General features: G+C 49.5%; 102 protein-coding genes and 1 pseudogene (1 of these 103 running past the window's edge). 83 read left to right on the forward strand and 20 right to left on the reverse strand.

Annotation, left to right across the window (positions count from 1 at the left end):
* Positions 1-406 precede the first annotated feature (406 nt).
* Together HPY27_RS25610 and HPY27_RS25615 are read left to right on the forward strand one after the other, a co-directional pair.
* On the forward strand, positions 407-1,075 hold the full coding sequence (locus HPY27_RS25610) for an MBL fold metallo-hydrolase (RefSeq protein ID WP_174226299.1): 669 nt from the start codon (positions 407-409) through the stop codon (positions 1,073-1,075).
* A gap of 66 nt (positions 1,076-1,141) precedes the next feature.
* The gene (locus tag HPY27_RS25615) at positions 1,142-1,723 is read left to right on the forward strand and encodes a hypothetical protein (RefSeq protein WP_173622823.1); all 582 of its coding nucleotides are present in this window, start codon (positions 1,142-1,144) and stop codon (positions 1,721-1,723) included.
* An 83-nt stretch (positions 1,724-1,806) separates the two neighbouring features.
* Here HPY27_RS25615 and HPY27_RS25620 read toward each other — a convergent pair whose 3' ends face one another.
* Together HPY27_RS25620 and HPY27_RS25625 are read right to left on the reverse strand one after the other, a co-directional pair.
* Positions 1,807-3,084, reverse strand: a complete 1,278-nt coding sequence (locus HPY27_RS25620) for an erythromycin esterase family protein (RefSeq protein WP_174226300.1) — start codon at positions 3,082-3,084, stop codon at positions 1,807-1,809.
* Between the two features lie 143 nt (positions 3,085-3,227).
* Positions 3,228-3,803 carry a GNAT family N-acetyltransferase gene (locus HPY27_RS25625; protein ID WP_173622825.1) on the reverse strand — a complete coding sequence of 192 codons (576 nt, stop codon included), beginning with the start codon at positions 3,801-3,803 and terminating at the stop codon, positions 3,228-3,230.
* A 116-nt stretch (positions 3,804-3,919) separates the two neighbouring features.
* Between HPY27_RS25625 and pdxR the strand changes: the two genes are divergently transcribed.
* The 17 genes and pseudogenes from pdxR to HPY27_RS25705 all read left to right on the forward strand — a co-directional run bounded on the left by pdxR (position 3,920) and on the right by HPY27_RS25705 (position 25,156).
* Entirely contained in the window at positions 3,920-5,341 is a 1,422-nt protein-coding gene (gene pdxR / locus HPY27_RS25630) for a MocR-like pyridoxine biosynthesis transcription factor PdxR (RefSeq protein ID WP_174226301.1), read from the forward strand.
* A 91-nt stretch (positions 5,342-5,432) separates the two neighbouring features.
* Positions 5,433-6,002 (forward strand): TetR/AcrR family transcriptional regulator, encoded by a 570-nt coding sequence (locus HPY27_RS25635; protein WP_174226302.1) that lies wholly within the window; start codon positions 5,433-5,435, stop codon positions 6,000-6,002.
* Between the two features lie 14 nt (positions 6,003-6,016).
* Positions 6,017-6,379 (forward strand): DMT family transporter, encoded by a 363-nt coding sequence (locus tag HPY27_RS25640; protein WP_017251610.1) that lies wholly within the window; start codon positions 6,017-6,019, stop codon positions 6,377-6,379.
* Positions 6,376-6,798 carry a YvaD family protein gene (locus HPY27_RS25645; protein ID WP_174226303.1) on the forward strand — a complete coding sequence of 141 codons (423 nt, stop codon included), beginning with the start codon at positions 6,376-6,378 and terminating at the stop codon, positions 6,796-6,798. The genes HPY27_RS25640 and HPY27_RS25645 overlap by 4 nt, the downstream gene beginning before the upstream one ends.
* Positions 6,799-7,014: 216 nt before the next feature.
* Positions 7,015-7,845, forward strand: coding sequence for an MIP/aquaporin family protein (locus tag HPY27_RS25650; RefSeq protein WP_174226304.1), 831 nt, complete (start codon positions 7,015-7,017; stop codon positions 7,843-7,845).
* Positions 7,846-7,899: 54 nt separating this feature from the next.
* Complete coding sequence (gene glpK, locus HPY27_RS25655) at positions 7,900-9,399, forward strand: glycerol kinase GlpK (RefSeq protein WP_174226305.1); 1,500 nt, start codon at positions 7,900-7,902, stop codon at positions 9,397-9,399.
* A gap of 147 nt (positions 9,400-9,546) precedes the next feature.
* On the forward strand, positions 9,547-11,217 hold the full coding sequence (locus tag HPY27_RS25660; RefSeq protein ID WP_106834669.1) for a glycerol-3-phosphate dehydrogenase/oxidase: 1,671 nt from the start codon (positions 9,547-9,549) through the stop codon (positions 11,215-11,217).
* A gap of 13 nt (positions 11,218-11,230) precedes the next feature.
* Complete coding sequence (locus tag HPY27_RS25665) at positions 11,231-11,785, forward strand: glycerol-3-phosphate responsive antiterminator (RefSeq protein WP_017251605.1); 555 nt, start codon at positions 11,231-11,233, stop codon at positions 11,783-11,785.
* 478 nt (positions 11,786-12,263) lie between these two features.
* Positions 12,264-12,467: pseudogene (locus HPY27_RS30690) on the forward strand (proline dehydrogenase family protein); the annotation flags it as partial.
* Positions 12,468-12,665: 198 nt separating this feature from the next.
* Complete coding sequence (locus tag HPY27_RS25670) at positions 12,666-15,041, forward strand: DUF7408 domain-containing protein (RefSeq protein WP_254612995.1); 2,376 nt, start codon at positions 12,666-12,668, stop codon at positions 15,039-15,041.
* The gene (locus HPY27_RS25675; protein ID WP_017251603.1) at positions 15,038-15,964 is read left to right on the forward strand and encodes an ABC transporter ATP-binding protein; all 927 of its coding nucleotides are present in this window, start codon (positions 15,038-15,040) and stop codon (positions 15,962-15,964) included. Before HPY27_RS25670 ends, HPY27_RS25675 begins: the two co-directional genes overlap by 4 nt.
* Complete coding sequence (locus tag HPY27_RS25680; RefSeq protein WP_017251602.1) at positions 15,961-16,821, forward strand: ABC transporter permease; 861 nt, start codon at positions 15,961-15,963, stop codon at positions 16,819-16,821. Before HPY27_RS25675 ends, HPY27_RS25680 begins: the two co-directional genes overlap by 4 nt.
* Positions 16,822-16,824: 3 nt before the next feature.
* On the forward strand, positions 16,825-18,540 hold the full coding sequence (locus tag HPY27_RS25685) for a hypothetical protein (RefSeq protein ID WP_174226307.1): 1,716 nt from the start codon (positions 16,825-16,827) through the stop codon (positions 18,538-18,540).
* A gap of 30 nt (positions 18,541-18,570) precedes the next feature.
* A complete protein-coding gene (locus tag HPY27_RS25690) occupies positions 18,571-19,554 on the forward strand; it encodes an AAA family ATPase (protein WP_017251600.1) in 984 nt (327 codons plus the stop codon).
* A complete protein-coding gene (locus HPY27_RS25695) occupies positions 19,551-20,432 on the forward strand; it encodes a DUF58 domain-containing protein (protein ID WP_173622833.1) in 882 nt (293 codons plus the stop codon). Before HPY27_RS25690 ends, HPY27_RS25695 begins: the two co-directional genes overlap by 4 nt.
* A gap of 16 nt (positions 20,433-20,448) precedes the next feature.
* Positions 20,449-22,323 carry a VWA domain-containing protein gene (locus HPY27_RS25700; protein ID WP_174226308.1) on the forward strand — a complete coding sequence of 625 codons (1,875 nt, stop codon included), beginning with the start codon at positions 20,449-20,451 and terminating at the stop codon, positions 22,321-22,323.
* Positions 22,313-25,156, forward strand: a complete 2,844-nt coding sequence (locus HPY27_RS25705) for a VWA domain-containing protein (RefSeq protein ID WP_174226309.1) — start codon at positions 22,313-22,315, stop codon at positions 25,154-25,156. Before HPY27_RS25700 ends, HPY27_RS25705 begins: the two co-directional genes overlap by 11 nt.
* A 57-nt stretch (positions 25,157-25,213) precedes the next feature.
* Here the strand turns inward: HPY27_RS25705 and HPY27_RS25710 are convergent, their stop codons facing one another.
* A complete protein-coding gene (locus HPY27_RS25710; RefSeq protein ID WP_174226310.1) occupies positions 25,214-27,343 on the reverse strand; it encodes a multicopper oxidase family protein in 2,130 nt (709 codons plus the stop codon).
* Between the two features lie 292 nt (positions 27,344-27,635).
* Here HPY27_RS25710 and HPY27_RS25715 point away from each other — a divergent pair, with 292 nt between their 5' ends.
* Positions 27,636-28,400 (forward strand): class I SAM-dependent methyltransferase, encoded by a 765-nt coding sequence (locus HPY27_RS25715; RefSeq protein WP_017251596.1) that lies wholly within the window; start codon positions 27,636-27,638, stop codon positions 28,398-28,400.
* A 210-nt stretch (positions 28,401-28,610) separates the two neighbouring features.
* A complete protein-coding gene (locus tag HPY27_RS25720; protein WP_017251594.1) occupies positions 28,611-30,335 on the forward strand; it encodes a methyl-accepting chemotaxis protein in 1,725 nt (574 codons plus the stop codon).
* Positions 30,336-30,449: 114 nt separating this feature from the next.
* Here HPY27_RS25720 and HPY27_RS25725 read toward each other — a convergent pair whose 3' ends face one another.
* Both HPY27_RS25725 and HPY27_RS25730 read right to left on the reverse strand, forming a co-directional pair.
* Positions 30,450-31,589 carry an ABC transporter permease gene (locus HPY27_RS25725; protein WP_174226311.1) on the reverse strand — a complete coding sequence of 380 codons (1,140 nt, stop codon included), beginning with the start codon at positions 31,587-31,589 and terminating at the stop codon, positions 30,450-30,452.
* Positions 31,586-32,329: an ABC transporter ATP-binding protein gene (locus HPY27_RS25730; protein WP_017251592.1), complete on the reverse strand. Its 744-nt coding sequence runs from the start codon at positions 32,327-32,329 to the stop codon at positions 31,586-31,588. Before HPY27_RS25730 ends, HPY27_RS25725 begins: the two co-directional genes overlap by 4 nt.
* Before the next feature lie 218 nt (positions 32,330-32,547).
* Between HPY27_RS25730 and HPY27_RS25735 the strand changes: the two genes are divergently transcribed.
* From HPY27_RS25735 to HPY27_RS25760, 6 genes are all read left to right on the forward strand, one after another.
* Complete coding sequence (locus tag HPY27_RS25735) at positions 32,548-32,967, forward strand: hypothetical protein (protein ID WP_017251591.1); 420 nt, start codon at positions 32,548-32,550, stop codon at positions 32,965-32,967.
* A gap of 109 nt (positions 32,968-33,076) precedes the next feature.
* Positions 33,077-33,721 carry a SurA N-terminal domain-containing protein gene (locus HPY27_RS25740; RefSeq protein WP_017251590.1) on the forward strand — a complete coding sequence of 215 codons (645 nt, stop codon included), beginning with the start codon at positions 33,077-33,079 and terminating at the stop codon, positions 33,719-33,721.
* A gap of 142 nt (positions 33,722-33,863) precedes the next feature.
* Positions 33,864-35,372: a spore germination protein gene (locus HPY27_RS25745; protein WP_174226312.1), complete on the forward strand. Its 1,509-nt coding sequence runs from the start codon at positions 33,864-33,866 to the stop codon at positions 35,370-35,372.
* Between the two features lie 35 nt (positions 35,373-35,407).
* Entirely contained in the window at positions 35,408-36,589 is a 1,182-nt protein-coding gene (locus tag HPY27_RS25750) for a Ger(x)C family spore germination protein (RefSeq protein ID WP_174226313.1), read from the forward strand.
* Positions 36,590-36,617: 28 nt separating this feature from the next.
* Positions 36,618-36,845: a hypothetical protein gene (locus tag HPY27_RS25755; RefSeq protein WP_017251587.1), complete on the forward strand. Its 228-nt coding sequence runs from the start codon at positions 36,618-36,620 to the stop codon at positions 36,843-36,845.
* 47 nt (positions 36,846-36,892) lie between these two features.
* Positions 36,893-37,243, forward strand: a complete 351-nt coding sequence (locus HPY27_RS25760) for a DUF2512 family protein (RefSeq protein ID WP_017251586.1) — start codon at positions 36,893-36,895, stop codon at positions 37,241-37,243.
* 59 nt (positions 37,244-37,302) lie between these two features.
* On the opposite strand, the gene HPY27_RS25765 is transcribed toward HPY27_RS25760, so the two are convergent.
* The gene (locus tag HPY27_RS25765) at positions 37,303-38,139 is read right to left on the reverse strand and encodes an oxidoreductase (RefSeq protein WP_174226314.1); all 837 of its coding nucleotides are present in this window, start codon (positions 38,137-38,139) and stop codon (positions 37,303-37,305) included.
* 336 nt (positions 38,140-38,475) lie between these two features.
* Here HPY27_RS25765 and coxB point away from each other — a divergent pair, with 336 nt between their 5' ends.
* From coxB to HPY27_RS25925, 32 genes are all read left to right on the forward strand, one after another.
* A complete protein-coding gene (gene coxB / locus HPY27_RS25770) occupies positions 38,476-39,504 on the forward strand; it encodes a cytochrome c oxidase subunit II (protein ID WP_017251584.1) in 1,029 nt (342 codons plus the stop codon).
* Positions 39,505-39,575: 71 nt separating this feature from the next.
* Entirely contained in the window at positions 39,576-41,420 is a 1,845-nt protein-coding gene (gene ctaD / locus HPY27_RS25775) for a cytochrome c oxidase subunit I (protein ID WP_017251583.1), read from the forward strand.
* A complete protein-coding gene (locus HPY27_RS25780; protein ID WP_017251582.1) occupies positions 41,420-42,046 on the forward strand; it encodes a cytochrome c oxidase subunit 3 in 627 nt (208 codons plus the stop codon). The genes ctaD and HPY27_RS25780 overlap by 1 nt, the downstream gene beginning before the upstream one ends.
* 3 nt (positions 42,047-42,049) lie before the next feature.
* Entirely contained in the window at positions 42,050-42,367 is a 318-nt protein-coding gene (locus HPY27_RS25785; protein ID WP_007723383.1) for a cytochrome C oxidase subunit IV family protein, read from the forward strand.
* A 701-nt stretch (positions 42,368-43,068) separates the two neighbouring features.
* On the forward strand, positions 43,069-43,368 hold the full coding sequence (locus HPY27_RS25790; protein WP_007723387.1) for an EthD family reductase: 300 nt from the start codon (positions 43,069-43,071) through the stop codon (positions 43,366-43,368).
* A 2-nt stretch (positions 43,369-43,370) separates the two neighbouring features.
* The gene (locus HPY27_RS25795; RefSeq protein ID WP_173622843.1) at positions 43,371-43,832 is read left to right on the forward strand and encodes a PaaI family thioesterase; all 462 of its coding nucleotides are present in this window, start codon (positions 43,371-43,373) and stop codon (positions 43,830-43,832) included.
* Between the two features lie 93 nt (positions 43,833-43,925).
* Entirely contained in the window at positions 43,926-44,327 is a 402-nt protein-coding gene (locus HPY27_RS25800) for a PaaI family thioesterase (protein WP_016741459.1), read from the forward strand.
* Positions 44,327-45,112, forward strand: coding sequence for an enoyl-CoA hydratase-related protein (locus HPY27_RS25805; protein ID WP_174226315.1), 786 nt, complete (start codon positions 44,327-44,329; stop codon positions 45,110-45,112). The genes HPY27_RS25800 and HPY27_RS25805 overlap by 1 nt, the downstream gene beginning before the upstream one ends.
* A gap of 56 nt (positions 45,113-45,168) precedes the next feature.
* Entirely contained in the window at positions 45,169-46,497 is a 1,329-nt protein-coding gene (locus HPY27_RS25810; protein ID WP_173622844.1) for a phenylacetate--CoA ligase family protein, read from the forward strand.
* A 33-nt stretch (positions 46,498-46,530) separates the two neighbouring features.
* Positions 46,531-47,304 carry an enoyl-CoA hydratase-related protein gene (locus tag HPY27_RS25815; RefSeq protein WP_173622845.1) on the forward strand — a complete coding sequence of 258 codons (774 nt, stop codon included), beginning with the start codon at positions 46,531-46,533 and terminating at the stop codon, positions 47,302-47,304.
* A gap of 9 nt (positions 47,305-47,313) precedes the next feature.
* Positions 47,314-48,093 (forward strand): enoyl-CoA hydratase-related protein, encoded by a 780-nt coding sequence (locus HPY27_RS25820; RefSeq protein ID WP_017251574.1) that lies wholly within the window; start codon positions 47,314-47,316, stop codon positions 48,091-48,093.
* Between the two features lie 22 nt (positions 48,094-48,115).
* On the forward strand, positions 48,116-48,973 hold the full coding sequence (locus HPY27_RS25825) for a 3-hydroxyacyl-CoA dehydrogenase family protein (RefSeq protein ID WP_017251573.1): 858 nt from the start codon (positions 48,116-48,118) through the stop codon (positions 48,971-48,973).
* The gene (locus HPY27_RS25830; RefSeq protein WP_069849028.1) at positions 48,957-49,712 is read left to right on the forward strand and encodes a 3-hydroxyacyl-CoA dehydrogenase family protein; all 756 of its coding nucleotides are present in this window, start codon (positions 48,957-48,959) and stop codon (positions 49,710-49,712) included. Before HPY27_RS25825 ends, HPY27_RS25830 begins: the two co-directional genes overlap by 17 nt.
* On the forward strand, positions 49,709-50,908 hold the full coding sequence (locus HPY27_RS25835; protein WP_174226316.1) for a thiolase family protein: 1,200 nt from the start codon (positions 49,709-49,711) through the stop codon (positions 50,906-50,908). Before HPY27_RS25830 ends, HPY27_RS25835 begins: the two co-directional genes overlap by 4 nt.
* A 34-nt stretch (positions 50,909-50,942) precedes the next feature.
* Positions 50,943-52,142, forward strand: coding sequence for a thiolase family protein (locus tag HPY27_RS25840; RefSeq protein ID WP_017251570.1), 1,200 nt, complete (start codon positions 50,943-50,945; stop codon positions 52,140-52,142).
* 27 nt (positions 52,143-52,169) lie between these two features.
* A complete protein-coding gene (locus HPY27_RS25845; RefSeq protein WP_174226317.1) occupies positions 52,170-52,595 on the forward strand; it encodes a thioesterase family protein in 426 nt (141 codons plus the stop codon).
* A 169-nt stretch (positions 52,596-52,764) separates the two neighbouring features.
* The gene (paaX, locus tag HPY27_RS25850) at positions 52,765-53,592 is read left to right on the forward strand and encodes a phenylacetic acid degradation operon negative regulatory protein PaaX (protein ID WP_174226318.1); all 828 of its coding nucleotides are present in this window, start codon (positions 52,765-52,767) and stop codon (positions 53,590-53,592) included.
* 133 nt (positions 53,593-53,725) lie between these two features.
* A complete protein-coding gene (locus HPY27_RS25855) occupies positions 53,726-54,604 on the forward strand; it encodes a branched-chain amino acid ABC transporter permease (RefSeq protein WP_174226319.1) in 879 nt (292 codons plus the stop codon).
* Positions 54,601-55,632, forward strand: a complete 1,032-nt coding sequence (locus HPY27_RS25860; protein WP_254612996.1) for a branched-chain amino acid ABC transporter permease — start codon at positions 54,601-54,603, stop codon at positions 55,630-55,632. The genes HPY27_RS25855 and HPY27_RS25860 overlap by 4 nt, the downstream gene beginning before the upstream one ends.
* On the forward strand, positions 55,629-56,390 hold the full coding sequence (locus tag HPY27_RS25865) for an ABC transporter ATP-binding protein (protein WP_174226320.1): 762 nt from the start codon (positions 55,629-55,631) through the stop codon (positions 56,388-56,390). The genes HPY27_RS25860 and HPY27_RS25865 overlap by 4 nt, the downstream gene beginning before the upstream one ends.
* Positions 56,391-56,412: 22 nt before the next feature.
* Positions 56,413-57,156, forward strand: a complete 744-nt coding sequence (locus tag HPY27_RS25870; RefSeq protein WP_174226321.1) for an ABC transporter ATP-binding protein — start codon at positions 56,413-56,415, stop codon at positions 57,154-57,156.
* Positions 57,157-57,206: 50 nt separating this feature from the next.
* A complete protein-coding gene (locus HPY27_RS25875) occupies positions 57,207-58,394 on the forward strand; it encodes an ABC transporter substrate-binding protein (protein WP_017251563.1) in 1,188 nt (395 codons plus the stop codon).
* Positions 58,395-58,478: 84 nt separating this feature from the next.
* A complete protein-coding gene (locus HPY27_RS25880) occupies positions 58,479-59,306 on the forward strand; it encodes a methyl-accepting chemotaxis protein (RefSeq protein ID WP_174226322.1) in 828 nt (275 codons plus the stop codon).
* Between the two features lie 115 nt (positions 59,307-59,421).
* Positions 59,422-60,390 carry a 1,2-phenylacetyl-CoA epoxidase subunit PaaA gene (gene paaA / locus HPY27_RS25885; RefSeq protein ID WP_174226323.1) on the forward strand — a complete coding sequence of 323 codons (969 nt, stop codon included), beginning with the start codon at positions 59,422-59,424 and terminating at the stop codon, positions 60,388-60,390.
* A 10-nt stretch (positions 60,391-60,400) separates the two neighbouring features.
* A complete protein-coding gene (gene paaB / locus HPY27_RS25890) occupies positions 60,401-60,733 on the forward strand; it encodes a 1,2-phenylacetyl-CoA epoxidase subunit PaaB (RefSeq protein WP_174226324.1) in 333 nt (110 codons plus the stop codon).
* A 17-nt stretch (positions 60,734-60,750) separates the two neighbouring features.
* On the forward strand, positions 60,751-61,584 hold the full coding sequence (gene paaC, locus HPY27_RS25895) for a 1,2-phenylacetyl-CoA epoxidase subunit PaaC (protein ID WP_174226325.1): 834 nt from the start codon (positions 60,751-60,753) through the stop codon (positions 61,582-61,584).
* 17 nt (positions 61,585-61,601) lie between these two features.
* The gene (gene paaD, locus HPY27_RS25900) at positions 61,602-62,105 is read left to right on the forward strand and encodes a 1,2-phenylacetyl-CoA epoxidase subunit PaaD (RefSeq protein WP_017251559.1); all 504 of its coding nucleotides are present in this window, start codon (positions 61,602-61,604) and stop codon (positions 62,103-62,105) included.
* A gap of 24 nt (positions 62,106-62,129) precedes the next feature.
* Positions 62,130-63,572 (forward strand): NAD-dependent succinate-semialdehyde dehydrogenase, encoded by a 1,443-nt coding sequence (locus tag HPY27_RS25905; protein ID WP_017251558.1) that lies wholly within the window; start codon positions 62,130-62,132, stop codon positions 63,570-63,572.
* Positions 63,573-64,130: 558 nt separating this feature from the next.
* The gene (locus HPY27_RS25910; RefSeq protein WP_017251557.1) at positions 64,131-65,003 is read left to right on the forward strand and encodes a cytochrome c oxidase assembly protein; all 873 of its coding nucleotides are present in this window, start codon (positions 64,131-64,133) and stop codon (positions 65,001-65,003) included.
* Positions 65,004-65,046: 43 nt separating this feature from the next.
* Complete coding sequence (locus HPY27_RS25915) at positions 65,047-65,505, forward strand: DUF420 domain-containing protein (RefSeq protein ID WP_174226326.1); 459 nt, start codon at positions 65,047-65,049, stop codon at positions 65,503-65,505.
* A gap of 96 nt (positions 65,506-65,601) precedes the next feature.
* Positions 65,602-66,537: a heme o synthase gene (gene cyoE, locus HPY27_RS25920; protein ID WP_017251555.1), complete on the forward strand. Its 936-nt coding sequence runs from the start codon at positions 65,602-65,604 to the stop codon at positions 66,535-66,537.
* A 122-nt stretch (positions 66,538-66,659) separates the two neighbouring features.
* Positions 66,660-67,574 carry a COX15/CtaA family protein gene (locus HPY27_RS25925; protein ID WP_017251554.1) on the forward strand — a complete coding sequence of 305 codons (915 nt, stop codon included), beginning with the start codon at positions 66,660-66,662 and terminating at the stop codon, positions 67,572-67,574.
* 496 nt (positions 67,575-68,070) lie between these two features.
* Here the strand turns inward: HPY27_RS25925 and HPY27_RS25930 are convergent, their stop codons facing one another.
* A complete protein-coding gene (locus HPY27_RS25930; protein WP_174226327.1) occupies positions 68,071-68,820 on the reverse strand; it encodes a hypothetical protein in 750 nt (249 codons plus the stop codon).
* A gap of 172 nt (positions 68,821-68,992) precedes the next feature.
* Between HPY27_RS25930 and HPY27_RS25935 the strand changes: the two genes are divergently transcribed.
* The 8 genes from HPY27_RS25935 (at position 68,993) to HPY27_RS25970 (ending at position 85,545) form a co-directional block, all read left to right on the forward strand.
* Complete coding sequence (locus tag HPY27_RS25935) at positions 68,993-70,234, forward strand: exonuclease SbcCD subunit D (protein ID WP_017251552.1); 1,242 nt, start codon at positions 68,993-68,995, stop codon at positions 70,232-70,234.
* Positions 70,231-73,881, forward strand: coding sequence for an AAA family ATPase (locus HPY27_RS25940; RefSeq protein WP_174226328.1), 3,651 nt, complete (start codon positions 70,231-70,233; stop codon positions 73,879-73,881). The genes HPY27_RS25935 and HPY27_RS25940 overlap by 4 nt, the downstream gene beginning before the upstream one ends.
* Before the next feature lie 15 nt (positions 73,882-73,896).
* A complete protein-coding gene (gene addB / locus HPY27_RS25945) occupies positions 73,897-77,394 on the forward strand; it encodes a helicase-exonuclease AddAB subunit AddB (RefSeq protein ID WP_174226329.1) in 3,498 nt (1,165 codons plus the stop codon).
* Positions 77,363-81,196 carry a helicase-exonuclease AddAB subunit AddA gene (addA, locus tag HPY27_RS25950; RefSeq protein WP_174226330.1) on the forward strand — a complete coding sequence of 1,278 codons (3,834 nt, stop codon included), beginning with the start codon at positions 77,363-77,365 and terminating at the stop codon, positions 81,194-81,196. The genes addB and addA overlap by 32 nt, the downstream gene beginning before the upstream one ends.
* Positions 81,197-81,757: 561 nt before the next feature.
* The gene (locus tag HPY27_RS25955; RefSeq protein WP_017251548.1) at positions 81,758-82,225 is read left to right on the forward strand and encodes a DinB family protein; all 468 of its coding nucleotides are present in this window, start codon (positions 81,758-81,760) and stop codon (positions 82,223-82,225) included.
* 116 nt (positions 82,226-82,341) lie between these two features.
* Positions 82,342-83,763: a branched-chain amino acid transporter BcaP gene (gene bcaP, locus HPY27_RS25960; protein ID WP_017251547.1), complete on the forward strand. Its 1,422-nt coding sequence runs from the start codon at positions 82,342-82,344 to the stop codon at positions 83,761-83,763.
* A gap of 118 nt (positions 83,764-83,881) precedes the next feature.
* Positions 83,882-84,400, forward strand: a complete 519-nt coding sequence (locus HPY27_RS25965) for a ribonuclease FAU-1 family protein (RefSeq protein WP_173622859.1) — start codon at positions 83,882-83,884, stop codon at positions 84,398-84,400.
* A gap of 242 nt (positions 84,401-84,642) precedes the next feature.
* Positions 84,643-85,545, forward strand: a complete 903-nt coding sequence (locus HPY27_RS25970; protein ID WP_174226331.1) for an Ig-like domain-containing domain — start codon at positions 84,643-84,645, stop codon at positions 85,543-85,545.
* Positions 85,546-85,840: 295 nt separating this feature from the next.
* On the opposite strand, the gene HPY27_RS25975 is transcribed toward HPY27_RS25970, so the two are convergent.
* Genes HPY27_RS25975 through HPY27_RS25985 form a run of 3 tightly spaced genes read right to left on the reverse strand, consistent with a single transcriptional unit; the run spans position 85,841 to position 88,327 of the window.
* Positions 85,841-87,388, reverse strand: coding sequence for an MFS transporter (locus tag HPY27_RS25975; protein ID WP_100169708.1), 1,548 nt, complete (start codon positions 87,386-87,388; stop codon positions 85,841-85,843).
* Positions 87,385-87,825 (reverse strand): SRPBCC family protein, encoded by a 441-nt coding sequence (locus HPY27_RS25980; RefSeq protein ID WP_017251544.1) that lies wholly within the window; start codon positions 87,823-87,825, stop codon positions 87,385-87,387. The genes HPY27_RS25975 and HPY27_RS25980 overlap by 4 nt, the downstream gene beginning before the upstream one ends.
* Positions 87,826-87,838: 13 nt before the next feature.
* Positions 87,839-88,327: a MerR family transcriptional regulator gene (locus HPY27_RS25985; RefSeq protein WP_017251543.1), complete on the reverse strand. Its 489-nt coding sequence runs from the start codon at positions 88,325-88,327 to the stop codon at positions 87,839-87,841.
* A gap of 203 nt (positions 88,328-88,530) precedes the next feature.
* Here HPY27_RS25985 and HPY27_RS25990 point away from each other — a divergent pair, with 203 nt between their 5' ends.
* Positions 88,531-90,729 carry a DNA topoisomerase III gene (locus HPY27_RS25990; RefSeq protein ID WP_173622863.1) on the forward strand — a complete coding sequence of 733 codons (2,199 nt, stop codon included), beginning with the start codon at positions 88,531-88,533 and terminating at the stop codon, positions 90,727-90,729.
* A gap of 66 nt (positions 90,730-90,795) precedes the next feature.
* Here the strand turns inward: HPY27_RS25990 and HPY27_RS25995 are convergent, their stop codons facing one another.
* Positions 90,796-91,173: a VOC family protein gene (locus HPY27_RS25995; RefSeq protein ID WP_026043325.1), complete on the reverse strand. Its 378-nt coding sequence runs from the start codon at positions 91,171-91,173 to the stop codon at positions 90,796-90,798.
* Between the two features lie 316 nt (positions 91,174-91,489).
* On the opposite strand from HPY27_RS25995, the gene HPY27_RS26000 reads away from it, so the two are divergent.
* The 5 genes from HPY27_RS26000 (at position 91,490) to purU (ending at position 96,283) form a co-directional block, all read left to right on the forward strand.
* On the forward strand, positions 91,490-92,680 hold the full coding sequence (locus HPY27_RS26000; protein WP_017251540.1) for an HlyD family secretion protein: 1,191 nt from the start codon (positions 91,490-91,492) through the stop codon (positions 92,678-92,680).
* Positions 92,677-93,435: an ABC transporter ATP-binding protein gene (locus HPY27_RS26005; RefSeq protein WP_017251539.1), complete on the forward strand. Its 759-nt coding sequence runs from the start codon at positions 92,677-92,679 to the stop codon at positions 93,433-93,435. The genes HPY27_RS26000 and HPY27_RS26005 overlap by 4 nt, the downstream gene beginning before the upstream one ends.
* Positions 93,432-94,571, forward strand: a complete 1,140-nt coding sequence (locus HPY27_RS26010; RefSeq protein WP_174226332.1) for an ABC transporter permease — start codon at positions 93,432-93,434, stop codon at positions 94,569-94,571. Before HPY27_RS26005 ends, HPY27_RS26010 begins: the two co-directional genes overlap by 4 nt.
* A gap of 18 nt (positions 94,572-94,589) precedes the next feature.
* Positions 94,590-95,270, forward strand: a complete 681-nt coding sequence (locus HPY27_RS26015) for a TetR/AcrR family transcriptional regulator (RefSeq protein ID WP_017251537.1) — start codon at positions 94,590-94,592, stop codon at positions 95,268-95,270.
* A 116-nt stretch (positions 95,271-95,386) separates the two neighbouring features.
* Positions 95,387-96,283, forward strand: a complete 897-nt coding sequence (gene purU / locus HPY27_RS26020; protein WP_017251536.1) for a formyltetrahydrofolate deformylase — start codon at positions 95,387-95,389, stop codon at positions 96,281-96,283.
* 76 nt (positions 96,284-96,359) lie between these two features.
* Here the strand turns inward: purU and HPY27_RS26025 are convergent, their stop codons facing one another.
* Entirely contained in the window at positions 96,360-97,253 is an 894-nt protein-coding gene (locus HPY27_RS26025) for a LysR family transcriptional regulator (protein ID WP_174226333.1), read from the reverse strand.
* A gap of 124 nt (positions 97,254-97,377) precedes the next feature.
* Between HPY27_RS26025 and HPY27_RS26030 the strand changes: the two genes are divergently transcribed.
* A complete protein-coding gene (locus tag HPY27_RS26030) occupies positions 97,378-98,610 on the forward strand; it encodes an MFS transporter (RefSeq protein WP_174226334.1) in 1,233 nt (410 codons plus the stop codon).
* Here HPY27_RS26030 and HPY27_RS26035 read toward each other — a convergent pair.
* The 3 genes from HPY27_RS26035 to HPY27_RS26045 all read right to left on the reverse strand — a co-directional run bounded on the left by HPY27_RS26035 (position 98,588) and on the right by HPY27_RS26045 (position 100,849).
* Complete coding sequence (locus HPY27_RS26035) at positions 98,588-99,352, reverse strand: alpha/beta hydrolase (protein ID WP_174226335.1); 765 nt, start codon at positions 99,350-99,352, stop codon at positions 98,588-98,590. The two genes, HPY27_RS26030 and HPY27_RS26035, sit on opposite strands and share 23 nt — an antisense overlap.
* A gap of 101 nt (positions 99,353-99,453) precedes the next feature.
* A complete protein-coding gene (locus tag HPY27_RS26040) occupies positions 99,454-100,110 on the reverse strand; it encodes a CoA transferase subunit B (protein WP_048034676.1) in 657 nt (218 codons plus the stop codon).
* Positions 100,111-100,156: 46 nt separating this feature from the next.
* The gene (locus tag HPY27_RS26045; RefSeq protein WP_174226336.1) at positions 100,157-100,849 is read right to left on the reverse strand and encodes a CoA transferase subunit A; all 693 of its coding nucleotides are present in this window, start codon (positions 100,847-100,849) and stop codon (positions 100,157-100,159) included.
* A gap of 265 nt (positions 100,850-101,114) precedes the next feature.
* Between HPY27_RS26045 and HPY27_RS26050 the strand changes: the two genes are divergently transcribed.
* The 5 genes from HPY27_RS26050 to HPY27_RS26070 all read left to right on the forward strand — a co-directional run bounded on the left by HPY27_RS26050 (position 101,115) and on the right by HPY27_RS26070 (position 107,939).
* A complete protein-coding gene (locus tag HPY27_RS26050; protein ID WP_017251531.1) occupies positions 101,115-102,362 on the forward strand; it encodes an efflux RND transporter periplasmic adaptor subunit in 1,248 nt (415 codons plus the stop codon).
* The gene (locus tag HPY27_RS26055; RefSeq protein ID WP_174226337.1) at positions 102,355-105,603 is read left to right on the forward strand and encodes an efflux RND transporter permease subunit; all 3,249 of its coding nucleotides are present in this window, start codon (positions 102,355-102,357) and stop codon (positions 105,601-105,603) included. The genes HPY27_RS26050 and HPY27_RS26055 overlap by 8 nt, the downstream gene beginning before the upstream one ends.
* Positions 105,604-105,713: 110 nt before the next feature.
* Positions 105,714-106,217 carry a VanZ family protein gene (locus tag HPY27_RS26060; protein WP_017251529.1) on the forward strand — a complete coding sequence of 168 codons (504 nt, stop codon included), beginning with the start codon at positions 105,714-105,716 and terminating at the stop codon, positions 106,215-106,217.
* Between the two features lie 62 nt (positions 106,218-106,279).
* Positions 106,280-107,398, forward strand: a complete 1,119-nt coding sequence (locus HPY27_RS26065) for an acetate/propionate family kinase (protein ID WP_173622873.1) — start codon at positions 106,280-106,282, stop codon at positions 107,396-107,398.
* Between the two features lie 127 nt (positions 107,399-107,525).
* Entirely contained in the window at positions 107,526-107,939 is a 414-nt protein-coding gene (locus tag HPY27_RS26070) for a S1 RNA-binding domain-containing protein (RefSeq protein ID WP_007718541.1), read from the forward strand.
* A 55-nt stretch (positions 107,940-107,994) separates the two neighbouring features.
* Here HPY27_RS26070 and HPY27_RS26075 read toward each other — a convergent pair whose 3' ends face one another.
* The gene (locus tag HPY27_RS26075) at positions 107,995-108,381 is read right to left on the reverse strand and encodes a rhodanese-like domain-containing protein (protein WP_174226338.1); all 387 of its coding nucleotides are present in this window, start codon (positions 108,379-108,381) and stop codon (positions 107,995-107,997) included.
* Between the two features lie 120 nt (positions 108,382-108,501).
* Here HPY27_RS26075 and HPY27_RS26080 point away from each other — a divergent pair, with 120 nt between their 5' ends.
* Positions 108,502-109,389, forward strand: coding sequence for a LysR family transcriptional regulator (locus HPY27_RS26080; protein WP_174226339.1), 888 nt, complete (start codon positions 108,502-108,504; stop codon positions 109,387-109,389).
* A 5-nt stretch (positions 109,390-109,394) separates the two neighbouring features.
* Entirely contained in the window at positions 109,395-110,195 is an 801-nt protein-coding gene (locus tag HPY27_RS26085; protein ID WP_174226348.1) for an alpha/beta hydrolase family protein, read from the forward strand.
* On the opposite strand, the gene HPY27_RS26090 is transcribed toward HPY27_RS26085, so the two are convergent.
* Positions 110,192-112,012 carry a sensor histidine kinase gene (locus HPY27_RS26090; protein ID WP_174226340.1) on the reverse strand — a complete coding sequence of 607 codons (1,821 nt, stop codon included), beginning with the start codon at positions 112,010-112,012 and terminating at the stop codon, positions 110,192-110,194. The two genes, HPY27_RS26085 and HPY27_RS26090, sit on opposite strands and share 4 nt — an antisense overlap.
* 5 nt (positions 112,013-112,017) lie before the next feature.
* The gene (locus tag HPY27_RS26095; protein WP_174226341.1) at positions 112,018-113,028 is read right to left on the reverse strand and encodes a BMP family ABC transporter substrate-binding protein; all 1,011 of its coding nucleotides are present in this window, start codon (positions 113,026-113,028) and stop codon (positions 112,018-112,020) included.
* A 168-nt stretch (positions 113,029-113,196) separates the two neighbouring features.
* On the opposite strand from HPY27_RS26095, the gene HPY27_RS26100 reads away from it, so the two are divergent.
* Positions 113,197-113,388 (forward strand): hypothetical protein, encoded by a 192-nt coding sequence (locus tag HPY27_RS26100; protein WP_017251522.1) that lies wholly within the window; start codon positions 113,197-113,199, stop codon positions 113,386-113,388.
* Positions 113,389-113,507: 119 nt separating this feature from the next.
* The gene (locus tag HPY27_RS26105) at positions 113,508-113,861 is read left to right on the forward strand and encodes a response regulator (RefSeq protein WP_017251521.1); all 354 of its coding nucleotides are present in this window, start codon (positions 113,508-113,510) and stop codon (positions 113,859-113,861) included.
* A gap of 66 nt (positions 113,862-113,927) precedes the next feature.
* On the opposite strand, the gene HPY27_RS26110 is transcribed toward HPY27_RS26105, so the two are convergent.
* Positions 113,928-114,914 (reverse strand): ornithine cyclodeaminase family protein, encoded by a 987-nt coding sequence (locus tag HPY27_RS26110; RefSeq protein WP_017251520.1) that lies wholly within the window; start codon positions 114,912-114,914, stop codon positions 113,928-113,930.
* A 17-nt stretch (positions 114,915-114,931) separates the two neighbouring features.
* On the reverse strand, positions 114,932-115,343 hold the end of the coding sequence (locus tag HPY27_RS26115) for an MFS transporter (RefSeq protein ID WP_174226342.1). The gene runs 890 nt beyond the window's last position; only the last 412 of its 1,302 coding nucleotides appear in the window; the start codon falls outside the window, past its right edge; it ends in the stop codon at positions 114,932-114,934.

Consider the following 115,343-nt stretch of genomic DNA (forward strand, 5'->3'; position numbering starts at 1 on the left):
TGGTAACGCGTGGAGCTGACGAATACTAATCGGTCGAGGACTTATCCACAAACTTAGCAACTGATCATGCAGATCCAGTTTTGAATGAATAATGAATGAAGAAGCCATTCCTTTAAGGAATGGCTTTTTTTGTGATAGGTTTGGAAACAAACACGTTCCCCGTATTCACTGGAATATAGACTAAAAGTGTTAGATTCAATGCGATTCATTAAACTAACGGGCTTGTTCCCTGTTCTTGAAATAGGATTTTACAATGGCGATTGTATCTAATTTGGCCGAAGTTCGTTTCTTTTGGATTGCTATCTCGAGCGCTTTATACAGAAGACGTTTACAGATGTTGACAACAACGAAACTAACGTAATAATATAATCCTACGTAAAAAATGAATTTTACGGAGGTCTGATTGATGGAAATTTCAAAGGGAGTATCAATGCTTCATCTAGATTTTCATGGAAATATCATTCACCCCGTTCTTTTGTGGGATCGAGACATGGCTGTTTTAATAGACACAGGATTCCCAGGGCAAATGGAAGATTTACGCGTGGGGATAGAAAAGGTAGGAGTATCGCTCGACAAGCTAAAAGCTGTGATTTTGACGCATCAAGATGTGGATCATATCGGCAGTCTTCCTGAGATTTTGCAGGAGTGCGGGGATCATGTTCACGTTTACGCACACGAACTGGAGAAACCGTATGTCCAAGGGGAGAAACCGCTTTTAAAAGACGGGCACCTTGAGAATCCTCCCAAAGGCAGAGTGGACTATACCGTGAGTGACGGTCAGGAACTGCCGTTTTGCGGCGGGATTCGTGTCATCCATACTCCTGGACATACTCCCGGTCATATCAGCCTTTATTTAACGAAAAGCAAGACTCTCATTGCCGGGGATTCGATGTACAGTGTGAACGGGATTCTCTCAGGAATTCATGAACCGTCCACACCGGATATGGATGCAGCTCGTCTCTCTATAAAGAAGTATGTAGACCTCGACATTGTCTCTGTGGTTTGTTACCACGGAGGATTCAGTCATGGAAATGTTAAGGGTCAAATAGTAGGACTCAGTCAGGGGTTACGCTAATTTCGTGACAAAACCTCTCTTTTCCCCGTCTTATTGAAAAGCTGGAAAAAGGAAGGAGCTTTATTCGTGAAAAAATGGAATTATATCTTAGCGGGTGTTCTTAGTTCTACACTTATTTTTGGGGGAACGCCTGGCTTTGCAAAAAATAAAACGGAAACCAATCAAGGTACGAATTCAATGTCAACCGACAAGCCTATTGGACACGGCTTACATCTATGGAGCAATCCTGGTTTCCAATATACGCTGGAAGATCGGTCGAACAGCATAAAATTTCCCATTCCTGTCCCAAAAGAATTAGAGGGAAAAAGTAAGGGGCAGGAGCCTATTACTCCTGCACTTCCTTACTTGGACTTTACTAGTGACGATTCTAAATACGAGTTTTATATGTTTCATACTGGAACCGAACGCGAGGTTTTCCTACAACTTCTTCAATATGAAAAAGGGAAGCTTAGCTCTATGGGAGCTATAAAAGTAGCAGAAGATGTTCCAAATCGTATTTATGGCTTCTACAACGATGGGCGTAATTCCATCTATGTCCTTACGTTAAATAAAGAAGGTGAGTTGGATAGCTCGGCCGAGTACGTGTGGGATAATGAGACGAAGATGATCATAAAAGTATCGGAGCTCAAAGCCTCAAAACCTGATTGATGAAAATACTGAAGAATCACAGAAAACGGCAGCCTGTTTAATCGGCTGCCGTAATTTTATAAACAGGCAAATGTACTCACCCGTTAATCCTTTATCATTACCGAAGGAGTAGCCGTTCGTACGAAGAAGATCGCATCAAAAGCTTTTGCCGGAACCATTTGCAACGTATACAGCTTCTCCATTTTTCCATACCATCCACTAAAAACATCACCGATTGCACTGATGGGCTGCGCTTTATTTAGATAGGTGTAAAAATCCTGATGATGCTTTGCCTTTGCAAAATCTAGGAATCCATCCGCCATCCCTGTCTGTGCAAACAGAACAGCTAGCCGATCTTTGCCACTATTTTTTACAGTAAACGCTTTGCGCTCATTGGTAGAGGCGTCATTTGCAAGGAAGGTGCTTTCGTAGAATTCACTTCCGATTGCGTAATATTGGTCCCCCAAGGCTTTTGCGAGATGTGCCCCCATGCAGGTTGTCATTCCTACGGAAGTAGAGGTCTTTTCAATGTGTCCATTATGTCCAGCGATGAACATGTTGTTGCGACCGTACTGTTTCTTTTCAAAGGATAAAATCCACATCACTTTGTCCGCCATGTAGCGATCACGGGTGTTGCTGTAGTTCACATTTGTTCCGCGCAGTGTAGCGTTTTGCTTGATGGATTCTGCGAAGGCAGTAGCCAGCTCATATGCTTTCTCAGAGCTTTTCGCGATGTAAACGGATTGGTTTTGTTTCATCTGATCCATCAAGCTTTTTATGTGGGGGATCGCTTCCTGTACGAGGGCGACCTTTTGATTATACACCGTCTTATCATTCAGATTCGTAAGCAGCTTCTCATACTTGGATGAGAGTGTCGGATCGACTTTTTTCAAATAGGAAAATAGCCCGTTTTTGTTATGGTCATAGCGTTGCATGTCAAAGCCGTAAAAATGAATTTGATCTTTGGTATCTCGCTTCTCATTAAAGGCGCGCATCCAAGAGAGAAGGGCGGCCATTTCTTCTGTATGGTAAATCGTAAATCCGATGGCTTTTGCGGCATCCTGAGCAGTTCCGCTGCCGCCTAAAATGTATTCATTGGCCTTTTGTCCACCGCCAAAATCACCTTCGATGGCAAATACGCGATAACCTTGTTTTTCTACCAAATGCTTAAAAATATCTAACTTCAGCGTAGTGAATTGCTTGTTGCCATGCGTAGCTTCTCCAAACCCGATGATGGTTTTTGCAGGAAGCTCCATTTTTGAAACAGGGACAAGGTTTGCTTGGAATGACTGTTGCAAGGTGTTGGCTGATGCGGGATGGAACCCTGTCAATACACTCAGGATGATGAACAAGCTGATAGTGAATAGGAGTTTTCTCTTCATGTCACTCTCTCTTTCTTGCGCTGATCTTTTGTTTGTAAGTGGTTTTTCTTACCATTTTCCCTATTATACTCCTTTATGAAGTTGTTTACCTAGATTAAAAAAACACACCTGGGTTTGAGAATCCCGGGTGCATTTTCTCTTTGTTACTTTACATATTTCGCCCGATATTCATCTGCCAGCATGGACATGAGAATAGAGTCGTGATAGGTGTGGTTGTAATAAAGAGCTTGTCGCTGTACGCCTTCACGCTGGAATCCGAGCTTTTCATACGTGTGGATGGCACGTTCGTTAAAGGCGAATACGTTTAGCTCGATGCGATGCAGATTGAGGATGCCAAAACCATAATCGAGCATTAGCAGGAGGGCTTCGCTGCCGTAGCCTTTACCTTGATGGGCATTTTGGTCAATCGAAATTCGGATAAAGGCGTTGCGATTATTCCGATCGATATCCCCGATCTGGACGTCGCCAATCACCTGATCATTTTCGCACAGGCAGATCAATAAGAGGACACTGGAAGAGTCCTGGCCTTTGTTCTCGATGTACTGGTGGATTTGCTCACGAGTGAAATGCTTTTGTGTACCAGTCAGCATACGCGTTTCCTTGTTGAACAAGGAGCGGAAGTATAATTCGGTATCTTCTGTACCAATCGGTCGTAAAAAGACGCGTTCCCCTTCCAAAAAGCGAACCGCTGCACGTGTATTCTCCTGTGTCATAGACATAGTCGTTGTCCTCCTGTTCGTTCAAAACTTCTTTTTCTTAGGATAACGAGCAAGTGTATACTTGAAAATGTGCAGTTTTGTAAAAATGAAAAGGACAGATGGAGGGGGAAATCGAGATGCTCTTGACCCCAAAATGGCAGAAAAATGACAACGAGCCGCAATACGTACAGCTTTATGCTTATTTGAAAAAGGAAATCGTCGCAGGACGCTTGGCGGTGAGTAGCAAGCTGCCGTCCGTTCGAAAGCTGGCTGACTTGCTGGGCTTAAGCACAACACCGGTAGAGATGGCATACCAGCAGCTGCTGGCGGAAGGTTTTATCCAAAGTAAACCGCGCAGTGGGTATTACGTGGAAAAATTGCCTGATCCTGAAGTGAAACCGGGTGCTGGTGCGAGCGCACAAACTATCCATCGGCCCATGGTGCGTGACGAGCGGGAATACGTCTATGACTTTCATCTCTCCCGCAATGATTTTTCGTTATTTCCAACCATGATTTGGCGCCGTTTGTACAATGAGACGCTTCACATAGAGCGGCAGGAGAATCTTTTTTATGGAGATCCGCAAGGGGAGGCTGGACTCAGGAAGCAAATCGCTGACTACTTGCACAGGTACCGGGGTGTCGCTTGTTCGCCAAATCAAGTGGTGATTGGGGCGGGCCAGTTTGGCTTGCTGTCCTTGATCTGTTTGATGGTAAAGCCACAGTTCCAACGCATCGGCGTAGAAAATCCGGGGTATTTGCTGTTTGCCAATACGTTTCGCCAGCATGGATACGACGTGGTGCCGATCTCACTGACAGAGGACGGAATTAGCGTCAGTGAGCTATATGAGTCAGGGGTTGGACTGGCTGCCGTTTCTTCGGCTCATCAATACCCACGTGGGATGATCATGCCCATATCCAAGCGGCTGCAATTGCTCGAATGGTCCAAGAATGTGGGAGGATACATCATCGAAGACGATTACGACGGAGAGTTTCGTTACCATGGCAGACCGATTCCGTCCATGCAGGGTTTGCTCCCGGATGCGAATGTGATCTATATGGGGAGCTTTGCGCAGGTGTTGGCGCCAGCAATCGGCATATGGTACATGGTCTTGCCAGAATCTCTGCTGGATACGTACCACAACCTGCTGCGCGAGACACTGCTGGAACCATCTTCATCCCGACTGCATCAGCGGACGATGGAAGCCTTTATGGAAGAAGGATACTTCGAAAAGCATGTCCGCAAAATGCGCAAGCTGTACCGAAAAAAGCATGATGCGCTGCTGCTGGCTGTGCAAAAGCATTTTGGCGATAGAGCGACAGTCATCGGAGCCGATGCGGGGTTTCACGTCCTACTGCGGGTAAACAGCGAGCGAAGTGAGGAGGAGTTGAAAAAGCGGGCGATTCAGGCAGGCGTGAGAGCCTCGGCTGCATCATTTACATGGCTGGTGCCACCTAATCCCTTGCCAAAAGAGTTTTTCCTCGGCTTCGCGGGTATTCCATTGGAAAAAATCGAACCCGGTATCGAAGCGTTGAGCCAAGCGTGGTTTGGCGATTGTTGACAATGCATGAGTACGCCGTTATGCTAAGAGTACCTTTTGGAAAATATGAAAAACAAAATATTTTCCTTGTTTTCGAAAGGAGGGCAAGAACATGCAGGAGCGAATCCTACAATGCGCCTATCATGAGATTGAGACCAAGGGCGTCCGTTTTACCATGTCCGATTTAGCTCGGCGCGCAGGCGTTAGTACCAAGACGTTGTATGCGAGCTTTCCTTCGAAAGAAGCCTTGATCACCAAAGTCATTGAAGAAAACATCGAGGATTTGCGTAAAGCGGAGGATCAGATTTTACATGATCTTGACCTCGATTTGGTAGAGAAGATGCGACAACTCCTGGCACTGGTCCCGAACAACTTCTCACGAACGGACCTGCGCGTGTGGTACGAGCTGAAGCGCTACTATCCCGAGCAATGGAAGCTGATCGACGAGTTCAATCAACAGGAGTGGGAGCATGTTCGGATCATTCTGGAGCAAGGGGTAGAGGAGGGCGTGTTTCGTCGTATCCAGCTTCCGATCCTGATTCAGATGTATACCGGGACGCTCAACCAGCTGATTGATCAGCAGTTGGCGAACCAGCATCAAGTGACGATTGGCGATGCGCTGGATGCAGTCATCGATATTTTACTAGGTGGCATCGTAGATTCTTCGTCTTCAAACAAGTAAGTAGGAGGAACATAATGAGTTGGGTCTATCTATTAATGGCCATTTTGCTAGAGGTGGCTGGAACAACATCGATGAAGCTGTCTGACGGGCTGAGCAAGCCTGTCCCTAGTGTGATGATGTTTATCTTTTATATTTTGTGCTTCTCGTCGCTGAGCCTGGCGCTCAAGGAAATGGAGGTCGGGACCGCCTATGCCATCTGGTCTGGTCTCGGCACCGCGATCATCGCGGTCATTGGTGTGGTGGTCTTCAAGGACGCCTTCACTGTCAAAAAATTGATTGCTGTCGGACTGATCATTGTGGGCTGTGTGCTGTTGAATCTGGGAGACACCTCCCACGCGCAATCTTCTAAAGAGACAGGAGTAGCTGAGGCGAAATGAGTGAGAAAAATGCAAGAGCAATGCTAGTGTTCTTCTGGATCACCGATGTTGCTTTTGTCGTATACTGGCTTGTTACATTTTTGGAGCTTCTCCCTGTGGAGTATCTGTATCAGGATTACTACAACCCCAATTTGCTTGCATGGAACCTGTCCTTTTTTCCATTGGATATTTTCATTTCCATCACGGGCTTTGCCAGTCTGTACGCCTATCGCAGAGGATGGCACATCTGGAAGCCACTTGCCATGCTGTCGCTCGTTTTGACATCCTGCTCGGGTTTGCAGGCGATCGCTTTTTGGGCGTTCAAGGCAGATTACGATTGGTCCTGGTGGATTCCGAACCTGTACCTGCTGATATATCCGTTATTCTTTTTGCCGGGCTTGATGCGAGAATTGGCAAAAGTGAAGGAAAGGGATTCTTGACAAATTTTGAGCGGTGGCTATATAGTAGGTCTTAAGTTAATAGTGCTGTGGAGATTGGGAGATCAGCTAATATTTGCAAAATGAGGGCATTGGCTCTTGTTTAGCGAGTATTAGCTTTTTTATTTTCTCTCCAGATAAACCACAAAGGAGTTAGCGTATTGTAAGCGCTTAACAGGAGTAGGTTTACGTTTTTTCCAAAAAGGGGGAGGATGGGGCATGTCTATTTATGTAGGGGAATTGATCGGGACGATGATCTTGATCATTTTGGGGGCTGGTGTTTGCGCCGGACAAAACTTGAAAAAGGCGTACTCCCAAAACGGCGGTTGGATTGTCATTACGCTGGGGTGGGGTCTGGCAGTTGCGTGCGGAGCGTATGCAGTAGGAAGCATTAGCGGAGCGCATTTGAATCCGGCACTTACGATTGCACTGGCAAGCATCGGTCAATTTCCGTGGGAGCATGTTCCGGGCTACATAGCGGCTCAACTGATCGGGGCGTTTATGGGAGCGACGTTCGTCTGGATCTTTTATTACCCGCATTGGCGTGAGACGAATGATGCAGGAGCCAAATTGGGGGTATTTGCAACAGGTCCTGCGATTCCCAATACAGTCGCGAATCTGTTCAGTGAAATTTTAGGTACGTTTTTCTTGGTGCTCGGTCTACTGGCGATCGGAGCGAATAAATTTGCAGAAGGACTGAATCCGTTTATCGTCGGCTTCCTGATTGTCGCAATTGGTTTGTCTCTTGGTGGTACTACTGGTTATGCGATCAATCCGGCCCGTGACCTGGGACCTCGTCTCGCTCATGCTCTCTTGCCCATCCACGGCAAAGGAAAGTCCAACTGGCGCTATGCATGGATTCCTGTTGTTGGACCTATCATTGGAGCAGTAAGTGGAGCGTTTTTTTACAAATGGACGTTTACAGATCATTCGCTGACAGGTGTAATAGCATTAGCGGCTTTCATGGTGATTGCCATCGTGGTCGGAATGACAACCAAAAAATCAATCGGCAGCAAGGAGCGACTCGCATCCGAGAATGCGCGTTCTTAGACATAAAGGTAAGAATGAAGGCGATTTCATATGAGTGAAGGAGGAACAGTTGTCATGGACAATAAATATATGCTTTCCCTCGATCAGGGAACCACGAGCTCTCGCGCTATTTTATTCGATAAATCAGGTGCCATTATCGGTGTGGCCCAGAAGGAATTTACGCAAATCTATCCGAAGCCGGGTTGGGTGGAGCACAATGCTGAGGAAATCTGGGAATCGCAGCTGGAGGTTTTGAAAGCGGTTTTACTGGAGAATCATGTGAAGCCGGAAGAAATTGCAGGAATCGGGATTACCAATCAGCGGGAAACAACCGTGGTATGGGATAAGCACACGGGTAAGCCGATTCACAATGCGATTGTATGGCAAAGCAGACAGTCCATCGATATTTGCAACCAGTTGAAAGAGCAAGGCTATGAGCATATCGTTCGTGAAAAGACAGGATTGTTGATTGACGCCTACTTCTCCGGGACAAAGGTAAAATGGCTGCTCGATCATGTCGAGGGAGCACGGGAGCGAGCCGAGAAAGGCGACCTCTTGTTCGGAACCATCGATACGTGGCTGATTTGGAAGCTGACCAATGGCCTTGTGCATGTGACCGACTATTCCAATGCTTCGCGCACGTTGATGTTTAATATTCATTCCCTGGAGTGGGACGATGAGCTGTTGAACATGCTTCAAATCCCGAAAGCCATGCTGCCAGCTGTCCGTCCTTCCAGCGAATTGTACGGCTACACAGACGAGAAGCTCTTCGAATTCCAGATTCCGATTGCCGGGATTGCCGGAGACCAGCAAGCCGCTTTGTTTGGGCAGGCGTGCTTTGCGGAAGGGCAGGCCAAAAACACATACGGAACAGGTTGCTTCATGCTGATGAATACCGGAGAAAAGGCAGTTGCATCCAAGAACGGGTTGTTGACGACCATTGCCTGGGGAGTGGATGGCAAGGTAGAATACGCCCTGGAAGGTAGTATTTTTGTAGCTGGTGCGGCGATTCAATGGCTGCGTGACGGACTCAAGCTGATTGAAAAATCATCGGATTCGGAAAAACACGCACTGGCTGTTGACAGCACAGATGGTGTTTATATGGTTCCAGCCTTTGTTGGATTGGGAGCACCGTATTGGGATATGGAAGCAAGAGGCGCGATCTTCGGCTTGACTCGCGGAACGACGGAAGATCATTTGATTCGGGCAGCGCTGGAGTCACTGGCTTATCAGACACGGGATGTGCTTGAAGCGATGGAGGCTGATTCTGGCATCCGGCTGCAAAAGCTGGCGGTAGACGGTGGAGCCGTGGCGAATAACTTTTTGATGCAGTTCCAGTCTGACATCCTGAATACAGAGGTTGAGCGTCCGCGTGTCAATGAAACGACCGCGCTGGGAGCAGCTTACCTGGCAGGGCTTGCCGTCGGGTATTGGGGCAGCAAGGAAGATATTGTGAATAACAAAGTGGTGGAGCGCTCCTTCTCACCGGATATGGCGGAGGAACTGCGCCAGGAGCTGTACGCAGGTTGGAAGCAAGCTGTTACAGCAACGATGGGTTACAAGATTAGGCATTGATTTTTGTGTAAAAGAGGTCTAAAGTTAAAGATAAGTTAATCATGCTGTGGAGACTACGGAGACAGCCAGTATCAGAAGAGCAATGACATTGCATTGCTTCTTTTGGATATTGGCTGTCTTTTTCTTTTAGAGAGGATGAGAAGAACGATGAACGATCAACATGCATTATCATCAAGTCAACGCCAGGCTTGTCTGGATAAAATGGCAACGAAACAACTCGATCTTTTGGTTATTGGCGGTGGGGTGACGGGAGCAGGTATTGCCCTCGACGCAGCCGCGAGAGGTCTGAGTGTCGGACTCGTGGAAAAACAGGACTTCGCTGCGGGAACCAGTAGTCGCTCTACCAAGCTCGTTCATGGAGGATTGCGCTATTTGAAGCAGGGCGATGTGCAGTTGGTGCGGGAAGTAGGCCGGGAGCGAGCTATTTTGTATCGCAATGCGCCACATATCGTCATCCCGGAAAAAATGATTTTGCCCATCGTGAAAAATGGTACCTATGGCAAGCTGGCAACCTCTATTGGTTTGTATGTTTACGATGTGTTGGCTGGAGTCGAAAGAAAAGAACGACGCATCATGCTGAACAAAGAGAGAACTGTGGAGGCAGAACCGCTTTTGCGCCGCGATATTCTCAAGGGCGGCGGGCTTTATTTCGAGTATCGGACAGATGATGCTAGACTTACGGTTGAGGTCATGAAAACAGCAAGCTCGCACGGAGCGCTTTGCGTGAATTATACCGAAGCCACTGGCTTTATTTATGAAAACGGCAAAGTCATCGGGATTAGCGCGAAGGATTTGCTTACGGGCACAGAGTACTCCCTCCATGCCAAAAAAATCGTCAACGCAGCAGGTCCTTGGGTGGATCAGCTTCGAGAAAAGGACCACTCCCTGTATGGCAAGCGCCTCCACCTGACAAAAGGTGTCCACCTGGTCGTGCCATATAACAGACTGCCGTTGAAGCAGGCCGTTTATTTCGATGTATCCGATGGGCGCATGCTGTTTGCCATTCCGCGCAATAACAGTACGTATATCGGTACCACTGACACGAATTACAAAGGTGTGCTGGAGCGGCCAACAGTGACGAGAGAAGACATGGAGTATGTATTGAATGCCGCGAACGAGATGTTCCCTTCTGTGAAGCTGACGGAACAGGATGTCAGCTCCAGCTGGGCAGGACTCAGACCACTGATCCATGAAGATGGCAAGTCCCCATCCGAATTGTCACGCAAGGACGAGATTTTTTATTCCAAAAGCGGGCTGATTACGATCGCAGGTGGAAAATTGACGGGCTTCCGCAAAATGGCTGAGCGCATTGTGGATGTGGTGGCCAAGCAGTTGACCGAAGAAGAGGGCAGAGCATTTGAAGCTTGTCGGACAGACAAAATCGTCCTCGCTGGCGGAAAATTTGACTCCGCAGCCAAGATTCCTGTATTTGTGAAAGCACAGGCAGAGCGACTTCGCCAATGGGGAATCACCGAGGAACAAATCCGCGTTCTGGTCGGAAAATATGGAAGCAACAGTGAGCAAATCGTAACAATGTGCCTGGAGTTTTTGACACAAAATGCTCAAAATGTGTCTCCAATCGAAGCACTGCTGAAAGCAGAACTGCGCTACGCTGTAAAGGAAGAAATGGTCATGACCATGAGTGATTTTCTGATTCGTCGTAGTGGCAGACTATTCTTCGAGAGGGATACACTGGAGCCTGTGTATCGAATGGTGGGAGAAGAGCTCGCTCATGAGCTGCAATGGTCGGATGAGAGGAAAGAACATGAAATAAAAGCGTTTGAAGAGGAATATCATCTTGCGAAAACATTTCAATAGGGGTGATTCGTGATTGGCAAACCTGATCAATCAAAAAATACTTCCTGCCGCCCGGACATTAAAAGAATTTGATGAACTCATGGAAAGCTGCTACGAGCGCATTATTTTGCTGAATGCTCATGTTGCGCAAGTAAAGCCACTGGGAAAACGGGCCAGAGCATTCGGGAAAAAACTGCTGATCCATGCTGATCTCATAGACGGGTTGAAGTCTGATGAATATGCGATGGAGTTTCTTGCGCAAGAAGCCCAGCCCGAAGGAATCATCACCACACGGAACAGTGCCGTTCTTGCCGCCAAGAAAAAAGGGCTCATTTCCATCCAACGACTGTTTCTCATTGATACGATGGCATTAGACAGCAGCCTTACCCAGCTAGCGAGAACCAAACCGGATTACGTCGAGGTTTTGCCAGGAATCATTCCCCACCTGATCGAAGAAATCACTGTACGAACCAGCATTCCGGTTATCGCTGGAGGATTTATTCGTACAAAGGAAGATGTGGATCGCGCTATTCTTGCCGGTGCGACATCTGTAACCACTTCTCGCAGAGAGCTGTGGACGAAATCATAAGGACATATTAGGGTAGTCAAAAGCCGGTCATTCTGTTCGTAGGAATACCGGTTTTTTTGATAGGTAGATACCCTTTTATTTATAGGGATGTCAGTAGTCTATGCGGATGAACGCCACCGTGCATATACACATATAGTCAGCAAAAATAAGAGGAAAGAAGGCGGTTGCGTGAATTATCAAAGCTCTCAATGGCAATCATCGTATTCTTCGCGGGAAGGACATTCTTCTTATTACCCTTGGCAAAGAGATCGAGAACGGCCACCAGGATGGGATCGTGGAAGAGAGTGGCAGCGACCTTTCCGGAGTTGGGAGTTTGACCACAGACGGAGATGCCCGGACCACTGTCGTTGGTGCCCTCCTGGCTGCTGCGGACGCTTTCGCTAACAGATAAGTAGTAGAACGAGAGCCAAATCTTGAGAGGTATTCGAGATTTGGCTCTTTCTTTGGGTAATAGAAAAGGAAGGCGACACTCGCCACGCACGACCAAGCGATTGTAGACGAGCTAGCCCGTCGAGACTATTTGCATCGACCGAATGTAGAAGTCGAGCTGTTATACGGGGGGCGCCCAGAGCTGGCTCATGCCTTGCGAGAAAAAGGGGTTCCGGTGCGCTTGTACCTCACATATGGGACAGAGTGGTACTTGTACTTGTGTCATCGACTGGCGGAGAACCTCAGGATGTAGGGTATGGCATGTCATATAAGGATTACGAAAAACGTCAGAGCACAATCCTGACGTTTTTTCTTTTTTTCACGTTTGCACTTTGTGACCAAACGACTTCATTTTGAAAAAAATGTAGCTATTTGTCTGGAAATAACGTCAATAACTGTATGAGAAGAAAAGATAGGAAGAAAAAGAATGGTCCGTGGAGGTTTTGAACGAATGAAAACGGCGCAGTGTAAGCGATGGCTCCTGGCCTTCTGTGCGTTCCTCCTGTTGGTAGCGGGTGTTCCTTTCGGATTAACGGGGACAGCCTTGGCAGAAGGAAACATTCAGTTGGGAGTAACAGTCGGAATTGAAGGAAAGTACAGGGATACGGGGATGGTACCCGTTGTGGTAACGGTGAGAAATGGAGGGGCGGATATTGAAGGGGAACTGTTTGTCGCCACTGGGGAACAGGGAGACAGACGCTTCGCAGTTGCCAATTATCAGCCGGTTTCGATTGCAGGCGGAGTGACCAAGCAGGTAACGATTCTCGTTCCTGGATCAGAGCTGCATGGCAATTCTTTTGTGGCCTTGATGCAAAATGATAAGATCATCACGCAAACTCCGGTAACAGGCGTTTCATACAGCGAGGATACGTTGATGATCGGCGTGTTGGCAGAAAATCCCGACACAGCTAACTTCCTTGGTGTACTGCCGAAAGGCTCTATTCATAACCCTGTCCAGCTCTTGACGATGAAGGCAGACAATATGCCTGTGACAGGTACTCAACTCCAAATGATCAATATGCTCGTTATCAATAATTTTGCTTTGGATTCATTGAATGAACAGCAGATCAAGGCGATTCGGGATTGGACGAATTCTGGCGGGATGCTGATTTTAGCCGGAGGAGCACAGTACAAGAAAGCCGGAGGCATTTTGGCTGACTTGTCGCCCGTAGAAGTGACTGGAGTGACGAGTGTACAGACACTCTCTAGTTTAAAAGTGGATAAGACCAATCCGATTTCACTGACATCACCCTTTACTGTAAGCAATGGGACAGTGAAGGCAGGGAAGGTTCTGTACAGCGAAGGCAATATTCCGCTGATGGCTGTCCATAACGTGGGAGCCGGAAAAGTAATGTACGTCGCCTATGATTTGGCGGCGGAACCAGTAGCCAGCTGGGCAGGAAACAGTCGCTTTTGGGCAGATACATTAGTAAAGGCTTTTGGTTCTTCCATGAACGCTTCAAATAGGAGCATGATCGACAACGTATGGCCGCTTCGGGATGCTGCTGATCGAGTCCCATCCTTGAAAATTCCAGAGGTTGGCTGGTTCGCCGTGTTTTTTGGAATCTATGCACTCGTTGTAGGGCCAGTTCTTTTCTATATTTTGCGGAGACGCCGCAAGCAAAGCTACATGTGGGTGATCGTCCCTGCCCTTTCGGTGTTGGCAGGAATCGGAATCTTCTCGATTGGTGCCGTCCAGCGGGGGGTGGGTGTAAAGCTGCACCAGGTAGGTTATATTGAGCTGCAAAACAACGGACAGGCAAATGCGCTGAGTGTAACCGCATTATTCGTACCGAGTAATGACGACTATCGTTTGACTATAAAAGGAGAGGGTATAACCCAACCCGTCACTGAAAGAGATTATATCGATCAAATTCCGAAAACGTGGATTTCCATACAGCCAGATCAGACTCATATTGATTTCCGAGATGTAGAATTTTGGTCGATGCGCAAGGTTGCAACGGAGCAAACCTTATCGGACGTAGGAAAAATAGAATCGAACCTGTCGTATGAGAATGGCGCACTGAAAGGAACTGTGACAAACCATACGAAGTACTCGCTGCGAGATGTGACGATCTCGACAGGTATAACGGTACAAGAGTTTCCGCAGTTGGCGGCTGGCAGCAGTATCGAAGTGAACTTGCCGTTTGCCTCTCAACATCAAGCAAGGCGGAACCTACATCGGATGAATACGGGGAATGCACTGCCGCAGTATATGCAATCGAATGGCTATGACAGACAAACGCGTGAGCAACTCATCGTGGAAATGCTGGACATGATGGACAGACGTGGTGGTCAGTCTGAAGTGGTAAAACTCGTGGGCTGGACCGATGAGCAAGTTGTTGAGGCTGTCGTACCAAACGAAAATACGGAGAACAGCAGCATTGCGATGGTCACTTCGACGCTGCAAGTGAATCCATCCAAGGACGGACACATTTATTATCCGACGGGATCATTTGATGTGACGATGTCGGGCAGCTCTGTTCCAGTAGATGATTTCGGCGATGGCTTTAGACTTCCGGCCGGGGACATTACCTTTGACATCAATCTGAATCAGGAAGGGCAGGATCTTGCTATTAGCAATTTGTATCTGTACACCTGGTCAGAGGACAATACGACATTTGAAAAAGAGGTTTACAACTGGAAGACAAAAGCTTTCGAACCATTTGAAAAAGTATTCATGAACAACGTCATGACAAGCGACAAGACCACTACTTATGTTTCGGGCGACGGCATTGTCCGCATCAAATTTGCCCATCAGTTTGAGGATGATCGCCACATTGGGGTTCCAAGTGTCAGTGTGGAAGGGAAGGTGAGCAAGAAGTGATCCAGATCCAAAATTTGCGCAAGCGCTACGGCAAAATGGAAGCGTTGAAAGGACTTTCGCTCGAAATTGACAAGGGGACCGTTTTTGGTTTCGTCGGTCCGAACGGGGCAGGAAAATCGACGACGATGTCCATTTTGGCGACTTTATTGGAGCCGACCAGTGGGAAAGCATACGTAGGCGGCTACGAAGTGACCAAGCATCCAAAGGAAGTACGCAAGCTGATCGGCTACATGCCTGACTTTTTTGGTGTCTACGACAATTTGACAGCAGAAGAGTACCTCGATTTTTACGGCGCGAACTACGATATTCCAGCAACTGAACGAAAACAAATCATTCCGCAGTTATTAGAGCTGGTGAATCTCACGCACAAGCGGGATGCCTACGTCGACTCGTTGTCACGGGGGATGAAGCAGCGTCTCGGGCTGGCTCGCTCGCTGGTTCACAATCCGGAAGTGCTCATTTTGGACGAACCAGCTTCTGGGTTGGACCCGCGTGCACGCATTGAGCTGCGGGAGATTTTGAAGGAACTGCGGGACATGGGCAAGACGATTATCATTAGCTCGCACATATTGCCTGAGCTAGCGGAGATGTGCGACGTCATCGGGATTGTGGAGGAAGGCAATCTGGTTGCCTTTGGACGAGTCGATGAGATTTACTCGAAAATGCAAGAACAACGGGTATTGCGTATCCGTCTGTTGGATCGGGTTGATGAAGCAATGACGCGCTTGCGTGAGATGCCCGTCATTACAAGGGTGACACGCGAAGGAAACTGGGTCGTTGCAGGCTTTTCAGGCAATGACGAAGAGCAGGTTGAGCTGCTGCGTGAGCTTGCGGTGTCAGGCTATCCTGTCGCCGCGTTTAATGAGTCAGTTGGTGATTTAGAAGAAATCTTCCTGGAAATTACGAAAGGAGTGGGCTCATGAGCGACTTGAGACGATTTCGCAACCCTGTCTTGTTCAATGAATGGAAAATGCGGATGCGGACCAATCGGTCACCGTGGATCATCCTGCTCTATTTGCTTGTTTTGGGCGCAATGACCCTCACGCTGATTTTCTTTATGACAAACGGTGGCAGCTACTACAATCCGAATGATACACGCGAGCTGTTCATGATGCTGTCTGTGTTTCAACTCGGGATGATCTGCTTCGTCGTGCCGGGACTAACGTCAGGTGTGATTTCCGGTGAGCGCGAACGCCAGACGTTGAGCGTACTGTTGACCACGAATGTCAGTGCCACACGATTGATTTTAGGCAAATGGCTGGCGTCGCTCAGCTTCATGACCTTCTTAGTTATTGCGACTATCCCGCTCTATGCTATCGTCTTTTTGTATGGAGGAATCTCACCTGCACAAGTGATCAAGGTGTTTGGTTTTTACGTCATTACGATGTTTGGCATCGGCAGCATTGGTGTGCTCATGTCCACGCTGATCAAGCGGACAGGTATCGCTACGGTCGTCACTTATGCCGTGGTGTTCGGATATGCGATTGGGTCGAGCATACTGGCGGAAATTATCAAAGAGTTCATTCGGTACCAGCGACGATCGGGTGGCATGTCATCTGCGACTAGGCCGGACTGGCCGGATCTCCTGCATAATTTCAACCCATTGTTTGCGATGTTAAACATTTTTGAAGAAGGGCCGCAGCTCAGGATTGGGAATGTGGACCCGTACGCGGTTTACTGCCTGTTTTTCGGGATCATTACACTGTTCTGCCTTTTACTCGCTATCTATCTCATTCAGCCAGTGAAACCGAGATTTCGCAAAGTAAAAGAGGAGCAATAAGCCATGTTTACCTCTAAATCGAACGACGAGCTGAAGTCACTGCTTGCGCCTATTCGAAAGCAACTGGGCTTGCGTGTATGGATACAGCAGCTAACGGTCTATGGTTTGTGGGGAATGGGGGCGAGTCTGGTGCTCCTCCTCCTTGCTCGTATCTGGCCGATTCCGTTTTACCAATGGATCGCGGTTGTGCTGCCAGTGCTTGTTATCATCACGGGTCTGGTGCGTACGCTTTGGAAGCGCCCTACCTGGCTCCACTGTGCGCAAGTGGCAGACGGTAATGGTTTGGCTCAGCGAGTCGTCACAGCATGGGAGAATCAAGAGAATCGGTCGATGGTAGCGGGTATGCAGAGGGAAGACGCCCTGCAGCATCTGCGAAAAAATTTGCCGCAAATCGTAGAGAGCGTCCGCATCTGGTCACTGGTCCAAAGAAAGGTGTATGTCACAAGCAGCTTGCTATTGGTATGCCTGGTGCTGTTTTTTTGGCCGAATCCGCAAGACTTGCGACTGGCCCAGATAGCAGAGGAAAAGAAAGCAATCGCGCAGGTCGAGGAAGAAGTAGAGGAAATCAAACAGGACGTGAAAAAGAATACAGGCTTAACCGACGTGCAGAAAAAGCAGCTGGAGGAAATGCTGGAGCAGGCAAAAAAGGCTCTGGCGAAAGCAGACGATCCGGCAGAACGTCAAAATGCATTGCGCGCTGCGGAAAAACAATTGGAGAAGGTCAGAGATGCAGAGCAGCACAAAGAAAAAGCGCTGCAAGCACTCCAGCGCAGCTTGGGTAATCAAGAAGGGACCAAATCCTTGGCTGGCGCGATGGAAGCGAAAGATCGACAAGCGATGACCGAGGCCCTGGCACAAATGGCAAAAGCCATGGAAAGTATGCCGCAAAAAGAGCGGGAAGAGATCGCTCGCGAACTCGCAAGTGCAGCAGAACAATTGAAAAAAGAGGCAGAGTCTGCCGACTCGAAGGAGCTGGAGGATATCGCCAAACAACTGGCGGAGGCAGCCCAGCAAACAGCACAAGGACAAATGCCTCAAGCGATGACTGCGCTCGAGAACAGCTTGATGCAAGCGATGACGGGCATCCAGCAATCTCAGCAAGCCATGCTCGCAGCTATACATGCCGCTGCTTCGCTCAATCAGTCGCAGATGACGCTTGCCATTGCAGGAGCACAAGCAGGAAATGCTGGAGCGAGTGGAGCTGAGGCAGGTACGGCGGCAACAGGCCAGGCGACTCCAGCATCGGGGACACCCGGGAATCAGCCAACTGCGGCAACACCGGGAACAGGTACCAATCCCAATCAAGGGACGAACCCGGCAAACCAGTCCGGAAATGGAAATAATGGCTCCGGGCAAGGGAATGGAAACAGTAATGGCAACGGCAACGGTAATGGAAATGGAAATGGAAACGGCGGTCAAGGAAGCGGTCAAGGTGGCGGGGCCGGGTTAGGAAAAGGCAAACACGAGCTCGTTACCGTCCCGGCAGATCGCATAGGTGGGGACAAAGGACCTGTTGATACAGTCGGAGGCACACTCGGGTCAGGACCTTCCCAGTCGCAGCAAAGCGGAAACACACAAGTCTCCTCCGGTGGAACACTGCCGTATGAGGAAGTGTACGGCCAGTATGAGCAATTTGCCCGTGAAAGTATGGAAAAGGGCAGTATTCCCGGCGATTACCAACAGATCGTAAAGGATTATTTCAGCAAAATTGAGCCTTAGATCATTCAACAACAGGAAGGAGACACGGCGATGGCGCAGCAAACGCTAGAGGATTGCTTGCAGCGAGTAGAGCTTGTCAGGCAGGAGATTGGAAAGGTATTGGTAGGACAAAAAGATGTGGTCGAGCAACTTCTGTGGGCCGTGTTTGCAGGTGGACATGCGCTTTTGGAAGGCGTACCCGGATTGGGCAAAACGCTGCTTGTTCGGACACTGTCTCAAGCCTTCGAGCTGTCGTTTCAGCGTATTCAGTTCACACCGGACCTGATGCCGACAGACATTACTGGAACGAACATCCTGTTGGTCGACGAGAAGGGTCAGCAGTCTTTCCAATTCCAACATGGTCCGATCTTCGCTCATGTCGTGCTGGCTGACGAAATCAACCGGGCGACGCCGAAGACGCAAAGCGCTCTGTTGGAGGCCATGCAGGAGCGAACCGTTTCTGCCGGCGGTGTGACTCGTCAGCTGCCGGCGCCATTCTTCGTTCTCGCGACACAGAACCCGCTGGAACAGGAAGGGACATACCCGTTGCCAGAAGCGCAAATGGACCGCTTTTTATTGAAGATCGACGTGCCGTATCCGACGGAAGAAGAACTGAAAATGATCGTGCGGCAAACGACCACGAGTCAGGTGATCACCGTGGAAAAAGTGGCTTCAGCCGAGCAAATTGCTGAGATTCAGCAGGCAGCGCGTGAAGTGCTGGTTGCCGATGCGGTACTAGATTACGCCGTGAAGCTGCTTTTAGCGACGCATCCGGGGGAACAGGCGATTGCTTCCGTGAACAAATATGTGCGCAACGGTGCAGGTCCACGTGGCGTGCAGGCGATTGTCTCCTTAGCAAAGGTACGTGCGTTATTGGCTGGCCGATACAATCTGGCATACGAGGATGTGACAGCAGTTGCTCTGCCAGCGTTGCGCCACCGCATTTTCCTTAATTTTGAAGGAGAGGCAAACGGCATCCGACCAGACCGCGTCATTATGGATATTTTGGACGAACTGGGGACGCAGAAAGTATGAATCAACACCTGCTTGATCCGTCATGGCTCGCCAGACTGGAGCGAATGCAGATGGCTAGCCGCAAAGCGGTCAGCGGTAGCCAGGCAGGCAAGCGAAGGGCGAGACAGCTGGGCAGCTCCATGGAGTTCGCGGACTTTCGGGCGTATGTTCCCGGCGATGATTTGCGGCAGCTCGATTGGAATGCGTATGCCCGTTCAGGCAAGCTGTTTTTGAAAAAGTACTTGGATGAAACAGAGCTTCATGTGAACTTGTATATCGATTGCAGTCGCTCGATGAGCTACGGGCAACCGAACAAAATGGCCCGAGCTGTCGAGATTGCCGCGGCTCTTGGCTATTTGTCCCTGTGCCATCTCGATCATGTGTCGGTCTATGCATTTGACAGCCGCATTACGGCAGCACTTACCGGGCTGCAAGGAAAGAGTCAGGCACATCGCTTGCTCAGCTTCCTATCTTCCCTGCAAGAAGGGGAAGCAGGTGATATTCAAACGGCAATGCGTCAGCCTGGGGCTGTCAGCGGCAAAGCTGGCACATCTATCGTGCTGTCGGACTTTTTGTTCGAGTCAGGCTATACGGAAGGCATCGCGTATTTGCAGGCGGCCAAACAAGAGGTCACGCTGGTTCAGGTGCTTTCCAAAGAAGAGCTTGCGCCCGAGTATGCGGGAGAGCTGCGGTTGATAGATTCAGAGACCGGGCAAGCAAAAGAAGTATCCCTGACCAGCCTTTTGATGGAAGAGTACCACAAGAGCTTGCAAGATTATCAACAAGAACTGTCCGCGTTTGCTTATGGAAGAGGGATCGCCTTCGTGTCTGTAGAGGCGGAACAATCGCTGGAATCGATTGTCTTCCATGTCTTTCGTCAGGCCGGCTTGATTCGCTAGAGAGGAGAGAGACTACATGCAGTGGATGGGTTTGGGCAACTTGTGGTTTGCGCTGATTATCCCGGCCATCATCGTCCTCTACCTGCTCAAGCGAAAAGTAGAGGATCGTGTCATACCAAGTACACTCCTGTGGCAGCGCACGATGCAAAACTGGGAAGCGGTGAAACCGTGGGAAAGGCTGCGGCGTAACCTGTTGTTGCTGCTGCAACTGCTCGTTGCCTGCATGCTCGTGCTGGCTTTGATACGACCGGCCGTTCCCACTGAGGGAATCACATCCGACCATACGATTTTGGTCGTGGATACATCAGGGAGCATGATGACGAAGGAAGGGAACGAGACGCGGCTAGAACGAGCCGTTTCACAGGCAAAAGCACTCGTAGAGAAGCTGGGAAGTAGCCAGACAATGACCCTCATCGAGGCAGGGCGTGAGCCGAATGTTTTGGTTTCCAAAAGTGCAGACAAAGAGCCGCTCTTGCAAGCTATCGAAAAGCTTGCGCCTTTTTCCGGGACATCCGATCAAATCGCTGCGTTGTCATTAGCGGGAGCTATTGCAGAGAATGAACCAGGTAGTGGAGTGGTTTGGATGGGGGACGGAAGCGGGGAACGCAAGCTGGATGGAGGCCCAGTTCCTGCTTTTTCCGGGAGCTTTCAGTTTATGCAGATGGGAAGCACCCGCGAGAATACCGCAATCGGTGTTTTTGTGACCCAGCCGACGGAAAAAGGGGTAGAGGGACTGCTGCGGGTGGACAATCACGGCAGTATGCCTGCGAAAGGAAAAGTCACTATTTTTGATGAGCAAGACAAGTTGCTGGATACCGATTCTTTTGCGATTGGGGCAGGTAGCTCCCAGACATTTTCGTTTCAGAAGCTAGCGGTGTCTAGCGTCTATCGTGCAGTCATCGAACCGGAGCAGGACGGACTTTCCCAGGATAATGTCATGTGGAGCGTGCCATTCGCTGCCGGGAGGGGAAAGGCAGCGTTGTATTCGCCAGAGGGGAACCGCTTCCTCCATCAAGTATTGCAGACAGTCGGAAGTCTTGAGGTGGAAACGATTCAGCAGGCACCGGTTACAGCGGCGGCTGCGCGTGACTTGTGGGTTTTTGACGGAGTCGTGCCAGAACAGTTGCCAAAAGGAAACATTTTGTTGATTGCTCCGAACAAGAAAACAGAGTGGTTACCGCTTGCTGGGGAAAAAGAACTGGATCAACAGCCAAGGCCAGTTTCCCCGGATGACCCTCTGCTCAAGCACGTAGATTGGCGGGATGTGCACGTCGCCAAAGGATACGTATTGGACGAGATGCCTGGTATGAAGCCATTGGTACGCGCAGGCGATGTCGATCTGGTCAGAGCTGGGATCATAGACGGTCGTCGAATGGTCATCATCGGATTTGATTTGCATGCATCGGACTTTCCACTGCGTCCTGCTTTTCCGATTTTCATGCAAAATATCGTCAATTGGCTGTCACCTGGTCAAACAGCCCCGATCCCCACGGCACATCCGGGAGAGGTCTTGACCATCCCACTCTCACCGGGAGCGACAACACGTACCTTGACGTATCCGAATGGACACCAGCAGTCTCTTACGGAGGACGCCACGTCGAAAACGATGCAACTACCGGAGCTGACCGGACTATATCGTCTTGACGAAGGGGTAGATACCGGGACCAAAAGTACGTATTTTACTGTCCAAATGAATGAGGAAGAATCGAATATTACACCAAAGTCTGTGAGCGTTGCCCGGAAGAATGCCGAAGAACAAAAGGAGAGTGAGGAAGCAACAGCGACTGACACAACAGGAGCACTGGGAACGAAGGAGTTGACCTATTGGTTGGCGGCGTTTGCTCTCTTGGTGTTATTGGTGGAATGGAGGGTGTATCAGCGTGGGTATTAACTTTATACAGCCGCTATTCCTGTTGTTATTGCTTCCCGTTGCGTACGTCATCATCAGCTGGTGGCGACATCAAAAGCAAATGCCAATCGCCAGAAAGGCGACAATTGCAACTATTCGCTCGCTCTTGTTCCTCCTTCTGGTGTTGGCGTTGGCAGGGACACAGCTATTGACACCTGTTCAGGCGAAAACGATTGTGTTTGTTGTAGATCGATCCGCTTCTATGAAGGACGATCCGCGGGTTCTCTCCTTTCTGCGCGAGGCGATCGGGCAAAAGCAAGTAGCAGATAAGTATGCTGTCATTGCAGTAGGTGCAGAGGCAGCGGTTGATCAACCGTTGACGATACGCCAAGAGGTACAGCCCTTGGGCGTGGATGTCAACCGGAATGCAACCAATTTGGCAGAAGGAATCCGATTGGCGTCTGCCATGATCCCTACCAATGCCAGAGGAAAAGTCGTCTTGCTGACAGATGGTCAGGAAACAAACGGAGATGCGGCACGGCAGACAAGACTGGCGAGGGAGCGAGGAATCGCTGTAGAGGCTGTTTCCTTACAGCAGCCACACGGGGATGAGGTCGTTCTTTCATCTGTACAGGTACCGCAAAGACTGTATGCGGGAGAGGAATACGGCATCACCGTTGATGTGGAGAGTACAATAGCAACCGAGGCAACCCTACGCCTGTATGAAGGCAATCGCGAGGCGGGCCAGCAAACGGTACAGATCGGCAAGGGCAACAACCGCTTCGTTTTTTCGCAAAAAGCGATGCAGCAGGGCTTCCATCGCTATCGCGTGGAAATCGAGCCGCGACAAGATACCGTAGCGGCGAACAATCAGGCTACTGCCTATACACAGGTAGCCGGGGCACCAGTCGTGCTCGTAGCCGAAGGGCATCCAGGTGCCGCCAGCAACCTCATTCAAGCGCTGGAAGCGGGCAATATCAAGGTGGAGCTGCGCGATCTTGCACTGCTGCCAAAGGAGCTTGAGGGCTACAAACAATTTGCCTCCATCGTACTGGCAGATGTGCCTGCTACCAGCATGACTGATGCGGATATGGAACGGATGCGGACCGCTGTACGTGATTTGGGCATTGGTTTGATCATGACAGGGGGTAAAGATAGCTTCGGCATGGGTGGCTGGTTCCAGACACCAATCGAAGAGGCATTGCCCGTTCATATGGATTTAAAAGGGAAGGAACAGCTCCCTTCGCTCGGGCTCCAACTGGTTATCGACAAATCGGGCAGTATGAGTGCCGATGCCAGAGGTGCGGATAAGATGGCGCTGGCTAGAGAAGCCGCAATTCGAGCGACAACCATGATGAATGCACAGGACTACATCGGGGTGATCGCATTTGACGATGCGCCATGGGATGTCGTAGCGCCACAATCTGTCACGAAGCTGGATGAAATCCAACAGCAGATCAGCAGAATCCAAGCGGATGGCGGGACCGATATTTTCCCTGCCTTACAGCTGGGCTACGAACGCGTAAAGGCGATGAACACCCAGCGCAAGCATGTTATTTTGCTCACAGATGGGCAGTCTGCAATCGGCGATGATTACGAGGGCCTGCTAAAACAAATGACGGCTGAAAATATTACCGTTTCAACTGTGGCGCTGGGTGATGATTCGGATAGGTCGCTGCTGGAGATGATTGCCGAGTTAGGAAAGGGCAGATATTACTTTGCCAACGATGCCGAATCTATCCCGAAAATCTTCAGTAAGGAAACAGCGTTAGCCAGTCGCACGTTTATTGTAGAGAAGCCCCAAGTACCAGGCTATACAGGGATGGGAGCATGGCCTACGCTGAAGCAGACATTGCCTCCAGTGCGAGCGTATATAGCAACAACACCGAAGCAAACAGCTGAATCATCCTTGATGAGTGCTGACGATGATCCGATTCTCACCCGCTGGCAGTACGGCCTGGGGCGTTCTGTCGCCTGGACGAGTGATCTGGAAGGGAAGTGGTCACCGGACTGGGTGGCTTGGGGAGGAAACAGCCGTCTGTGGAACGAAATCGTGGCATGGACTTTCCCACAAATTACAGAAGGCACTTGGAAGACGACCACGAGCGTGAACGGCGCAAAAGGCAATGTGAGGGTTACGATGCCAGCTGGTGGAAGCATGCCTCAAGAGATGGAGGCAGTGGTTCTCAATCAAGAGATGAAGCGAGAGGTCATCAAGCTTAAGCCGGTTGCGCCAGGCGTCATGGAGGGTGAATTCGAGACTGCTGATCCGGGCACTTACATGATTCAGATCTCACAAAAAAATCAAGGACGAGTCATGGCGAGCCAAACGACTGGATTGACCGTTTCCTATTCACCCGAATACGGAATACATGCCGATGGAGAGAAAGAACTTCAAGAGTGGCTAAGTGCCGGTGGCGGGAATCAGATCACCAAACCGGAAGAAGCTTTTGGCGGCACGCTTCCTGATAAATGGGACACACAGTCAATCAGTGAGTGGTTGCTGATGTTGGCGGCTTTGCTGCTGCCAATCGATATCGCCGTTCGCCGTCTGCAGTTGCCGGATCAATGGTGGGCAAGGCTATCTAGTCTATGGAGATTGCGCAAGTCCACGTCTGCCGATTCTGAACAACAGGCAGTATTGTCTCGCCTCGGCGAGAAGCGCTCTGCGACAAGACGGACACGTGAAGAGCGGATAGATGACCAGAAAGTCGTATCTGCTCCTCTTATTCATCCGGTAGGGACGGCTGGAAATCGGGTGAAGCCAGCAGCAATCAAGAACGAGCAGGCAAAAGAGAAGCAGGAGAAGCAAACACAGCCTGACGAAACGCTAAACAGACTATTGGCGGCCAAGAACCGGAAAAAGTCTCAGTAACAGACAAAAAAGAAAGCAGCAACCTGGCGAAAATCGCTACGGACTGCTGTTTTCTTTTTAGAGATGCTCTTCATACACGAGCGGGATTGCTATACCAAAAGCAGTGTCACCTGTAGGCAGGCTCTCTTCCATTGATGCATCAGGATTATTCGCGCGGAAAGCAACTTCATAGGTTTCACCTGGCGCTACCTGGAGAGTGTCCGTCCACCATGGACTTCCTGTCACCTTTTTGCCGTCTCGACTCAAGATGAGCATGTGATGACCATGCAGATACATCGATTGATCCTGGAAGCTGCGGTTGACGAAAGTCAGCTTTATGAGATCCCCTTCTTCCATCATCATTCGCGTCTCAGGAAGCAAGTCGCCATTTACCGTCGACAAACGCTCGAATTGACCGTCAAAAAATCCGTACTGACCATCAATGAGCAGTTGATATTCCCGATCAAAATGGGAAGAGAGATCAAAAGGAAGCGCAATCGGACTGCCGTAACGTGCAGGGTCAAAGACAGAAAGCTCTGCATCTAAGAAGGGCACAGCATCTTCGGACCCGTCTGGACGTAAGAGTAGCCCTTTGTCATGCTGGCTTGCAGCTGGAGCAAATAGCACGGGACGATTAGGCATCGTAAACTGAATGTCGTATCGCCCGCCTGCCCCCGGCTGCAAGGCTTGATTGGCAATCAAATTCGGTTCGTTTACCTCGGTTCCGTCAATCGCTACTACCTGAAAAGGAGTTCCTTGCAGCAAATAGGTGACAGGAGCATTTTCTGCGTTAATAAAGCGAAGGCGAACCGTTGTGCCAGGAGTAACTGTTTCGATTTTTCGTGTATGTGAGCCGTTTAACATCGCGCCTGCCTTTTCGTCCTTGTGATGAATCATGGCGATGTCGCGGATGGGTGCGCCTGTAGTGGTAGCCTCGGCTGGCTCGATCACAAGGGCGCCGAACAGTCCGTTCACTACTTGCTCAGGAATTTGCTGATGAGAATGATACCAATACGTTCCTGTTTGTTCTGCACGAAAACGATAAACAGATTTTTCTCCTTTTGCAATGCGATCATAGCTAGCGGGAGTCTGCATGCCATGCCAGTGGATGTCTATCCCTTCGGAAATATCCTTGTTCAAAAGGATGATTTCGACGAGCTCCCCTTGCTTCATACGCAGCTCAGGCCCGGGATATTGTCCATTCAGGGTCCATGCTTCTACGGTTTTTCCTGATGCTTGAAGGATGGGTGTTTTCTGTGCGTTCAGCGAAAACGTTCGATCCGGGGTTTCTTGTTTTGGTTCTGTTGGCCCATCGACACTTCCAAGTTTCCCTGTGGAAGGCATCGAATGGGCACTCGCCTTTACAGGGAAAACGAAATCGGGGAAAGCGTGATCGTCCTGATTCTGACCTCCCGAAGGTGAATGATCGGGAAGGCGACTCGCTATCATCGCTTGATTTCCCCAGATCGTCGCAAGTAAAGCAGTCATCAGAAGAAACGTGGCAAAACGGATAAAGCGATGTAGGCGACGTGGTTTTACCCAAATTTCCGCAGTGGAATGGTATTGATGCTGCCACGATTGCTGAATCCAGAGCAGGGAGACCCCGGCTAATAATACGCCCCAAGCGAGAAACAAAATGGACGGTTCCAGTGTAACAGCCGGAAAAAAGACTTGAAGAAAGAGTGCGATCAGACAACTCAAGACGCTAGCTTGTAGCGGAACGAGCAATTCGGGGCAAGATGCGTCTCCTCGCCACTCTGCATCTAATGCGTCGTTTAGATCTGGCGAGTTTGCTTTTGCAGACCTAGCATTTTTCTCTTGTAACAAAATGCGGGTATAATCCGTATCTACTTGTGACTGCCTTGACTCTCTGCCGCCTTTCCCGGTCAACTCCCACAATCGTGGAAAAGTAGAGAGAAGGCAAAAGAGCAATGGAACAAAAATAAAAGGTAAAAAGCCAAGCAACGTATCCTTTATGTAAAGCCAGCCAAAGGATTCGAACAGAACCCACGTCATCACCAAATGCCCCGCAAATACAAAAAGGGCCGACCATGAAAAACATAAAGTGATGCGAGCACTGCTTATGAAAGCCCGTTTCGTCGGACGGAAAACGAGCTGGTTTGCCATGATTGTTGGGACCAGCATGACGATGAGAAGGACCAGAAACAATCCTTGATGAATCCCGGCAAGCACTTCAAAATCAGCCATGATCAGTTCCTCCTATTTACTAGTTCGATACTAATGATATAGAGAAACGGCTGAAGACCAAACGTACCGAGGCAGTATTTTCACTCCGCCTTAAGTCGGAGAAGTGCGCTTGATCTACATACAGGATATACATTACAATTTTAGTAATCTTTCTCGGATTATCAGAATATTGGGAAGGGGGCTTTTTCTCATGTCCTTTGATTTTGTACAAACGTAACAACGCGCTCGAGCTCCTCCTGCCTCGTCTGGTTTGGAAATGAACAGACTGGTATAAATGAGAGGAGAAGCAGAAATGGAAAATAAGGATTGGATCAAAAGCTTTCAAGAGGAAGTGGAGGCACCATTCGCTGGGTGGGATTTTGCCAGATTGACTGCGACAGGCAGGATGCAGGATGCACCACTTGGCTGGAACTACGTAAATATCGTGAAAAAGAACATGCTTGGGATTCGCTCTATGCTGGAAATGGGAACAGGCGGTGGAGAACTGTTTTCTACGCTTGCGCCGTTCCCTGTGGAGACGTATGCGACAGAAGGCTATGAGCCGAATGTAGCGGTGGCAAAAGCCAATCTGGAGCCCTTGGGTGTTCGTGTGTTTCCGGTAGACGGGGAAGAAATATTGCCTTTTGAGGATCAGTCACTCGACTTGATTATCAATCGACATGAAGCTTATTTGCCGTCTGAAATGAAGCGCCTGTTGAAGCCAGGGGGCACATTTGTCACTCAGCAAGTAGGCGGTCAAGACAATCTCGACCTGAATCGATTGCTGGGCGCTCCAATTCCGCCTGATTACTTGCACTGGAATCTTGCCTATGCAGTGAACGAGCTGGAGGAAGTCGGTCTTACGATTGTGGAGCAAAGAGAGGAAATGAGCCTTTCACGTTTTTACGATATCGGTGCCATTGTTTACTACTTGAAGGCGATCGAATGGCAGATTCGCGACTTTACTGTAGAAAAGTACGCGGATGCCTTGCTCGATCTGCACCAAAAAATCGAAGCGGTTGGGTATATCGATATTCCTACCCATCGATTTTTCCTGATTGCCCAACAAAAGTCCTAATTAAATCACTACCGATTGTCGATAAGACTGGTAGGGAGTGTTTAGGAAAAGCACCCTTTTTGGGTGTTTTTTTTATCGAGTATCACCGTGTGAGAACAACAATGCTGATCCTTTTACGAAAAGGCAAAACCTCCCGCAACAATGCATCTGCTCCCAGGTGGGTAGTCCGCAATACACATATCGTAACCGGCGAAGGAGAAGTGAAACAGGATGAGTAAGAGCTTGGCAACACGGGTCGTTGCTCTTGTAGCGGTGATCATTGCCGTCATGATGGCAATCAATATTATTATGATTTACGAAAATAGCGTAACTACTGTTGAAAAGACACTCTCGCGCTCAAGCATCAACACAGCCTTGCATATCTCCCAAGGGCTTGACTCAGAGAAGATAGCGAAATTTATATCTCAGCCACAAGAATCTGACGACTACTGGTCTATCCGAAATTTGTTGCTTGATTACACCGAAAAAACAGGTGCCCTTTATGTTTATATTCTTCATGCAGACGGTGAAAAGGTAAGGATTATGGTGGATGGAACGGCGAAAGGAGCAAAGGGAGCATCTGCAATCGGTCAAGAGACAACCTCTACTGGCATAGCTGACATTGCTCCTGCCCTGGAAGGCGGATCGAACAGTACGCCAATCGTCAAAGACCCTGTGTTCGGGGACTACCTGAGTGCATTCGCACCGATTGAAGATCCATCTGGTCAAGTAATTGCGGTGCTAGGTGTAGATACTGCGGCAGACAAAGTGGAACTGATTAATGATCAGGTTTTGGATGAGACCATGCCACGCATCATTCTCTCTATGATTGTCGTAACGATTATTGCTTTGGTTGCTGTATTCTTTTTGATCAAGAAGATGCTGCGTCCACTGCAAGTTGTACAAGAGGCGTCTATGCGTATTGCTTCTGGTGATCTCACGTCTACAGAGATTTCTGTTTCCAACAAAAAAGACGAGATTGGCCGAATTGTCGTTGCTTTTGGTGAGATGACGACACAGCTGCGTCAAATCATTGGCGGTGTAAAAGAGACAACCGAGCATATCGACAGCATGGCGAATTCCATTCGGGAAGGTGCCAACTCTGTCCGCGAGCAAAACAAAAATATCGTGGTTACCAGCCAAGAGATTGCGCAGGGGAATGAGCAGACAGCAACTGCGATGGAGATGACGGTGCAAACGGTTCAAGAATTCTTGAGCGAGCTGTCTGAATTGAATACGGCGATGGACGAGATGGATGCAGTATCCAATCGCGTGTCCGATATCGGAGAGAGCAGCTACAAAGTATTGCAAGAGTTTTTGGCAGATGGAACAGAGACGAACAAACAATTTCATGAAGTGCAAAATACAATGGCGATTCTTGAAGAAAAATCGAGCCGAATTAACGACGTGATTGAAACGATTCAGCAAATCGCCGGACAGACCAATCTGTTGGCGTTGAATGCAGCCATCGAGAGTGCGCGTGCTGGCGAAGCGGGCAGAGGCTTCGCAGTGGTAGCGGGAGAAGTTCGCAAGCTGGCTGAACAGACAGGTGCGGCAACCCACGTCATTCAGGAGAGCATCAAAGACATTCAAGATCAGGTAAGACAAGCTACGGAAAAGACAAATGCGACGCTGGATCGCTACAACGCGGGTACAGAGCGTTTGGATTCCGTTACACAAGGCATTACGGCTCTGTCTGACATGACGCATACCTTGAAGACGTCGCTTGCGAATGTCATGGCGAGCGTAGAGACGATGAAGCAAGGTCAGAACAAGGTGAATGAATCCGTGTTGACGGTTACTGCCATCTCGGAACAAACAGCAGCAGCTACTGAAGAAGTATCTGCTACGATGCATGAGGTCAGTGGAAACGTTGATCAGTTCGTGTCTGAAACGGAGCAGGTGACAGATAGCATTCAGGAGCTGCGCAGCAAGGTGGATACGTTCCGACTCTAAACAAATCACTTTATCAATAAATAAAAAAGCAGCGCTTCTACTGATGAAGAGCTGCTTTTTTTTTTTGGCTGTAGTGGAGGGAAGAAGCGGCATTTGATAAAAAGCATTCTTTAACTACAATAACCCAATGAGCACAAGAACTACACCGTGAAAACCCAACAGAATCATGCGCAGCCAGCTAAATGACTGTTTCAACTGACTATCCCGAATCGGAAAAATCGCATAACCGTTTCGCTTTTGCTGGTGGCGCCAGAGGGTGCCGATCTGGCTGGCAGTCATGAAGAGAAAGAGCAGGCCGGCAATGATTTTTGCATATGGGCCTGGCAAAATCAGGACCAGGAAGGCGGATAGCAGGATGAGCCTGAAGTATATACCCGCAAAGTCACCAGATCGAATAAATTTTTTGGTAAACAAATGACGTCCTGCTGTTGATTGACGGTAAGGCAGCAGCTTCGTCAGGGCAATGAGCCACGAGCGTGACTTCACCTGGTGCTGCATGGCAGGGACATCCCGGAAGTTGTTCATGAACTGATAAAAGCGGTGACGCAAGCCGCTTTCGATAGCCAGCAGGCGATACCATTGTATGGAATGTTTTTTCTTATAGGTCAACATTCGCAAATGGAGCCAGATCAAGAGCGCAGCGCAGATCAGAACACCAAATGGGATCATACCTACTCGTAAGAATTGTCCTTCACTCAATACCCACGCGAGGAGGATATACGAAAAGACAAATCGAGCGAGCGTATAGAATCCGATCTTCTTCTGATCTGGCAAACGTAAGAACGTCCAACTGCTGTAAACATTCCACCCCTTCAAGAGCAGGGGAATGCACCAATAAACCCACAGCTGCACGCCTTGTGCACCTACGACCTCTGTATACATAGGCATGAGCAGGAGCAGGACGATAAACACCACGATGCTCTGAGTAGCAAAATTGTAGACGAGCGCCTTCCGGAAATAGCGATCCAGCCTTACTTCGTGCGGAGTCAAAAAAAGCAAATCCGCTTCCAATAAAAACGTGCGTAGGGGGCTTCTCACAACGACAAAAGCAATTACGAGAGCCATGGCATACGGCAAAGGGAACCAGGGTGGGATCATCGCGATGATGCTGCGGTAGTAGAAGGCGAGCAAGCCCATCAAAAAGATCGCGACGAACATCAGGCCGCCATTGGCCATGTACTGGGCATATCGAATGAATTCGACTGAAAAGGCATGGAACCGTTTGCGAAATAATTGATCTACGTCTATTTTCACTGGCCGTCATCCTCTACGATATGCAAGTATATGTCGTCCAAGGAGCTATCTGGGAGCCCTGTAATACCCCGAAGCTCCTCTAACGTTCCTTGGGCTCTAATCTCGCCTTTGTGCAAAATGATGAATCGGTCACAATGCTTTTCGGCGGTGGCCAAAATATGTGTGGACATCAGAATGCCAGCCCCTTGCTCCTTGCAACGGTTTAACCACGTGAGAAGAGAACGAATCCCCAGAGGGTCCAGACCCAGGATCGGTTCATCCACGATGTACAGAGGCGGTTGTACGAGCAGCGCCATCATGATCATGAGCTTTTGTCTCATGCCTTTGGAAAACTGCTGGGGAAATCGGTCTTTCATTTCTTCCATGCGGAATTCTTTTAAGAGAGGACGTGCCCGTTCATAAAAAACTTCCTGGTCCAGCCCATGGCTCATGGCCATTAACTCGATATGCTCCCACAGCGTAAGCTCTTCGTAATAAATGGGTGACTCGGGAATATACCCGTAAGACAAACGATAGTTTTCAGGGTCTGATTGAAAGGTCTTCCCCGCAATGCTGATTTCGCCTGCGTTTGGTTCCAAGAGTCCTAAAATATGCTTGATGGTCGTGCTTTTGCCTGCGCCATTCAGCCCGATTAGCGCTACAATTTCCTTTTCGCGTATGTGAAAGGAGACGTCTTTGATTACAGCGTGGTTGTAAGAGTACCCACCCGTTACCCCTTTTACCTCCAGCAAGGTTGTCATGGTATCCTCCTTTATGAATAAACGGTCATGTCCCCGTTTATTTGAGAGAAATGCTAGATAGTCTTCCATCTATTTTAGCTGAATTCAGGATTTGGAAATACATTTGTTTGCCGCCTTTTTTTACACGAGACTGAACAAAGAGGGATAACCGTACAAGCAATGCTTCTCTCCGCTACATAAACAAGTAGTATAAAGGACGGACGGGGGAGGTGGAATCTATGACAGCGGGACCATATGAAAATCAGAGAAATATAGATCAGCATATACAGCGCATCTATTTGAAATTAGACAAATTCGAAGAACGAATCGATCAGCTTGAGGGACAAATGATAGTAGTCACGAAGTGGTTAGAACGAATTGAACATCAATTGGGACGCATGGAGGATGTGCGTTATGATGTACTGCAAGTTTTGAACAAGTTGCAAACCGAGTTAGAAATGAAAGCAGAGAAGACGGAAAAAGACAAAGATATTATCCTGCAATTACTGGAGAACGATACTCGGGACAAGGAAGCACTCGCTCAGTTCATGGAAGTAGAAAAAGACAGGAAACAAGAACGCTTTTTACAGGTTTGGGCAGTTTTAGGTCCTGTCATCGCCTCCGTTCTCTCCTCTTTTTTTACCCGATTTTTTATGTAGCGCATAATATGTTTAGAATGTGGAAAAGTTGTGTAATACGCTTTCCATTTTTCTACCGTAACTTCTTTCTATACTTGGAGGGCAGATTATAGAAAGAGAGGATATCCAAGTGAAGAAGTTTGATCTTTCCATGCTTTCGGTTGCCATATTATTAACGGGGTTAGCTGTTTTAGGGTTTTATCAATCATGGGCAAAAGGCAATGACCCTGTATTGGTAACGGCTGGCGATACCTCCATTACACAAAATCAGCTTTACAGTGAAATGAAAAAAATGTACGGAAAACAAACGATACATGAACTTGTTGCGGAAGCGTTAATCAAGCAGGAAGCCAAGGCGCAAAACGTCGCGGTGACGCAAGAAGATATGGATAAAGAGATAGATTCGATGAAACAACAGGTAGGTTCACCTGAGGCATTCCAAAACTACTTGAAGAGTATGGGAATGACCGAGGCCCAGCTGCGGGATAAGTTGAGCGTGCTCATGACACGGGATAGGTTGTTGGATAAAGCATTCCCGGTTACCGAGGAGCAAATTAAAACCTACTACGATACAAATAAAGAACAGCTGGGGTCACCGGCACCTGAGTTTGATAAAGTCAAAGATCAGATCAAGATAATGCTGACTGACCAAAATCGCAGTCAGAACTACGGTACCTGGTTAAATACGCTTCAGGAAAAACATAAAGTAGAATGGCACGACCCATCCTTTGACGATGCACCAGTGCCAGGTGATGCACAAACACCTGCTCCATAGTGTAGAACACATACCAAAAGACCTTGTCCTCTTAAATGAGTGCGAGGTCTTTTTCTGTGAAAACGGATAGGAGCGTTTTGTTTAGTAATGGGAGCAATCGGAGAAACTGTGTTCATAATTGCCGATGTGAGGAGCAATCCGAATGGCTCAGATTGGTTGCAGCTTAGACGACAACGTTCACTATATTAAAGAATCGCTCGGATACAGCAATGATATTGTGATTCGAGAGGTAGTCCTAAATAGCCTAGAACCCATTCGGGCAGCTGTCTTGTATGCGGATGGCATGGTTGATTCGTATTTGGTACAAGCCGTATTAATCGATAGTCTTTTATACAAGACGCGTTTGAAGGAATGGGAAGGGATACGCGAGGACGAGTTCGTTCCCTTTTTAAAAGAATCGGTCCTGACCGTTGGGGATATGGGGGATTTATTCGACTTTCCCACATTGTTTACAGCATTGCTGTCCGGCTGTGTCATTATTCTCATAGATGGCTGCTCGCAAGGAATTCATATTGGTTTGCAGGAGTGGAGGGATAGAGGAGTCACTGAGCCGTCATCCCAAACAGTCATTCGTGGACCGCGGGAAAGCTTCACGGAGACACTCCGTACGAATATTACATTGCTACGGAGACGGATTTCCAGTGAAAAGCTATGGATTGAATTGAACAGAATTGGCGAGGAAACCAAGACAGAAGTCGCGGTTGTGTATATGAAAGGGATTGTAGAAGAGGGTGTTGTAGAAGAAGTACGCAATAGACTGGATCGAATCAGCATCGATGGCATCATGGAAAGCGGAATGATTGAGGAGTTGATCCAGGACGAAGCTTACACGCCTTTCCCCACGATCTCAAACTCGGAGCGCCCGGATGTGGTGGCTGCGAATCTATTAGAGGGACGCGTAGCGATTCTTGTAGATGGGACTCCCTTTGTTTTGACCGTGCCCTCTCTCTTTGTTGAGTTTTTTCATTCAGCGGAAGACTACTATCAGCGCTTTGATTTTAGTACGTTGATTCGCATGCTGCGGTTTGCCTGTTTTTTAATCGCGTTGCTTGCTCCCTCCCTCTATATCGCCATTACGACCTTCCACCAAGAGATGCTCCCGACACAGTTGCTAATTAGCTTGGCGGCACAGCGAGAAGGAGTGCCCTTTCCAGCCTTTATTGAGGCGATCATGATGGAAGTGGCTTTTGAGATATTGCGAGAGGCTGGAATCCGCATGCCGCGAGCAGTAGGTCAAGCCATTTCCATCGTGGGAACACTGGTTATCGGACAAGCAGCGGTGGAAGCGGGGATTGTTTCGGCCGCGATGGTCATTGTGGTCTCGATTACCGCAATATCCAGCTTTATTTTCCCAGCGAGCAATATGTCGATTACCGTGAGGATTCTTCGTTTTCCCCTGATGGTTCTGGCTGCTTCTTTTGGCATATACGGGGTCATTGTAGGGATGCTTGCCTTAGTGTTGCATTTATGCAGTCTGCGCTCATTTGGCGTACCGTATATGGAATCGTTTGCCCCGTTTTCCTTGAAAGAGCAAAGAGACACGATCCTTCGCTTGCCTCGCTGGGCCTTGGACAAACGCCCTGAATCGATTACCAAAAACAATTTGCGTCGCCAATCTAAAGGGATAAAGCCATTACCACCGCAGAAGTAAGAGGCTTTTCACAGCATGTAAAGGAGTGGGCACCAGTGAAAGGGATAAAAGTTCTTCTCTGCATCGTGCTCGTTATTATCCTAGCTGGTTGTTGGGATCGCAAAGAACTGAACGATTTGGCGATTGCTGTTGGGATCGGTATTGATAAAGTGCAAGGAGGCTATCAAGTTTCCGTTCAAGTTGTAGACCCGGCAGAGGTCGCGGCCAACAAAGGGAAGCCTGGACGTGCGCCCGTTACGCTCTTTACCATGAACGCTCCGACCATCTTTGAGGCTGTGCGTAAAATGACCACGGTATCTCCGCGTAAAATATACATGGCGCACACCAGGATGCTCATATTTGGCGAGGAGGTGGCCAGGGAAGGGATCTCTCCAATCACTGATTTTGTCTCACGCGACCATGAGTTTCGAACTGATTTTTATATCGCCGTAGCTAGAGGAACAACAGCCCGCAATATCTTGAAAGTGATCACACCGCTTGAACAAATTCCTTCCACAGAAATGTTTGCTTCTTTGGAGACATCTTCCAAAGTATGGGCGCCTACCGCAGCAGTTACGATGGATCAATTGATTACCGACTTTACCAGCAAGGGAAAGCAAGCAGTATTGACAGGTATCCGCACGGCTGGGCCAGGTAGTGAGGGAGACGAACGAAAAAATGTTGAAGAAATAGATACACCTGTCCTGCTTCAATACACGACATTGGCTACGTTCCGGGGGGATAAGCTGATCACTTGGCTGAGTGAAGCGGACAGCAAAGCGTATAGTTACATTACGGGTAAAGTAAAAAGCACGGTTGGAAGCATGCCTTGCAAGGGGGGAGGCCTCTTGACGATGGAAGTCATGCGCGCCGACGCTAAAATCGAGGCTACCATGAAAAATGGCAGGCCTGAAATCATCGTTCACATCGGTTTGGAAAATGATATTGGGGAAGTGCAATGCAAACTCGATCTGACTAACATGGATACGATCAAAGACCTGGAAAAAGAGTCGGAAAAATCAATGGAAGCATTAGCGACAAAAGCAATTGCCAATGCCAAGAAAAATGGCATAGATATCTATGGATTCGGCGAAGCGATCCATCGAAAATACCCGAAAGTATGGAAGAAGATAGGGAGTAATTGGGAAAAGGAATTTACCAAGCTGCCTGTACATGTCATAGCTGATGTGAAAATCAGACGTTTAGGAACCATCAATAATGCCTTTGACGAAAAGTGATTGTGCAACAGGATCAGGGGGAGTTTGTATGTCGACATTTGCTGTCATCGTTGTATCCATAATCGTTTGTGCATACGAGCTACCCCGATTGATTCGGAAGCGGCAGCGCAAAGAGATCGCTGTCTTTCTCGGGTTGCTTGTCATCAGTGTAGGCTTGTACGCAGGAGCCGAAAAAGGGGTTGTCCCCAATCCTGTTTATTGGATGGAAATGGTTTACAAGCCGGTATACGACGGAGTCATGACATGGCTGAAGTAAACGAGGGGCATACTGAGTACACCCCCAGTAAAGGAGAGTAAATAGACGTGGACGGTCTTTTGATGAAGCTGCTCGTTAGTCCGGTGTTAGTCGTTTTGGCAGATGCTCTCTTTCCAGAAGTGAATTTCGCAAATCTATATCAGTCTGTCGGAGTCGGATTTGTCTTGGCAGTCGCCGGATATTTTTTGGATAGGGCGATTCTTACATCAGGGAGTCTTTGGCTGACGACCATGTTTGATTTGATTATCGGCTTTTTGATCGTTTATGGAAGCATTGTGTTTTTGCCGACGGCTCAAATCGCCGCAATCGGGGCCGGATTTGTTGCGATATTTTTTGGTGTAGCTGAATATATCCAACATGTTTGGCTGATACGCACAGGACGAACGGAAAGTGTATAGTGTTCAACGTGCAAACACACTCCTTACGGGGGTGTGTTCTTTTATGCATAAACAAAACATCACGATCGCTTTGTCACGATTCGCTCAATCCATGACCACGGAAGCCAATTTTTTGCGGCCATCGTGAGCGCCACGCCTCGACCAACCGGGTAGCGGAATCGTGGCTTGGGAGTGGTGGCCGCATGGACAATCGTCGAGATGACTGCGTCGGGAGCAGGTGCCTTTTCTATGATCGCTTCTACGTGACGCATCAGTTGTTTCATTTGGGAGGCGTATGGAGAGGCTTCATCAAGCTGTTGGTCTTGCATGCCTTTCTCCCAGATTGCTGTACGAAAGGAGCCGGGCTCAACAAGGACGACTTGAACCTGAAAGGGTAGCATTTCAAGGCGAAGTGATTCACTGAAGCCTTCGACTGCATGCTTGGATGCGGCATACGGCGAGAGACCGGGGAATCCAAATCGCCCACTGATGCTACTTACGTTAATAATTCGTCCAGATTGTTGCTGCCGCATATAAGGCAAGACTGCCCGAGTGACGTCGATCAGTCCGAACACATTTACATCAAACTGCTTGCGCCATTCCTCAGAAGAGACTTCCTCCGCAAAGCCGCCCAACGCGTAGCCGGCATTGTTCACCAACAGATCAATGCGCCCATGCTTTGCAATGATGGAGGAGATCGCATCCTGAATTTGTTCCGGAAGCGTAACATCAAGGGAAAGGACTTCCAGATGCTCAGGATCTATATGCAAGCTTGCCAATTTGTCAAGAGGGTCTCTTTTTGCTAGATCACGCATAGCAGCAATTACCTGAAAACCAGCCTTGACTAAAGCGACTGATGCGTGCTTGCCAAAGCCACTTGAGGTACCAGTGACTAGTGCAATTGGTCTTTTTTGCATGGAATTCTCCTTTGATTTGGATGTTATGGTAGGATTTAACTGCAAAGTTCACAAATTTGTTCATAAATTTGTTAACAAAATCATAACAAATAGCCTTTGTATTAAGGAAAATTTATGTATACTTAAATGGTTACCACGCTTGGGTAGAAGTGTGCAATACTGCCCCTTACTTTCCTGTTTGTTTTTGGAATTGCTGCTAATACTTTTCCTGTTTGGGCATTATAGTTGTGGAAAGTATTGAATGCGATTTCTTCATTCAGATAGAAAAGTACGAAAACTTCTAGTTGTAGGCGTGGCTAGAACGTTACCAACACGAAGAAAGAGGGGTTCATTGGTATGAAGGGTTGGCAACAGTATTGGCGTCAGTTTTCCCTGTTTGCTCTGCTGGCGCTAGTGTTAACCGGGTGTGGCAAAGATGAGCTCTCAGCGCTCAAGCCCTCTGGTCCGGTAGCTGCGATGCAGTTTGACCTGATGAAGCTGTCCTCCGCTATCATGATCGGCGTCTTCATTGTCGTTATGACGATCTTTACGTACGTCCTTATCCGTTATCGTAAGCGTCCCGGACAGCAAGGCATTCCTAAGCAGGTCGAAGGAAATCATGCACTTGAAATTCTTTGGACGGTAATTCCTTTCTTGCTTCTTATCATCATGGCGATTCCAACTGTTACTACCGGTTTCGCACTGCACAAGGAGTTTCCGAAAGAGGAAGCAGTTCAAGTAAAGGTTACCGCTCACCAATTCTGGTGGGAATTCGAGTATCCTGATCTTGGCGTATCGACTGCACAAGACTTGGTATTGCCAGTTGGCAAAAAGGTTCAATTCGTATTATCAGCGTCTGATGTAAAGCACGCATTCTGGATTCCTGCATTGGGCGGTAAAATCGATACGAACCCAGGGCAAGAAAACAAATTGTGGCTGCAAGCAGACAAAACAGGCATTTACTACGGTAAATGTGCGGAGCTCTGTGGAGCGTCCCATGCCTTGATGGACTTCAAGGTAGAAGTAAAGGAACAAGCAGATTTTGACACTTGGGTAGCTAACATGAAGGGCGTTCAGGCAAAAGAACCTGTAACGGCAACTTCTCCACTGGCTGCAGAAGGTCAACAAATCTTCGATAAGAGCTGTTTGGGATGTCACGCTGTGGCAGGTAAAGGCGGTAAGATGGGGCCAAACCTGACTAACTTTGCAGATCGCGAACGTGTAGCAGGTATCAAAGCACATACGCCTGAAAACATTGCAGAGTGGCTGAAAGATCCGCAAAAAATGAAACCGGGCAACAAAATGCCTAACCTCAACCTCGATGACAACCAAGTGAAAGCGCTTGTAGAGTACATGGAGACATTGAGCGTAAGCGAAAAAAAGTAAAGTAAAACCTCATAAAACTTATTGCATTGACAATCGTCATAGGCAGTGACGCTTAAAAAGGAGGTAAACCCGTGTCTGCACATGCTTCTCATGCACCAAATCGCTCGGGGCTGTGGGATTATCTTACGACAGTGGACCATAAGAAAATTGCGATCCTGTATCTGATTGCTGGTGGAATTTTCTTCTTGGCCGGTGGTTTGGAAGCCCTGCTGATTCGTTTGCAGTTGATGTACCCAGAGATTCAATTGGTTGGTGCCAAGACGTTTAACGAATTAATTACGATGCACGGCACCACGATGATTTTCTTGGCAGTTATGCCGATCATTTTTGCTTTGATGAATGCGATTGTTCCCCTTCAAATCGGTGCACGCGACGTAGCATTCCCGTTTGTTAACGCACTCGGATTCTGGCTATTCTTCTTCGGGGGAGTGCTATTGAACACAAGCTGGTTCTTGGGTGGCGCACCTGATGCTGGTTGGACATCGTATACAACTTTGGCTTTGAATCAATACAGTGGAATCGGCGTAGACTTCTACGTACTCGGTTTGCAAATTGCCGGTCTTGGAACGCTGATTGGTGGTATTAACTTCTTGGTTACCATCATCAACATGCGTGCTCCAGGTATGACATTCATGCGTATGCCAATGTTCACCTGGTCGTCCTTTATTACATCCGGTTTGATCCTCTTCGCATTCCCTGCGATTACGGTTGGTTTGGTTCTGTTGATGTTTGACCGTTTGTTCGGCGGAAACTTTTTCAACCCTGACGCAGGTGGTAACGTTGTTATCTGGGAGCACTTGTTCTGGATCTTCGGTCACCCCGAAGTATACATTTTGATTCTCCCAGCATTCGGTATCATTTCTGAAGTGGTTTCTACATTCTCAAGAAAGCGTCTGTTTGGTTACAGCTCCATGGTATTTGCAACTGCGCTGATCGGTTTCTTGGGCTTCATGGTGTGGGCTCACCACATGTTCACAACAGGTTTGGGCGCAATTGCCAACACGCTGTTTGGACTTGCAACCATGTTGATTGCTGTTCCTACAGGTATCAAAATCTTTAACTGGCTGTTGACCATGTGGGGCGGTCAAATCCGCTTCCCTACCGCAAACCTGTTTGCAGTAGGATTTATCCCAACGTTTACAATCGGTGGTATGACAGGGGTTATGCTTGCGGTTCCGCCAGCTGACTACCAATACCATGACAGTTATTTCGTAGTTGCTCACTTCCACTACGTTATCGTAGGGGGTCTCGTATTCGGTCTCTTCGCTGGTCTTTACTACTGGTGGCCGAAAATGTTCGGTAAAATGCTGAACGAAACAATCGGTAAATGGAACTTCTGGACGTTCTTCATTGGTTTCCACCTTACCTTCTTCCCGCAACACTTCCTGGGTCTGATGGGGATGCCGCGTCGCGTCTTTACATACCTCAAGGATCAGAACCTGGATATGGGGAACTTTATCAGTACGATTGGTGCATTTGGTATGACGATCGGTACCATCCTATTCTTGATCAACGTAGTCGTTGCAGCGAAAAGCTCCAAACGCGCTCCTGCAGATCCATGGGATGGACGTTCACTCGAATGGGCGATTCCTTCGCCGCCCCCAGAATACAACTTTGTTCAAACCCCTCTCGTTCGTGGTTTGGATGCGTTGTGGGTTGAGAAGATGGCTGGTAACAAAGGTATGACACCTGCAGAACCAATCGGTGACATTCACATGCCATCACCATCGTTCCTGCCATTCTTGATGTCTCTCGGTCTGTTCATTGCAGGTTATGGCTTTATCTACCACAACTACGTGGTCGTAGTTATTGGATTGCTCTTTACACTGGGCTGCATGTTTACCCGTTCTGTGAAAGACGATCCAGGTTATCACATTCATGAGGATGAACTCGACGAGAAAGGGGTAAAGGCTTAATGGCTAACCATCATGCACATGCAGTGTTGCCTGACGAACCGGAAAAAGCCACCCTTGAAGGCAAGAATAAGGTTCTTGGCTTCTGGCTCTTCCTTGGTGGAGAGACAGTTCTCTTCGGTTCCTTGTTTGCAACATTTATCGCTCTTCGTGATCAGGCAAATGGTGGACCGACGTCCCAATCGTTGTTTGACATGAATCTCGTTGCCGTGGCAACACTTCTCTTGCTTACCAGCTCGATGACAAGTGTTATGGCTACGCTGGCTCTGCACAAGAAAGACCTGAAGAAGATTCAGCTTTGGCTGACCATCACTGTATTGCTCGGTCTCGGCTTCCTTGCTTTGGAGATTTACGAGTTTGTACACTATGTGAATGAAGGACTGAAAATGTCAACAAGTGCATTCTCATCTGCCTTCTACACCTTGGTTGGATTCCACGGAGCTCACGTAGCGTTCGGGATTAGCTGGATCATCCTTTTGCAAGTATCTGCGACGAAAAAGGGCCTGACGGTAGTAACTGCACCGAAGTTCTATCTGGCATGTCTGTACTGGCACTTTATCGACGTTGTATGGGTATTCATCTTTACCGTGGTATATCTCATGGGTATGATCGGTGGAAAGGTGGGATAATCTATGGGAGCACAAGCTCATAATGAAGAGGTACGCAAGCCGAAAGTCAAACACGAGGGTCCGAAAAGACACCTAGTTGCTTTCATCGGATCTCTCGTATTGACTGCACTGGCATTCATTGCAGTGGCGTATGAAGCAATTCCATCAGGTTTTACCGTACCATTCATCGTTGCTTTGGCCTTCGTTCAAGCGTTCTTCCAGCTGTATGTCTGGATGCACATGGATCAAAAAGGTCATGAGTTTGCACGTATCAGTATTTTTGCAGGGTTATTCGTAATCCTGTTGGCAATTTTCGTCTTTATTTTCTGGGTTTGGATCTAGGAAGTGGAGCGAATAGAAGAGGACAGACATTGGGTCTGTCCTCTTTTTTGCGTTTAAAGGAGCTGTGGTGGAGGGGAAGAAGCGAATTTCCAGTCTACGCTTCGGCCTACGCCCTGCAAGGGGTGGAACTGTCCGCTCCGGAAAAAATGGCGGGAGCGCTTCAAACGTAGAAGTTTCGAGGAGGTTTTTCATAAGTGAAGCTGAAATTCCCCGCCATTTTTTCCGGAGCTAGGTCGGGCTCCAGAGGCGCTTGACTGGAAATTCGCTTCTTCCCACGTGGCTTTTATTAAACTCCGAGAAAGCTAATTCAATGAGGACTTCTTGAAATACCATAACAAATTTTTGAAAAATCAAATGCAGCCACAGCTGTTCGAAAGTCCTGTCACATGTTTGGAAGGAGACCGCCCGAACGAAGAGAGGATACAGGCGACTGGAAAACATGTGGCAGGGCTTCCCCCGACCACAAAAGATGGAATTGATGGAATTCACCCCATCGAAGCATATTCTGTCAGCCTTTTCCCAGTCATAAACATGAAGAGAAGGAGGGAAAACAATTCGGCAGAGTTTTCTTGCTTTTTGAAAAATACTTGCACCTGTCACAAAGGCTTTATATAATAAAAATATTAACATGCGTTAAAATAACGTTATATGAATTAGTCGTCACACATTACAACTATAATCTGAGGAAAGCAGGGATCATGATGGTGAAATTGGTAGCGATTTATCGCAAGCCCGAAGATATCGATGCTTTTGACAAGCACTATTTCGAGGTACATGGCCCATTGGCAGAGAAAATGCCTGGCTTAATCAAAATGGAAGTGAGCAAAATCTATGGAACACCAATGGGAGAATCCGACCTGCATCTGATGGCAGAAATGTACTTTGAATCAAAAGAAGCCTTGATGGAAGCGTTGTCATCGCCTGAGGGTCGTGCAGCAGGAAAAGACCTCCGTGGTTTCGCTGGACCAATTGTGTCCATGCATTTTGCAGAAGTAGTTTAATCATGACCACGAAAAGATTGATAGACGAACAAGCGATCCATCAGAAGCATTACACAGAGATTTGTGAGAAGCTAAAGCAAGATCCATTTGCGCAATTTTTGGGCATCAAACTGATTGAGCTGGGAGAAGGAACGGCGACTGCGGAAGTCACAGTTGCCGAGCATATGCTGAATGCACATGGCACCGCTCATGGCGCAATCATCTTCTCCCTGGCAGACTTTGTTTTTGCAGCGGCCTGTAATTCCTATGGCAAAACGTCTGTAGCACTGTCGATGAACATCGGATTTTTGGCTGCTGCCATGAAAGGGAATCGCTTGGTGGCAATCGCGACCGAAGAGAAGAAAAACAATCGAACAGCCTGGTACCGTATTCGCGTAGAAACGGAGCATGGCTTGGTAGCGACACTGGATGCACTGGCTTATCGGAAAAGTGATTACTTCGTCGAAATCGACGAAAACGAATAACTGACAGCGAAAATAAAACGGAGAAAGGATGCCAAAAGCCACGTGCTTAGGCTCCTTTCACTGTTTCAAGACAATACGTGAAAGGGGGCAAAGATGTCAGTGGAGATCCGTAATCGATTCAATCACTACCTGGGCATAGAAGTTGTGCACCGAGATGAACAGGGCTGTAAGGTAGCACTGAAAATTCGCCCCGAGCTGTTCAATAGCATCGAAGGTGTCGTACACGGAGGCGTTACGGCGACATTAGCGGATGTGGCAATGGGGCATGGGGCAGCACCTCATGTGGATGGTGTACAGCAATGTGTGACGGTGGAGAGCAAGATTCAATACCTGCACCCAGCTCGCGGTGAGGTACTCGAGGCACAATCTCATGTATTGAAACAAGGAAAAAGCTTGATCGTGATGGAAGCACGCGTGACTTGTGATGGCAAGCTTGTGGCTTTTGCTACCGGAACGTATGCACGGGTTAACCCGCCTGCACAAGGAGGACGTTGATGATGGAAGAGAGCGTTCGATTTGAACGTGAAGGACATATAGGACTGATTACGCTGAATCGCCCAGATGAGTTGAATGCGCTGAACTACGATGCATTGGAGCGCCTGGGAAACTTGATTGAGCAGGTACGTCTGGATGCAAAAGAGATTCGCGTAGTCATCGTGAAGGCAGAAGGGCGAGCATTTAGCGCAGGGGCAGATCTGAAGGAGCGCCGTACACTGGCGGAACAGCAGGTACGCCGCAATGTACGCAAAATCCGCGATGTATTTACTGCGTTGGAGAGGCTTCCGCAGCCGACGATTGCCATGATTAACGGATTTGCTTTTGGCGGGGGTTTTGAGCTGGCGCTGGCCTGTGATTTCCGCTATGCCGTCGCAGATGCCAAAATGGGTCTGACAGAGGTGAGCTTGGGCATCATTCCAGGTGCGGGTGGTACGCAGCGGTTGTCTCGCTTAATCGGAGTCTCCAAGGCAAAGGAGCTGATCCTGACTGCCAGGCGCATCCAAGCGCAGGAAGCGTATCAAATCGGTTTTGTAAATGCTGTTGCAAAAGATACAGAGGAGCTGCGTGAGCTGGCAATGGGGCTGGCAGACGAGATTTTAGCAAATGCTCCGCTGGCTGTGTATCAGGCAAAATCAGCCATTGATCGCGGAAGCAGTGTCGATTTGCAGACAGGACTAGATATCGAAACCATGTGTTATGAAGTGATTATTCCCACGACAGATCGTCTGGAAGCATTGGAAGCCTTTCGCGAAAAGCGAAAACCAGTTTTTAAGGGCGAGTAACATTTTCAAACAAGTACTCCTACCGAGTCATAACGCAAGGGGATGAGGGAAGCGACATGATCTTTAATACAGAAATGGAAACGCTACCAAGAGAGAAAATGACGGAACTGCAACTGGCACGCTTGAAAGAAACGGTCAAACGCGTATATGAGCGCGTCTCTTTCCACACCAAGGCATTCAATGAAGCTGGTGTGAAACCAGAAGATATCCAATCGATCGAAGACATACAGAAGCTCCCATTTATGAAAAAGACAGATTTGCGAGAAAATTATCCATTCAATCTGTTTGCAGTCGAAATGAAGGAAGTAGCACGCATTCACGGTTCATCCGGGACAAAAGGAAAACCGACTGTTGTCGGCTACACCAAAAAAGACCTGGAGAATTGGGCGGAGATCGTGGCGCGCGCCATTTGCTGTGCGGGTGGTGAGCCGGGAGACATTTTCCATAACGCGTATGGCTACGGCCTTTTTACAGGCGGATTGGGTCTGCACAACGGCATCGAGCACATGGGCGCAGTTGCAGTGCCAGTATCCGGTGGCAATACCTCCCGTCAAATTACGTTGATCGAGGACTTCAAGCCACGTGGCATTGCAGCAACGCCATCCTATGTCCTCAACATCGTGGAAGAGATGAAAAAGCAAGGAATCGATCCGCGTGAGACGAGTGTCAAATACGGGATTTTTGGTGCAGAGCCGTGGTCGGAAGAAATGCGCGTACAACTGGAGCATGAGCTCGACATTAAAGCGGTGGACATTTACGGGCTGAGCGAAGTGATGGGGCCAGGTGTTTCCATTGAATGTCATGAAGGGCAGGATGGCCTGCATATCGCAGAAGACCATTTCTACGCAGAAATTATCGATCCGAGCACTGGAGAAGTGCTCCCATATGGACAAGAAGGCGAGCTCGTATTCACGTCACTGACGAAAGAAGCATTCCCGGTTGTGCGCTACCGTACGGGTGATATCGCTTCCCTCAATACTGAGCCCTGTAAGTGCGGACGGACAACCATGCGTATGTCGCGCATCAAAGGGCGTGTAGATGACATGCTCATTATTCGCGGGGTCAATGTGTTCCCGACAGAGATCGAGTCCGTTTTGCTTACGTTCCACCAATTGGCTCCACACTACCAGGTCGTCATTGAACGCGACGGTGCCCTCGACCGTTTTGAGGTGCACTGTGAGCTGACACCAGCATATGCAAATGAGATCAGTGGAAATGACAGCTCTGCTCTCTCGCCATTGGTGAAAGAAATTTGCCATCAGATCAAAAATACGTTGGGTGTGTCCGTGGTGCTGCGGGTGCAACCGCCGAATTCTTTGACGCGCAGCGAAGGAAAAGCGATTCGTGTCGTGGATAACCGGAACAAATCACAGGCAGCTATTTAAACCAGCTCCTGTAAAAAAAGGGTGTGACAGTTCATGGCCTATGAATATATTAGCGTAGCCAGTGAAGATGGTGTCGGTATCATTACGTTGAATCGACCGAAGATTCTAAACGCACTGAATTTGCAGCTCGTCGACGAATTGGTTGAACAGCTGGAGCAAATGGACCGCGACCCGGATATTCGGGTGATCATCCTGACTGGCAACGCGAGGGCGTTCGCAGCGGGTGCCGACATTAATGAAATGGCGGAAGCATCAGCCATCGACATCATGAAGCGCAATCAGTTCGCGGTTTGGGATCGCATCTCGCTTATCTCCAAGCCGATTATTGGTGCCGTCAGCGGCTTTGTGCTCGGTGGTGGCTGTGAATTAATGATGAACTGCGATATCGTGATCGCTTCGGAGACAGCCGTCATTGGTCAACCGGAAATCAAGCTTGGAGTCATGCCTGGGGCTGGTGGTACACAGCGTCTGACGCGTGCGGTAGGTGAGCGAAAAGCATTGGAGATGCTGCTCACAGGTGAACCGATTTCGGCCAAAGAAGCGTTGAAATACGGATTGGTCAATCGGGTAGTACCAGTGGAGGCGTATTACCAGGAAGCGCTCAAGCTGGCGAAGCAAATCGCCCAGCAGCCGCCGCTCGCAGTACAAGTAATCAAAAAAGCCGTGTACAAAGCTGGTGATCTCCCTCTTCAAGAGGGGATGGATTACGAGCGAAACAGCTTTTATCTTCTTTTGGCAAGCGAAGATCGAAAAGAAGGCATGCAAGCTTTTCTGGAGAAGCGCAAACCCCGTTTTACGGGAAATTAGGAGGCGGCCATGTACGAAACGATTCTTTATGAAGTGTCAGAAGGCGTAGCAGTAGTGACCTTGAACCGTCCGGACAAATTCAATGCGTTTACAGCCGTCATGAACAAGGAAATCACCGATGCATTGAAGCAAGCGCAGAAGGATGCGGATGTGCGCTGCATCGTTCTTACCGGGGCAGGGCGGGCGTTCAATGCCGGTCAGGATCTCAGTGACGTTTCTGGAGGGGGAGATGTGGATTACGGTGGTTTCTTGCGGGATCGCTATAATCCAATGATCCTTCAGTTTCAAAAAACAGAGAAGCCGATCATTGCAGCAGTAAACGGTGTAGCAGCAGGTGCAGGCATGAGTGTTGCGCTAGCGTGCGATATTCGCCTGGCATCGGAAAAGGCATCCTTCGTCAATGCTTTTGTCAACATCGGGCTCGTTCCTGATTCAGGAGGCTGCTATTTCTTGCCACGCATCGTCGGGATCGGCAAGGCGTTGGAGCTGGCGATGACAGGGGAAAAAGTATCTGCTGAGGAAGCAATGCGAATTGGATTGGTCAATCAAGTGTACCCTGCGGAGAGCTTCATAGAGGATGCGTTGGCGTATGCGCGCAAGCTGGCGTCACTGCCGACGAAGGGGATTGGTTTAATCAAGCGCACGATGTACAAAGGGCTTGAGATGGGGTTGGAAGAGACCTTGGAATATGAAGCTTTTGCACAAGAGGCGGCTGGCAGCACAGCGGATCATAAGGAAGGGGTCACCGCTTTCATGGAAAAGCGTGCGCCTCGTTTTACAGGCCGTTAGAGGCGAAGGGAGGCAAGCCCAAGTGAGTATAAAAACAGTAGGCGTCATCGGGGCGGGAACGATGGGAGCGGGGATCGCTCTCGTTTGTGCTCGCAAAGGACATCAGGTCATGCTGCTGGATGCAAATCAGGCGGTGCTGGACAAAGCGCTTGTCTATTTGGAATCGATCCTGACAAAAGACGTGGAGAAAAGCAAAATCAGTGAACAAGAAATGGCAGAGACGCTAGAGCTGGTCCATCTCGTATCGGAAATAGAGGAATTGGCAGACTGCGATATCGTCATCGAAGCGGTGCCAGAGCGTCTTGATTTGAAAAAAAGCATTTTCAGCCAGCTTTCTGTGATTTGCAGAGAGGATGCCCTTTTACTAACGAATACTTCCTCCATCTCGATTACGGAGATTGCAGGAGGGCTTTCGCATCCCGAGCGCATTCTCGGATTTCATTTTTTCAATCCGGCACCTGTCATGCCCTTGGTTGAGGTTATTCGCGGGAAAAAATCGAGTGAGGAAAATGTGGAGGTGGCGTATCGATTTGCCCAAGAGTTGGGCAAGGTGCCTGTCCTGGTGACGGACGCCCCAGGCTTTATCGTCAATCGAATCGCGCGGCCTTACTATAATGAAGCATTGCGTATCATGGGCGATCATGTGGCAGGTGTGGAACAGATTGACCGCATTATGAAGCTGGCTGGCGGATTCAAAATGGGACCGTTTGAGTTGCAAGACATGATCGGCATCGACATCAATTTTGCCACCACCAAATCGATCTATACCGACTTCTTCCATGAAGGACGATTTAAGCCTAGCCGGATTCAGCAACAAATGGTTCAATCCGGCAGCTTGGGCAGAAAGACGGGGGAAGGCTTCTATGATTACAACCAATAAGGCTGTATTGCTCGTGGGCACAAGCCCGCTGTACGCAGAGTTGAATCATTTGATGGTGGAAAGAGGTTACCAGGTGCTTACGCTTGCAGAAGCGATGGCTGAACCTGAGCTGATTGAATTGGCTGTGGAAGTAAATAGCGTCGATTTGCAGGCGAAAAAGAGGCAGGTACGCGAGCTGGATGACCTATTGCCACCAAACGTACCGATTATCACAACTTCGCTCGCGATTACAGCGACAGAGGTAGCGTCATGGACACAGCATCCTGAACGCGTTTGCGGATTTGGAACGCTCGTGCCCTTGGTTGAACGGGAGCTGATCGAGATTGCCCCTGCCCTGCAAACGGAGCTGGATACGATTCAAGCAACGGAAGGCTTCTTTCAATCACTCGGGAAAGCAACGGAGACCGTAAATGACGAGGTAGGTCTCGTGTTCCCACGCATTTTAACACTCATTATCAACGAGGCTACCTTTACGCTGATGGAAAAAGCAGCAACCGCTACCGATATCGATATCGCGATGAAAAAAGGAACCAACTACCCATACGGCCCTCTCGAATGGGCAGATCGTATCGGGTTGGATGAGATTTTTGCGATATCGAGAGGCTTGCAGCGCGACCTGGCCGAGGAGCGTTATCGCACAGCGCCGCTATTACGCAAGCTGGTGCTGGCAGGGCGTGTCGGCGTACGCAGTGGGCAAGGCTTTTACACGTACGAAGAAAAAGTAGGTGTAGAGGCATGAGCTTGACTACCAAGAAGGTGTACATAGCAACAGCAGTACGTACACCAATCGGCAAGCTGGGCGGAAGTCTGAAGAACACCCCCATCGACGACCTGACAGCCATTGTCTTGAATGGAGCGCTTGCGAAGGCAGGACAATCCGGTGAGATTGTTGATGGGGTCATCATGGGTAACGTCATATCGGCCGGGCCGTTTATTAACATTGCGCGCGTTGGTTTGTTGAAAGCAGGGCTACCTGACACCATACCTGGACTGACAGTGAATCGGGTGTGTGCATCCGGGCTAGAGGCAGTCAATTTGGCTGCGCAGTCCATCCAGGCAGGACATAGTCAGGTCATGCTGGCAGGCGGTGTAGAGAATTTGACTCGTTCACCGTATATCATGGAAAAATTCGAGCAGCCGTATCAACGTGGGGGACAGATGCTGATCGAGTCCTTTGGCGGACCTCGTTCTGCTCCTGTCTCGCTTTATGGCGATCTGACCATGGGAGATACAGCGGAAAACGTGGCGGAGCAATTTGGTATCAGTCGTAAGGATCAGGATCGTTTTGCAGCAGAGAGCCAGTCTCGGGCTATCAACGCTATAGAGGCAGGTCTGTTTCGCGATGAGATCATTCCCATCACGTTAAAAGGGAAAAAGGGGGAAGAAACGCTGTTTGATACGGATGAATTCCCAAGAAGGGATTCTAGTGTGGAGTCATTGTCCAAGTTGCGACCAGCCTTCCGAAAAGATGGTAGCGTCACAGCAGGCAACTCCTCTGGTATCAACGATGGCGCAGCGGCCTTGCTGCTGATGAATGAAGAAACGCTGCTAAAGACAGGCATCGCTCCTTTGGGGCGCATTGTTCATTTTGTCAGTGCTGGTGTAGATCCGCGCATTATGGGCATTGGTCCGGTCGCTGCGATCCGCAAGCTGTTAGCAGAAACGAACATGACCGTAGATCAAATTGATCTATTTGAGTTAAATGAAGCTTTTGCTTCCCAGTCACTCGCCTGCATGCGCGAACTGGGACTGGACCCTTTGAAAACGAATGTAAACGGTGGAGCAATCGCGTTGGGTCATCCACTCGGAATGAGCGGTGCCCGACTGGCAGGTACGATACTTTTCGAGCTGAGACGTCGCCAAAAGAAATACGGAATCGTTTCTTTGTGTATAGGCGGCGGTCAAGGATTGGCCACGTTAGTAGAAGCGCTATAGAAACAAAGCCCTTGTGCATGGGAGGAGTGGAAGAATGAGTACACCTGTCATCATAGATGCTGTGCGCACGCCAATCGGCCGTATTGGTGGTGCGTTGAAGGATGTGCGCCCGGATGACCTGGGCGCATTGGTGATTCAAAAGCTACTGGAACGAAACTCGATCGATCCGAAGACGATTGATGATGTCATCATGGGTTGTGCCAATCAGGCTGGGGAAGATAACCGCAATGTCGCGCGTATGTCACTTCTGTTGGCGGGGCTACCTGTCGAAGTGCCGGGAGTGACAGTGAACCGTCTGTGCGGCTCAGGTCTGGAGGCTGTGAACCAAAGCGCGAATGCAATCAAAGCCGGAGCAGGTCATGTCTATATCGCGGGCGGGACAGAGAGCATGACACGTTCTCCGCTGGTGATGATGAAGCCAGGCACGGCTTTTCAGCGCGGCAATCAGCAGTTGGTCGATACGACATTGGGCTGGCGATTGGTTAACGAAAAAATGAAAGAGATGTATCCGCCGATCAGCTTGGGGGAAACAGCGGAGAAGGTAGCGGAGCAATATGGCATTAGCCGTGAAGCGCAGGATGAGTTTGCTTTGCGCAGTCAGCAAAATTACGCACGTGCCTTAGCAGAAGGAAAGTGGGATGCGGAGATCGTTCCCGTTGAGCTGAAAGGGCGCAAAGGCGAGGTTACGCTGTTTGAGCACGATGAGCATGCACGTCCAGAGACGACCATCGAACAGCTCCAAAAGCTGAAACCAGCATTCCAAGCAGATGGCAGCGTCACAGCAGGAAACTCCAGCGGTCTAAACGATGGAGCCTGCGCTCTGCTTATCATGGAACAGGAAGCGGCTCTTGCAGCCGGCTTGAAGCCTCGTGCAAGAATCGTCGCATCCGCTGTGGCAGGGGTCGATCCTTCCGTAATGGGAATTGGGCCTGTACCTGCTACTCGCAAAGTACTGAAGCAGGCAGGCTTGTCGCTTACGCAGATTGATCTGTTCGAATTCAACGAGGCTTTTGCGGCGCAGGCAGTGGCGAGCGTACGTGAGCTGGGGGTCAACCCTGATCTGGTCAACGTAAATGGCGGAGCAATTGCTTTGGGCCATCCTCTCGGGTGTAGCGGAGCGCGCATCCTTACTACTCTTCTGAATGAAATGGAGCGTCGTGATGCTCATTACGGGCTGGCTGCGATGTGCATTGGAGTTGGACAGGGAATTGCGACGATTATCGAGCGTGTGTAGCTTGGGTAGATAGGGAGGCAGGTACTCTTGATAGATAGACTGCAGCCAGGTACGACGGAAGAATTTACTGTGACAGTGACAAAGGACATGCTGCCTGTTTTTGAAGGCCAAGTCGTGCATCCCGTGATGTCGACAGTCAGCATGATTTATTACATGGAATGGGCGGGAAGACGTGTCATTTTACCGTACCTGGAAGCTGATGAAGAGGGCTCGGGATTTGCTGTAGACATCAAGCATGTCGGCCCAGCAGTGATTGGTCAAGCGGTCACGTTCCGGGCTACCTGCGTGCAGGTTACCGAAAAACGCGTAGTGTGCGAGGTTACGGCAGACACTACGCGTAATCGTGTAGGACTCGGTACGTTCGTCCAAGCCATCTTCAAAAAGGACGAGATCAAGCACCGATTTGAGGCCTTGCAAGCAGAGATCAACCAGGAAGTAAATGGGAAATCATAAATATGACAGAATAAATTGACTCTTTTAAAATGTTTTACTATAATTACGTTTAAATTACGTTATGCGATTTTATCGTCATATACTCTCGATCGATTCACGCACTTCCTACAGAATATGGTACAATTTCACACAGCATATAGGTATGAATCGATTTGGGGGTAGAAGAAACGTGAAGCCACAATCCATGCTTTTTACAATTTACGGGGAATACGTCCGCCATTATGGAAGCGAAATCTGGATTGGTAGTCTGACCAAGCTGATGGGGGAATTCGGACTGTCGGAGCCGGCTGTTCGTGCAGCAATCTCCCGGATGCTTCGCCAAGGCTGGCTGGAATCGCGAAAAGTAGGGAACCGCAGCTTCTACTCGGTATCCGAGCGCGGCAAAAAGCGGCTGGAAGAAGCAGCGGCACGTATTTATAAGGTCGAGACAGATGTGTGGGACGGCAAGTGGTGCATTGCCAGCTACAACATCCCAGAGGAGCGTCGAGCGCTGCGTGATCAACTGCGCAAGGAGCTGGGCTGGATGGGCTTCGGGATGCTGACGACCAGCACATGGATCAGCCCGAATAACCTCAGTGATCGCGTGAAGGACCTGACGGAAGCCCACGAGATTACAGAGTATGTCGAGATTTTTACATCAGAGCATATGGGCTGGAGCGATCCGAAGCAGCTCGTGCAGAAATGCTGGGATATCGATGAAATCAATGAAAAATACAAGGCCTTCATCGATGCCTACCGAGGTGAATACGAGCAGCTTTCAGCAAAACTCAGCAATGGGGAAGAGGTTTTAGACAGCCATTGCTTCGTGGAAAAGACAAAGCTCGTCCACCAGTACCGCAAGTTCTTGTTCATCGATCCTGATTTGCCGCAGGAATTGTTGCCAGAGCTGTGGTTGGGCAAAGAGGCGGATCAGTTGTTCCAAAATTACTACCAGTTATTGAATCCAGGGGCAGTACGATTCTTCGAGACCGTGTATGAAGCTGCGCCATCCGCATAGGCGATAGCTGCGAAGGAAAGGCCCTAGCAAGTCTAGGGTCTTTTTCATTCAATTCATTTTCCATTATTTAAAATGTAAGCGTTTTACTTGGGTGTGTTTGGTGGACGCGAAACAAAGGGGGTACAGCACGAATATGACGGAATTGCTACAGTACGTTGCAAACGGCCTCGTCAGTGGCGGGATTTACGCGATCGTAGCGGTTGGTTTCATCACGATTTACAACGTAAGCAAGGTCATTAATCTGGCACAGGGTGAATTTTTGATGCTGGGCGGAATGGTCACAGTCGCCTTGATTGGCATGAATCTTCCATATGGGTTGGCGGCATTGCTCGCGATCCTCCTGGTCACCTTGATCGGTGTTTTGATGCAGAAATATGTAATCGCTTACGTCAAAAAGGCTAATCCAATTAGTTTGATTATTTTGACGATAGGGATTTCGACACTCATTCGCGGCATTGCCAGCTTTATTTGGGGAAAAGATGCGTTTGCACTCGAACCGATTACGAGCAATGAGCCGATCTCGATTGGCGGCGTGATGATCGCGCAACAAAGTATCTGGATTTTGGCTGCTGTTCTTATCATTCTTTTTCTACTTTGGTACTTGATGGACAAGACGATTCTCGGCAAAAAAATTAACGCCTGTTCGGTCAACCCAATGGCAGCTCGCTTGATGGGGATCAGCCCGACAAAGATGAGTATGCTGGCCTTTGCCATCAGTGGAGCGACAGGAGCGATAGCAGGAGTCGTGATCGCGCCGCTTTCCGTAACCTCCTACGATATAGGCGTGTTGCTCGGAATCAAAGGTTTTTCCGCAGCCATTCTAGGCGGACTGGGGAATCCATTGGGTGCAGCCGTAGCCGCCTTTTTACTCGGGATCGTCGAGTCGCTAGGAGCTGGTTACATCAGCTCGGGTATGAAGGACGCGATCGCCTTTCTGGTGTTGATCGGCATGCTGTTGATTAAGCCATCCGGCATCTTTGGAGAACGTAGCGTTGGAAAAGGAGGGCTATGATGAAGCAGATCATCGATAAGTGGGGCAAAAGCATAGGAATCTACCTGTTTTTGATGATTCTTTTCCCATTCGTTATGCCAGATGAATACTATCGATCTGTCGGAATTATTATCGGTCTTCAAGCAATTGTAACCATCGGGCTATGTCTCGTGATGGGGCTGGCCGGACAAATTTCGTTGGGGCAAGCCTCGTTTTGGGGGATAGGCGCCTATACGTCGGCTGTATTGACGACGAAGTACGGTCTGCCGCCATTTGTCGGTCTTATCGCCGCTGCGGTTGTTCCAGGGTTATTCGCCTTTATCCTCGGACGGGCGATAGCGGGGCTGCAAGGCTACTACCTCGCGATGGCAACTCTCGCATTTGGCTACATCGTCCAGATCGGGATTACGGAATGGGAGTCGGTCACAGGGGGAGCAAACGGGATGATCAGCATTCCGCAGATGACTTTCTTCGGTGGAAGCGAGCTATCCATGTACTTTCTGATTTGGGGAGTCGTCACCTGTGTGCTGCTCTTCTCACTTAATCTCTTGAATTCACGAGTCGGCAGAGCGTTTCGGGCGATTCACAAAAGTGAAATTGCCGCGACCTCGATGGGAATTGATGTCCGCAAGTTCAAGCTGAATGCCTTTGTAGTAAGCGGCATGTTCGCTGGTATTTCCGGCGGCTTGTATGCCCATTACATGGGAATTCTTGATCCGCAGCCGTTCGGACTGCACGAGTCGATCAAGTTTCTGACGATGGTCGTCATCGGCGGGATGACAAGCATCTGGGGCGCTTTGATTGGGACCATCCTGATTGGCTTTATCAGTGAAGGGCTGATCCTCTTGGGTGAAGTGGTGCCGGGCTTGCAGGGGGATGTGGATACGATTGTGTTCGGTGCGATTCTCGTGCTGATCATTATGTTCATGCCAGAAGGATTGGTTCCGCGTATCCGGGTTGCTTTCGAAAAAGGGCAGGCGAAAAAGGCGAAGGCCATGGCTGACAACGCACAACGAAAGCAGCAGGTGGAAAGGAAGGCTGCAACATGACAACACTTTTGGATGTGCAAAAGCTCTCTCGTGATTTTGGCGGCGTGCGGGCAGTGAATCAAGTAGATTTTCAGGTGCGAGAAGGAGAGATCCTCGCGCTGATCGGTCCGAATGGCGCTGGAAAAAGCACGGTGCTCAACATGGTGTCGGGTGTGATCCCGCCTTCGGAAGGAGAGATTCGCTTCAGCGGCCAGCCGTTGACACGTGTGCAAGGCTACAAATATGCCGGATTGGGCATCACCCGAACCTTTCAAAACCTCCAAACCTTTGACGATATGACCGTCTTGGAAAACGTGATGGTCGGCATGCATACCAAGACAAGCGCGAGTCTCTTTTCCTGCGGCATGAATCTGGCAAAGTCCCGCAAGGAAGAGAAGATGATGCAGGAGCAAGCACAGACGTGGATAGAAAATGTTGGCTTGGCAGAGGAAGCGTCCTTGCTGGCTGGGAGCTTGCCATACGGGAAACTGCGGCTGATGGAGATTGCCCGCGCAATGGTAGCCAAGCCACGGCTGCTCTTGTTGGATGAGCCTGCTGCGGGTCTGAATCATACCGAGACGGCGGAGATGAGCCGCATGTTTTGCGAGATTCGTGACAACGGAACGGCTATTTTACTAGTGGAGCATGACATGGATATGATCATGACGATTGCGGATCGCATCGTTGTATTGGATCAAGGATCAAAAATCGCAGAAGGAACCCCGCGTGAGATTCAGGAGAACCCGCGAGTGATTGCGGCGTATCTGGGTGCAGAATGAAGCGCGAAAGAGGTGGACAAACATGGGGAAGGCAGTCCTTACAGTAGACAACATCACGGCTCGCTACGGTCCGGTGGAAGTGTTGCACGGGATTACTTTACAAGTGAACGAAGGCGAGATCGTCTCTCTGTTAGGTGCAAATGGGGCAGGTAAAACGACACTTTTGAACTGTATTTGCGGTCTGCACAGCGACAAGGAAGGCAAGATTTGGTTTCGTGACGCGGACATTACACGTGTTCCTGCGGAGCTGGTAGTACCGCGGGGCATGGCGCATGTACCGGAGCGCAGACAAATTTTTTCGACGCTGACCGTAGAGGACAATTTGTGGCTGGGTGCTTCGCATCGGATGCCCAAGACGAGCAAAAAGGAAATTGCCAAAGAAATGGAGACGGTGTATGAACGTTTTCCCATTTTGGCAGAGCGGAAATGGCAGCTCGGGGGAACGCTTTCCGGGGGGCAACAGCAGATGCTCGCCATTGGCAGAGCGCTCTTGTCTCGACCGCAGCTTCTTTTGTTGGACGAGCCTTCGCTAGGATTGGCTCCATTGATTGCCAAAGAAATCCTGACGATTGTGCAGGAGATTCGTTCGGAGTGGGGCACCACGGTGCTGTTGGTCGAGCAAAATGCTCGCGCAGCGCTCGCTATTTCCGACCGGGCTTACGTACTCAGTACAGGAACCGTCATGCTGGAAGGGAAGGCAGACGAGATTAGCAATGACCCGCGTGTGCAATCTGCTTATTTGGGAAGCTCCCACGAGGCAGTGTAGCCAATAGCAGTTTGACTAAGATAGACACATACATTTGAGGGGGTACACCCATGAAAAAACGAACATTCAAAAAATGGCTATTTCCAGCAGCAGTCGCTTCGCTCGTTTTCTTGAGTGCCTGTGGAGGCGGCGCTACGCCAGCGGCAGAGTCGGGCACTGGTGGCGCCAGCAAGGACCCGATCAAGGTCGGCGCTATTTTCTCGCTGACTGGTCCGAACAGTCCGCTCGGCGTACCAGAGAAGCAAGCGGTAGAGTTGTTGGTAAAAGAAATCAACGGCGCTGGCGGAGTAGAGGGTCGACCGTTGGAAGTCATTTTTGAAGACGACAAGTCTGACAATACGGAAGCAGTAAAAGCAATCAAAAAGCTCGCTTCGAAAGAAAAGGTCGTAGCTGTACTCGGTTCCTCGGGCAGTGGTCCGTCTCTCGGGATGGCTGAGTATGCCGCAGCAGAAAAGCTCCCGCTGATCTCGATGGCAGCGGCAGACCAAATCACCAATCCAGTTCGTGCAGGCATCTACAAAACGCCGCACACGGACGTACACGGAACGAAGCGCATTTTCAAATATTTGAAGGAAAAAGGCATTACGAAAATTGCTACGCTCAATGACAGCAATCCATACGGAAGTGGCTGGACCACGCAATTGCAAAAATATGCGCCTGAATACGGCATCACGATTGTAGCCGAGGAAAAGTACGGCACAAAAGATCCGTCCATGAGCTCCCAATTAACCAAGATCAAAGGGACGGATGCGCAGGCACTGATTGTGGCAGGTACGAATCCTGGACCCGCCACGATTGTGAAGGAAGCCAAGCAACTGAACCTCACTATTCCGATCATTAGCAGCCATGGCTCTGCGAATAGCAAATTTCTCGAACTGATTGGAGACGCAGGTGAGGGTGTCCTGATGGTAGCTGGAAAACTGCTCATTCCCGAACAAGTAGCGGCAGACGATCCGCAATCTGCCATCATCAAAAAATTCGTGGATGGTTATCAAGCTGCCTACAATACACAGCCAGACGGCTTCGCGGGATACGGATACGACGGCTTGAATCTGCTCGTGGAAGGCTTGAAGCAAGCAAGCGGCGACACCTCTAAACTGGGCGAAGTATTGGAAAAGGCGAAATACGTAGGGGTAACCGGAGAATTCAAGTTCACGGCTGATGATCATAACGGTCTGACAGAAGACAGCATGATCATGGTTGAAGTGAAGGATGGAAAATTCCAGCTCGTTAAATAAGAGAAAGAAGTTCGTTCCCTCCGCGTCGTGAAGAAGAATGCGGGGGGAATCGTTGTTTTCATCACAAGGGTAGGAGGATCATGCATGTCTCAATTGCTGAATAGCGTCTTAATGGTCGCACCGATTTTACAAAAGGCGTTTTTGTCTGAATGTATGGTAGGAGTCACCGACAAAGAGAAGTTTCTCGCCTATTATCCGGCACAGGGCTTGAACCTGGGGATTCGAGTAGGAGACGAATTGCGCCAGGGGAGTATCAATGCAACGGCGGTAAAAGAGGGCAAGCGGGTCGTGAAGAAGATTTCCAAAGAGCTCTACGGCATTCCTTATATCGCAGTCGGTTATCCGCTTGTCGAAAACGGGCGTGTAGTTGGTTGCTTGGCGACAGGCGTGACGACCGATCAAGAGGATCGTTTGCTCGGTTTGGCTCAAAACTTGACGGACGCGCTGGAAAATATCGCACAGCATACAGAAAGTCTGGCAAAGGACGCGGACAATTTGGCACAAGCTAGCCACACGCTGAGTGATGCAGCTGGTCAATTAGAGCTGAAAATTGCAGAAACGACCCAAATCAACGAATTGATCCGCAATATCTCGACGCGATCCAATGTACTCGGCTTGAATGCCGTCCTCGAAGCGGCACGGGCAGGTACTGCTGGTCGCGGCTTTTCCGTGGTCGCAGAGGAAATTCGTCAGCTTTCCCAGACGACCGCTACTTCAGCGAAAGGTATTTTCCAGCTATTAGATGAAATGAATGCACTCGTCGGGACGGTAACGGGCGAAATGGAGAAGACGATGAATCACAGCGTGCAGCAGTCAACGCGAATACAGGAGCTGGATGCAGTCATGCAGGAGCTGCGGCAAATGGCCGAGCAATTAAAAAAGGCAGCAGAAATAACTGGGCGCGGAGAATAGGAGAGTCTCAATGTAAGCGTATTGCAAAAACGTATGACGATATGTTATTATTGCGTTATAAAAACGTATTATAATTTTAACATAATGCATATCTGATAAAAGGAGGGCGTTCTCCATGCAAATGAGGCTCGAACATGCCGATCTGACTGAAAACGAAAAGTTGGAAGCGTTTTTAGCGAGAATCGAACGCGGGGAAAAAATAGAGGCAGACGATTGGATGCCAGACGACTATCGCAACCAGTTGATCAAGTTGATTTCGATGCATGGCATCAGTGAGATCATGGGTGCCTTGCCGGAAAAAGAATGGGTACCAAAGGCGCCGACACTGCGCAGAAAGCTGGCAATTATGGCGAAGGTCCAGGACGAGATGGGGCATGGTCAATTGCTGCTTCGCGTCGTAGAAGACTTGCTTGGGCCATTGGGCAAGACGCGCGAGGATATCATGAATGATTTGTTTACAAAAAGACTGAAATTTCACAATGTATTCCACATGGAGGCGCCTACCTGGGCTGATGCTGGTGTGATTGGCTGGCTGGTTGACGGCGCGGCTATCATTACGCAATCGATGTCCCTCGATACATCTTATGCACCTTACGCCCGTGCTCTGCATCGGATCTGTGCGGAAGAAAAGTTCCACGCCCAACATGGGGAGAGCATCGTCTTGGAGTTGGCAGAAGGCACCGATGAACAGCGCCAAATGCTGCAAGATGCTATCCATCGTTGGTGGCCAGCGCTCTTGATGTTTTTCGGACCGCCGGAAAACGGCAACATTACGAGCAATCAGGAATCCAACATGCGCTACAAGATTCGTACACAGACCAATGAAGAATTGCGCCAAGTATTCCTGAAAAAGTATTTGCCGCGTATTTTCCACCTTGGCTTCACAGTTCCAGACGATACGATTTACTTCGACGAGGCAGAAGACAAATGGGTCTACCAACAGCCTGACTGGGAAGAGTTCAAGCAAATCGTCAAGGGGAACGGACCACGCTCTGCTCACCGTCTGAATCTTCGGGTAATGTCTTATGAGGAAACCAAATGGGTGCGCGACGCAATTATGTCGTACGGCCGACAAGTAGGGTAGGTGAATGTGGATGAGCAACGAAAACTTTTTCATATACGAAGTATTCAGCCAAAAAACCGTAAATGCTCCGTTCGTCCAACAGTTCAGTTTGTTGGCACCCAATAAAGAAGTCGCTTTGAGTATGGCGAGGGAGAATTTCCTGCGCCGCGAGCCTTGTTTTAATTTGTGGGTAGTCAAACGCGACGACATTTTTGGACTGCCGCCAGAGGAGCGTCCTTTCCTGGAAAGACTCGATAACAAGAGCTATCGGGAGACCAAAGGATACGGCGATTTGCAGTCGAGATGGCGTCACCATCGCGAGCAGTACGAAGAAAAACAGAAGCATGCAGGCAACGGCAGTTAAGCAGGAGGGATACAATCATGGGCGACCGTTTACATGTAGAAACAGTGGAAGCAGCAAAGCAAAACCCGGCATTCGCAACAGCCTTGACCGACCTGTTGTTCCAGCTTGCTGATGACGATTTTATATTAGCGTATCGCGGATCGGAATGGCTTGGGCTTGCTCCGCATATTGAAGAAGATGTGGCCTTTTCTTCGATGTCTCAGGACATGATGGGCCATGCCGTGATGTTTTATGAAATGCTGGAGCAACTAGGAGTGGGCAAAGCAGATGATCTCGCACAGCTGCGCGAGGCGAAGGCGTTTTCCAATGCGATCTTGGTAGAGCGTAAAAACGGCGACGGCGAATACAACGATCATCCTCATTACGATTGGGCTTATGCGATTGTTCGCAGCTATGTGTACGGCTTATACAAGCAGGTTCGCTTGGAGGCACTTACGCAGTCGTCATACGCACCACTCGCGCTGGTTAGTCGCAAAATGATGACAGAGCATCGCTATCATCTGATGCATTGGCAAGTTTGGCTGAAGCAACTGGCGAACAGTACGCCTGATGCGCGTCAGAGGCTGGAGGCAGCCATTGCAAAAGTTTGGAAGGATGCAGGGGAGCTGCCTCATCTCGGACCAAACGAGGTCGATATCGTTCAATTTGGCCTGATTGTAGAAGAAGAGCAACTGAAACAAAAATGGCTGACACTGACCCAAGACATTTTCGAAAAAGCAGGACTCGAATGGCAGGGGGAGCCAGGAGTGCCACAAGAGCGCGGACGTCACGGTGAACATACTGCTGATCTGGTGCAAGCTTTGGCTACCTTGTCTGAAGTGTACCGCATTGATCCGGCTGCAGGCTGGTAAAAAGGAGTGATTCTCTCATGGCGCAAGAAGAACTGCAACTGCATGAAGGGCTTGAAGCGACATGCTGGGAACTGCTGCAGCAAGTAACAGATCCCGAAATTCCGGTGATCAGCATGGTAGAGATGGGGATGATTCACAAAGTGCGCGTCGAGACAGACGTCGTACACGTCGAGGTGCTCCCTACCTTTGTCGGCTGTCCGGCACTCGAGATCATGAAGAAGAACATCACAGAAAAGCTGGTGGAGGTAGAAGGAATCAATCAGGTTCAGGTAGCGTTCGTCTATGATCCAGCCTGGACATCTGATCGTATCGCCTTGGATGCTCGTGATAAGCTGAAAAGCTTTGGCATCGCGCCGCCACCGCTTGACTTCAAACCGGGAGATACATGGGAAGTGGCATGTCCCTACTGTGATTCCCCGTATACACAAATGGAAAATTTGTTTGGCCCTGCTGCTTGTCGAAGTATTTTGTATTGCCGGCACTGCAAAAATCCGTTTGAGGCCCTAAAACCAATCTATTGAGAGAGATTGAGAGGAGCGAATGTCATGGGAGAGTACAAGCAAATGTTTATTAATGGAGAATGGGTGAATGCCGAGAGTGGCGAGTCCATTCAAATTACGAATCCTGCTACAGGCGAAACAGTTGGAACAGTAACCTTCGGCGATGGTCGTGATGCCAACAAGGCCATCGACGCTGCTCATCAGGCATTTGCAAGCTGGTCTCGACTGACTGCTCGCGAGCGCGCCAAATATTTGTACAACTTGTCCGAGCTGGTGAAAAACAATCGGGATGAACTAGCGGGCATCATTTCTGCTGAAATGGGCAAGCCTTTGGGCGAGGCAAAAGGCGAAGTTCTGGGTGCCGCTGATAATTTCGTTTGGTACGCAGAAGAAGCCAAGCGTGTCAACGGAGAAACGATTCCATCTTCCGTTGCGAACAAGCGAATCATGGTGCTGCGTCAGCCTGTAGGGGTGGTTGGGGCGATTACCCCGTGGAACTTCCCGGTGAACATGGTTGCACGCAAGATCGCTCCGGCATTGGCTGCGGGCTGCACGGTGGTTTTAAAGCCAGCAGAAAGCACGCCGCTGTCTGCGATTCGTATGTTTGAGCTGATTGAGCAGGCTGGTTTTCCAAAAGGTGTCGTAAACCTCGTCATTGGAAATCCTGAATCGATTGGGAAAGAATTCATCGACAATCCGAAGCTTTCCAAAATCGGATTTACAGGCTCCACTCGTGTCGGCAAGCTGCTGATGGAGGGCGCGGCGAAGCAAGTAAAGCGCGTCAGCATGGAGCTTGGTGGTCACGCACCGTTCATCGTATTCCCGGATGCCGATCTGGATGCAGCCGTAAAAGGTCTGTTTGAGAGCAAATTCCGTAACTCCGGTCAAATGTGCATTTGCACGAACCGTCTGTACGTCCACGAGGATGTCGCAGATGCGTTCACAGAAAAGCTGGTAGAGCGTCTGAAGCGTGCGAAGGTAGGAGATGGTCGCCAGAAAGAGACAGAGATCGGTCCACTGGTGAACGAGCGTGCCTTGAACAAGGTGCTCGAGCATATCGAGGACGCCAAGGACAAAGGCGGGCAAGTGGTATACGGCGGAAATCGTTTGGTTGAAGGTGATTATGCGAAGGGCTTCTATTGCGAACCGACCTTGCTTGCTGGCGTTACATCGGATATGAAAATCTCTTTTGAGGAAACGTTCGGTCCAGTCGTTCCACTCGTGCGTTTTACAGAGGAAGCGGATGTTGTACAGATGGCAAACGACACACGTTACGGCTTGGCTGCTTATGTGTATACCCGCGATAATCAGCGTTGCTTCCGTATGGCTGAGCTCCTCGAATACGGAATCGTAGGGATCAATGATGGTTCTCCTACGCAGACGCAAGCGCCGTTTGGCGGATTCAAGGAAAGCGGAATCGGCCGTGAAGGTGGCCGCTACGGAATGGATGAGTATTTGGAAACCAAGTTCGTTTCCTTTGGACTGTAAGATAGGAAGAGAAGAAGAGTTCAGACAAGATCTGGACTCTTCTTTATTTTCATATAGGAAAGATTTTAAAAGGTACTGATGAACAAACAAAGCAGGTGAGAAGAAAAAGCACAGGGCTCGTAGACCTTGACACCGCCAACCCAGTCGGAACTTCAAAAAGGGGACCACGCTTGTCGAACACTTCTTCCTTGAGAAACGTCCGCCCGTAGGGTGGCTTTGGCTCGACGGTCCCCTTTTTGAAGTGGAGACGGCCAGTCAATCCCACATGCTGGCGTGTCAGAGTCGAAGAGAACTGTGCTTTTTCTTCTCCTCCACTATGCTGACTCCACTCATAAGGAGTTTTTTTTTATGTAAATTTTGTGAATTGTTTTGTTCAACACTTTGTTCATTTTTATCTACAAAGAAAAAGGGAATCAACGGTATAATGGAGATTGGATCAAGGGCAACATTTAATAGATAAAAATTGGTATTTCATATTGACGCAATATGTACATATGACGACGCCCAGCAAGAGTGGTATCGTCCAAGATTTTACATTTTGGAAGGGAGGATATAAACATGGGAAATGAACATCAAATGCACGAGATGTCACCGGCTGTCGGAACCGCAACCTTTTCAGATTTGTGGAGTCCGGATGTGATGCTTTTGTCGTTACTCGTGACTACTGTCTATTTTCTCGTAACCGGTCCTATGCATAAACGTTTTGAAAACGCTACACCGGCGACTGGCAAGCAAAGATTACTTTTTGTGTTGGCAATCGTGTTGTTTTACACCGCACAAGGAAGCCCTATCAGTTATTACGGCCATCATTACATGTTTAGTTTGCACATGCTCCAACAATCGATCTTGTACTTTGCCCTGCCACCGCTTATGCTTCTCGCAATGCCTGAATGGCTTTTGGCCAAGATTTTCCGTCCGAAAGCGATGAAGTTCATACTAAACTCTTTGACACACCCGTTAGTGGCAGCGCTGTTGTTCAACTCACTGTTTTCGTTTTACCATGTTCCATTTATTTTTGATGCCGTCGCGATTAACCATGAGTGGATGACGTTTTATCATGTCATTCTCGTGATTGCCGCATTTGCGATGTGGTGGCCGATTGTGAGTCCGTTGTCTGATAACAAGCGACAACTGGCTGGATTGAAAAAACTGTCGTACGTTTTTGCAAACGGTGTCTTGATTACGCCCGCCTGTGCGCTGATTATTTTTGCTTCGGAACCGCTGTACGCTACGTATATAGCTGCGCCACAGCTATTCCAAAGCCTCGACGCGTTTAACGATCAGCGTCTTGGCGGAATCATTATGAAGCTGGTACAGGAGCTTGTTTACGGCTGTGTGCTGGCCTATGTCTTCTACCATTGGTACAAGGCAGAGAAGCAGGACGACATGCCGATGGATCAATCTTTCGGTGCTGAAAAGCCGACTTTTTAAATATGCGCGAACAGCAGAAACGTTTGTTGAATGAGGTGAAAAAATGGGGCTCATATTGCCTACGGTAAGTACGGCTTTTATCGTGATTAGTGGAATTCTCGTTGCGATTGGCTGGTACGCCATTGCGAAAAAGCAAGTAGAAAAGCATATGAAGATTATGAAATGGGCTGCGATCTGTGCCACGATTTTCTTTATCACTTATGTATCCAGAACGGTCTTTGTCGGAAACACGCATTTTGGCGGACCAGACAGCATTAAGCCAATCTATCAGACGTTCTTGTTCTTCCACATCATCCTGGCAACAGTCGGTGGTGTGATGGGTCTGATTACACTCAGATACGCTTACACGAAAAACTATGCTTCTCATCGTAAGATCGGTCCTTGGACGTCCATTGTGTGGTTTATCACTTCCATTACAGGAGCGGCGGTTTATTTGCTGCTGTACTGGATTTATCCGGGTGGCGAGACGTCTGGCGTGCTGGATGTAATTTTTGGTAAGTAATCGTTTTAGTAGTTTTTTGGGCATTGGATACAATGTAGTTAGTTTATCCAGTCATGATTCGGATGTTCAGATAGAAGGAAACAGGAGGTACAAAACGTGGACCAGCAAATGCCGATGCAGGAATCGCTTGATGCCGATGCTGCTTTGCAGACACAGCCGGTAGGGCCAGCTACCTTTCAGGATTACGTACAACTGACGAAGCCTGGTATTACCCTGTCAAACTTGATGACCACTTTTGCTGCTTTATGGTTAGCGTCCTACGGTTATCCGAACTGGAAACTGGCTTTATTCACCATGCTAGGAACCGCTTTGGTCATTATGTCGGGTGCGGCTTTAAATAATTTCTACGACCGTGATCTGGACAAAAAAATGAAGCGGACGCAAAATCGTGCGGTAGCGACAGGAAGAATTTCTGCACGTAACGCGATCCTCTTAGGGATTGGCCTGCTGTTGGCAGGGGTTACTGTGTTGGCTGTATATGCGAATCCCTTGGCGGCGGTTTGGGGATTAATCGGTCACATTTTTTACGTCTTGATTTACACGCCGCTGAAAAGAGTAACAACTCTCAATACGGTGATTGGTGGTATTTCAGGTGCAGCTCCTCCAGTGATTGGGTGGGTAGCAGTAACAGGCACCATGGACATGACGGCTTGGCTGTTGTTCCTGGTCTTGTTCTTGTGGCAGCCACCCCATTTTTTGGCGTTGGCCATGCTGAAAACAGAAGAATACCGTGCAGGTAATCTGCCGATGCTACCGGTAGTAAAAGGCTTTGCCGAGACGAAGCGACAAATGGTGCTGTGGGGTTCGGTGTTGTTCCCGGCTTCTTTGCTGCTGTTCGTCCACGCTAGCCTAGGCTATGTGTATTTGCTTGTCATGGGCGTGATGGGGATTGTGTACATGGTTCTGCTTTTACAGGGGTTCAAAACCAAGGATGATCTTGCTTGGGCACGCAAACTGTTCGGCTATTCCATCCTTTATTTGACCGTGTTTTGTGCAGCGATTGTCATTAGTACCATGGTCAACTATTATTGACACGAAACACTCACTAAATGTTCACGGAACATCCCTTGCTTAGCAGGGGATGTTTCATTATCGTAAAAGAGGACATAGAACGAGGTGTTGTTTGATCCTCACAAGAAACAGGGTGAATTACTATGGAAAAATGGCTGAAGCCGTTAGCTTTTCTTGCTACCTTGATCATGTTTATCGTGATGGTAGCCGGTTCGCTTGTTACCAAGACAGATTCAGCACTCGGCTGTGGAAATGACTGGCCGCTGTGCAACGGAAAATGGGTTCCGGAATACACGTTGGCATCCATTATTGAATATTCTCATCGCCTGATTACAGGTGTTGCCGGTATTGTTGTCGTGATTTTCTCTGTACTTTGCTGGCGCTATTACAAAGGCAACCAAGAAGTTCGCAATCTCGCTATTTTTGGTTTGTTTTTCATCGTAGTGGAGTCCATTCTCGGCGCTTCTGCCGTCATTTGGCCACAGTCCTCATCTGTTTTGGCTCTGCACTTCGGATTCTCCTTGCTTGCTTATTCAGGCGTGTTCTTGTTGAGTGTGTTCGTTTATCAGCGGGAAAAAACGCAAAGCTTGGTGAAAACGACCGTCTCAAAAGGCTTCCGCAACTGGATGTGGTTCGTCGCTACTTATACGTACGCTGTTGTTTATCTCGGAGCGTATGTCAGACATACGGGTTCAAGTATGGCATGCAGTGACTGGCCGCTGTGCCAGGGACAGATTATCCCAGAGTTGTACGGACAGACTGGTATTCATTTTGCCCACAGAATCGCTGCGATGGTGTTGGGATTCTTGTTGTTGGGGACAATGATTTACTGCATACGTCATTTCAAGGAAAAACGGCGTGACTTATACGGTGCGAGTATCCTGAGCTTTATTCTTTGCATCGCGCAGGTGTTCAGCGGTGGCTTCGTCATTATTTACAAGCTTCACCTGTACGCTACGCTGACTCATTCCATGATTATCACCATTTTGTTCGGGATCATCTGCTACATGTGCTTGCAGACATTGAAGTCACCGACAAATGAAAAGCTGAGAAGATAATAATGAGGAAAAGCTGCGCTCCTAATTCGTGGAGGGCAGCTTTTTTATTATATAGCTGTAGTGGTGGGGAAGAAGCGCATTTCCAGTCAACGCTTCAGCCTACGCCCTGCAAGGGGGATTCACTGTCCGCTCCGAAATGAGTGGCAGGAGCGCTTCAAACGTTGAAGTTTCGAGGAAGGATCTCATAAGTGAAGCTGAAATTCCCTGCCATTCATTTCTGCGCTGGGTAGGGCTCCAGAGGCGCTTGGACTGGAAATGCACTTCTTCCTACGCGACTTTTTATTAAACGTCTTGTGAGTAAATTCAAGAAGCTCCTTGTCCTACTTTCACAATGATGTAAAAGCATCGAATCAGATACACAGCTGTTGGGAAGACCTGTCACATGTTCGGAAGGAGACCGCCCGAACGAAGAGAGTAAAAAGGCGACTGGAGAACATGTGACAGGGCTTCGCCCCCACCACAATCGATAGAGGACATCGAATTACAGACCGTCAGGCTATTGCCCAGACGGTTTTTCCACATTCAAAGGAACAAAAACACCATTTTCCCAACGATACATTTGCAAAGTAGTCTCAGGCTTGCCCGGCAGCAGTTCACCTGTATCCGGGTTTAGCTCCTGCTTCGTTTGCCAGTGGTAGAGCAGTGGTTTTGCTTCGTCATCATGTACGATTTGATAACTGCCGACCGTCCGGAAAAGTTGACCACCTGGCACCGAAACCGTTTCCCGCAGCAGTCCTTCCCATGCTTTGACCAAACGACCTTTGTCCAAATACCACAGATTCGCCTGGTAGACCGATATGCCTGATCCGCCAGTATGCTGGACGGTTTCAAATACTCGTTTTTCTGCGAGTAGACGCGGTTCAACTTCAGTGTTCTTATCAATCGCGGGGGAATTTATTTCACGCGTATAGTCCCAATGATCCAATTGCAGGCGCGGTGGATTCCATTCCTCTTCCGCGATGAGGGCATACGTACGATCAGGCTTTTGATCCAAAACGTAAAAACTCCCGATATGTACACTGCCGTTATGCTTGGCGGCAATTTCTGGTTCCGGGTCATCATCGAGATTGACGAGTTGAAAATCAAAGTTGTCGGAAACAACTGGATTTTTGGCTTGCTTGTTAATCCAATCCATTATTTGGGTCTTGGAAGGCTTCTTGGAGGCAAGGGAAGAGGGGGCAGTGAGGACGAGACTGGAGACGGCAAGTCCTACTGTCAGGGTGAGCAACAGGCGGGAATTACGCAACGGTAACGAGCTCCTTTCCGAGATGAGATCGATCAATCGCGACCTTTTCAGTTGGAAGACGAGCAGTCAGGAGCAAAAGTAACGGGGAAGTGGAGTAAATTTCAACCGCGAACCGCGCTGTCTTTTGTTACAATGAAAAGCAAACACATGATCGTGGAGAGTGATAGTAGACATGCGGATATTACATACAGCCGACTGGCATTTCGGGCGGCAGCTGGAAGGGCGGGACCGACGGATAGAACAAACAGCTTTTGTGGACGAGCTCTGTCACATCGCTGATGAGCGGGAAGTGGATTTGGTGCTCATTGCTGGGGATGTGTACGATTCGGTCAATCCGCCTGCTTGGGCGGAAGAGCTTTTTTATGATGCATTAGAGCGCTTGTCTTCGGAAGGCAGGCGAGGTGTTGTCGTGATCGCGGGGAACCATGACCAGCCTGAGCGGGTGCGGGCAGCAGCGCCGCTTGCCACAAAGCACGGAATTGTATTGTTGGGGTTGCCGAAGGAAGCGCCATTGCTGACGCAGGAAGCATCGACTGATCGCGTGCAACTTGTGCAGGGAGGCCCTTCTTGGCTAGAAATGAAGATTCCTGGCTGCGCAGCGAATGCGGTCATTTTGGCTTTGCCGTATCCTTCTGAATCGCGATTAAAGGAGCTGTTGAGCGAAAGCTTTACCCAGGAGCAGATGCAGCTTGCTTTTTCCGAGCGCATTGCACAATTGCTTGCTGATCTGTCTGTTCATTTTCGTGAGGATACGGTCAATCTGGTCACGAGCCACTTATTTGTCATGGGCGGTAAGGAAACAGATTCGGAGCGACCGATTCAAATTGGGGGAGCGTTGACTGTATCACCGCAGGCTTTTCCGAAGAACGCTGATTATGTGGCGCTCGGCCATCTCCATCGACTGCAAAAGCTCAGTGACAAGCCGTTGGTGCGTTACAGCGGTTCACCGATTTCGTACAGCTTTTCCGAAGCAGGTCAGAGCAAGGCAGTCGTACTGGTCGAGGTGGAGCCAGGGCAAGAAGTGCGTGAGGAGATCATTTATTTGACGAGCGCACGGCCATTGGCACGTTGGAGGGCGACGGAGGGAATTGAGCAAGTCGAGCGCTGGTTGGAAGAGGGACGCGATGCAGGGGCGTGGATTGACTTGGAGCTGCATGTATCTGGCGTGATCGACCCGGCAGAATTTCAGCGTGTCCGCAAGCTTTCGGATGATTTTTTGAAAATACAACGTGTTGTCGTGAGGGAAGAGCGTGAGGAGGAAGAGGAGCAGCGGGTCGAGCTGACAGAGCTGACGTCCGATCAATTGTTCAAACGCTTCTATGAACGGAGACGGGGAGCAGAGCCGGATGAGCAGCTGGTGGCCTTGTTCCAGCGTCTATTGGCAGAAACCGGAGGAGAGGGGGAAGAAGAGTGAGACCGATACGATTGAAGCTGGCAGGGATGCACAGCTACAGAGAAATGCAAGAGGTCGATTTCGAAGTGCTATGTCAGGCGGGACTGTTTGGGATATTCGGTCCGACTGGAAGCGGGAAATCGACAATCTTGGACGCGATCACGCTAGCGCTGTACGGGCAGGTCGTCCGGTTGGGCGGGGGAAACCATCCGAAAGAAGTGCTGAACCAGCTGGAGCAGCGCGTATTTGTGTCCTTTACCTTTGAGCTGGGGACTGGCGATGAGCGAAAGCAATATACGGTGGAACGGGAATTTGGCCTGGATAAAAAGGGGAACAAGAGACAACCGGAAGTAAGGCTGATTCAGTCGGGAGCCTTGACCGGAGAGCCGGATGTCGTATTGGAATCCAAAGCCACGTCCGCGACTGCCGCGATTGAGGCGCTGATTGGTCTCACTTTGCAGGACTTTACCCGGGCGGTCGTTTTGCCACAGGGGCAATTTTCCCGTTTCTTGACGCTGAAGGGCAGTGAGCGCAATGAAATGCTGCAACGAATGTTCCGCCTACATATTTATGGGGAAAAGCTGAGCGAGCGCGTACGGCACGCGTTGGAGCAGGTCAAGGAACAGATGCATCGCTTGCAACTGGCGAGTGCAGCTCTGGGTGACGCAGGTCCGGAAGCCTTGGAGCTGGCGAGACATACATGGGAGGAAGCTGCGCAAAAAGAGCAGGAATTCACCCAGCAAAAACAGGAGCTGGCCGGGAAGCTAAAGGAGCTGGAGCAGCTGAACCAGTGGCATCAGGAGCTATTGCAAGTCCAGGCGCAACTACAGCAGCAGGAAGCAAATGAAGCGGAAATGGCATCCCTAACCACGAAGATTCGCGAATGGGAGTCGAGTATTCGATTGTGGCCATTACTCCAGCAATATGAGCGTTTGGATCAGGAATGGCATGCGACCGGTACGGCATTGGAACGCAGCCGCGAACAACAGGAGAGTGCTCGTTTGGCCGCAGATGAGGCAGAGCAAGCGTATCAGAAGGTTCATGCCGAATTGGCTGTACAGGAGCCGTTACTGATTCAGCAAAAGGGCAGGCTGGTACAGGCACAGGAATGGGAAGAGGAGCTAAAGGCGATCCGGGAAGAGTGGACAGGTCTGGAGCGAGAGTGGAATGAAGTGTCAGTCGCCTTGACCAACATCGAACAACAGTTGGAAAAGGATGAAGCCGAATTAAAAAACTGGGAGCTAGCGTGGGCGGATCTGCAAGAACAGATGAAGCAGGTCACGATCTCTCCAGAATGGCGAGCACAAATAGCGGCAGCCAGAGAAGCGAAGCAGCAGTGGGAACGGGACTATGCCAAGGTACGTGAGCTGGAAAAAGAACAACTCGCAGCAGAGGAGCACATCCAGGCGGCAACCCATGCGGCCGATGAGAACAAGCGCAGCTGGGAAGTGTGTGCGAATCGGTTGGCACAAAAAAGAGAAGAGCTGGCAGCACCTACCGACTCGGCTTTGATGAGTGAAGCAGAATGGGAGAAAGCAAGAAATGTACTGGCAGACATGAAGCAGGTAGGGCGCCAGTGGCGGGAAGTATTGCAGGCTTTCTCATCATGGCAGGAGAAGTCGCAACACATCGTCCAGGAGCGTAAGCAGTTGGATGAGCGCAATCAAGAGCTGACTCGGGCAGTAGAGACAAGCGAAGCGCTTGTGAAGAGTCAACTGGTCCAACGAGATGAGCTGCGCCAAGAATGGGAACGCTGGCAGCAGGAAAACATGGCGCGATTTTTGCGCGAACGTTTAGAGGAAGGCAAGGAGTGTCCGGTATGTGGTTCCGAACACCACCCACACGGGCACCAAAACCATACAAAAGCGTCTGAAGTGGGGACGGAGGGTGATGCCCTGCGTGCCCGAATCAAAGTGTCAGAAGAGGCTTTGCGTGCGGCTGAGCAAGAAGCAGGCAAGACCAAGGAAGCCTGGTTGGCAGCGAAGGGAGCGCTTGCTGCTTTTGATGAGCGCCTAGCAAGTGTAAAGGCTGAACAGGAACAGCTGGAAGCGCGCTTGGAAGCGATCAAGGCAGAGTGTCGCGGGTACGGACAGCCTTGGATCGTGGATTCTTTTGAAGAGCTACTCGGAGTCTATCAGCGCGAGGAAAAAGAACGGATCGCCAAGCAAGCGGAAAGAGAGCGACTAAAAGCAGAGCGTGAGCAATTGCAGCAGCAGCTGGAGGCCTTGCGTGAGGAAGAAGCGGAAAAGAAACGCTTGATGGAGCGGAGCACGCTGTTGCTCGAGCAGGCACAGAAGGCAATCAATGACAATAAAGCTCGCCTGGACGCTGCATCCATGCAAGAAAAGCAATCCAGAGAAGAGCTCGACACGAAGCGCAATGAGCTTCCCATTGAGGAAATCGAACAGCGGTACGAGGAAATCGGAAAATCAGATCGCCGTTTAGCAGAACTACAGCAGGTACGATCCGAGAAAGAAACGCTGCGCGGAAAGCTGACGATGCAAGTAGAAGCCGCCAAGTCGCGTAAGGTAGAGGGCAAATCACGGGAAGCGGCGCTGAAGGAAAAGCTTGAAGATAGAAAGCGCATGTGGGAACAAAAACATGCCCAATGGCTGGAACGCACGGGAGGACTTACTGCGCAGGAGTGTCTGATGCGGGTAGAGGATTCTCTCCTCGGTTTGCGTCAGGCAGTCACGTTGGCAGAGACAAAGCGCAAAGAGGCCGCCGAGGCCCGGGAAACGGTGCAAAACAATCTGGTCAAATATTCGGAGACGCTGGCCATCCTCACACGGCAACGTACGGAAGCTCACGAGACATTGTACCAAGGCTTGCAAGAAACAGGTCTCGGCACTGTCGAGTATGTACGGGAGCGGTACGCAGAGCGCGAGCAATTGCCACAGGCACAGGAACAAGTCGAGGCTTACACGCGAATCGCAGGGCAGCTTCGTTACGAGGAAGAAAGGCTACAGCAAGCAGTAGCAGGCCGTTCGTTTACGCAAGAAGAGCTCACCACTGCAAAAGAGGCATGGGAGCAATGGGAGCAAGCCTTCCAGGAGGCGCAAAAGCAAGTCGCTGTCGCCAAAGAGCACGTGGATCGCATGGAAAAAAATCATGACAAATGGCAAGAGCTTCATAAAGAGATGGTACAGCAGCAGGATGAGCAGAGCCGCTTGGAAGAGTTGAAAAAGTTGTTTGAAGCCAAGGCGTTTGTCCAGTTCATTGCGGAGGAAAAACTGGTATCAATCGCCAGAGACGCTTCGTATCACCTGAAGCGGATGACCGCCAATCGTTACGGGCTGGAAATCGGCGACGAGGGCGAATTTGTTTTGCGAGATGAAGGAGCTGGAGGAATGCGCCGTCCAGTAAGCACATTGTCTGGCGGGGAAACATTCCTGACTTCCTTGTCGCTGGCTCTTGCCCTGTCGATGGAGATTCAAATGCGTGGCGGCCGCCTGGAGTTTTTCTTCTTGGACGAAGGCTTTGGGACACTCGATCCGGAGCTATTGGAAGTCGTTATGGATGCGCTTGAACGACTGCGCATGGACGATTTTACCATCGGGGTCATTAGCCACGTCCCGGAAATACGTGTGCGCATGCCGCGTCGTCTGGTCGTGACACCAGCAGAACCGATGGGAAAAGGCAGCATGCTGCATCTGGAAATGGAGTAGGGAAGGGGAAAAATCATGGCAGTCCAATTTATACTGGGACGGGCAGGAACGGGGAAGACAGAATCGATTCATCGGCAGATGCAAGCCCGGCTACGGGAAAAGCCGTTGGGTTCGCCTATGATTCTGCTCGTACCGGAACAGGCCAGCTTTCAGGAAGAGTATGCGCTCGCCACACTGCCAGAGCTAGGCGGTGTGATGGGGACACAAGTGCTCAGCTTCGGTCGATTGGCTCACAGGCTCATGCAGGAGCTGGGCGACCTGACTACCGTGCCTGTTGACGATCTGGGCAAGCATATGGTTTTGCGCATGCTTTTGGAGCGGCACAAGGAAGAGCTGAACGTATTCGGGCGCTCGGCGACACAGCCTGGGTTTGCTTCTCAGCTCGGTCGCTTGATTAGCGAGTGCAAATCGTATGGGGTATCCTTCACCGATTCCGAGAATCTGGAGTGGGGAGGAGCCAATCTCAATCAAAAAATACATGACCTTCGCTTGATTATGAATGCGTACGAGGCTTACTTGTCGGAGGGGTATTGTGATGCGGATGACATCCTGAACCGAGTGGCCACAATGGTACGTGATTCCATGTACATCAAGCAGGCTGAAATATTTATCGATGGCTTTACCGGGTTTACGAATCAAGAGCTGCGCTTGATCGAGCAGTTGATGCAGCACGCCAAGCAGGTGACGATTGCGCTGACGCTTGACCCGAATGAACGGGACGCCTCTGTGGATGAACTGGGGCTGTTCCACCCTACACTGCGAACATACCAAGCCTTGACACTGATGGCGCGTGAATCGGGTGTCTCAATCGCCAAGCCGCTTTTATTGACCGAGGCACAGCGATTCCAGAGCAGTCCATGGCTTCGTCAGGTCGAACAAGTGTATTTCCAATGGGGAGACCCGCCAATCCCGGATCAGCCCGGACGTTCAGACGAAGTGACGATGCTCTCAGCAGTGAGCAGGCGAGCAGAGGTAGAGGCTGTGGCGCTGAAGCTCTTGACCCTGTCGAGAGAAGAGGGGTATCGCTGGAAGGACATGGCGATTTTGCTTCGGGAAATTGGTACGTACGCTGACGAGATTTCGGCTGTATTTACCGAATACGGCATCCCGCACTTCTTGGACCAGAAGCGCTCTGTCATGCACCATCCCTTGGTCGAGCTGGTGCGCTCGGCATTGGAGGTCATTGTCACAAAATGGCGCTACGACGCTGTTTTCCGCTGCTTGAAAACAGACCTGCTCCTGCTGGATATCACCGATGAGCATACAGCTCGGAAGGAAATCGACCGACTGGAAAACTACGTGCTGGCTCATGGTGTCTTTGGTTATCAATGGGCAGAAGAATCTGCTTGGCATTTCCGCGGGCAAGCTGGTGCTGAGGAAGACGCGAAAATCGATGAATTGAGACGCAAATACGCAGCGCCGCTCCTGTTCTTTGAAAAAGAGATGAAGCAAGCAACGGGCAATAACGTACAGGAAATGACTCTTGCTCTGTACAATCTTCTGATCGCGCTGGATGTGCCTAACAAGCTAGAGAATTGGCAGAGGAAGGCAGAAAATGACGGTGATCTCGATGCAGCACAGGTGCACGGGCAAGTATGGACGGGATTGATCGAGCTGATGGATCAGGTCGTGGAGGTCATGGGCGACGAGAGCATGGATCTGGCGACATTTGCTCGTGTGCTCGACAGCGGTCTGGAGACGATTGAATTGGGACTCGTTCCCCCGGCGCTGGATCAGGTGCTGATCGGGGCTATGGAGCGCTCCCGTCAACCGGATGTCAAAGCTCTGTTTTTGCTTGGCGTTAACGAGGGCATTATTCCGTTGCGTCCAAAAGAAGAAGGAATTCTGGATGAGGCGGAACGTGAGCGACTGGCTGAAATGGGCATGTCGCTGGCACCGAGTGCAAAGCAACGGCTGATGGCTGAGCCTTACCTGCTGTACCAAGCGATGACGAGACCATCGGAGAGACTAATCCTGAGCTGTGCGTTGGCAGATGAAGAGGGCAAGGCACTGCTGCCCTCCTCCGTGTTTACACGCATCCGGGAAGTGCTGCCAGATATCCCGCATCAGGTGTTTTATAACGAACCGACGGGGCAGCACGAGACCGATGCATTCTTGCTCGGTCATCCGAGACGTGTGTTCCGCCACCTGTTGACGCTATTGCGATCTATGAAGAAAACAGGAGAGCTGCCAGATTTCTGGTGGGAGGTATACGATTGGTATATTCGTACCTCTTCCGATGTCAAACGGGAGCAGTGGCTGTTGTCCGGCTTGCGTTACTTCAATCGACCGCAGGAGCTGGATTTAGAAACGAGCACGACCTTGTACGGCAAACAACTAAAAATGAGCGTGTCTCGTCTGGAGCGGTTCCAGTCATGTCCGTTCTCGCATTTCTCTTCCCACGGTCTCAGATTGGCAGAGAGAACGATGTACAAGCTGGAGCGTTTCGATGTGGGAGAGCTGTTCCACGCATCACTCAAGCGAGCCGTTGAAAAAATGAACGAAGACAATCTGGAGTGGAGCAAGCTGACGGAAGACAATAGCATGCAGCTTGCAAATGTGGTTGTAGAAGAACTGGTTCCTGCGACTCGCAGCAGCATTTTGACGCGGACAGCCCGGTATCGTTATTTGTCCGGCAAGCTGAAGCGAGCAGTTGGCCGCGCGATTTACGTACTCGGGGAGCATGCGAAGCGCAGCCGTTTTGCACCAGTAGGACTGGAGGTTTCGTTTGGGCCAAGTTCAGATTTACCGGGATTGGCTTTAACACTTGAAAATGGCGTGGAGCTTCAGTTAATCGGACGAATTGACCGCGTTGACCAATCACTGGATAGTGAGGTCCCGTATTTGCGCGTGATTGACTACAAGTCCAGTCCCAAGCAGCTGTCTCTCTCCGACGTGTGGAATGGCCTGAACTTGCAACTGCTCGTCTATCTGGATGTCGTCGTGGCAAATGCGGAGGAATGGCTGGGGAAAAAAGCCGAAATGGGAGGCGTTTTCTACTATCAGGTAGCCGATCCTTTTGTGACGGCAAAACGCTTGCTAACGGCTGACGAAGCGGCAAAGGAGCGGGCAAAGCGCTTGCGCATGAAAGGCTTAATGCTCGCAGACCCAGAGCTGGCACGAATGATGGATGGCTATGTAGAGCAAGGGGCGTCAGAGCTGGTGCCATTTGAAATCAAAAAGGACGGAACGCTTTCGTCGCGATCATCTGTGGCAACAGCCGAGCAATTCCAAGCCTTGACCTCCTATGTTCGCGATACCGTGAAGCAAATCAGTACGCGCATGACCAACGGGGAAATCCAGATCGAACCGTACACAAATGGGACGATGACTGCTTGCGATTACTGTTCGTACAAGCCTGTATGTAAGTTCGATGGAGATGCAGGCGGGAATGAGCACCGCCAGCTTGCCAAGTGGAACAACAAGCAAATATGGAGCATGCTGGCAGAACAGCAGATGGCAGGAGAAGGAGGAATGACCGATGGCGGATCAACAATTGCAGGCCAAGCCTGAACAATGGACGGACGAGCAATGGCAAGCGATTATCCAGCGCGGGAATAATCTCCTGGTGGCAGCGGCAGCAGGCTCAGGGAAAACCTCTGTTCTGGTTGAGCGGATTATCCGACGGATCATGGACGAGAAGGACCCGGTTGGAGTCGATCAGCTGTTGGTGGTGACCTTTACCAATGCGGCAGCGGCTGAGATGCGTCACCGGATTGGCGATGCATTGCGAAAAGCATTGAAAGATGACCCGCACTCTTCTCATCTGCGTCGACAACTGGCGCTGCTTCAGCGGGCGACGATTACGACGCTTCACTCGTTTTGCTTGGGGATTTTGCGCCAGTATTACTATCTGATTGAACTCGATCCTGATTTTCGCATTGCCGATCAGATGGAAGGCGAGCTTTTGCGGCAGGATGTCTTGGAGGAACAGCTGGAGAGCTGGTATGAGAATGACGTGGATTTTCATGCATTAGCTGATGTGATGCTGGACGGTCAGGACGATCATGCTCTCACCATTTTACTGCTCAGGCTGTATGAGTTTTCACGCAGTCATCCGGCACCAGAACAATGGCTCGGGGAAGCAGCTGGAATGTTTGCGGTTCACGATAAAAACGGTCTGGACGGACTGGAGTGGACCAGAAGCGTGCTGCGTTCTGTGGAGCTGGCACTCGGTGGAATGACGGCTAAGATGCGCAGGGCAGTTCTATTGGCAGGCTCACCGGAAGGGCCTGCTGGCTATTTGCCTTTGCTTGAGGCGGAAGCAGCTGCCCTAGAGCGTGCTGGAGCGGCTTGCATAGATGGCTGGGAAGCGACTGTCGGAGCTGTCCGAGGAGTTGTATTTGCCAAGCTGCCTCCAGTGAAAGGTACAGATCCGCTCGTGAAGGAACAGGTGCAAGACCTGCGAAACAGCGTGAAAAAGGAACTGGCAGAGCAAATCGAGCAATACTTTTCTACGACAGCCGAGCAGTACGTTGCGGATTTGCAGCGGATTGCTCCTCACATGCAGACATTGGCAAGACTGGTGACAGCATTTTCGGACGCATTTCAATTGGAGAAGCGCTCGCGTGGCTTAGTCGACTTTGGCGACTTGGAGCATCTTGCTCTGCGCGTTTTAACCGAAACGAATGAGTCTGGGGAGACTGTTCCATCGTCTATCTCGACCCAATTGCGTGAACAGTTCGCTGAAGTGCTGGTAGACGAATATCAGGATATCAACCTCGTGCAGGAGACCATCTTGCAAATGGTTTCCCGAGACGGAGCGGATGGTCAGCCAGCGAATCGCTTCATGGTAGGTGATGTGAAGCAGAGTATTTATCGGTTCCGCTTGGCAGAGCCGAAGCTGTTTCTCGAAAAATATGTGACCTATCAAAAAGATAGGGACGCTGACGAAGTGTGCATCGGACGGCGTATTGATCTGGCGGCAAACTTCCGCAGTAGAAGAGAAGTCGTAGATGCCGTTAACTTTTTGTTTCGTCAGATCATGTCTCACGGGGTAGGTGAGATTGGTTATGATCCTTCGGCGGAGTTGATCAACCGTGCGTCTTATCCTGAAGCACAGCCGAACCGTTTGCAGGCAGAGATGCATCTGATCGACCGGAATACAGCGATAGCAGAAGAAGGTCAGGTGGTAGTTGCCGAGTCGACAGATGAGGGCGAAGCAGGTATTCCCGAGACAGAAGGAGAGTCCGCAGAGGAAGCGAGTGTAGCACAGCTGGAAGCGCGACTGATTGCCAGCCGCATTCGACGTTGGATGGAGCCAGGCGAGGGAGAAGAGCCACTGCTCGTTTTCGATAAAAAGGCTGGGGGAATGCGTCCGCTGGCCTATCACGATATCGTTATTTTGCTTCGTGCGACCTCAGGCTGGGGGCAGACAATGCAAGAGGAGCTGCACGCGGCAGGAATTCCCGTGTATGCGGAGCAGACTGCGGGTTATTTCGCGGCGACGGAGGTAGAAACGATGCTCTCCTTGCTGCGTGTCATTGACAACCCGCTCCAAGACATTCCATTGGCAGCTGTATTGCGGTCTCCTATCGTGGGCTTGCGGGAGGAGCAACTTGCTCAAATCCGCATTCACTACGCGACAGGGCCGTTTCACCAAGCCGTACTCCAATATGCAGAGGAACGCCCGGCCCAAGAGTCGTGGGAGAAAAGGCTGCGACAGTTTTTTGGCCGATTGGATCTATGGCGGACAGAGGCTCGCAGAGGTGCTTTATCGGAACTGCTGACGATGCTATACCGGGAGACGGGCTATCTCGATTATGTGGCGGCTCTGGAAAACGGTCAGCAGCGACAGGCCAACTTGCGTGCGCTCTATGATCGTGCGAGACAATACGAAGCTGGCTCCTATCGAGGTTTGTTCCGCTTTTTGCGCTTTGTCGACCGTCTGCAAGAGGCGGGCAATGATATGGGCGAAGCAAGAACCATCGGAGAAAACGAGGATGTCGTACGAATCATGACGATCCATAAAAGTAAGGGGCTGGAGTTCCCAGTTGTTTTTGTGGCGGGTATGGGCAAGCAGTTTAATACGATGGATTTGAAAAGCCAGTTTTTGCTGCATAAAGATCTGGGCTTTGGCCCGATGGCAATCGAGCCCTCCATGCAGCTGCGCTATCCGAGTCTGGCTGCGCTAGGCATCCGGCAAAAGCTACGTCGGGATATGCTGGCAGAGGAAATGCGTGTGCTTTATGTGGCTTTGACGCGTGCACGCGAGAAGCTCATTCTTGTTGGTTCATCGAAGGATCTCGCAAAAAGTGTGACGGACTGGGGCAGACAGGATGACAGCGAGCGGCTCAGTGACGAAGATTTGATACAGGCAAAAGGTTACCTGGATTGGGTAGGGCGTGCGATGCTTCGACATCCTGGCGCAGGATTGCTGCGGGCATATCCAGAGCAACAAGGCTCAGGAGATGTCGTGAGAGTCAGAAGTGTGCAAGATTATTCGGTTTGGTCGTTTCATTTCTATCAGGCAGATGAGCTCCGTGCTCAAGGAGAGTCAATCAACGACGATGCGTCTCTGTGGGAGCGTATGACCAGACGAGAGGCGATTGAGGAACGGCCGTCTGATCACACGTTGCGAGAGATTGTAGACACGAGATTAGGTTGGCAGGACCCGCATCCTATTGCGCCACGCGTCGCTGCGAAATGGAGTGTCAGCGAACTCAAGCGACATGCCAAAGTCAGCAAAGGCGGACAGCCACTCACACTGCCGTCGATTACGGAAAAGCCAAAGTTTTTGTCTGAGCAAAAATCCAATCGACTGACAGCAGCAGAAAAAGGGACAATCACGCACTTAGTGTTCCAGCATCTCGATTTGAAGCGTCCGCTGGATGAAGCGGATATTCGGGAGCAGGTGATGGCACTCGCGGCACGTCGCTTTTTGACTGACGAGCAGGTACAAGCAGTAGATGTTCCCCAGATCGCCCGATTCTTCACTGATCCTTTGGGGCAGCGAATGAAGGCGGCGGCGGTCGTGCATCGTGAATTACCATTTACCCTCGTGCTTCCTGCTTATGAAGTAGAAGCGGAGTTAGGTGAAGAAAGCAACGAGCAGGTTGTCGTTCAAGGGGTCATTGATTGCCTGTTGGAGGAACAGGATGGAAGCCTCGTCCTGATCGATTTCAAGACAGATTGGATGGCAAAAGAAGCGACTGCCGTAGCCATCGAAGAGATGAAAAGAAGATACGAAGGCCAGATCAGGCTATACGTTCGGGCGATCAAGCAGATCATCAAGCCAAAAGGGAACGTGTCTAGTTTTCTTTATTTACTCTCAGGTGGATTCTCTCTTTCGTTTTTGGATGAAAGCATGGATTAGTATGTTGGACCGTCAGGGTTAGCTCTGGCGGTCTTTTTGTTAGTTACTGCTACTGTAGTGGAGGAAGAAGCGCATTTCCAGTCTACGCTTCGGCCTACGCCCCACAAGCGGGAATGACTGTCCGCTCCGGAATAAATGGCGGGAGCGCTTCAAACGTAGAAGTTTCGAGGAGGTAGTCCATAAGTGAAGCTGAAATTCCCCGCCATTTTTTCCTGCGCTAAGGTGGGCTCCAGAGGCGCTTTGACTGGAAATACACTTCTTCCTACGCGGCTTTGGTTAATAAATGCGAAAGTAAATTCGAGGAGGCTACTTTGACCTGCCCACCACTATGATCTAACAGCCAGAAGAGATCAAAGCTATACGAAAGCACTGTCACATGTTTGGAAGGAGACCACCCGAACGAAGAGAGGATACAGGCGACTGGAAAACATGTGGCAGGGCTTCACCCGACCACTACCGTTAGAAGACAAGCACACAGGATTTCACAAAACACGAACGTACGTGCTATAATTAGTTAAAATTTTCCTAATCTACATAATGATCAAACAAGGAGCGAATCCAATGAAAATGTTTTTCCAGTATAACTGGCAGGTACGGGACGAGTGGATGGAATGGTGCAAGCAGCTGTCGTCAGATGAATTGCTCCGCGAGCGTACAGGTGGGGCTGCCACGATTTTGTACACGCTGTTTCACATTACAGATGTGGAGTATAGCTGGCTTCGAGGTGTACAGGGGAAGCCGGATATTCAGGTATCGTATGAAGATTACAAGTCTCTGGAAAAGGTAAAAGAACTATCAGATGCATGGCGCATAGAATTGCGTGATTTCATCGAGAATTGGTCAGACGAGATGGAGAACGAATCGGTAAAGGTCGCCTGGGATGATGAAGTGTACACGAAGGGGGAGCTGCTTCGCCATGTCATCGCCCACGAGATTCATCACATGGGACAGTTGTCCATTTGGGCGAGAGAGCTTGGGATTACACCAGTTTCCGCCAATGTCATTGGGCGCGGATTAGCAAGTAGGTAGCCCTGACAAAATCCGCCCAAACTGCACATGTGCATAATTTTCCTCCAAACGGATCATACTCCAACTGTTTTCAATCACGGTTGGAAGTGAATGACCCGCTTGGGAGGTCGCACATGATGTCATGGAAAAATCAATTGCTGAGGAAAAAGTCAGTTGCACAAATGCTGGAGCAGGTGGATAAAAACGAAAGCTCGCTCAAAAAGTCATTAGGTGCTTTTGACCTGACGATGCTGGGCATCGGCGCGATCATGGGAACAGGGATTTTTGTGTTAACGGGAGTTGCCGCTGCCTTGCACGCTGGGCCAGCACTTGTTTTGTCTTTTGTTATTGCGGCACTTGCCTGTGTGTTTGCCGCACTCTGCTATGCGGAATTTGCTTCGACTGTTCCAGTGTCGGGAAGCGCATATACATACAGTTATGCGGCATTTGGCGAATTTGTCGCGTGGATGATTGGGTGGGACTTGATTCTCGAATACGGAGTGGCTTGTGCTGCGGTGGCAAGCGGATGGTCGGGGTATGCCCAGGGATTGCTAGCTGGGTTTAACATCCACCTGCCGCATGCGCTCACGAGTGCGTTTGATGCATCGAAAGGAACAATCATCGATCTACCTGCGGTCCTCATCATTGTCATCATTACAGCTTTGTTGATGAAGGGAACGAGAGAGTCAGCGAGCTTGAATACCATCATGGTGTTAATAAAAATAACGGTAGTTGTCCTGTTCCTCGTCGTTGGGGTCATGTATGTCAAGCCGGAAAACTGGAGTCCATTTATGCCGTTTGGTTTTGCGGGAGTAGCGACTGGTGCCGCAACGGTGTTTTTTGCTTTTATCGGGTTTGATGCGGTGTCCAGTGCGGCCGAAGAAGTGCGCAATCCCCAGCGCGACATGCCAATCGGGATCATCTCGTCCTTACTCGTGTGCACGATTTTGTACATTGCTGTCTCGCTGACATTGACAGGGATTGTTCCGTACAAATTGTTGAATGTCAAAAATCCGGTAGCCTTTGCGCTCAGTTATGTCAATCAGGACTGGGTAGCAGGCTTCATTTCGTTGGGTGCTATCGTCGGGATCACGACCGTTTTGTTAGTCATGATGTATGGACAAGCCCGGATGTTTTTTGCGATGAGCCGAGATGGCTTGCTCCCTGAGCTCTTCTCACACGTACATCCCCGCACACAGGTACCACAAAAGAGCACGCTCGTCGTGGCAGTATTAGTTGCAACCTTCGGTGGATTATTGCCCCTCTCGAGCTTGGCCCAGCTCACTAACATCGGAACGCTGTTTGCTTTTATTTTGGTCTCGATTGGACTAGTTGTACTGCGCCGCACTCATCCGCAATTACCGCGGGCTTTTCGCGTCCCATTTGTTCCGCTTGTTCCCTTGCTTGCGGTTCTCTTTTGCGGATATCTCGTTTTCAATCTGCCTACGCTGACCAAGATCGGTTTTCTCGGTTGGCTGTCGGTCGGAGCGATCGTCTATTTCCTTTATGGGCGCAAACACAGTCGATTGGCAGCAAAAGACGACTCCTCCCAAACATAAGTGGCAGGTTCATCCGTTTAGGCATGTTCTACGTGAGCATGTCTTTGTTTGCTATCTGACAAAGCGATCCCATTCATGTTAGAGTAAAAGCAACCAAAACGACGAGGGAGAGCAGGCTATGAAGCGAAAACGAGCAGATCGACCTGGTTGGAGACGCGTGAAGCGATTGGGCTACCAGCAAAAGTGGGTAGAAGCTTTATCTTTCTCTGGGTACACTGTCCGTCTGACTCTGGACGAAGTAAGTGAGCCTGCTTACATGCCTGTCGGGGATAAAACTCTGTGTGTGGGCGATCGAGGATATGTGTACTTGCAGTATTTTCCCCATGGTCAAGCTTATGCCGTTACGAAAATGATGGATGAGTTAGGGAATACGGTGCAATGGTATATCGATATTTGCCGGGGACATGGTAAGGATGAGATCGGGCATATCTGGTATGACGATCTGTACCTCGACATCGTGGTACTGCCGACAGGAGAAGTATATCTGCTTGATCAGGATGAACTCGATGAGGCATTGAAAAAAGGCGTTATCACGAGCGAGGATCACCAGTTTGCCTCCGAGACCGCTGATCTGTTATTACGAAATATTTTGGCGGGCAAACGGGATGACTTTGACTTTCCGAATTTTTTTGCATAAACGTATGGAAGAACGAAGGCGGTTGTTGCTTTCGTTCTTTTTTTGGTCGACGTACCGCTTTTTGGAGTGGAGACGGAGGCCGGGAGCTTGCTCCGAGTTTTCTAATTTAGGAAGGTCACGATGGATGAAAGAGATCCTAGTCCAAAATAACCGTATTTTTATTTCGTGTAAAAAACTGTATGTTACGCCTTAAAAATGAAATACGATTTTTATGAACAAACAAACCATTTTGGAGGAGAAGCATGAAGAGTTTATTTCAAGCCTTACTCGCAGTAACACTCATGTTCAGTCTAACGCTTAACAGCAACAACGTATCAGCAAAATCGGAGCAAGAAGAGCTTGGTGTACCGAATCAGTTCCTTGATGATGAGCAGCTAGAGGAAATTGTCGCGAAATTCGAAAGTGAATACCAGCTCGATAGCACGTATATTTCCGACAACCTAATCAGTTATCCAAAACCTGGGGATGTGTTCGTATCCGTTTCTAATCCTATTATTGCGCAGACAGATGTTCCTACAAACATTCAACCTGCGCTAACATTCTCGGTGCCAATTGCTTTTGACAATGATCCGTCAACAGTAGTAGCTCTCTATAAGGTTGAAGGGAAATCACCAGTCAGCGGAAAATTGGAGATTAAAAATAACACACTCTATATTCGTCCTGACAAGACTTTGAAATCAAATACGAAATATGCGATCGAGATCGACAAAGGAGCAATTGTAAGCACCACTGATTCTACTAAATCGATCGATAAGTATTTATTTCAGTTTGTGACCAGCAACAACCAAGCGCCTATCGTAATCGATGTAGTGCCGTATGAAGAGGAAACAAAAGTGGATGTAAATGCGGTGATTACAATTAAGTATGATCGCAAAGTGAAAAGTGGCACAAACGAATTCCTATTAATGGATGATAATGCTGCGGAGGTTCCTGCAACTTTTATCGTCAAAAATGACACGGTAACGATCCAACCGAATGCACCTTTAAAAAATAATGCAGAGTACTTCTTAGGGGTAGCCCAAGGAGCAGTAAAGGATACATCAGGGAATGAAAGCTATAAATATTTTTCCGTGTTCTCAACAGGCACCCCATCTGATGGAGGGGATGATCTAGAATTAGGTGACCTCTCAACAGAGGTTGAGTAGAAGAAATAGTGAAGCATCTTCCTTTGACACCTCTGTTGCGACTGCTACAGGAAAGGGCGACAAGTGTATAGGGTGAAATGTAAAGATAGAAGGGTTGTCCCTATTCCAGAGACGGCCCTTTTTTCATTCCTGCATTGGATTTCCCCTCCTACGGCTTTTTTGTTTACAATCGTTACAGGGTTGCTTGAATTGAATTGCCGATTGGTGCGCTTGCGTTTATGAAAAGGTTGTCTCGCATCCATGAGACAGCGGCAGCCTAGGACGAGAAAATTAAGTCCTTGACTGCCGCAGACAATTACATCTCACCTGGTGTTTTCTGCCCGATGCGGGGGATATGCCGAAGCTTGATCACGGTGAGTATGGCGATAGCGATCATGAGCCCGCCACTAACGGCCACAACAGCATGCATGCTGTCGGTAAATGCTATCTGGGCGCCATGAAGAAGTGTTGAACGAATAGGTTCGGGTAAAGCTTTAGCTGCCGAGACTGCCCCAGCGAGACTTTCGCGGGAGGCTGCGGATGTGGAGGTCGTAACATCTCCCGGTATGAAGCCGGCAATTTGAGTGCGGTACACGTACGTTCCAATGCTGCCTAATACAGCGATACCCAGTGCGAATGCGAATTCACCGCTCGTTTGCAGCAAGGACGCCGCCGAACCCGCTTTCGCAGGAGGGGCTGAGCCGATAATTAGATCGCTGGACAAGCTCGCAAACGGGGCTGCTCCCATATTAAAAAAGATATAACCGACGATCAGGGTAGAGAGTCCGGATCCCGCTCCTACCTGGGACAGTAGAATACAACCAGTCGCCGAGACGGCAAGGCCTGCCCCGATAAGGAGCGACGGTCGGACCCGCCGAGCGATGATCGGCGACAACAACATGCCTGCCATCGACGCAACCACTCCCGGGAGCATGCACATCGCTGCCGCAAACGGCGATAGTCCTTCCACGAATTGAAGATGCTGTGCGATGAAGAGCATGGAAGCGCCTGTCAATGTGATGCCGAACATGCCGCCCAGTGCTGTGCTGAAGGCGGGGGTTGCGAATAGGCGCAAATCCATTAGCGGACTGTCCAACCGTTGCTGCCGTCTTACGAATAACGTCCCGAAAACAACACCTGCCACGATGGCAATGAGCGGCAAGATATGTAGACCTTGCTTAGCGATTTCCTTTAGGCCGTATATTGCCGGTAGAATGGTGCACATCGACAGCATGACGCTAGTCATATCCAAATGACCAGGTGCGGGATCCCGATATTCTGGCAGAAGATGGGATGCAGTCAACAACAGCAGCGCCATGACTGGAACCCCGAGTAGAAAAATCGAACCCCATGAAAAATGCTCCAGCATCATCCCGCCGACTACTGGGCCAAGCGCCATGCCTCCCATGGAGCACATGAACCATATGCCTATGGCGAGGGAACGTTGCTTATGGTCGCGGAACATATTGCTGATCAATGCCAGGGACGAAGGCGATATCATCGCCCCGGCTATGCCGAGTAGCGCCCGTGCTGCAATCAACATTCCAGAGGTGCTGGAGTAAGCGGCCAACACCGATGCCGAACCGAATGCCGCTGCGCCGATCATCAGTAACTTACGGCGGCCGAGCCGATCTCCGAGCGAGCCCATCGTGATCAAAAAACCCGAGAGCATGAAGCCGTAAATGTCCATGATCCATAGCTGCTCTGTACTGTCAGCGCCGAGAGAGACGCTGATGTGAGGAAGTGCAAGAATCATGACGGACAAGTCAACCGAAACGAGCAAGGCAGGCAAAGAAAGCACGGCAAGCCCAATCCATTCGTTCAAACCGGCCCGGATATTCGATTCAATTGCAGCATCTTTCATTGGCCGTCCAGAACCTCTCCGAGCCGATCTAACATCACCTTTGTTCCGTGCTCACGCTGTTCAGCCGTATCGAGATCGTCAAGAAAAACGCCCTGCTCGGTATAGATCAAGCGCGTGCCGCCGTCCACGGAATCGAATTCCACCGTGGTCACGGAGACAGACACCCGCTTGTCTTCCATGTCCAGCGTATATGAGTATACAATTCGCCTATTCTGAACGATCTCCTGATAGAAGGCATCGAATGTGTAAACGGGTCCCCCAGGCGGACCACCGCGATTGAATTCGCGTCCGCCGACGCGGAAGTCGAACTCTTCGGCTTTAGGAAACCAGCTGGCTTTGGCTGCTTGACCCGCCCATGCAGCGAATACACGGGCAGGGGCATGTTTATAGTTCCTTTCGATAACAAATGTGGAATGTTTGGCAGATCGTTCACTCACAGTCGAAACCTCCTTATCCGGGTTCTTCCGGATGCTCGTCTAAATATTCACCAAGTCGATCGAGGTGGTGATCCATACTCGATTTTCTCTCGGCGAAAAATTTCTCATGCTTCATTCTCATCGTCCGTATGATGTTCATGAAATGCTCAACGGTAAACGGTTCGTTCCTTTGCATCCGACTCGATACATTCTCAAGCTCGTGCAAGAGTTTCTGCTGCATGCGGATACTTTCTTTCAGGCTATCTATTTGAATGGTAACAATGTCTGACAGGCTGAGTTGGTCTCCGGCCATAACGGCTTTAATCTGCTCCAGCGATAGCCCCAATTCCTTTAAGGACAAAATTTGCTGTAGACGTGAAATGTCCTTTTCGGTGTAGAGTCTGTATCCGGATGGCGAATAGCCGGATGGTGAAAACAAGCCTATCTGATCGTAAAAACGCAAAGTTCGTATCGTAATACCCGCCATTTTCGCAAGTTCTCCTACTTTCCACTGTTGCTTCATGATCAGCCCCTTTCTGGGTCGCTAGCGTTTCACCGGTGACTTCACTATAAACCGTTACGTTACGTAATGGTCAAGGAGCCTTATGAAGTTTTTTCCAATTCGTCTAAAACTTTATGATCTCGGAACATTTAAAAGCCCCTTCTTCCTGCTTTTTTGTTTACAATGGATACAGATTGTTGAATTGGTTTGAAAGGATGTCGTACATGAGTAAAACAGTTGTACTGGCAGAAAAGCCTTCGGTTGGACGCGACATTGCGAAAGTATTGCAGTGTCACAAAAAAGGAAACGGCTTTTTTGAAGGAGATAAATATATCGTAACGTGGGCGCTTGGGCATTTGGTCACTCTCGCTGATCCTGAAGCGTACGGGCAGCAATTCAGTTCGTGGCGAATCGAGGATTTGCCGATTATGCCGTCCCCATTGCGCTTGGTCGTGATCAAGGAAAGCAACAAGCAATTCCAAGTCGTCAAACAACAATTGCGTCGCAACGATGTCGGGCAGATCGTCATTGCGACGGATGCAGGGCGTGAAGGAGAGCTCGTTGCCCGGTGGATTCTCGAGCTGGTGCACGTGAATAAACCAATCAAGCGTTTGTGGATTTCCTCGGTGACAGATAAGGCGATCCGTGAAGGCTTCCGCAATCTAAAGGACGGCAAAAACTATGAAAACTTGTTTGCCTCCGCTGCTGCTCGTGCAGAAGCAGACTGGCTCGTAGGAATCAATGCCACCCGCGCTTTGACGTGCAAGCATAACGCACAGCTCTCATGCGGTCGAGTCCAGACGCCAACACTCGCTATTGTGGCATCGCGAGAAGAGGAGATTCGTCGCTTTACACCCAAGCCATTTTACGGGCTGTCTGCGGTGGCCCAAGGTCCGATTCAACTCCAATGGCAAGATCAGCAAACGAAGGATGTCAAAACGTTTTCCAAGGAGAAAGCGGATCAGCTCACAGCTTCGCTCAAACAGGAGAAAAGCGCAGAAGTCATCGAGATTACTCGTGCACACAAAAAGACGTATGCTCCACAGCTGTACGATTTGACGGAGCTGCAACGGGATGCCAACCGGATGTTTGGCTACTCACCAAAGCAGACGCTGTCCATCATGCAAGGGCTATATGAGCATCACAAGGCCGTGACGTATCCACGAACAGACTCTCGCTATCTCTCTGCTGATATCGTCGAGACGCTGCCGGATCGAATCAAGGCTGTCCAAATGAAGCCATATGCGCCTCTCGCTGCCAGAATCCTGCGTGCGCCGATCAAAGCGAACAAATCGTTCGTGGATGACAGCAAAGTATCGGACCATCATGCGATCATCCCCACAGAGCAAGCTGTTTTTCTCGGTGATTTGAGCGATAAGGAGCGCAAGATTTTTGACCTCATCGTGAAACGCTTCCTGGCTGTTCTGCTGCCTGCCTTCGAATACGAGCAAACGACCATCCAGACGAAAATCGGGAATGAAACGTTCCTGGCAAAAGGAAAAACCGTGCTCTCCCAAGGCTGGAGAGAGGCGTATGACCACGATGTAGAAGAAGACGATGCGAAGGATGACGTAAAGGAACAGATTCTGCCTTCTCTAGCCAAAGGAGATCGCCTGCACATCCAGTCGATATCCCAGACTAAGGGCGAAACGAAGCCGCCAGAGCCTTTCACAGAAGCGAGTCTGCTGTCTGCGATGGAAAATCCGGCGAAATACATGGCGAACGAGAGCAAGGATTTGATCAAAACGATTGGGGAAACGGGCGGACTGGGTACGGTAGCCACACGCGCGGATGTGATCGAGAAGCTGTTCAACAGCTTTTTGCTAGAAAAGCGCGGCAAGCATCTTTTTGTCACCGCAAAAGCTAAGCAATTGCTAGAGCTCGTCCCAGATGAAATGCAGTCGCCGACCTTGACCGCCCAATGGGAGCAAAAGCTCGGTGCCATCGCCAAGGGAAGCTTGAACAAGCGAGCGTTTATCGAAGAGATGAAATCGTACGCCAAAGAAGTCGTCCAACAGATCAAGAACAGCGATCAGACTTTCCGGCACGACAACCTGACCAGAAGCAGGTGCCCGGAGTGCAATAAGTTTTTGCTGGAGGTAAACGGAAAGCGCGGCAAAATGCAGGTGTGCCAGGATCGGGAATGCGGCTATCGCAAAAGCATTGCCAAGCAGACCAATGCCAGATGTCCAAAATGCCACAAAAGATTGGAGCTGCGCGGAGAAGGGGAAGGACAAACCTTTGTCTGCGGTTGTGGGCACAAGGAGAAACTGAAGACCTTCCAGGAGCGTCGCGATAAGGAAAAGGGCAGCAAGGTTTCGAAGAAAGAAGTAACCAAGTATTTGAAGGGGCAAGACAAGGAACAGGACGAAGGAATCAACTCAGCATTGAAAGACGCCCTGTCCAAATTAAAGTTCGATTAAAGAGGCATGAAACAAAAGCATGAAACAAAAGGCGGCCGACCATTCAAGTCAGCCGCCTCATTATATTTACTTTTTCTCCAGCACAGCAAAGTAATTTTCTTCATCGTCTGCGAAGTTAAAGACGCGGCCCGAAGGCATCGTAACAATGTCTCCAACCTTCACATTTTTATTCATGAGGTCGTTACGCAAGTCCTCGATATTTTCCGAAAAGAGCAGGAGCGAAGGAGTGCCAAGATTCATTCCGGGCGACATTTTCGCAACCCATTCCTTATTGTGCAGAACGATGCTTGTTTCAGCGCCTTGTGCGGGAGCAATTTCAATCCATCTCATTTCACCGTTTTTCTCTTCTGAAACAACACGAAACCCTAGTTTTTCTGTCCAAAAGCTCACTGCTTGATCCTGGTTATTGACATACAGCATGATTTGACCGACTTTGCTAATCATCATAGACATTTTCACTCCCTACATGGTAGTTAAAAACCCGATGCTCCTAATCCTTTCCATCCCGACGGTATCTGATACACGATGCCAACGGACTTGTCTTCATCATAGCATGAATAATCAGACAGGGTTTCTTTTCGATTGCGCATTCTAGAAAAAGGAATTGCATTTCGTAAAAGAGGAGCATATACTCACAATTAAAAGTGAGTAATCACTCGCTAATCAAAAAGATCATCTAGAGCCTGGTTCTGTGGCTTGCTTTTTTCTCATAAAAAGAAAGTGATTACTCACTCTATTACGTAGGTAGGGGGAAGCGTTTATGAAACCAGTTGTTCGCTCTATATGTATCGGGGGACTGTTACTGGCATTGTCGGGCTGCAATTGGACATCCGAAAATCATCCGTCTCTGTCCGGCACAATTGAGGCCATCGAGCTGCCGATCGTAGCGGAAGTAGGCGGATTGGTGACAAACGTTACGGCAGAAGAGGGAAGTGCAGTAAAGAAAGGACAAGTGCTAGCCCAAATCGATAAACGAAGCTACCTAATTACTGTGGCAGAAGCACAGGCAGCATTGGACCAAGCGACAGCTAGACTAGAAGAGGCGAGAGCTGGTTCACGCGACACGACGATCCAAAGAAACATGGCCAACGTCCAGCAAGCAAATGCGAATATCCAACTGGCACAAGCGAGAAAAAATCAGGCGGAAGCAGGAAAAGCACGAGCGACTGAGCAGATGACGCAGGCAGAATCGCAATGGCAGGGGGCGCAGCAGACCCTTTTGTATCAACAAAAAAGACTCGAGGAAGCAACAGCGCTCTTCGAAAAAGGAGCAATCTCTGCCAAAGACCTCGACACGCAAAAAGAAGCAGTGAATCAGGCAAAAACGCAGGCAGATCAATGGACGGCACAAGTAGCTCAGACACAGGCACAGTATCGCTCTGCACAAGAAGACATCGCTGCTGCTGCGGCCCAAATCGGTACAGCACAAGCCGCGCAAGCCGGAGCGCAGGCGGATCTCGATCAGGTGAAGGAAGGAAGTACCGATTACGCAATTCGGGCAATGCTCGCCACCCAGCAGCAGGCGAAAGCGAAACTGGATCAAGCCTTATTGCAGTTGGAAAAGTCCAAGATTACTGCAACAGACGATGGTACTCTCTTGCGCTCCTCTATCGAACAAGGGGAAGTAGCCAAAACAGGCGCTACCTTGTTTACGATGATGAAGCCAAATCTGCTCGAGCTCGTCGTGTACATCCCGGAAGCACAATTGAATCGGGTGAAAAAAGGGCAAGAGGTTGGCATCAAGGTGGATGCCTATCCTGAGGAGACCTTTACGGGAACGATCAGTCGCATCTCAGAAAAAGCAGAGTTCACGCCGAAAAATGTACAGACGCCAGATGAACGCACCAAGCTTGTGTTCGCTGTTACGATACACATCACAGAAGGACTCGACAAAATCAAACCAGGTATGCCTGCCGATGTGCTCCTTGCAGACGAGGAGGGAGGTCAATGAACGCCGCTATCCAATGCGAGCAATTGACGAAGCGTTTCGGAGAGCGAGTAGCTGTGAACAGCTTGACGCTGACGGTTCCGAGAGGTTCGATTTACGGTTTTTTGGGTCCGAATGGCTCAGGGAAATCGACCACAATCCGGATGCTTTGCGGTTTGTTGACCCCGACGACGGGAAAGGGGACGGTACTTGGCTTCGACGTCATGACACAGAGCGAGGAAATCAAGCAACGGATCGGGTATATGTCACAAAAGTTCAGCCTGTATGAAGATTTGACAGTAGAAGAGAATCTCGATTTTTATGCCGGAGTTTATCAATTAAACAGCGCAGAACGTAAGCAGCGGAAAACGGAACTGATTGAGATGGCAGGCTTGACCGGCAGGGAAAAGCAGCTTGCGGGTTCGCTGTCAGGGGGATGGAAGCAACGCCTCGCGCTCTCCTGCGCTCTTTTGCACAAGCCGGAGCTGTTGATTTTGGACGAACCGACAGCAGGAGTCGATCCTGTTTCCCGCCGGATTTTTTGGGACGTCATTCATGCGCTGGCGAGACAGGGGATCACGGTGCTGGTGACCACACACTACATGGATGAGGCACAGACATGCGATTGGATTGGCTTTATCTTTTTTGGCAATCTGCTGGCGGAAGGCACTCCCCAAGAATTGATTGATCGTATGGGAGTAGGCAATCTGGAGGATGTCTTCATTGATTTGGTTAGGCAGGAGGAAGCCAGACAGGCGGCGGAGGAGGGAGTCCGATGAGGCATTTTGTCTGGGAGCGTTACTGGTCTGTCGTGAAGAAGGAAGTCATCCAAATCAAGCGAGATCGTCCCAGTCTGGCGATTGCACTGGTCATGCCGCTGATGCTGTTGTTTTTGTTCGGATATGCGGTCAACACAGACGTCAATGACATCCAAATGGCAGTCTGGAATCAAAGCCCTTCTGCTGCCAGCCGAGAGCTGGTGGATCAGTTCGTCAATACACGTGTATTCGAGGTGGCAGCCCATGTAAGTGGCTACAAGGAGATCGAAGCCATGTTAGACGATGGCTCCGTAAATGTAGCGCTCATTATCGGGCCAGACTACACCCGCAAGCGTGATCGCAACGAGCCAGTAGATGTGCAGATGCTTATTAATGGTTCCGATCCGAATATCGCCCGGACTGCCACTTCTCAAGCTCAGTTGATCGTTCAACATCAAGCGATCACGTTGCAGGAAATAAAGCTGCAAAAACAAGGCTTGGGGGAGCTGGAACAGCCACTCGGCTTGGATACACGCGTGCTGTTTAACCCTAATATGGAGAGTATTGTCTTCAATATTCCCGGCCTGATCGGCTTGATTATGCAAAACGTCACGATGATTCTGACGGCATTTTCCCTCGTACGAGAGAAGGAGCGGGGAACGATGGAGCAGTTAATCGTGACTCCGATACGCCCATTGGAGCTGATGCTCGGCAAAATTACCCCCTATGTAGGTGTAGGTCTCTTTTCGTTTTGTCTGGTGCTATTGGTTGGAACGTATTGGTTCGGGGTTCCGGTCAAAGGCAGCATTTCGCTTCTGGTGACGTTGTCTGTCTTGTTTTTGGTGACGACGCTTCTTTTGGGCATTTTCATTTCTACGGTGGCAAAGACCCAGCTTCAAGCGATGCAAATGGCATTCGCCTTTATCCTGCCCAGCGTGCTTCTCTCCGGCTTTATGTTCCCGCGCGATTCAATGCCGCTCGTGATACAATGGTTAGGCGGGCTCGTCCCGTTGACCTATTTTCTGGAAATCTTGCGAGGAATTTTCTTAAAGGGCGTGGACATCGATGCGCTCTGGAAGGATGTCGTCGGAATGAGCAGCTTTTGTCTCTTGATCCTGACCGTCGCGATCCTGCGATTCCGCAAGAAGATCGAATAAGAGGAGCGTAATAGAAGGATGAACAAGCCGCCAACATTTGTAGAAGGCCTGTTGCAATATGTAGAAGAGTTGAAAGACGAGAGTGAGATGACGGAGAAGCAGCGCAATATTTTACGTGCATCAGTGAAGCTGTTCGCCGAAAAAGGCTTTCATGCCAGCTCAACCTCTGAAATTGCCAAAGAAGCAGGAGTGGCAGAGGGAACGATTTTTCGCCACTACAAATCGAAAAAGGATATTTTACTTGCCGTCGTAGCACCTGTGTTGGTCAAATTCGCGGCACCGTTCATTTTGAAGGATGTCCGTGAGATCTTCAAAGAGCAGAATAAAAAAACATTCTCCCAAATCGTGACAGAGCTATATCGAAACCGGATCGATTTGGTGCTGGCGAATGAAAAGCATATTCGCATTTTGCTGCAAGAAGCCTTTTTCCACGACGAAATCAGAGAAGCACTAATCGCTACAGTTTTTACAGGTGTGAAGGAGATGGCAAATAAGCTGATCGAGGCAAAGGTAGATGTGGGCGAATTGCGTCCGCTCCCGACGCAGGCTGTCTTTCGGGCGATCCTGTCCTCGATGATCGGACTCGTTTTGTTCCGGCAAGTTTTGGATACCGATGAATTTACACAGTTCAGCGACGACGAGCAAATCGCCCTGACCGTAGATATTTTGCTAAACGGGATTGGAAATCACTCTATCTAAAAATTTTTATCGATAAGTGAACATTTTTCTCTCGATTTGGGTATAGAAATCTCTTCTGGGAATGGTATAATTGCAAACAACTTTTTGCTGTTTTTTATGATGGAGGAGAGTAAACCATGCAATTGTTATCAGAGAGAGAATGGCTCGCGTATCGAGAGAAAAACAAAGATCGTGCGCGCATGCTGATTTCTTGCCCGGACCGCGCGGGTATCGTCGCGGCGGTGTCGAACTTCTTGTTCCAACAAGGAGCAAACATCGTTCAATCTGACCAGTACACGACCGATCCGGAAACAGGCCGGTTTTTCATGCGCATTGAATTCGATCTCATTAATCTGGACGAGCGCTGTGAAGAGATCAAGAAAGCATTCATCCCTGTAGCCGAGAGCTTTGGCATGGAATGGTCCTTGGTTGAAGCGAACAAGCGCAAGAAGGTCGCGTTGTTTGTTTCCAAAGAAGATCACTGTCTTTTGGAGCTCTTGTGGCGCTGGAAGTCTGGGGAGCTGTTCGCGGATATCGCGGTTGTCGTCAGCAACCATCCTGACATGCAGGAGACTGTCGAGTCCTTCGGTATTCCGTATCGTTGCATCGCCGTTACGAAGGATAACAAGCCGCAGGCAGAAGAAGCGCAGCTGGCAGCAGCAGAGGGCGTTGATCTGATCGTTCTGGCTCGCTACATGCAGATTTTGTCTCCGCGCTTTTTGGATGACTATGCGATGCGGATTATCAATATCCACCATTCCTTCCTCCCAGCCTTTGTCGGAGCGAAGCCTTACGAGCAGGCGTATCGTCGCGGCGTGAAGCTGATCGGGGCGACTGCTCATTACGTCACAGAAGAGCTGGACGCAGGGCCGATTATCGAGCAAGACGTTCAACGTGTATCGCATCAAGAGGACGTCGAGGCACTGAAGCAGCTGGGACGTCAGGTAGAGCGTACAGTGTTGGCGCGTGCGGTTCGTTGGCATCTGGAGGATCGGGTGCTGGTGTACGGCAACAAAACAATTGTGTTCCCATAAGCATTGCGGATAAGAAGAGGCTATTCCTTCGAGGAAGAGCCTCTTTTTTTGCGTGTTTTCTGGAAGAAGGCTGCATTCACGAAGACCTCTCACGCTTTAGCAAATCCAAAAACTGAGCCACAACAGGCCGCTGATCTGTCTCATCATCACGCGTGCAGACATACAGGGGACGCTTGATCTCTACGCCTGGCACGGTTACTCGACCGACCTCCCCTCGCTCTACCATTTCCCTAACGGCCAGAGCAGGAGCCAACATCGTCCCATATCCCGCCCGGACGGAGTGGATAGATTCGACCAGACCGTGATACTGCATACCGACCTGTGGACGTTTCACACCGTGCTCGCGACAGAGAGCAAAAAGCCAATCGCGGGTAGAACTGCCTTGTTCCCGCAACAAAAACGGCTCCTCCACGAGCTGCTCCATACTGATCTTTTTTCCTGCAAGCGGATGATCAGCAGGCAATATAAACCAATAAGGCACATCCATCAAATGATGCCGATTGATAGGCAGCTCATCCCACGATTCCTTGATAATGACGGCCACATCGACCTCACAGCTAAGGAGCAGTTCAATGGATTGCATAGAATTACGCGTGCGAATTTCCACATCAACCCCTTCATAATCGCGTTTGTACTGAGCCAGCCACTGTGGCACGAGATAATGGGAGGGGAGAAAGGTAGAAGCAATGCGGAGCTTTCCTTTCTTCCCTTGCTTCATCTCTGTCAGCTGTGTTTCGATTTCGCGTTCCCAGTCGTAAATGCGGCGTGCTTTTTCAAAAAGAAAACGCCCCTCATAGGTGAGAGAAATGCCGCGACCATCCGGGACGAGTAAGGTCATGCCCAATTCATTTTCGAGCTTGCGGATTTGGGCACTGACGGCAGGTTGGCTGATCGAGAGTGCGATTGCTGCCTCGGTGACACTACCTCGTGACGCTACTTCTACAAAAATGCGGAGTGCATGTAAGTTCATTCTGTACCTCGATTCATAACTTTTGTTTATGAGTTGTAGATAAAGATGTATTAGAAATGATGAGTGATTGCGCGTAAGGTATAGCTCAGAAAGACAGAAAACGAGTAGAGAGAAGGATCAGGAGATGAGAGAGGTCAGTGGAAAGACACAAGTCGTCGCAGTCGCACTGGTGACAGCATTATGTATGATAGGAGATTCGATGCTGTATGTGGTGCTTCCTCTTTTCTGGAAAGAGGCGGGGTTAACTTCGTTGTGGGAAGTAGGGGTATTGCTGGCGGTGAACCGCTTCATCCGTGTACCACTCGGGCCCCTTGTTGGAAAATGGTATGAGCGCTCAGGAGGACGTACGGGTTTGATTTTGGCAGTGGGGCTGGCTTTTCTAACGACGCTTTCGTACAGCTTGGAAGGATTTTGGCTGTGGCTTGTGATGCGATGCTTGTGGGGAGTGGCTTGGACATTTTTAAGGCTAGGTGCGTATTCCTTGATCGTGAGTGTTTCCGAAGGGCATAATCGCGGGCAGCTCATGGGTTTGTACAACGGACTGTATCGATTAGGGAGCCTCGGGGGTATGTTGGTCGGAGCAATTCTGGCTTCTTGGTACGGGCTGTCTGTTGCTTCCATCGCTCTCGCGGTGCCTTCCTTGTTTGCAGCGATTCTCGTTTTTCGCTATATACGGCCTTCCTTTACCAGTCAGGATCAGACAGGCGTGAATCGGATGGTAACAGGAAAACGTATGTGGAATCAGGGAGCGGTGCTGATGACGATGATTACGGCACTACTCGTCACGATGGTGTACCAAGGGATATTTACCTCCACGTTAAGTAGAGTGGTCGAAGTGCGCGATCCATTTATTGTGGTCGGCGGAGTCGTGTTAGGGGCAGCAGTCATTGCGAGTCTGGTACAAGGCATACGCTGGGGATGGGAACCATGGGCTGCCCCGTTAGTTGGTACATTGTCTGACAAGCATGGCAGGACGAAAATGTTCATCGTGACTTTGCTTGTCGCTTCGTTTCTCTTTGCTGCGTTGCAGGGAACGACACGCCTGCAAGGAACGAACGCACTCGTGATATGGTTTGCCATTTTATTCGGCATTCAGTTGACCGCGACGATTATCACGACTGTGCTGGATACACTCGCGGCGGATGTAGCAGCGAGACAGGCCAACAGCCATGCATGGATGACACAATATTCAGTCGTGAGCGATCTGGGCGCGGCGTTGGGGCCGCTCCTTGCCTTTTGGCTGGATGAACATGTAGGACTGAGTGTGATGTACATCGGAATTGCTATTGTGCTGTTTATGCTTGCACTCGCCTGGTTGGGCCGACCGAAGCTGATCAAGATGGAAAACGTCTCTTGATCGTGGCCATGACGTGGGCAATCGCAGCCTCTTTATCAGGACCATGCAGCAGCATATGATTGGAATTCTCGTACCAAGAAATGTGCGGGGAAGCTGCTTCATCCACACTGGTCGCGAGTATTTGTGCACTCACGGCGTGGACAGTATCATCCCGCCTTGCTTGCAGCAGGACGTATGGCGTCGTAATTTTGGACAAAAGCGGCTTCGTTTCTGCCAACAGCCTGCGAAATTGCAGCATGCTGCTAATAGGGATTCTGCCGATGCCATGTATGTAGCGTTTGGAGTGGGTAGAGAAATCCTCACGCAAATAGTGCATCGCCTCTTTGACATCCCAATATTTATAAGGAGTGTTGAGGGTAAACAGTAGGGCGACGGGGTATTTCGTCGTCAAGTGAAAGGCGAGCAGTCCCCCCATGGAAAATCCGATGACCACGATGGTGTCAGCGCGCATGGCCAGTCGCTTGTAGCCTTCTTCTGCCGAGCGGAGCCAGTCGTGGCGGGTGCTTTTTGCCATGTGACGACGAGTAGTCCCATGACCCTCCAAGGTAGGGCATTCCACGTGATAGCCAGCCTCGCGGAGCTTTTTGGCGAGTGGGAGTATGTCGTTGATGTCTCCGGCAAATCCATGGATGAGTAAGCAACCGACTGTTCCTGACATGGAATCTCTTCCTCTCAGATACTGGGAAATTTGATGGATCATCCATATTATATACGAAAAGGTGAGAAGGAGGCGACTGCGCAAGTGTGCGCACATCAAGCAAAAAAAGGAAAGAAAAAGCGACTTCACGCAGCTGCGATGAAGTCGGCTATTTTACTAACGGGGTTCTGTACCTGAAAAATAGGTTACAGCCCAATTGTTTTCAGTTCTGGAGAGATAAGTAGAGTAGGCTGCGTGCAGGCTTGGATATCTTCGGCTGTATAGCCTTCTGCTACTTCGACGAGGACAAGTCCGTCTGGTGTTACGTCCATGACAGCTCTGTCCGTAATGATACGGTTGACAACCTTCTTGCCAGTAAGCGGCAGGGCACATTCATTCAAGATTTTTGTCTCACCATGCTTGTTGACATGATCCATGATGACGACGATTTTTTTCGCGCCGTGGACGAGATCCATGGCACCGCCCATGCCCTTGACCATTTTGCCAGGAATCATCCAGTTAGCGAGATCGCCCGCAGCAGAAACCTCCATCGCCCCCAAAATAGCGAGGTCGATATGGCCGCCGCGAATCATCGCAAACGATTCAGCACTGGAGAAGTAGGCCGCACCTGGAATAGCCGTAACGGTTTCTTTTCCGGCGTTGATTAGATCAGGATCGAGGTTTTCCTCTGTCGGGTAAGGGCCAATTCCGAGCAAGCCGTTTTCCGATTGCAGAACGACCGTTTTTCCTTCCGGGATGTAGTTGGCGACGAGCGTGGGCATTCCAATCCCCAAGTTAACGTAAAAGCCATCTTCTATTTCCCCGGCGGCACGAGTGGCGATTTGCTCACGTGTAAGCGACATCTGTGTTTTCCTCCCTTGAATGTAATCCGGTTCTCTCTTTTGCTGTTTACGAGCGGATAGTGCGTCGTTCGATGCGTTTTTCGAACGAAGGTGCCTGTATCACACGTTGCACATAGACACTTGGTGTGTGAATATGCTCAGGGTCCAGTTCACCTGTCTCTACGATTTCTTCCACTTCGACGATGGTGATTTTTCCGGCTGCTGCCATCATCGGATTGAAGTTTTGGGCTGTTTTGCGGAAGACGAGATTACCCATTTTGTCAGCTTTCCACGCTTTAATGAGTGCGAAATCACCCGTGATGCCATATTCAAGCAGGTACTCTTTTCCTGCAAAATCGCGCGTTTCCCGTCCTTCAGCGATAGGTGTGCCGACTCCAGCTGGGGTATAGAATGCTGGAATGCCAGCTCCGCCTGCACGAATTCTCTCCGCCAGCGTCCCTTGTGGTGTCAACTCAACTTCGAGCTCACCGGACAGAAATTGACGTTCGAATTCCTTATTTTCTCCCACATAAGAGGAGACCATTTTTTTGATTTGCTTTTCGCGTAAAAGGAGACCGAGTCCCCAATCGTCTACCCCACAATTATTTGAGACGACTGTCAAGTTTTTCACTGCTTTGTCTCGCAGGGCGATAATCAGATTCTCCGGAATTCCTACCAGTCCGAAGCCGCCCACTAATAAAGTGGCACCATCGTGAATATCAGCCACGATGTCCGTGTACGAAGTGTAAATTTTGGCCATGACGATCACTCCCACCATGAAAAAATAAAGGATTTGTGTAAGCGCTAACAATAGGAGCAATGCAGTTGCCCCGTTTTCCTGCCCTTTTATCATACTAGATACGAGTTACAAACAAGTGACGAGACATTTGGATTATAAAAAATAATGTAAAATGACAGAAAAGTAGTACAACTATACCATTTTTTTCTGTAAAATATATTTTGTCAATATTCGTCGTTTCTTTGTCAGTATAGGAAGATTCAGGGGGAAATGTGGGGTTGCAGGAATGAAAAATACGAATAAATGGATAAGTCTCTCGGTTGTGGTCCTGCTACTCGTAGGGTGCGAAAAGCTAAATGAGGATGTTTCAAGTCTGAAACGAACAAAAGAAGAAACGGTTATCAAGGTAAAAACGGTAAGTGCGTATACGGTGGAGAATGGCAAGGATGAGCGACTGATGGAAGTCGCAGGTGTAGTGGCACCGCGTCAGGAGCTGGCTTTATCGTTTGGCGCCTCAGGCAAAATTTCAGGCATTCTTGTTGAAAAAGGAGCCACTGTCAAGGCGGGGCAGACGTTGGCGACATTAGATGGAACGGCCCTGCAGCAAGGAATTCACGCAGCTCAAGGACAGGTAGCAAGTGCTGCAATCAAGCGGGAAAAGGCCGCCAAGGGGCCGGAGAGTCATGAGGTGCAGACCAAGAAGCTACAGGTAGAAAAAGCGAGAGAACAGATGCAAAAAGCTCGCGACGAGCTCTCCAAAGCGGAGGTTCTGTATGCGAATGGAGCCATCTCGAAAGATGAAAAAGACAAGCTGGCCTCAGCACTGCGACAGGCCGAGCTGAGTCTGGAAGAAGAGCAAGTTGCGTACAACAACCTGCTGACGGGCGCCGATCCACTGGATATCGAAGAAGCGAATGCAAGCGTCCAGCAGGCCAATGTCCAATTGAGCCGCGCGAAGCAGGAAGCGGCTGATGCGGTGATCAAAGCTCCGTTTACAGGTGTGGTAGCTGCGATCTCCAAGACAGCGTCGGAGCAAGCAGGACCTGGGACAGAGGTCATTCGGATGGTCGATACGAGCTCTTGGCTTGTCAAGCTACAGGTAGAAAGGGAGCAAATCGCCCATTGGCAGGCAGGTAAAGTGGTAAAGGTGAAAGCTCCGGACGGCAGTGAAGCAGAAGGAAAAGTGACGTTTGTCTCACCTGTTATGGATACCAGCTTAGGGTCTTATCCAGTCGAAGTGACCGTAGACGGCAAGAATGTAGCGTGGAAAGGTGGCATGACTGTCACTTGTCAGTATCAGCTGCCAGCGTCAAATGTTGCGCTCGTTCCTGTTAGCAGCATCGGTGTCTCTGATGAAGAATATTACGTCATGAAAATCAATGAAAACTCAGTGGAAAAGACGTTTGTCAAAGTGGGGGCATTGCAAGGAACCTTCTATGAGGTAGTGGAAGGTCTCGTGCCTGGTGACCAGATTGTCGCGGCAGGCTTGTCGTATGTAGTGGATGGTGAGGCGGTGAAGGTGGCGGATGAATAACAAGACATTTTTATCGATTGTCCCGTCCTTTACCCGCATTCTGGTGGTCATTTGCTGTCTACTTGCGGTAGGAGCTTGGTTCGGTCTGGATATCAAGACTTTTCCGGATCGGTCTGTGCCGGAATATACAATTAGTCTCTCAGCACCCAAACTCTCCTCTGCGGAAGTAGACGAATCAGTCGCAAGAAAAGTAGAGGAAGCGGTACGTTCATTGGGCAGTGTGCTTACGATTGCTTCCGAATCTCGGACGGGGTCGGCGGTTATTACTGTAAAAACATCGGAACAAATCGGTTCGGATTACAAGGAACGATTGGAAAAGAAGCTGGGAGAAATCACGAAGCAGCTGCCAGTACAGGAATGGAGCGTCAGTCAAAGCAATCTGGCAGACAGCAAAATTGGCTTTTATGTACTGTACGGCACGGACTTGCAGACCTTGTCTGACGTTGCCCAAAATACCGTCTACGACAAATTGATCAATCTGCCAGGGATCGCTCGCATCGAAATGGACAAGCAAGCCTTGAAAGAGCAGGTAGATATCATTTTCCGACCGTCCATGCTACTCGCCTACGGGCTCACACCTGCTGATGTTTTGGCGCAACTGCCGATAGATGTGGTTGGGGAAGAGGTAGGCTCTGTTGGAGCTGATAAGGATCGAACCATTATTCAATGGACGAGTAAATCGGAAGGGCTGCAAGATCTGGGTAAGCACTTGATCCCCACCGATAAAGGATACGTACCACTACATACGTTGGCTGACATTCGTGATCGACGCGGGAGCAAAGGCGAACAAATCGGGATGTATCGAGGCTCGCCTGCATTAGGAATCACGGTGTATGCAGCAGATGTCGGGCAATTGCCTGTAATCAGTAAGCAAGTAAAGGGAGCGGTTGCCGAGTTGAACCAGGCTTCAGGCGGCAAGTACCGCCTCGATTTGTTTCGTGACGACGCGCAGACAATCACCGCTGCATTGAGGCAGCTTGGGGCATTAGCTGTTCTAACTGCTGTCATCTGTTCGCTCTTTATGTACTTGACCCGAAAACAATGGGCAGGGGCTGTACTTGCGCTTTTTGCAAACGTACTTGCGGTCGGCAGTGTTCTTGGGGGAATGTGGCTTTGGGGAATCCCATTGACGCTCTCCACGCTTGGGCCACTCGTGTTGTTTTCGCTATTGTTCACAGGAGCAGGCTCTGCGTTGTTTCATCAGTTTTCTCGCCTGCCCTCGTACTCGTTTGTTCGTTGCTTGCAAATGGCGTGGGGGTTGATGAAGCCGTTTTTACTCACGGTTGTCGTAGTGGCAGCCTGTTGGACAGGTGCCGTATTCACTGATTTCCTCAAGGCAGAAGACAAGGTTGTCTTGTACGATGCTTGGCCCGTTCTTTTGCTGGGCACGTTTGCTCTTATTCTTGTCTATGGATTTATCACACCTGTACTGACAGGAACGTGGCTGGAAGCTTCCGAACGAGTAGAGAAGGAAACACCACGGGCCTCCAATAAGGTGACAAGTTTTTTTCAAGATCGCTGGGAACGACTGGTGGAACAAGGGTATTTGCCTTATGGAATCACACTGGTTGCCTCGCTTGTCTTCGTCTTTTTGCTCAAGTCGTTTATTCTTGTAGATCCGTACGCCAAGCTTGATTATGGGGAAAAGTCGCTTTCTTTGCCAATGGTGCAGGGAAGCAGCATCGATGAGGCCATGCGGGCAGCACAAATAGCCGAGGAGCGTTTGCTCGCCATTGACGAAGTCCGAGATGTCTACACGATTGCTTCCGAAGAAAATCTGAGTTTTCAACTAAAGCTCGTGGACAAATACGATTGGACGCAATCAGTCTCGGAGCTGGAAAAAGTACTGGACAAAGAGCTGCGAGATATTCCTCAGACAGATCCGTTTGCGCTGGTCATTGATAAAGATAAGGCAACACGTCTCGTCTTGACGATCATGGGGCGATCCTTGCAAACGACGCAGAACATTGCTAATGAAGTATTGGCATTCATGGAAAAACAGAGTGCGAAGGATAAAGAGGGGCGAGAACTTGTAACAGATGAACGAATCGGTCCAGGTGCAGAGGGGACCTTTATCGACATTCGTCCGAAACAAGAGATGCTGGCACGTTACCGGATTACGCAAGAGGAGATCAAGAGACAACTGGAGAGCTATTTGGGAGAAAAAACAGCTGGCAGTGTCTATTGGAACGAGCGTCAGGTACCGATCCACGTCCGATTCCCTGACGGGTGGATGGACTATCCGGATCAAGTGAAAAATATATTGATTCGAACATCACAAGGTACAGTGCGGTTATCTGAGCTGGTAGATTGGTCGATCGGCAGCGAACCGCCCACTTATCAACGGGAAGACGGACTGTATGTCTTCAAGGTAAGCAGTGCCGTCTCAGACCAAAGTCGAATTGAGCTATGGTCTTACATCATTCCATATTCCATGCAAGAAAAGGTGACGATACCCGAAGGCTACACGGTATATAACAACGATGAGCTGAAGAAATTGGAGGAGAAAAAGCTCAACAAGGTTGATTGGAGCAGCCGATTCTTGACGATTGGCAGTCTGATTGCCCTCGTACTTATCATGAGCTTGCTTTTGCAACGCAGAACGCGCGATGGATTATTTGCCCTCGTTCTCTTGCCTGTCTTGTCTGGAGGCTTTGCGCTGGGATTGCTGTGGCTGGATCGACCGATGAACGTGATGAGCTTCTATGGTATGGTTGCTGTCATTGCCGTCATCATTTTGCAGGCACTTCTTGCGCTGGATGAGCTGTACAAGGCCCAAGCCGAACAGGAACGAGTTTGGGACGGTATCAAGCTGGGGGCAAAACGCACCATGCTTAATCAAGCGGGGATATATTTGGCGATCGCGTTAGCCAGCCTTCCGCTAGCTGGGGGCTTGGGGAGTGGGAATGATTCGTTTGCGTCCTTTGCCAGCGTATTGTTGCTTGGCGTTCTAATGGGGGCTTTTGCCACAATGGGACTCCTTCCTGGTATGCAACATGCAGCTGTTCAAAGACAGGCTGCTCATTCTGAGATGTCCTTGCCGATCCTTGCTCGTCATTTGCGGATTTGGTGGGAAAATAACCAAGTACGTCGCCGCGATTTCAAAGAAAGAAAACGGGAACAGGCTCGCTCACAAAAAACAGGGCAAGTCGAAGCCTCGAACCACGATTCCAGGGAGTATGTACCTGTACAAGAGGACTTCCTGCCACTTTCTTCTTCTACACATGACGCCAACCGCTAAAATAGGTTGGCGTTTTTCTTTTTCAATCGTTCACGTAGCTGTAACCGACTAACTAGGTATACGTCATGGTAAGATAGGAAAGAGAATCGAAAGCAGGGGGTAGCAAACACGTGCGTCGATATCGAAAAGTATGGGATTACTTGCTTTTGATTGGCATTCTACTCGGGTTGTTCATTTCTTCTTCACAGCCATACGCCAAGCAAGACATGCGAGGGACGATAGACAAGCTAGTAGATGAACAGAGCTTACAAGACCGTATAGGCGACATATCCATTCCTTACGGAGGCAAGGATGTGAGCTTGGAAGAAAAGGGAGCGGCTGGTTTTATAGAGTTCTTGATACGGAAAGGGACACACTTTACTGTTTTTGCCCTCTTGGCTTATAGCTGGTATCGCGTGTTTTCGCATCATCTCTCGTTTGGGCAAGCACTGCCCTGGAGCGCTTTTTGCAGTGTGATGACGGCTGTTTTGGATGAATGGCATCAGACGTTTACACCGGATCGAACCGGAATGGTACAGGATGTTTTGCTCGATGCATCTGGATCTGTCACGATGTTGTTGATAATTGCTCTCAATTACCTGTATTCACGGAGAGCATATCGTTATAAAATGTAGGAAGCCTATCCATCCTAGTAGGAGAGAAGGCTGTGATGAATGATTGGAGAGTGGATTAGATCGTGGTAGAAAAAAAGAATGTCCTTGTACTGAACTGCGGAAGTTCTTCGGTGAAGTACAAGCTGTATGAAATGCCTTCCAAAACATTGATTGCACATGATTATTTGGAGCAAATCCAGCGTGGCCAATATGAAGATGCTATTCGGGGAGTGTTTGAATCCCTCAAACAATATTCGATAGATATCGTTTCCCATCGTGTTGTTCACGGCGGCGAAGCATTTAAGCAGTCCGTTATTATCAATGACCAAGTAAAAGAAGAAATTCGTAACCTGTCCCGTTTCGCCCCGCTGCATAACCCCATTAACCTGACCGGGATTGAAGTTGCTCAAAGTCTGTTTCCTGATTTGATTCACGTTGCTGTTTTTGATACAGCGTTCCACCAAACAATGCCACCATCCTCGTATTTGTACGCACTGCCTTATGAATACTACGAGCAATACGGTATTCGCAAATACGGTTTCCATGGAACGTCTCACCGCTATGTAATGGGCCGTGCAGCAGAAATGATGGGTCGCTCGAAAGAACAGCTTCGCCTGATCAGCTGCCACATCGGAAGTGGGGTTAGTATCACGGCGATCAGAAATGGTGAATCGTATGATACATCGATGGGGATGACACCGTTGGCTGGTTTGTCCATGGGTACGCGCAGCGGAAACATTGACCCAGGTATCATCCCGTATATTGAGGAAATTGAAAAGACCGACACGGCTGGCGCTATTAAGATTCTGAATAACAATAGCGGTCTTATGGGCGTATCGGGTGTATCCAACGATTTGCGCGACGTTATGAAAAAAGCAGAAGAGGGACATCTCCGTAGCAAGTTGGCGCTGGAATTGTTTACCACTATTCTGCATAAGCATGTGGGACTGTACCTTGCTCGACTGAATGGAGTAGATGGTATTATCTTTACGGCAGGTGTTGGAGAGAATAGTGCTGCCGTGCGTGATTTGGTGTGCTCTGGTCTCGAATTTGCCGGGGTAAACCTGGATCGTGAGGTAAACCGCACTAGCAAAGGTGAGGCATTCATCAGCACGAAATACTCTCCGGTAAAAGTCATGGTAATCCCGACAAATGAAGAACTTGTAATGGCGATGGATGCATTCGCACTGGGCCATAACTAGCTTGGAGTATGCGCCTAGAAAGAATAGGCTTTTCAGTATTGGAATTTCTCTGCTATACTAAGAGAATGAGGCTTCTGGTTTGAGGTTCTCACCATTTTTCTGAAAAAATAAAAGGAGTGCAAACTGGATGGCAGTACAAGTGGGAAGCATCATCGAAGGAAAAGTGACAGCGATTAAACCGTTTGGGATGTTCGTAGCAGTCAGCGAAACCGAGCAGGGGCTGGTCCACATTTCCCAAGTAGCAAACGGTTTTGTTAAGGATATCAATGATCACTTTACCGTGGGGGCACAAGTAAAGGTAAAAGTACTCTCCATTGATGATGCAGGTAAAATCTCGCTTTCGGTTCGCGCAGCACTCCCAGCGCCTGAGCGTCCGGAACGTGAAGAGCGCCGTGGTGGTGGATATCGTGGAGGCGACCGCGGAGGGAATGCAAAACGAGAAAGCGGAGCTTCTTTCGAAGATAAGATGAAAAAATGGATGAAGCACAGCGAAGAGAACCTTGCGACAATCAACAAAAAGAATGCAAAACGCGGCTACTAAGCCTTGCGATAACGTAAGAAGGACGGGATCTAGCTCCCGTCCTTTTTTGCGTTTCCTATTCGAGAGGATTCCCCTCTTTTTCCCAGTATTCAATCCCACCGAGCATCTCTTTTACTCGAAAGCCGAGAGCGGCCAGTTTCGCGCAAGCCTTTGCAGCACCGTTGCAGTTGGGACCCCAGCAGTAGACGACCATGAGCTTGGTCGGGTCCAGAGTAGCCGTCGTCTCAGCGGAAATAAGCGAATGGGCGAGATTCAGAGCCCCAGGAACATGACCGTCCCGATACGCTTTCTCGCTGCGAGCATCCAGGATGTAGAAGCCTTCTACTCGGTTTTGGATGTCATTCCATACATCAGCGACATCTGTTTCGAGAGAAAGCTTGTCGAAAAAATGAGTGCGGGCTACTTCAGATGACGCGGCGGGTGTTTGCAAAACAAGGGACATATCCAAATCCTCCTCGTACCGTGTGATGGTTTATGTACAAAGCATAGCATTGAAGCAATCATCACAGTTATCTATACTATTCAATGAAGATCATTACTAATTTCTATGGGAGGAAGCGGGATGGAGCTGGTCTATTTACATACTTTTCGCGAAGTAGCCCGGTATGGGAGCTTTACACGGGCTGCAGAAGAACTGGGCTATGCTCAACCGACGGTAACGGCACAAATGCAAAAGCTGGAGCAGTCGTATGGAGCCCCGCTATTTGAAAGATACGGACGCAAGCTGCGACTGACGCAAGCAGGAGAAGCCTTGCTGCCGTACGCTCGGGAATTGATTCGTCTGTATGGGGAATCTAAAGAAGTGATTAAGCAACAGACGACAGGTCCGATTGCCATTGGAACGATCGATACATTGGCGGCGTTCTTTCTGCCGCCGTATTTGCAGGCTTTTTGTCAGCAATATCCTCAGGTTGATTTAGTATTGCGGACGGCTGGGGAAGCAGAAATTGTACAGCAGATCAAGGATGGCTATCTCGATATTGGGATCATTTTCGATCGACCTTGTACAGACCCTGAGCTAGTCACCCATGTTATTCGCGAGGAAGAATTGGTGATCGTCATGCCACCTGCCCATCGATTTACGACAGCAACAGCACTCACTGTCCATGATTTGGGCGGAGAGCCACTTGTATTGACTGAAGAAGGATGTACGTATCGGGGGATGCTGCTGGAGGCTTTTGGAGAGGTTGGGATGAGTCAGCGAATCGCCTGTCAATTCAGCAATCCGGAAGCGATCAAGCAGTGTGTGCGCTGTGGCTTGGGTGTAGCTTTGCTGCCGCACATGGCGGTCAAGAGAGAGCTCGCAGAAGGGGTGCTCACAGCCATACCGTTTCAGTCAGATAAGCCGCCTTTTTCCATTCAGCTTGTTTATCATAAAAAGAAATGGCTATCACCTTCGATGGTGACGCTTGTGGATACGATTACGAGATCACAGAGAGAGGAATCGTGAGCAGGATGCAGCTAGATACTTCACCATTTGTCGCATGTACACCTGAGGAGACAGTCCATCTGGGAGTGCGGCTCTATACCGTCAGCTACTACAGTCAAGACTTGCTGGTAAAAGCTGCATTGGCTGTACCAGAGACCTATTTTCAGGAGGGAGCATGTCTGCCGGCTCTCCTGTATTGCCGAGGCGGGATAAAAGGAGTGGGACGCGTCAGACCCGAGCGAATCAGTCAAATGGCCTCCTTTGGCTACGTGATCCTCGCTCCTCATTACCGTGGCAACGAAGGCGGAGAGGGCCGGGATGAATTCGGTGGGGCAGACAGGTATGATGTGTTTGCCGCATTTGAATTGCTCCGCAACCTGGAGAAGGTGGACAAGGGGCGAATCAGTGTCTACGGTTTTTCACGCGGTGGCGTCATGGCCTTGTTTGCTGCAATGGAGTGCAAAGGCGTGCTGTCTTGCGTCGTATGGAGTGGCGTCAGCGACATGTTTTTGACCTATGAGGAGCGGGTTGATCTGAGAAGGATGCTGCGCAGAATCATTGGTCACCCGCGCAAGCAGGAGGATGCCTACCGCGATCGGACGCCTTTGTATCGGATGGACGAGATTTCTTGCCCTGTGCTGATCATACATGGAACGGAAGATGAGAATGTGGGAGTGGAGCATGCTCATAAATTGGCAGATGCACTGACGCGGGCAGGCAAACCCTATGAAAAATGGCTGGCGCAAGGGGCCAGCCATCTGTTTGTCGGAGAAGATATGGAGATGTATACGCGCAAGATGTTCGCTTGGCTGGATGCGCAAGCCTAATCTTCTTTTGGTGTAAGCGGGAGCGTGATGATGATTTCCGTTCCTTTCCCCAGCTTACTGTTCACTTGCAGATCTCCACCGTGGTTTTCGACCATTCGTCGGGAAATCGGCAGCCCCAGTCCTGTCCCATCCTCTTTTAAGGAGAAGAACGGATCGAATATGCGGACCAGATACTCTTGGGAAATGCCTTCTCCCGTGTCTGTGACATGAATATGGACAGCTTGATCGTCCAGGCGGCTTTCGATGGAGAGAACGCCGCCGTCTTTCATGGCTTCAATGCTGTTTTTCATTAAATTTAACAGGATTTGCTTTAATTGCTCGACATCGACGTGAATGCGAATGTTCGGATCGCAGCGGTCGACGATTTGAATCCCATGCAGCATGGCCTCGGCATTCATCAACGGAAGAATCGAATGAACGACTCCGGTTAGCGCAACCTCGCGATAATCGGGCTTGGACGGTTTGGAGAGCATCAACAACTCCGTCACGATACGGTTGACCCGTTCAATTTCCTGCAAGATTAAGGGTAAGTAGTACAAATCGCGCTCTTGATTCGATAAACGCTGTTCCAATAGCTGAATAAAGCCGTAGATGACCGTTAGCGGATTGCGAATTTCATGAGCGGCTCCCGCTGCCAACTGACCGACCATGGCCAGCTTCTCGGATTGATTCAAGTACTCTTGAATTTGCTCCTGCTCCGTAATGTCCAAGAAGGCGAACATCCACCCGGTTTCCTGATCGTGGTGATGATTGTGCAAAGGGATGTAGGAGACCAGGGCAATGAATGGCGTGTCGTCTTTTTTGTACAAGGTCATTTTGCGATTGACGAACCAGGGAGTCGGCTCATTGCGTGTGGGTGCTTCAAAGGAATCCTTGGACACGGGGTAGCCGTGATCGTCGAGCTTGACCAAATGCTGTGCCAACTGATTTACATGAAGACCAACTGTCGCATGGGAATGGGTAATAATCCCAACAGGCAGAGAGTTTAAGATTTGCTCCCGGATGTTTTTTTCTTCGGTCAAAATTTGCCGTTGTCTTTCATCTTGTGCGAATAGATTGGCGATGCTGCTCGACATTTTATTGAACTCCTGCGCCAACTCAAGGAATTCATCTTGATGGGTATAGACGATTTGCTGACCGAATGTTCCTTTCGATACTTCACGTGCTTGCTGCATCAGGGACTGGATCGGGCGCAACAGCTCATTGCGGAAGTAAAACGTACAGAACAGCCCAAACAAGATAGAGGCTACGGAAACCGAATACGTCAGGATCAACGAGACTTTGATGCTCTCATTCGAATTCTGAAACTCTTTATTCGTCTGATACTCTAGCTGATTGAGTGAGAAAGAGAGATCTCGTTCCAATCGATCGAGCAAGGGCTTTACTTCGTTGTCTAGTACATAACTGACGGCTGGAACGTTCCCCGCTTGCAGCAACGGATTGATTTTGTTCAAAAAGATAAAGTCCAGTTGGGATATCGATTCAATAATGGTAAATAAGCCACTGTTCGCCTCGGTTTTGGGAAGCGAGGAAAAGCGAGCCGTATCGATCAGATTTGTATAGTATTGATCCAAATAAGACTCGTCTCGTGTCGATGTATACATGTTCAACGCATATGTCTTGGTGTATATCTGATTTTTGACTTCCAGTAAGGCGCTCGTTTGCGGCAAGAGGTTTTGCGTCAAATACACTTCATCAGAGGTGACCTTGGTCATTTGATAGCTGAACAGGGTCGTCACGCAACCGATGAGAAGCATCATTACGAGATAGCTGAGCATGATTTTTTTCTGAAATCCGAGATTGCTGAAAAGGGGCATGCTGATTAACCTCCATACGAGCCACGGGAAGGAATGAGATTTTGCAATTCCCGTTCTAAATCTTCACGTACATTTGCTGGCACCATGTGACCGAATTGACTGAGATGGTTGACTCCTTCGGCAAGTCCGTACATGACTTTTCCATTCGGGAGATCCCCTTGAATAAACTGTTCCATGATGATGCGGTAGCATTGACGAACATCCTGCATCATGGAGACCAGCACGTAGTCTGGAGCGATGTAGCGCTGATCGGCAATGTATCCGATGGTGAATACGCCTGCGCGCTGCGCTTCTGTAATCACTTCGAGATTGAAGCTGTCGCCTGTGGTGTAGATGACATCCACACCTTGAGATATCATGTCGCGAGTTGTGCGAATGGCTCCCTCAATATCATTGAAATCAGGAACTTTTCCCACGAGGATAGACGTGTTGGGCGATTCCTTTTTCACTCCCTCGATAAAGCCTTCTACTTGTAGGAACTCTGTGGGCTTGTCTACCAAGATGTATCCAACTTTATCCGATTTCGACATCTTCGCCGCAAGTATGCCGACGAGCTTACCAGCAGGCTTCATATCGTAACGAATCGTCGTCTGATTCGGATGCGGAGCCTCTCCGTTAAAGGAAACAAAGTGTGATTTCGGATACCGAAGCGCCACGTCTGTAAAAGGATCAGAGAAGATGAGGCCATGACCGAGTATGAGATCATAGTCGTTGGATGCATATTTTTCAGCCACCTTCGTGATCTGCTCCGGTTTTATATTATTGGCGATTTCGAGTGAAAAGTTAAATCTTTTTTGCAGTTCTGTCATACTCTCCAGTGCACTGCTATTCCAGCCCTGATCATAAGTGGGGCCCTCCAGCAACAGGGCGACACGCACTTTGTCAGAAGAATGGCTGCTTTTATTTATGACTTTATCGAGATGCTTCATGCTTGTAACGAATTGACTGGTAATGAGCAGAAGCAGCCCGACTACCAAACCGGTAAATAAGACGGGAAATGGCAGCAGCTTTGGCATGCGGGATTCCTCCATAGAAAAAAAGCATAAACCACATGAAAATATAAATACATGTCATGCCTATTATATCGGTTCTCTGAAGGTTGTGCATGGAAAAAAGGGATACGGACAGGCTAATCGTATGGAGAACATCCTGCCAAGCGGGAACAGAAGGGAGGCGTACACGCGATGGAAAACGATAGGGTGGAAATCCCCCAGATTCATATTCCTGATGAGGTAACACAAGTCGATCGACCGGAGATTGGTGAGACCACTCCACACCCGAAACCAGATAGCCCTCTGGCGTCGAGCGGGACAGCTGAACCCGTCAGCGACAATGTTTCGAAAGAGAGCAGCGAGCGAATCGGCTTTATTTCATAAAACCGATCGGAGTTGGCGCTATTCGACAAAAGAAGTCATTTTCTCTCGTGGACAAGGCTTGCGATTTCTGCAAAAGTAGGAAGTAGAATAGCAAGCGAGATGCGAGGGGATAAGACTGCATGGCCCGATTGCTGATAGTAGATGACGCAGCCTTCACGAGAAGGGTGCTGGCGGATATGCTAGGCGAACAACATGAAGTTTGTGGAGAAGCGACGAATGGCTTGGAGGCAATTGAAAAGTACAAGGAGCTCAAGCCAGATATTGTCACGATGGATATTACCATGCCGCACATGCACGGGATTGAAGCCATGCGTCACATCTTGGATTTTGACCGTGATGCCAAAATTTTGATCTGCTCGGCAATCGGGCACCGGCAGAAGGTGCTGGAAGCGATGAAAACAGGAGCGAGTGATTTCGTCGTGAAGCCTTTTCAAAAAGAGCAGATACTTGATGCAATCGCACGACTTTTGTAGACAGGAAAAAGCAAACAGCCGCCAAATCCCGGGTGGGAAGGCGGCTGTTTTTCTATAAGCCAAGATTTACAAGCTGATTTCTGTTCCAATGCCGTTTGCTTTCGCACGTTCATAAACCGTTTTGGCAACGGCTGTGTCCAAATAGGCAACACCCACGGATTTGTACAGCGTGATTTCTTCATCGTTTTCTCGGCCAGGTTTTTTCCCAATCAGAATGTCTCCCAGCTCAGCGTGCATTTGTTCAAAGCTCCATTCGCCGCGTTCTATCGGAATGAGCAGATCGCCTGCCTCGTGCCGGGCTCCCTCGAGTGTATCGACCACGACTTTGCTGCTTTGTACGGTAGTTGAGTCGACTTCCTGCATATGCGGAAGAAAAGCACCGATGGCATTGATATGCGTACCAGGACGCAAGCGTGATCCATCAAACAACGGGCTGGTAGCCTTGGTGCTGCAAATCACGATTTCGGCATTCGCCACCGCTTCATTGGCATCATCCATAACCGTGATTTCGCCTTGCCACTCCGGATAGAGGGAGAGGAGTGTTTGTTTCATTTCGTCGGCTTTCTCACGTGTGCGGTTATAGAGATAAATGTTTGTCAGCGGACGGACTTCCATGACGGCTTGAATTTGTCCGATGGATTGTGCCCCGCATCCCAATACAGCGCAGCTTTGCGCATTTTCTTTTGCCAAGTACTTGGTTGCAACGCCACTGCTTGCACCTGTGCGCATAATCGTCAACAGGCTCGCGTCCATCATCGCCACATGCTGTCCTGTTTTTGCTTCGGTCAACACGATTACACTTTGGAGTGCTTTGATATCGTGCTTGTGATTCTCCGGGAAAATGCTGATGATTTTTACCGCTACGTAATCGTCCGTTTCCAAATAGGACGGCATGTATAGACTGGTCGCTCCGTATTTCGGATGGTCAATAGCAGTACGAACAGGGGTGCTGACGTTTCCTAGCATATGCTCTCGGAAGACGTGTTCCACATCCTTCAAGCAATCTTTCATCGTATAGATTTGTTCAATGTTTTCACGGCTTAATAGTAGCATCTCATTCTTCCTTTCCATCAGGATTCGTCCAAATCCAAATCCTTTGTTTCCTTCGTAGCAGAAACCGCAATGAGAGAAATAATTCCGGAAATTACGATGTACAAAGCGATTGGAACCCAGGAGTTAAAGGAGCTTAACAAGGCAGTAGCGATCAGCGGAGCAGTACCACCCGCCAAAGCAGCACCGAGCTGGTAGCCAACCGTTACCCCAGTATAGCGTACATTCGTGCTGAAAATCTCCGAGAACATCGTACCCAATACAGCTGTGACCGGAGCCCAGAGAATCCCGAGTCCGATGACTGTAGCGACGGTAAGCCAAAGGGCTGATTTCAATGACAGCATATAAAAGTAAGGGAATGCAAACAGCATCATCGCTACAGTCCCCGCGATATACAAAGGCTTTCTGCCGACTTTATCTGACAGCATGCCC

Origin of the sequence: Brevibacillus sp. HB1.1 (assembly GCF_013332445.1) — a bacterium.
GTDB lineage: Bacteria > Bacillota > Bacilli > Brevibacillales > Brevibacillaceae > Brevibacillus > Brevibacillus porteri.

Coding starts and splice junctions, on each gene's coding strand:
- HPY27_RS25610 (WP_174226299.1), top strand. CDS start 407: ATGGAAATTTCAAAGGGAGTATCAATGCTTCATCTAGATTTTCATGGA.
- HPY27_RS25620 (WP_174226300.1), bottom strand. CDS start 3,084: ATGAAGAGAAAACTCCTATTCACTATCAGCTTGTTCATCATCCTGAGT.
- HPY27_RS25625 (WP_173622825.1), bottom strand. CDS start 3,803: ATGTCTATGACACAGGAGAATACACGTGCAGCGGTTCGCTTTTTGGAA.
- pdxR (WP_174226301.1), top strand. CDS start 3,920: ATGCTCTTGACCCCAAAATGGCAGAAAAATGACAACGAGCCGCAATAC.
- HPY27_RS25635 (WP_174226302.1), top strand. CDS start 5,433: ATGCAGGAGCGAATCCTACAATGCGCCTATCATGAGATTGAGACCAAG.
- HPY27_RS25640 (WP_017251610.1), top strand. CDS start 6,017: ATGAGTTGGGTCTATCTATTAATGGCCATTTTGCTAGAGGTGGCTGGA.
- HPY27_RS25645 (WP_174226303.1), top strand. CDS start 6,376: ATGAGTGAGAAAAATGCAAGAGCAATGCTAGTGTTCTTCTGGATCACC.
- HPY27_RS25650 (WP_174226304.1), top strand. CDS start 7,015: ATGTCTATTTATGTAGGGGAATTGATCGGGACGATGATCTTGATCATT.
- glpK (WP_174226305.1), top strand. CDS start 7,900: ATGGACAATAAATATATGCTTTCCCTCGATCAGGGAACCACGAGCTCT.
- HPY27_RS25660 (WP_106834669.1), top strand. CDS start 9,547: ATGAACGATCAACATGCATTATCATCAAGTCAACGCCAGGCTTGTCTG.
- HPY27_RS25670 (WP_254612995.1), top strand. CDS start 12,666: ATGAAAACGGCGCAGTGTAAGCGATGGCTCCTGGCCTTCTGTGCGTTC.
- HPY27_RS25680 (WP_017251602.1), top strand. CDS start 15,961: ATGAGCGACTTGAGACGATTTCGCAACCCTGTCTTGTTCAATGAATGG.
- HPY27_RS25685 (WP_174226307.1), top strand. CDS start 16,825: ATGTTTACCTCTAAATCGAACGACGAGCTGAAGTCACTGCTTGCGCCT.
- HPY27_RS25690 (WP_017251600.1), top strand. CDS start 18,571: ATGGCGCAGCAAACGCTAGAGGATTGCTTGCAGCGAGTAGAGCTTGTC.
- HPY27_RS25695 (WP_173622833.1), top strand. CDS start 19,551: ATGAATCAACACCTGCTTGATCCGTCATGGCTCGCCAGACTGGAGCGA.
- HPY27_RS25700 (WP_174226308.1), top strand. CDS start 20,449: ATGCAGTGGATGGGTTTGGGCAACTTGTGGTTTGCGCTGATTATCCCG.
- HPY27_RS25710 (WP_174226310.1), bottom strand. CDS start 27,343: ATGGCTGATTTTGAAGTGCTTGCCGGGATTCATCAAGGATTGTTTCTG.
- HPY27_RS25715 (WP_017251596.1), top strand. CDS start 27,636: ATGGAAAATAAGGATTGGATCAAAAGCTTTCAAGAGGAAGTGGAGGCA.
- HPY27_RS25720 (WP_017251594.1), top strand. CDS start 28,611: ATGAGTAAGAGCTTGGCAACACGGGTCGTTGCTCTTGTAGCGGTGATC.
- HPY27_RS25730 (WP_017251592.1), bottom strand. CDS start 32,329: ATGACAACCTTGCTGGAGGTAAAAGGGGTAACGGGTGGGTACTCTTAC.
- HPY27_RS25735 (WP_017251591.1), top strand. CDS start 32,548: ATGACAGCGGGACCATATGAAAATCAGAGAAATATAGATCAGCATATA.
- HPY27_RS25745 (WP_174226312.1), top strand. CDS start 33,864: ATGGCTCAGATTGGTTGCAGCTTAGACGACAACGTTCACTATATTAAA.
- HPY27_RS25755 (WP_017251587.1), top strand. CDS start 36,618: ATGTCGACATTTGCTGTCATCGTTGTATCCATAATCGTTTGTGCATAC.
- HPY27_RS25765 (WP_174226314.1), bottom strand. CDS start 38,139: ATGCAAAAAAGACCAATTGCACTAGTCACTGGTACCTCAAGTGGCTTT.
- coxB (WP_017251584.1), top strand. CDS start 38,476: ATGAAGGGTTGGCAACAGTATTGGCGTCAGTTTTCCCTGTTTGCTCTG.
- HPY27_RS25780 (WP_017251582.1), top strand. CDS start 41,420: ATGGCTAACCATCATGCACATGCAGTGTTGCCTGACGAACCGGAAAAA.
- HPY27_RS25785 (WP_007723383.1), top strand. CDS start 42,050: ATGGGAGCACAAGCTCATAATGAAGAGGTACGCAAGCCGAAAGTCAAA.
- HPY27_RS25790 (WP_007723387.1), top strand. CDS start 43,069: ATGGTGAAATTGGTAGCGATTTATCGCAAGCCCGAAGATATCGATGCT.
- HPY27_RS25795 (WP_173622843.1), top strand. CDS start 43,371: ATGACCACGAAAAGATTGATAGACGAACAAGCGATCCATCAGAAGCAT.
- HPY27_RS25800 (WP_016741459.1), top strand. CDS start 43,926: ATGTCAGTGGAGATCCGTAATCGATTCAATCACTACCTGGGCATAGAA.
- HPY27_RS25805 (WP_174226315.1), top strand. CDS start 44,327: ATGATGGAAGAGAGCGTTCGATTTGAACGTGAAGGACATATAGGACTG.
- HPY27_RS25810 (WP_173622844.1), top strand. CDS start 45,169: ATGATCTTTAATACAGAAATGGAAACGCTACCAAGAGAGAAAATGACG.
- HPY27_RS25815 (WP_173622845.1), top strand. CDS start 46,531: ATGGCCTATGAATATATTAGCGTAGCCAGTGAAGATGGTGTCGGTATC.
- HPY27_RS25820 (WP_017251574.1), top strand. CDS start 47,314: ATGTACGAAACGATTCTTTATGAAGTGTCAGAAGGCGTAGCAGTAGTG.
- HPY27_RS25830 (WP_069849028.1), top strand. CDS start 48,957: ATGATTACAACCAATAAGGCTGTATTGCTCGTGGGCACAAGCCCGCTG.
- HPY27_RS25835 (WP_174226316.1), top strand. CDS start 49,709: ATGAGCTTGACTACCAAGAAGGTGTACATAGCAACAGCAGTACGTACA.
- HPY27_RS25840 (WP_017251570.1), top strand. CDS start 50,943: ATGAGTACACCTGTCATCATAGATGCTGTGCGCACGCCAATCGGCCGT.
- HPY27_RS25855 (WP_174226319.1), top strand. CDS start 53,726: ATGACGGAATTGCTACAGTACGTTGCAAACGGCCTCGTCAGTGGCGGG.
- HPY27_RS25860 (WP_254612996.1), top strand. CDS start 54,601: ATGATGAAGCAGATCATCGATAAGTGGGGCAAAAGCATAGGAATCTAC.
- HPY27_RS25865 (WP_174226320.1), top strand. CDS start 55,629: ATGACAACACTTTTGGATGTGCAAAAGCTCTCTCGTGATTTTGGCGGC.
- HPY27_RS25870 (WP_174226321.1), top strand. CDS start 56,413: ATGGGGAAGGCAGTCCTTACAGTAGACAACATCACGGCTCGCTACGGT.
- HPY27_RS25875 (WP_017251563.1), top strand. CDS start 57,207: ATGAAAAAACGAACATTCAAAAAATGGCTATTTCCAGCAGCAGTCGCT.
- HPY27_RS25880 (WP_174226322.1), top strand. CDS start 58,479: ATGTCTCAATTGCTGAATAGCGTCTTAATGGTCGCACCGATTTTACAA.
- paaA (WP_174226323.1), top strand. CDS start 59,422: ATGCAAATGAGGCTCGAACATGCCGATCTGACTGAAAACGAAAAGTTG.
- paaB (WP_174226324.1), top strand. CDS start 60,401: ATGAGCAACGAAAACTTTTTCATATACGAAGTATTCAGCCAAAAAACC.
- paaC (WP_174226325.1), top strand. CDS start 60,751: ATGGGCGACCGTTTACATGTAGAAACAGTGGAAGCAGCAAAGCAAAAC.
- paaD (WP_017251559.1), top strand. CDS start 61,602: ATGGCGCAAGAAGAACTGCAACTGCATGAAGGGCTTGAAGCGACATGC.
- HPY27_RS25905 (WP_017251558.1), top strand. CDS start 62,130: ATGGGAGAGTACAAGCAAATGTTTATTAATGGAGAATGGGTGAATGCC.
- HPY27_RS25910 (WP_017251557.1), top strand. CDS start 64,131: ATGGGAAATGAACATCAAATGCACGAGATGTCACCGGCTGTCGGAACC.
- HPY27_RS25915 (WP_174226326.1), top strand. CDS start 65,047: ATGGGGCTCATATTGCCTACGGTAAGTACGGCTTTTATCGTGATTAGT.
- HPY27_RS25925 (WP_017251554.1), top strand. CDS start 66,660: ATGGAAAAATGGCTGAAGCCGTTAGCTTTTCTTGCTACCTTGATCATG.
- HPY27_RS25935 (WP_017251552.1), top strand. CDS start 68,993: ATGCGGATATTACATACAGCCGACTGGCATTTCGGGCGGCAGCTGGAA.
- addB (WP_174226329.1), top strand. CDS start 73,897: ATGGCAGTCCAATTTATACTGGGACGGGCAGGAACGGGGAAGACAGAA.
- addA (WP_174226330.1), top strand. CDS start 77,363: ATGGCGGATCAACAATTGCAGGCCAAGCCTGAACAATGGACGGACGAG.
- HPY27_RS25955 (WP_017251548.1), top strand. CDS start 81,758: ATGAAAATGTTTTTCCAGTATAACTGGCAGGTACGGGACGAGTGGATG.
- bcaP (WP_017251547.1), top strand. CDS start 82,342: ATGTCATGGAAAAATCAATTGCTGAGGAAAAAGTCAGTTGCACAAATG.
- HPY27_RS25965 (WP_173622859.1), top strand. CDS start 83,882: ATGAAGCGAAAACGAGCAGATCGACCTGGTTGGAGACGCGTGAAGCGA.
- HPY27_RS25970 (WP_174226331.1), top strand. CDS start 84,643: ATGAAGAGTTTATTTCAAGCCTTACTCGCAGTAACACTCATGTTCAGT.
- HPY27_RS25975 (WP_100169708.1), bottom strand. CDS start 87,388: ATGAAAGATGCTGCAATTGAATCGAATATCCGGGCCGGTTTGAACGAA.
- HPY27_RS25985 (WP_017251543.1), bottom strand. CDS start 88,327: ATGAAGCAACAGTGGAAAGTAGGAGAACTTGCGAAAATGGCGGGTATT.
- HPY27_RS25990 (WP_173622863.1), top strand. CDS start 88,531: ATGAGTAAAACAGTTGTACTGGCAGAAAAGCCTTCGGTTGGACGCGAC.
- HPY27_RS25995 (WP_026043325.1), bottom strand. CDS start 91,173: ATGATTAGCAAAGTCGGTCAAATCATGCTGTATGTCAATAACCAGGAT.
- HPY27_RS26000 (WP_017251540.1), top strand. CDS start 91,490: ATGAAACCAGTTGTTCGCTCTATATGTATCGGGGGACTGTTACTGGCA.
- HPY27_RS26005 (WP_017251539.1), top strand. CDS start 92,677: ATGAACGCCGCTATCCAATGCGAGCAATTGACGAAGCGTTTCGGAGAG.
- HPY27_RS26010 (WP_174226332.1), top strand. CDS start 93,432: ATGAGGCATTTTGTCTGGGAGCGTTACTGGTCTGTCGTGAAGAAGGAA.
- HPY27_RS26015 (WP_017251537.1), top strand. CDS start 94,590: ATGAACAAGCCGCCAACATTTGTAGAAGGCCTGTTGCAATATGTAGAA.
- purU (WP_017251536.1), top strand. CDS start 95,387: ATGCAATTGTTATCAGAGAGAGAATGGCTCGCGTATCGAGAGAAAAAC.
- HPY27_RS26025 (WP_174226333.1), bottom strand. CDS start 97,253: ATGAACTTACATGCACTCCGCATTTTTGTAGAAGTAGCGTCACGAGGT.
- HPY27_RS26030 (WP_174226334.1), top strand. CDS start 97,378: ATGAGAGAGGTCAGTGGAAAGACACAAGTCGTCGCAGTCGCACTGGTG.
- HPY27_RS26040 (WP_048034676.1), bottom strand. CDS start 100,110: ATGTCGCTTACACGTGAGCAAATCGCCACTCGTGCCGCCGGGGAAATA.
- HPY27_RS26045 (WP_174226336.1), bottom strand. CDS start 100,849: ATGGCCAAAATTTACACTTCGTACACGGACATCGTGGCTGATATTCAC.
- HPY27_RS26050 (WP_017251531.1), top strand. CDS start 101,115: ATGAAAAATACGAATAAATGGATAAGTCTCTCGGTTGTGGTCCTGCTA.
- HPY27_RS26055 (WP_174226337.1), top strand. CDS start 102,355: ATGAATAACAAGACATTTTTATCGATTGTCCCGTCCTTTACCCGCATT.
- HPY27_RS26070 (WP_007718541.1), top strand. CDS start 107,526: ATGGCAGTACAAGTGGGAAGCATCATCGAAGGAAAAGTGACAGCGATT.
- HPY27_RS26075 (WP_174226338.1), bottom strand. CDS start 108,381: ATGTCCCTTGTTTTGCAAACACCCGCCGCGTCATCTGAAGTAGCCCGC.
- HPY27_RS26080 (WP_174226339.1), top strand. CDS start 108,502: ATGGAGCTGGTCTATTTACATACTTTTCGCGAAGTAGCCCGGTATGGG.
- HPY27_RS26085 (WP_174226348.1), top strand. CDS start 109,395: ATGCAGCTAGATACTTCACCATTTGTCGCATGTACACCTGAGGAGACA.
- HPY27_RS26090 (WP_174226340.1), bottom strand. CDS start 112,012: ATGCCCCTTTTCAGCAATCTCGGATTTCAGAAAAAAATCATGCTCAGC.
- HPY27_RS26095 (WP_174226341.1), bottom strand. CDS start 113,028: ATGCCAAAGCTGCTGCCATTTCCCGTCTTATTTACCGGTTTGGTAGTC.
- HPY27_RS26100 (WP_017251522.1), top strand. CDS start 113,197: ATGGAAAACGATAGGGTGGAAATCCCCCAGATTCATATTCCTGATGAG.
- HPY27_RS26105 (WP_017251521.1), top strand. CDS start 113,508: ATGGCCCGATTGCTGATAGTAGATGACGCAGCCTTCACGAGAAGGGTG.
- HPY27_RS26110 (WP_017251520.1), bottom strand. CDS start 114,914: ATGCTACTATTAAGCCGTGAAAACATTGAACAAATCTATACGATGAAA.